Annotated in this window: 74 protein-coding genes and 1 riboswitch (1 of these 75 running past the window's edge); of the genes, 34 read left to right on the forward strand and 40 right to left on the reverse strand. The window is 67.8% G+C overall.

The features are described from left to right. Positions 1-221 precede the first annotated feature (221 nt). Positions 222-1,721, forward strand: a complete 1,500-nt coding sequence (gene glpK / locus ACL03I_RS23875) for a glycerol kinase GlpK (protein ID WP_355081367.1) — start codon at positions 222-224, stop codon at positions 1,719-1,721. 201 nt (positions 1,722-1,922) lie between these two features. Here glpK and ACL03I_RS23880 read toward each other — a convergent pair whose 3' ends face one another. Next, positions 1,923-3,101, reverse strand: a complete 1,179-nt coding sequence (locus ACL03I_RS23880; RefSeq protein ID WP_412806996.1) for an aminotransferase-like domain-containing protein — start codon at positions 3,099-3,101, stop codon at positions 1,923-1,925. A 288-nt stretch (positions 3,102-3,389) separates the two neighbouring features. On the opposite strand from ACL03I_RS23880, the gene ACL03I_RS23885 reads away from it, so the two are divergent. Beyond that, entirely contained in the window at positions 3,390-3,635 is a 246-nt protein-coding gene (locus ACL03I_RS23885) for a hypothetical protein (RefSeq protein WP_355081363.1), read from the forward strand. A gap of 125 nt (positions 3,636-3,760) precedes the next feature. On the opposite strand, the gene ACL03I_RS23890 is transcribed toward ACL03I_RS23885, so the two are convergent. The 3 genes from ACL03I_RS23890 to ACL03I_RS23900 form a co-directional block, all read right to left on the reverse strand. Then, positions 3,761-4,783, reverse strand: a complete 1,023-nt coding sequence (locus ACL03I_RS23890; protein WP_379252089.1) for a hypothetical protein — start codon at positions 4,781-4,783, stop codon at positions 3,761-3,763. Positions 4,784-4,854: 71 nt separating this feature from the next. Then, entirely contained in the window at positions 4,855-5,748 is an 894-nt protein-coding gene (locus ACL03I_RS23895) for a hypothetical protein (RefSeq protein ID WP_355081360.1), read from the reverse strand. Positions 5,749-6,213: 465 nt separating this feature from the next. Beyond that, entirely contained in the window at positions 6,214-7,617 is a 1,404-nt protein-coding gene (locus tag ACL03I_RS23900) for an NAD(P)H-quinone dehydrogenase (protein ID WP_355081358.1), read from the reverse strand. 174 nt (positions 7,618-7,791) lie between these two features. On the opposite strand from ACL03I_RS23900, the gene ACL03I_RS23905 reads away from it, so the two are divergent. Then, positions 7,792-8,265 carry a gamma-glutamylcyclotransferase gene (locus tag ACL03I_RS23905; RefSeq protein ID WP_195088143.1) on the forward strand — a complete coding sequence of 158 codons (474 nt, stop codon included), beginning with the start codon at positions 7,792-7,794 and terminating at the stop codon, positions 8,263-8,265. Between the two features lie 220 nt (positions 8,266-8,485). Here ACL03I_RS23905 and ACL03I_RS23910 read toward each other — a convergent pair whose 3' ends face one another. The 3 genes from ACL03I_RS23910 to ACL03I_RS23920 form a co-directional block, all read right to left on the reverse strand. Then, positions 8,486-9,634, reverse strand: a complete 1,149-nt coding sequence (locus tag ACL03I_RS23910; RefSeq protein WP_397280207.1) for a M20 family metallopeptidase — start codon at positions 9,632-9,634, stop codon at positions 8,486-8,488. A gap of 116 nt (positions 9,635-9,750) precedes the next feature. After that, complete coding sequence (locus tag ACL03I_RS23915) at positions 9,751-10,992, reverse strand: M20 family metallopeptidase (protein WP_412806997.1); 1,242 nt, start codon at positions 10,990-10,992, stop codon at positions 9,751-9,753. A gap of 107 nt (positions 10,993-11,099) precedes the next feature. Further along, positions 11,100-11,804 carry an enoyl-CoA hydratase-related protein gene (locus ACL03I_RS23920; protein ID WP_412806998.1) on the reverse strand — a complete coding sequence of 235 codons (705 nt, stop codon included), beginning with the start codon at positions 11,802-11,804 and terminating at the stop codon, positions 11,100-11,102. Between the two features lie 378 nt (positions 11,805-12,182). Between ACL03I_RS23920 and ACL03I_RS23925 the strand changes: the two genes are divergently transcribed. Together ACL03I_RS23925 and ACL03I_RS23930 are read left to right on the forward strand one after the other, a co-directional pair. Beyond that, positions 12,183-12,962: a purine-nucleoside phosphorylase gene (locus ACL03I_RS23925; RefSeq protein WP_355079110.1), complete on the forward strand. Its 780-nt coding sequence runs from the start codon at positions 12,183-12,185 to the stop codon at positions 12,960-12,962. After that, positions 12,963-14,459, forward strand: coding sequence for a phospho-sugar mutase (locus tag ACL03I_RS23930; protein WP_412806999.1), 1,497 nt, complete (start codon positions 12,963-12,965; stop codon positions 14,457-14,459). Between the two features lie 11 nt (positions 14,460-14,470). On the opposite strand, the gene upp is transcribed toward ACL03I_RS23930, so the two are convergent. Then, entirely contained in the window at positions 14,471-15,094 is a 624-nt protein-coding gene (gene upp, locus ACL03I_RS23935) for a uracil phosphoribosyltransferase (protein ID WP_355079106.1), read from the reverse strand. A gap of 145 nt (positions 15,095-15,239) precedes the next feature. On the opposite strand from upp, the gene ACL03I_RS23940 reads away from it, so the two are divergent. The 5 genes from ACL03I_RS23940 to ACL03I_RS23960 are packed head-to-tail and all read left to right on the forward strand — an operon-like array spanning position 15,240 to position 18,645. Continuing rightward, positions 15,240-15,560 carry a hypothetical protein gene (locus ACL03I_RS23940; protein WP_355079104.1) on the forward strand — a complete coding sequence of 107 codons (321 nt, stop codon included), beginning with the start codon at positions 15,240-15,242 and terminating at the stop codon, positions 15,558-15,560. 4 nt (positions 15,561-15,564) lie between these two features. Beyond that, positions 15,565-16,677 (forward strand): C40 family peptidase, encoded by a 1,113-nt coding sequence (locus ACL03I_RS23945; protein ID WP_355079102.1) that lies wholly within the window; start codon positions 15,565-15,567, stop codon positions 16,675-16,677. Then, positions 16,674-17,015, forward strand: coding sequence for a hypothetical protein (locus ACL03I_RS23950; protein WP_067803443.1), 342 nt, complete (start codon positions 16,674-16,676; stop codon positions 17,013-17,015). Before ACL03I_RS23945 ends, ACL03I_RS23950 begins: the two co-directional genes overlap by 4 nt. Further along, positions 17,012-17,359 carry a YbaB/EbfC family nucleoid-associated protein gene (locus tag ACL03I_RS23955; RefSeq protein WP_355079100.1) on the forward strand — a complete coding sequence of 116 codons (348 nt, stop codon included), beginning with the start codon at positions 17,012-17,014 and terminating at the stop codon, positions 17,357-17,359. Before ACL03I_RS23950 ends, ACL03I_RS23955 begins: the two co-directional genes overlap by 4 nt. 26 nt (positions 17,360-17,385) lie before the next feature. Continuing rightward, complete coding sequence (locus tag ACL03I_RS23960; RefSeq protein ID WP_355079098.1) at positions 17,386-18,645, forward strand: primosomal protein; 1,260 nt, start codon at positions 17,386-17,388, stop codon at positions 18,643-18,645. Here ACL03I_RS23960 and ACL03I_RS23965 read toward each other — a convergent pair whose 3' ends face one another. The 3 genes from ACL03I_RS23965 to ACL03I_RS23975 all read right to left on the reverse strand — a co-directional run bounded on the left by ACL03I_RS23965 (position 18,646) and on the right by ACL03I_RS23975 (position 22,270). Then, positions 18,646-19,302 carry a hypothetical protein gene (locus tag ACL03I_RS23965; RefSeq protein WP_412807000.1) on the reverse strand — a complete coding sequence of 219 codons (657 nt, stop codon included), beginning with the start codon at positions 19,300-19,302 and terminating at the stop codon, positions 18,646-18,648. 107 nt (positions 19,303-19,409) lie between these two features. After that, entirely contained in the window at positions 19,410-20,507 is a 1,098-nt protein-coding gene (locus tag ACL03I_RS23970; protein WP_355079094.1) for an adenosine deaminase, read from the reverse strand. Positions 20,508-20,980: 473 nt separating this feature from the next. Beyond that, the gene (locus ACL03I_RS23975) at positions 20,981-22,270 is read right to left on the reverse strand and encodes a thymidine phosphorylase (protein WP_412807001.1); all 1,290 of its coding nucleotides are present in this window, start codon (positions 22,268-22,270) and stop codon (positions 20,981-20,983) included. A 15-nt stretch (positions 22,271-22,285) separates the two neighbouring features. Between ACL03I_RS23975 and ACL03I_RS23980 the strand changes: the two genes are divergently transcribed. Continuing rightward, positions 22,286-22,474, forward strand: a complete 189-nt coding sequence (locus tag ACL03I_RS23980) for a hypothetical protein (RefSeq protein ID WP_355079090.1) — start codon at positions 22,286-22,288, stop codon at positions 22,472-22,474. On the opposite strand, the gene ACL03I_RS23985 is transcribed toward ACL03I_RS23980, so the two are convergent. Next, positions 22,471-22,872 carry a cytidine deaminase gene (locus tag ACL03I_RS23985; RefSeq protein WP_356964662.1) on the reverse strand — a complete coding sequence of 134 codons (402 nt, stop codon included), beginning with the start codon at positions 22,870-22,872 and terminating at the stop codon, positions 22,471-22,473. The two genes, ACL03I_RS23980 and ACL03I_RS23985, sit on opposite strands and share 4 nt — an antisense overlap. A 276-nt stretch (positions 22,873-23,148) precedes the next feature. Here ACL03I_RS23985 and sdhC point away from each other — a divergent pair, with 276 nt between their 5' ends. Genes sdhC through ACL03I_RS24005 form a run of 4 tightly spaced genes read left to right on the forward strand, consistent with a single transcriptional unit; the run spans position 23,149 to position 26,540 of the window. After that, positions 23,149-23,547, forward strand: coding sequence for a succinate dehydrogenase, cytochrome b556 subunit (gene sdhC / locus ACL03I_RS23990; RefSeq protein WP_083863252.1), 399 nt, complete (start codon positions 23,149-23,151; stop codon positions 23,545-23,547). Positions 23,548-23,549: 2 nt separating this feature from the next. Then, a complete protein-coding gene (locus tag ACL03I_RS23995; protein WP_039796191.1) occupies positions 23,550-23,981 on the forward strand; it encodes a succinate dehydrogenase hydrophobic membrane anchor subunit in 432 nt (143 codons plus the stop codon). Between the two features lie 16 nt (positions 23,982-23,997). After that, the gene (gene sdhA / locus ACL03I_RS24000; RefSeq protein ID WP_355079085.1) at positions 23,998-25,767 is read left to right on the forward strand and encodes a succinate dehydrogenase flavoprotein subunit; all 1,770 of its coding nucleotides are present in this window, start codon (positions 23,998-24,000) and stop codon (positions 25,765-25,767) included. After that, complete coding sequence (locus tag ACL03I_RS24005) at positions 25,767-26,540, forward strand: succinate dehydrogenase iron-sulfur subunit (RefSeq protein WP_355079083.1); 774 nt, start codon at positions 25,767-25,769, stop codon at positions 26,538-26,540. The genes sdhA and ACL03I_RS24005 overlap by 1 nt, the downstream gene beginning before the upstream one ends. A gap of 113 nt (positions 26,541-26,653) precedes the next feature. Here ACL03I_RS24005 and ACL03I_RS24010 read toward each other — a convergent pair whose 3' ends face one another. Next, entirely contained in the window at positions 26,654-27,145 is a 492-nt protein-coding gene (locus ACL03I_RS24010) for a winged helix-turn-helix transcriptional regulator (RefSeq protein WP_355079081.1), read from the reverse strand. A gap of 94 nt (positions 27,146-27,239) precedes the next feature. Here ACL03I_RS24010 and ACL03I_RS24015 point away from each other — a divergent pair, with 94 nt between their 5' ends. From ACL03I_RS24015 to ACL03I_RS24035, 5 genes are all read left to right on the forward strand, one after another. Further along, entirely contained in the window at positions 27,240-27,740 is a 501-nt protein-coding gene (locus ACL03I_RS24015; protein WP_412807002.1) for a hypothetical protein, read from the forward strand. 410 nt (positions 27,741-28,150) lie between these two features. Continuing rightward, positions 28,151-29,833: a WXG100 family type VII secretion target gene (locus tag ACL03I_RS24020; protein ID WP_412807003.1), complete on the forward strand. Its 1,683-nt coding sequence runs from the start codon at positions 28,151-28,153 to the stop codon at positions 29,831-29,833. Between the two features lie 149 nt (positions 29,834-29,982). Further along, positions 29,983-30,417, forward strand: coding sequence for a YbaB/EbfC family nucleoid-associated protein (locus ACL03I_RS24025; RefSeq protein WP_355079073.1), 435 nt, complete (start codon positions 29,983-29,985; stop codon positions 30,415-30,417). Positions 30,418-30,580: 163 nt separating this feature from the next. Continuing rightward, on the forward strand, positions 30,581-69,445 hold the full coding sequence (locus ACL03I_RS24030) for a sigma-70 family RNA polymerase sigma factor (RefSeq protein ID WP_412807004.1): 38,865 nt from the start codon (positions 30,581-30,583) through the stop codon (positions 69,443-69,445). Positions 69,446-69,541: 96 nt separating this feature from the next. Further along, positions 69,542-76,774, forward strand: coding sequence for a phosphotransferase family protein (locus ACL03I_RS24035; RefSeq protein WP_412807005.1), 7,233 nt, complete (start codon positions 69,542-69,544; stop codon positions 76,772-76,774). Positions 76,775-76,780: 6 nt separating this feature from the next. On the opposite strand, the gene ACL03I_RS24040 is transcribed toward ACL03I_RS24035, so the two are convergent. The 3 genes from ACL03I_RS24040 to radC are packed head-to-tail and all read right to left on the reverse strand — an operon-like array spanning position 76,781 to position 79,199. Beyond that, complete coding sequence (locus ACL03I_RS24040) at positions 76,781-77,809, reverse strand: HEAT repeat domain-containing protein (RefSeq protein WP_412807006.1); 1,029 nt, start codon at positions 77,807-77,809, stop codon at positions 76,781-76,783. Continuing rightward, the gene (locus tag ACL03I_RS24045; RefSeq protein WP_412807032.1) at positions 77,803-78,489 is read right to left on the reverse strand and encodes a HEAT repeat domain-containing protein; all 687 of its coding nucleotides are present in this window, start codon (positions 78,487-78,489) and stop codon (positions 77,803-77,805) included. Before ACL03I_RS24045 ends, ACL03I_RS24040 begins: the two co-directional genes overlap by 7 nt. A gap of 38 nt (positions 78,490-78,527) precedes the next feature. Next, positions 78,528-79,199: a RadC family protein gene (gene radC, locus ACL03I_RS24050; RefSeq protein ID WP_412807007.1), complete on the reverse strand. Its 672-nt coding sequence runs from the start codon at positions 79,197-79,199 to the stop codon at positions 78,528-78,530. 214 nt (positions 79,200-79,413) lie between these two features. Between radC and ACL03I_RS24055 the strand changes: the two genes are divergently transcribed. Then, on the forward strand, positions 79,414-79,713 hold the full coding sequence (locus ACL03I_RS24055) for a DUF6881 domain-containing protein (RefSeq protein WP_355079065.1): 300 nt from the start codon (positions 79,414-79,416) through the stop codon (positions 79,711-79,713). Between the two features lie 15 nt (positions 79,714-79,728). On the opposite strand, the gene ACL03I_RS24060 is transcribed toward ACL03I_RS24055, so the two are convergent. Then, complete coding sequence (locus ACL03I_RS24060; RefSeq protein WP_355079063.1) at positions 79,729-79,926, reverse strand: type II toxin-antitoxin system VapB family antitoxin; 198 nt, start codon at positions 79,924-79,926, stop codon at positions 79,729-79,731. Positions 79,927-80,033: 107 nt separating this feature from the next. On the opposite strand from ACL03I_RS24060, the gene ACL03I_RS24065 reads away from it, so the two are divergent. Together ACL03I_RS24065 and ACL03I_RS24070 are read left to right on the forward strand one after the other, a co-directional pair. Further along, positions 80,034-80,555, forward strand: a complete 522-nt coding sequence (locus ACL03I_RS24065) for a DUF4396 domain-containing protein (protein WP_412807008.1) — start codon at positions 80,034-80,036, stop codon at positions 80,553-80,555. A gap of 128 nt (positions 80,556-80,683) precedes the next feature. After that, positions 80,684-81,580, forward strand: coding sequence for a phenylalanine 4-monooxygenase (locus ACL03I_RS24070; RefSeq protein ID WP_355079059.1), 897 nt, complete (start codon positions 80,684-80,686; stop codon positions 81,578-81,580). Between the two features lie 19 nt (positions 81,581-81,599). Here ACL03I_RS24070 and ACL03I_RS24075 read toward each other — a convergent pair whose 3' ends face one another. After that, on the reverse strand, positions 81,600-82,211 hold the full coding sequence (locus ACL03I_RS24075) for a TetR family transcriptional regulator (protein WP_355079057.1): 612 nt from the start codon (positions 82,209-82,211) through the stop codon (positions 81,600-81,602). Then, positions 82,201-83,715 (reverse strand): MFS transporter, encoded by a 1,515-nt coding sequence (locus tag ACL03I_RS24080; RefSeq protein WP_379252068.1) that lies wholly within the window; start codon positions 83,713-83,715, stop codon positions 82,201-82,203. Before ACL03I_RS24080 ends, ACL03I_RS24075 begins: the two co-directional genes overlap by 11 nt. Before the next feature lie 120 nt (positions 83,716-83,835). Between ACL03I_RS24080 and ACL03I_RS24085 the strand changes: the two genes are divergently transcribed. Continuing rightward, entirely contained in the window at positions 83,836-85,137 is a 1,302-nt protein-coding gene (locus tag ACL03I_RS24085) for a D-alanyl-D-alanine carboxypeptidase family protein (protein WP_412807009.1), read from the forward strand. A 5-nt stretch (positions 85,138-85,142) separates the two neighbouring features. On the opposite strand, the gene yhjD is transcribed toward ACL03I_RS24085, so the two are convergent. From yhjD to ACL03I_RS24100, 3 genes are all read right to left on the reverse strand, one after another. Continuing rightward, complete coding sequence (gene yhjD / locus ACL03I_RS24090) at positions 85,143-86,171, reverse strand: inner membrane protein YhjD (protein ID WP_355079118.1); 1,029 nt, start codon at positions 86,169-86,171, stop codon at positions 85,143-85,145. Between the two features lie 79 nt (positions 86,172-86,250). Beyond that, positions 86,251-87,282, reverse strand: a complete 1,032-nt coding sequence (gene trpS / locus ACL03I_RS24095) for a tryptophan--tRNA ligase (RefSeq protein ID WP_355079051.1) — start codon at positions 87,280-87,282, stop codon at positions 86,251-86,253. Between the two features lie 21 nt (positions 87,283-87,303). Next, positions 87,304-88,272, reverse strand: a complete 969-nt coding sequence (locus ACL03I_RS24100) for an oxygenase MpaB family protein (RefSeq protein ID WP_379252066.1) — start codon at positions 88,270-88,272, stop codon at positions 87,304-87,306. 102 nt (positions 88,273-88,374) lie between these two features. Here ACL03I_RS24100 and ACL03I_RS24105 point away from each other — a divergent pair, with 102 nt between their 5' ends. Then, complete coding sequence (locus ACL03I_RS24105; RefSeq protein WP_355079047.1) at positions 88,375-89,010, forward strand: TetR/AcrR family transcriptional regulator; 636 nt, start codon at positions 88,375-88,377, stop codon at positions 89,008-89,010. Between the two features lie 9 nt (positions 89,011-89,019). Here the strand turns inward: ACL03I_RS24105 and ACL03I_RS24110 are convergent, their stop codons facing one another. From ACL03I_RS24110 to ACL03I_RS24120, 3 genes are read right to left on the reverse strand one after another with little or no spacing between them, the layout of a single operon-like run. Continuing rightward, the gene (locus tag ACL03I_RS24110; protein WP_355079045.1) at positions 89,020-89,514 is read right to left on the reverse strand and encodes a barstar family protein; all 495 of its coding nucleotides are present in this window, start codon (positions 89,512-89,514) and stop codon (positions 89,020-89,022) included. Beyond that, positions 89,514-90,008: a guanyl-specific ribonuclease gene (locus tag ACL03I_RS24115; protein ID WP_412807010.1), complete on the reverse strand. Its 495-nt coding sequence runs from the start codon at positions 90,006-90,008 to the stop codon at positions 89,514-89,516. The genes ACL03I_RS24110 and ACL03I_RS24115 overlap by 1 nt, the downstream gene beginning before the upstream one ends. Beyond that, the gene (locus tag ACL03I_RS24120) at positions 90,005-90,781 is read right to left on the reverse strand and encodes an exodeoxyribonuclease III (protein ID WP_412807011.1); all 777 of its coding nucleotides are present in this window, start codon (positions 90,779-90,781) and stop codon (positions 90,005-90,007) included. The genes ACL03I_RS24115 and ACL03I_RS24120 overlap by 4 nt, the downstream gene beginning before the upstream one ends. 62 nt (positions 90,782-90,843) lie before the next feature. Between ACL03I_RS24120 and ACL03I_RS24125 the strand changes: the two genes are divergently transcribed. Then, complete coding sequence (locus ACL03I_RS24125; RefSeq protein ID WP_355079039.1) at positions 90,844-91,734, forward strand: alpha/beta fold hydrolase; 891 nt, start codon at positions 90,844-90,846, stop codon at positions 91,732-91,734. Between the two features lie 372 nt (positions 91,735-92,106). Here ACL03I_RS24125 and ACL03I_RS24130 read toward each other — a convergent pair whose 3' ends face one another. The 5 genes from ACL03I_RS24130 to ACL03I_RS24150 form a co-directional block, all read right to left on the reverse strand. Continuing rightward, positions 92,107-93,357, reverse strand: a complete 1,251-nt coding sequence (locus ACL03I_RS24130; protein ID WP_412807012.1) for an acyl-CoA dehydrogenase family protein — start codon at positions 93,355-93,357, stop codon at positions 92,107-92,109. 26 nt (positions 93,358-93,383) lie between these two features. Continuing rightward, positions 93,384-94,259, reverse strand: coding sequence for an SDR family oxidoreductase (locus ACL03I_RS24135; RefSeq protein WP_356964686.1), 876 nt, complete (start codon positions 94,257-94,259; stop codon positions 93,384-93,386). 74 nt (positions 94,260-94,333) lie between these two features. Then, positions 94,334-95,209 (reverse strand): MaoC/PaaZ C-terminal domain-containing protein, encoded by an 876-nt coding sequence (locus ACL03I_RS24140; RefSeq protein WP_364437800.1) that lies wholly within the window; start codon positions 95,207-95,209, stop codon positions 94,334-94,336. 144 nt (positions 95,210-95,353) lie between these two features. Continuing rightward, positions 95,354-95,791: a type II toxin-antitoxin system Rv0910 family toxin gene (locus ACL03I_RS24145; protein WP_355079032.1), complete on the reverse strand. Its 438-nt coding sequence runs from the start codon at positions 95,789-95,791 to the stop codon at positions 95,354-95,356. A gap of 31 nt (positions 95,792-95,822) precedes the next feature. Beyond that, positions 95,823-97,040, reverse strand: a complete 1,218-nt coding sequence (locus ACL03I_RS24150; RefSeq protein WP_412807013.1) for a lipid-transfer protein — start codon at positions 97,038-97,040, stop codon at positions 95,823-95,825. A gap of 355 nt (positions 97,041-97,395) precedes the next feature. Between ACL03I_RS24150 and ACL03I_RS24155 the strand changes: the two genes are divergently transcribed. Next, entirely contained in the window at positions 97,396-98,073 is a 678-nt protein-coding gene (locus tag ACL03I_RS24155; RefSeq protein ID WP_412807033.1) for a TetR/AcrR family transcriptional regulator, read from the forward strand. On the opposite strand, the gene ACL03I_RS24160 is transcribed toward ACL03I_RS24155, so the two are convergent. Next, positions 98,047-99,255: an MFS transporter gene (locus ACL03I_RS24160; RefSeq protein ID WP_412807034.1), complete on the reverse strand. Its 1,209-nt coding sequence runs from the start codon at positions 99,253-99,255 to the stop codon at positions 98,047-98,049. The two genes, ACL03I_RS24155 and ACL03I_RS24160, sit on opposite strands and share 27 nt — an antisense overlap. 307 nt (positions 99,256-99,562) lie before the next feature. On the opposite strand from ACL03I_RS24160, the gene ACL03I_RS24165 reads away from it, so the two are divergent. Further along, entirely contained in the window at positions 99,563-99,691 is a 129-nt protein-coding gene (locus tag ACL03I_RS24165; RefSeq protein ID WP_355079026.1) for a hypothetical protein, read from the forward strand. A gap of 173 nt (positions 99,692-99,864) precedes the next feature. Here ACL03I_RS24165 and ACL03I_RS24170 read toward each other — a convergent pair whose 3' ends face one another. Beyond that, a complete protein-coding gene (locus tag ACL03I_RS24170) occupies positions 99,865-101,082 on the reverse strand; it encodes an NADP-dependent isocitrate dehydrogenase (protein ID WP_355079025.1) in 1,218 nt (405 codons plus the stop codon). 355 nt (positions 101,083-101,437) lie between these two features. Continuing rightward, positions 101,438-102,982, reverse strand: a complete 1,545-nt coding sequence (locus ACL03I_RS24175) for an MFS transporter (RefSeq protein ID WP_452492313.1) — start codon at positions 102,980-102,982, stop codon at positions 101,438-101,440. Positions 102,983-103,063: 81 nt separating this feature from the next. On the opposite strand from ACL03I_RS24175, the gene ACL03I_RS24180 reads away from it, so the two are divergent. After that, positions 103,064-103,777 carry a TetR family transcriptional regulator gene (locus ACL03I_RS24180; protein WP_355079021.1) on the forward strand — a complete coding sequence of 238 codons (714 nt, stop codon included), beginning with the start codon at positions 103,064-103,066 and terminating at the stop codon, positions 103,775-103,777. Positions 103,778-103,829: 52 nt separating this feature from the next. Continuing rightward, positions 103,830-103,940: riboswitch (SAM riboswitch) on the forward strand. A 217-nt stretch (positions 103,941-104,157) separates the two neighbouring features. Continuing rightward, a complete protein-coding gene (gene metX / locus ACL03I_RS24185) occupies positions 104,158-105,315 on the forward strand; it encodes a homoserine O-acetyltransferase MetX (protein WP_397277174.1) in 1,158 nt (385 codons plus the stop codon). 63 nt (positions 105,316-105,378) lie between these two features. Here metX and ACL03I_RS24190 read toward each other — a convergent pair whose 3' ends face one another. Next, positions 105,379-105,756 (reverse strand): winged helix-turn-helix transcriptional regulator, encoded by a 378-nt coding sequence (locus ACL03I_RS24190; protein WP_355079017.1) that lies wholly within the window; start codon positions 105,754-105,756, stop codon positions 105,379-105,381. 69 nt (positions 105,757-105,825) lie between these two features. On the opposite strand from ACL03I_RS24190, the gene ACL03I_RS24195 reads away from it, so the two are divergent. Then, positions 105,826-106,473 carry a nitroreductase family protein gene (locus ACL03I_RS24195; protein WP_412807014.1) on the forward strand — a complete coding sequence of 216 codons (648 nt, stop codon included), beginning with the start codon at positions 105,826-105,828 and terminating at the stop codon, positions 106,471-106,473. A gap of 38 nt (positions 106,474-106,511) precedes the next feature. On the opposite strand, the gene ACL03I_RS24200 is transcribed toward ACL03I_RS24195, so the two are convergent. After that, positions 106,512-106,757 (reverse strand): DUF3017 domain-containing protein, encoded by a 246-nt coding sequence (locus ACL03I_RS24200; RefSeq protein ID WP_355079114.1) that lies wholly within the window; start codon positions 106,755-106,757, stop codon positions 106,512-106,514. A 217-nt stretch (positions 106,758-106,974) separates the two neighbouring features. Here ACL03I_RS24200 and ACL03I_RS24205 point away from each other — a divergent pair, with 217 nt between their 5' ends. Beyond that, complete coding sequence (locus ACL03I_RS24205; RefSeq protein ID WP_355079013.1) at positions 106,975-107,439, forward strand: tRNA (cytidine(34)-2'-O)-methyltransferase; 465 nt, start codon at positions 106,975-106,977, stop codon at positions 107,437-107,439. Between the two features lie 15 nt (positions 107,440-107,454). On the opposite strand, the gene ACL03I_RS24210 is transcribed toward ACL03I_RS24205, so the two are convergent. The 4 genes from ACL03I_RS24210 to ACL03I_RS24225 form a co-directional block, all read right to left on the reverse strand. Further along, the gene (locus tag ACL03I_RS24210) at positions 107,455-107,688 is read right to left on the reverse strand and encodes a DUF167 domain-containing protein (RefSeq protein ID WP_355079011.1); all 234 of its coding nucleotides are present in this window, start codon (positions 107,686-107,688) and stop codon (positions 107,455-107,457) included. Further along, on the reverse strand, positions 107,645-108,637 hold the full coding sequence (locus tag ACL03I_RS24215) for a DUF4349 domain-containing protein (RefSeq protein ID WP_364437825.1): 993 nt from the start codon (positions 108,635-108,637) through the stop codon (positions 107,645-107,647). Before ACL03I_RS24215 ends, ACL03I_RS24210 begins: the two co-directional genes overlap by 44 nt. Before the next feature lie 88 nt (positions 108,638-108,725). Further along, the gene (locus tag ACL03I_RS24220; protein WP_412807015.1) at positions 108,726-112,079 is read right to left on the reverse strand and encodes an error-prone DNA polymerase; all 3,354 of its coding nucleotides are present in this window, start codon (positions 112,077-112,079) and stop codon (positions 108,726-108,728) included. Positions 112,080-112,133: 54 nt separating this feature from the next. After that, positions 112,134-112,589: a hypothetical protein gene (locus tag ACL03I_RS24225; RefSeq protein WP_356964698.1), complete on the reverse strand. Its 456-nt coding sequence runs from the start codon at positions 112,587-112,589 to the stop codon at positions 112,134-112,136. A 226-nt stretch (positions 112,590-112,815) separates the two neighbouring features. On the opposite strand from ACL03I_RS24225, the gene ACL03I_RS24230 reads away from it, so the two are divergent. After that, the gene (locus ACL03I_RS24230; RefSeq protein ID WP_355079004.1) at positions 112,816-113,772 is read left to right on the forward strand and encodes an SDR family NAD(P)-dependent oxidoreductase; all 957 of its coding nucleotides are present in this window, start codon (positions 112,816-112,818) and stop codon (positions 113,770-113,772) included. Between the two features lie 38 nt (positions 113,773-113,810). On the opposite strand, the gene ACL03I_RS24235 is transcribed toward ACL03I_RS24230, so the two are convergent. Next, positions 113,811-114,566: an alpha/beta fold hydrolase gene (locus tag ACL03I_RS24235; protein ID WP_355079002.1), complete on the reverse strand. Its 756-nt coding sequence runs from the start codon at positions 114,564-114,566 to the stop codon at positions 113,811-113,813. Between the two features lie 196 nt (positions 114,567-114,762). Between ACL03I_RS24235 and ACL03I_RS24240 the strand changes: the two genes are divergently transcribed. Further along, positions 114,763-115,343, forward strand: the 5' portion of a protein-coding gene (locus ACL03I_RS24240) for a class I SAM-dependent DNA methyltransferase (RefSeq protein ID WP_412807016.1). Its footprint extends 118 nt past the window's final position; the window shows 581 of its 699 coding nt (coding positions 1-581); it begins with the start codon at positions 114,763-114,765; the stop codon falls past the right edge of the window.

The following is a 115,343-nucleotide window of genomic DNA, read 5'->3' on the forward strand; positions in this document are numbered from 1 at the left end:
CCCCCCCCCCCCCACCCCCACCCAGTTCTCGCTCGGCCCCCTCCCCCGACCCACCGCGTTCCGCGGCCCGGCTCGCGTTTGCGCGGCCGCCGCGTCCGCGACGAAGGAGCAAGCGGCGGTCGCGCAAACGCGAGCCATAAGGGGCCGCGAACACCCAGCGCCGCAGGCGCTGGAAAAACAAACACAGCCGCGACGAAGTCGCGGCCAAATACACTGCCAGCATGCGTCGCTATGTGGCCGCCATCGACCAGGGCACGACCTCGAGTCGGTGCATCGTCTTCGACCGGCAGGGGCGCGTCGTCGGCGTCGCCCAGCGGGAGCACGAGCAGATCTTCCCGCAGCCGGGTTGGGTCGAGCATGATCCCGAAACCATCTGGCGCAATACCGAATTCGTCCTCGGTGACGTTCTGGAGCGCAACGGCCTCGGCGCGGACGACATCGCCGCGGTCGGCGTCACCAATCAGCGTGAGACGACCGTGGTGTGGGACCGCGAGACCGGTCGTCCGGTGTACAACGCGATCGTCTGGCAGGACACCCGTACCGACCGGCTGTGCGCCGAATTGGGCGGCGACGCGGGACCGGGCCGCTACCAGGATCGCACCGGCCTGCCGCTGTCCACCTATTTCGCCGGGCCGAAGCTGCGCTGGATCCTGGACAACGTGCCTGGCGTGCGGGAGCGCGCGGAGGCGGGCGAGCTGTGCTTCGGCACCGTCGACAGCTGGGTGTTGTGGAAGCTCACCGGCGAGCACATCACCGACGTGACCAATGCCTCCCGCACCATGCTGCTGGATCTGCGCTCGTTGCAATGGGATTCGGTGATCTGCCGGGAGTTCGGCGTGCCGGAGTCGATGCTGCCGCAGGTGCGCAGTTCCTCGGAGGTCTACGCGCCGATCGGTTCCGGGCCACTGGCCGGGGTGCCGGTGGCGGGCATCCTCGGCGACCAGCAGGCCGCCACCTTCGGCCAGGCGTGCCTGTCACCCGGCGAGGCCAAGAACACGTACGGCACCGGCAATTTCATGTTGCTGAACACCGGAACCACGCCGGTGTTCAGCAAACACGGCCTGCTCACCACGGTGTGTTATCGCCTGGGTGCCGCGGACGCGGTGTACGCCCTGGAGGGCTCCATCGCGGTCACCGGTTCGCTGGTGCAGTGGTTCCGCGACAATCTCGGCATCATCTCCTCCGCCGACGAGATCGAGCCGCTGGCCCGTAGCGTCGACGACAACGGCGGCGCCTACATCGTGCCCGCCTTTTCCGGGCTGTTCGCCCCCCGCTGGCGTCCGGACGCGCGCGGCGTGATCGCCGGGCTCACGCGTTTCGTCACCAAAGCGCACCTGGCGCGGGCGGTGCTGGAATCCACCGCGTTCCAGACCCGCGAGGTGGTCGACGCGATGCGCGCGGACGCCGAGTCCCAGCGGCTCGGCCTGGAGCTGACCACGCTGAAGGTGGACGGCGGCATGGTCGCCAACGACCTGCTCATGCAGTTCCAGTCCGACGTCCTCGACGTGCCCGTGGTGCGCCCGGTGGTCAACGAGACCACCGCGCTGGGGGCGGCGTACGCGGCCGGGCTCGCCGTCGGCTACTGGTCGGGCACCGACGACATCCGCGACAACTGGACCGCCGACAAAACTTGGAGCCCGACCATGCCGGAGGCGGAACGGGACGAGCGCTTCGCCGCGTGGAACAAGGCGGTCGAGCGCACGTACGGCTGGGTGGACTGACGGGCGGACCGGGCACGCTCCTCGACCTCGCGACGCGTCGCGCGGCACGGTCGTCACAGTAGACCTGCCACCGACGAACACCTACCCGGCAGGGGCAAGGCAAGCGACGCCCCGCGCGAGCGAGACGACGACTACGCTCGCACGTCCGCGACATAATCGCGCGAACCATCCGGCGGCAATCGAAAGTGGTTGTCCCCGGATCTATTCACCTATCGCGCGCGCCAAGCGCTCGATCGCCTCACGCAGCGTCGCCACGTCGGAGGTGGTGAAGCACAGACGCATCGAATTCCGATGGCCGCCGGACACCGCGAATGCCTCGCCGGGGACGTAGGCGACGCCGAGATCAATGGCGCGGGGCAACAAGTCCACGGCGTCGGTCCCATCGGTGAAGTCGACCCACACGAACATGCCGCCCGCCGCATCGGTGCTCACCAGACGGTCACCGAAGCGGGTGCGCAGCTCGTCGACCAGGACACGCGCCCGCGCACCGTAGACCCGCCGGATCTCCTCGACCTGCCCGGTCAGCCAATCCGCATCGGCGAGCAGATCGGCGGCGATCTGTTGGGTCAGGGCCGACCCGCACAGGTCCGCGCCCTGCTTCAGCAGTTCCACACCCCTGCACACCGCGTTCGGCGCGGTCATCCAGCCCACCCGCAAGGTCGGCGCCAGAATCTTCGACACGCTCGACAGCCGGATCACGTTGGGTGAATACGTCGCGATCGGCTCCGGCGACGGCTGGTCGAACCACAGCTCGCCGTAGGGATCGTCCTCGATCACCCAGAATCCGAACCGGTCGGCGAGCTCGGCGAGTTCCTGCCGGCGTCGCGGGCTCATGGTCACACCGCGCGGATTGTGGAAATTGCTCACCGTGTGCACCACCGCGGGCCGCTCGCCACGGCCGAGCAGTTCGGCCAGCGCGTCGACCCGCATCCCTTCGGCGTCGAGCGGGACCGTCACGATGCGCGATCCGGCGGCCCGGAACACCTGCAACGCGCCGACGTATGCCGGATCCTCGACCACGACGAGCGCGCCCGGATCCAGCAAAACCTCGGCGAGCAGCGACAACGCCTGCTGCGAACCGTGCGTGACGAACACCTCCTCGAGCGGCACCGGCCGCCCCAGCCGCCGCGTCTCCCGTGCGGCGAGCACGTCACGCAGCGGCCCCCACCCGGCCGATTCGGTGTACTGCAGTCGCGCGCGGTCCGCCAGCGCCGACTCCGCCGCCTGCGCGATCCGGTCTCGCGGCATCAATTGCTCGTCGGGCAGGCCACCGGCCAGGCTGATGACGTCGTCGCGCGCGGCTACCTTCAGCAGATCACGAATCGCCGAACTCGTCAGGCCCTCGAGACGCCGGGCCAGGGGTGGAGTGATCGCCGTCATGAAACCTCCGGAAAAGGACGCCACGGTACGCGTTGTCCTCACTGTTTCACATCGACTACCAAAATATGAAATTCTATTCTCATTATGTGAGATACCCCGAGGCATGGAGCGGGCCGACGAACGCAACACGACTGGACCGACCGACTCACTTGCCCGACATGCACCCCGCCGCAGCCGCCCCGACGCGCAGCGACCTCTGGAGTGATCCGCATCACTCGATGGAACGGTATTCGCGCCGCCACCGTCCAGATCCACGTACGGATCATCTGACCGAAGGAACGAAAAGCCATGAAACACATCGCATCCGCGCTTGCTATCGGCGCATTGACCACCGGCGTACTGGCCTTTGTGGCGCCGTCGGCGAACGCCGCCCAGCCTGGTCAGAAGTGCACGGTTCCAGGAGCCACGGCGCAGGACTATGTGGACGTGGGCAACGGAGTCCAGCGCAAAGCGGTTCTCGGCTGCGTGCGCTCCGGCGGTGGGTACGTGTGGCAGGTCACGAACTACCTGCAGCCGGGCGTCAACGACGGCTGATCCGTCGTCCGCGGCCGCGGCGTGCGCGGTTTGCGCACACCGGCGGCCGCGGCGCACCCGTTCCACCACGCACCGCGTTCATCGCTGGAGCGAACCCCGGTAGCCCGACCTACTGCGAAGCAGACTCAATCGATCAGATAGATGAGGGTCCGCCCGTCCAGGGTCACCGTCGTGATCACCGGGAAGTACTGGGCCTCGGTGCCATCGGGATGGCGCTCGGTGATCTCGACGTTGAAGCGATCGGGAGTGATCTCCGCGATCCGCAGGCAATAGGCCGTGCCATGCGGAATGTGCTGATCGATGGTTTTCTGCAGGTCCGCGGGTGGCTCGACGTTCGCGCCCGGCGCCACGAACGTGTGCGCGCGGGCGGCGCTGCGCTCGGAATAGTAGGCATGCTCGAAGCCGAGAATCGCCCGGATCCCGCTGCTCGTATCACCCGAACCATTGCCGAAGGTGACTTTGCCCTCGGTGCGGGTCGGGCAGTCCACCGCCGCGGTGCTCGGGCCGCTCGAAGCCGCCGTGCCGTCCTGGTCCTCATCGCTGCCGCTGGTCACCACGATGGTCACGGTCAGCGCGATCAGCGCCACGACCGCCGCGACCGCACCGAGCACGATCCACCGCGTCGAGGAGCCCTTGCGCCGGGCGGGCGCCGGTGTCGTGGGGACGCGCAGCGCCAGCCGCATGGCGATCGGGTCCTCGGCCCAGGACAGACCCGATTCGGACGGCGCGGGAGGCTTCGGCACGCCCCCCTCGGCGGTCGGCTGGTTCCACCAGGATTCCTGCGGCTCGCCGTCCTCGGGCTGCGAGCGCTCGACGCCGGAAGAAGGCTGCTCGGGCGTGGCGGAGGCAGGTCCGGCGTAAACCGTGGAATCCGGCGCGCGGAACTGCGACGGCAGTGCGGGTGTCGTTTCCGGCTCGCCCGCGGGCCGCCAAGTCAGTTCCGGGTGATCGGTCGGCTGCTGCGGCACCTGCCAGCGCGGGCCGGTGTCGGCCCCCATCGGCGGACCGAATTCCGAAACAGGCGGACCGAATTCCGAGACGGGCGGTCCGAACTCGGAAACCGGCGGCCCGAATTCCCCCAACGGCGGACCGAACTCCGAACCGGACTGGTCGGATTCGTTCTCCCTCGCGTCACCCTCGGAGGTCACACCCAATCCTTTCCCGGACACACAAGCGGGGCGGCCGCGAACGACCGCCCCACCCGTCGAAACAGCACGTGTCAGTACTGGAGTGAACCACCCCACTGGGTGGTGACACCACCCACGTCGGCGGTCTGCGGAGCGAAATCGCCCGGCTGAAGCGGAAGCTTAACCTGTGCGGCGGCATCCAGGGCGGCCGATCCGCCCGGCTGCTCCCGGATCCAGTCCTCCACCGCGGCCTTGGCCTGGTTCAGCTGGGTGGTGTCGAACACCGTGGTGGTGTTGTTCGCGGCCAGGCCCTCGCCACCGGTGTAGGTGGTCAGCTTGACCGTGTTCTTGTCGACGAACTCCACCGAGACGCCCGCTTCACCCGAGCCGGTCGGCGTGCGGTAGCCGATGGTGCCGACGTAACCGGCCTCGTTGCTGAAGTGGTGGGTGTTGGCCACGTGGCCCGGCAGGACGGTGCCGCCGTCGATGTTGGCGCCGATCTCCGCGTGCGGGCCGGTCATCTCCACGACCGGAGCCGCCGGGGCCGCCTCCATACGCGGGGCCTGCCAGCGCGGCTGCGCCTGCGGCTGCACCAGCGTGGAGCTCTCCGGCTGCCGCGCCTGGGCGTTGTCGTTGTCGCTCTGCGTACCCAGCTGCGGAGTGGCCTGCTGACCGGGCTGCGGCGCGGCCTGCTGCTGGCCCGGCTGCGGCGCGGCCTGATCCGGCACGACCGCGGGCAGCGGCTCGCTCGGCTTCTGCTGACCGGGAACCGGCAGCGGCGCGACGCGCGGCGGGGTCACGCCCGGCTGGGTCGGCTTGGCCAGCTTCGGGTCTTTCTGGTCCGGCGCGGCATGATCCGACTCCGGGGTGGTGACGCCTGGCTGGCTCGGCGTGGGCTTGCTCTCCGGCTTCTGCGGATCCTGCTTGGATTCCGGCTTGCCCGGCTCCGGCGCAGTGGTTTCCGGGGTGCTCGGCGACTCGTTCACGCCCGGCTGCGTCGGAGCAGGCGTCGGCGGAGTGGTCGGATCGTTGGGAGCCGCCCCCGCCGGCGCAGCGAAGAGAGTGGCCACGGCAGCCGCTGTGGCCAGTGGCAACGAGGTGCTCGCCATCGCTCGCTGCGCCCGACTCGGCTTACGATGTTTCACTTTTCGCAATTCCCTTCCCGGGTGCGGCCCGGCAGGCCGCATTCAGTTGTCCCTGGGTGAGACGCCTGACCGTCGAACGACCCGGGCCGTTCGGTCGTGCCGATTTGGAAAGGACCCATCCCCCCACACCGAACTCCGCGACCGTCCTTCGATCGCATCTCTGCCGAGAGTGAACCACATGTGCGCATATTGGGCAACGCAGCGAATAGCCAAGGGTGGCAAGAGCGCCCGCGTCCCGCGCCCGCACCGAGTTGACCGGGCCTGATGTCCGGGATCGGACACGGCACCGGATGCGCCGAACCGAGCTCAGTCCAGGTCGTCGTGTCGCATCAGCAAACGCGCCGCCTCGGTCACCGAACCGGTGAGCGACGGGTACACCGAGAAGGTCTGGGCCAGGTCGTTGACCGTCAGGTTGTTCTGCACCGCAAGGGCGATCGGCAGAATCAGTTCCGAGGCGATCGGCGCGACGACGACACCGCCGATCACCACGCCGGTCGCGGGGCGGCAGAAGATCTTGACGAAACCGCGGCGCAGCCCGGACATCTTGGCGCGCGGATTCGTGTTCAGCGGCAGCATCACCGTGCGCGCGGGCACCTCACCGTTGTCGATCGCGGTCTGGCTGACGCCGACGGTCGCGATCTCCGGCCGGGTGAACACCGCCGAGGCAACGGTCTTCAGACGGACCGGGCTGACGCCTTCCCCGAGCGCGTGGTACATCGCGATGCGTCCCTGCATCGCGGCAACCGAGGCCAGCGGCAGCAGGCCGGTGCAGTCCCCCGCGGCGTAGACGCCCGGCACCGACGTGCGCGACACGCGGTCCACCCGCAGATAGCCGCCGCGGTCGAGTTCGATGCCGACTTTCTCCAGCCCGAGGCCCGTGGTGTTCGGTGTCGAGCCGACGGTCATCAGCGCGTGCGAGCCGGACACGGTGCGCCCGTCGGAAAGCTTGACCACGATGCCGTCGGCGGTGCGCTCAACGGCGTCGGCGCGCGCGTGCTTGACCAGTTCGACGCCGCGCTCGGCGAGCGCGTCCTCCAGCACGAGCGCCGCGTCGGCGTCCTCGCCGGGCAGCACGCGGTCGCGGCTGGAGACCAGCTTCACCCGCACGCCCATCTCGGTGTAGGCGGAGACGAACTCCGCACCCGTCACGCCGGAACCGACGACCACCAGGGTCTCCGGCAGCTCTTCGAGGTCGTAGAGCTGCCGCCAGTTGAGGATCCGCTCGCCGTCCGGTTCCGCGCCCGGCAGCACCCGCGGGCTCGCGCCGGTCGCGATCAGCACGACCTCGGCCTCGATGATCTGCTGCGCGCCGTCGGCCAGCTTGGCCAGCACGCGGTGCGCGGCCACGCCGCTGCCCGGATCGATCAGCTCGCCGTATCCGGCCAGCACGGTCACCCCGACGGTCTGCAGTTTCGAGCGGATGTCGGAGGACTGCGCCAGCGCCAGCGCCTTGACGCGCGCGTTCACCTCGGACAGTTGCACGTGCGCCTGGGCCGGGTCGAGGGTGATGCCCAGATCGCGAGCACGGCGCAGGTCGGTGCGCACGCCGGTCGAGGCGATGAAAGTCTTGGAGGGAACGCAGTCCCACAGCACGCACGCTCCGCCGATGCCGTCGGAATCGACCAGCGTCACCGACGCTCCGTGCTGGGCGGCTACCAGGGCCGCCTCATAGCCGGCCGGTCCGCCACCGATGATCGCGATGCGGGTCATTGATACCTCCGCTCGTGCTTCGCGCCGGGATCTCCGGCACGGGGTAAACGTTATCCGGCAACCACCTCGCACGATCGACCGCGTTACCGGTGCGCAACAGTTCCCCGCCGGGCGGCGCGCCGCAGGTGCGGCAATCGAACGCGGTCTGCGAAGGTTATTGGCTACCCTTTGCTGGTGCCGATCTATGCCGCCTATGGGTCCAACATGGACTCGACGCAGATGCTCGAGCGCTGTCCGCACTCCCCCATGTCCGGGACGGGCTGGTTGGAGGGCTGGCGGCTCACCTTCGCCGGTGACGATATCGGCTGGGAAGGGCCTCTCGCGACGGTCGTCGAGGATCCCGGTTCCCGGGTGTTCGTCGTGCTCTACGACGTGTCCCCGGAGGACGAGCAGCGGCTGGACCGCTGGGAGGGCTCGGACTTCGGCATCCACAAGAAGATCCGCCTTCGCGTGACCCGCAACGGCGACGGTGGCGACCCCACGCTGGCCTGGCTATACGTGCTGGATGCCTACGAGGGCGGCCTGCCGTCCGCCCGCTACCTGGGCGTGATCGCCGATGCCGCCGAAAAGGCCGGTGCGCCAGAGGATTACGTGCACGCTCTACGCACCCGCAACAGCCGCAACGTCGGCCCGGGCAACTTCGGCTGACCGCGCGTCACACCGCAACGCCTGCGGTGTGGCCGTACCCTCTCGGTCGGGCCGGACCACTGTCACGCTCACGGCCTCGTCGAGTGCGAGGCCATCGAGCACCGTTCGCGGCCCGGCTCGCGTCCGGGGGGCGAAGCGCATGCGCCGCACGCGCGAGTCTCGCCCGCTCGAACGCGAGCCATAAGGGGCCGCGAACACCCAGCGCCGAAGACGCTGGAGGTCAGACAGAGCTCGCGCCGAGCGCGAGGTTGCTCAGCACCCGGACGCCGACCGCGAGCGCCCGCTCGTCGATGTCGAAGGTCGGCTGGTGCAGATCCAGCTGCTCCCCCTCGCCGGACCAGACGCCCAGGCGCGCCATCGCGCCCGGCACCTCCTCCAGATACCAGGAGAAGTCCTCGCCGCCGCCGGACTGCGGAGTGTCGGCCAGCGCGTCGGGGCCGAGTGCGCGAATGGCGTCCTCGAAGATGCGGGTGGAGTGCTCGTCGTTGACCACGGGCGGCACGCCGCGCCGGTAGTTCAGCTGGTAGCGCACGCCGGTCGGGGCGAGCAGGCCGTCGACGATCTCCCGCACCATCGGCTCCAGCAACGACCAGGTCGCGTGGTCTCCGGTGCGGATGGTGCCGGTGAGCATGCCAGTCTGCGGAATGGCGTTCGGCGCCTTCCCCGCGCTCACCGCGCCCCACACCATCACGGTGCTGGTGCGCGGGTCGATACGGCGGCTGAGCAGGCCGGGCAGGCCCGTGATGACCGAGCCGATGGCGTAGACCAAGTCGCTGGTCAGGTGCGGGCGCGAGGTATGGCCGCCCGGCGAGTCGAGCACCAGCTCGATGGTGTCGGCGGCGGAGGTGATCGCGCCGACGCGGATGCCGATCCGGCCGACCTCCAGGCGCGGATCGCAGTGCAACGCGAAGATTCGCTCCACCCCGGCCATCGCGCCGGCGGCGACCACGTCGATCGCGCCTCCCGGCATGACCTCCTCGGCGGGCTGGAAGACCAGCCGCACGCCGACCGGCAGCTCCGGCACCTCGGCCAGCGCCAGCGCCGTGCCGAGCAGGATGGTGGTGTGCGCGTCGTGGCCACACGCGTGCGACACGCCGGGGACCGTCGACGCGAAGGGCAGTCCGGTGAACTCCTGCAGCGGCAGCGCGTCCATGTCGGCGCGCAGGCCGACCCGCGGTCCGTCCGGTCCGAGGTCACAGATCAGGCCGGTGCCGCCGGGCAGCACCTGCGGCGTCAATCCCGCCTTGGTCAGCCACGCCGAGACGAACTCGGTGGTGCCGAACTCGGTACGGGACAGTTCCGGGTTGGCGTGGATGTGCCTGCGCCACTGGACGAGGTCGACCGTGTGATCGGCCAGCCACGACTCCACCGCTTCCCGCCCTGATCCCCCGGTTTCCGACACTGCGGAGCTGCCGGGGCCCTCCGTGGCCACACGGATGCCCGCTGCCGGGCCCGTCGCCGGCGCCGCAGAACGGCCGGTTGTGCTCACCGAATGTCCTCCTGTCGTTGAACTAGCCGTTGCAACAACCTGTCTCTATGGATGTCATCGCGGGCGACGGTGATTGCGGTACGCGTGAGCGCGAGCGCACCGTCGAGGACCGCACGATCCGCCGAGGCGTTGACGCTGGCCGCGGCGAAGCCTGGCTGATGTGTCACCGCACCACCGGCATCAATGCCGATGACCGGGTGAATGCCCGGAATGACATTGGTGACGTTTCCCATATCGGTGCTGCCCAGCGGCCGCTGCGCCTCGAACTCCGGAGCGAGCGGCACGCGTCCCAATCCGGTGAGCTGCTCGCGATAGACGAGCAACAAGTCCGGATCCGGGGTCAGCTCGGTATACGTCGGCGCGAGCGTCCGGATTTCGTGGGTGCAGCCGGTCGCGAGGGCGCCCGCCTCGAAGCAAGCCGACGCTCGTCGCATCAGATCGTCGAGGGATGCGGAGTCGACTGCGCGTAGGTAATACAGCAGTTCCGCACGTCCGGGCACGATGTTGGGAGCTACGCCACCGTCGCCGACTATACCGTGCAGTTGCTGGCCGGGCAGGAGATGTTGCCGCAGCAACCCAAGGGCCACCTGCGCGACGGTGACCGCGTCGCCCGCGTTGCGGCCCTGCTCCGGCGCCGCGCTTGCGTGCGCCTCGCGCCCGTGGAAAACCACCGACACGTCGGCCAGAGCCAGCGAGCGGGCGCCGACGATGTCGAGCGGACCCGGATGCACCATCATCGCCATCGCGACGTCGTCGAACACGCCGCGTTCCAGCATGAGCACCTTGCCGCCGCCGCTCTCCTCGGCCGGTGTGCCGAACACCAGTACGGTGAGATCCAGTTCGTCCGCGACCTCGGCGAGACCGAGCGCCGCGCCCACCGCGGAGGCGGCGATGACGTTGTGTCCGCAGGCGTGGCCGATCTCGGGCAGCGCGTCGTATTCGGCGCAGATGCCGACGGTCAGCGCGCCGCTGCCGTAGCGCGCGCGGAAGGCCGTGGGCAGCTCGGCCACGCCCAGCTCGATCTCGAAACCGCGCTCGGCCAGCGGCGCGATCGTCTTGGCGACGCTGCGGGTCTCCTCGAACGCCAGCTCCGGTTCGCCGTGAATCGCGTGCGAGAGCGCGATCAGCTCGGCGGACGCGGCGCGGATCGCGGCGTCACCGCGAGCGGTGGCGTCGACCTCGTAGACTGCGTTGCCGTCGTGCTGCGCTTCCTGGCGCCCGCTGCGCGATGGTGGCATGCAACACAGTCTCGCACTGTGTTCGATTTGCCGCGCTTTCGCGCGGCGTGTTCGCGGCCCCCTTGTGGCGCGAGTGTGCGCGGACCTGGGCTGTCCGTGAAGGCGGGTCAGTTCGTGGCGAAGGCCAAATTTTCCGGAGTGGTCGGTACCGCGAGGCCGGCCAGTGCTTTTGCGTGTAGGGCGCGCTTGATCACCGGCAGGTTGGGCCTGCGGTTGCCGGCCAGCGACGCCGCCCGCTGGACGGCGGTCGCGAGCAGCTCGTCGGCTTCGGCCTTGCCGTCCACAATGCCCGCTGCGATCGCCTCGTCGGCCGGGTAGCGGTGGCCGGTGGTCATCGCCTGCACGCAGACCTGGTTGCTCAGCCGCTCGGTGAGCAGGGCGTTCATCCCGATGGTGAACGGCATGCCCAGGTGCACCTCGGGCAGGCAGTAGAAGCCGCGATCGGCGCGCATCACCCGGAAATCGTGTGAGGTGGCCAGCATGGCGCCCGCGCCGAAGGCATGGCCGTTGATCGCGGCGACGGTCGGCAGCGGGAATGCGAGCAGGCGGGTGTAGAGCGAGTGCACGCGGTCGAGGTAGCCGTGCATCTTGTCCAGGTTGCCGAACAGCCAATCGGTGTCCAGACCGTTGCTGAAGAACTTCCCGGTCGCCGTCGTCACCAGCGCGGCGGGCCCCACGGAACTCTCGGCCTCGTCCAGCAGCCCGTGGAACGCGTCGATCCAATCCGGGTGGAAACGGTTCTCGTTGTCCGTCTCGCCCTCGGACCCGAGGTAGACGACGAACACTTCCCCTTGGCGTTCCAGATACGGCATGCGGTGCAGCGTAACGGGCCCCGCCCGATCCCCTACTCACGGGTAGCAGTCGACTGCCGACCGCGACGATCGACCCCTCGCAGGTATCCATCCGACCGACCTTCGGGCAAGCGAGCAGTCCGTCGGACAACCGTCCCACCCCACCACGTGGCCTCCACTCGCGCAGACCGAGGCAACCCCGAGCAGGCGCTCTTCGCGGCCCGGCTCGCGGAAACCAAGCGCCGCAGTCATTGAAACAACCCAGCCCCGCTCACGTTTGCGTGTGCGCGGCCGCCGCGCCCGCGACGAAGGAGCAAGCGGCGGTCGCGCAAACGCGAGCCATAAAGGGCCGCGAACACCCAGCGCCGCAGGCGCTGGAAATCCACTATCGTGACGATCATGCTTGCCGAACAGGCCGCCGAGGCGATCGCCGAACGTACGGGAGTGTCACGCCACCGGGTCGCGGTGGTACTGGGGTCCGGCTGGCAGGACGCGGCAGCGGAGATCGGGGCGCCGCGGGCGTCGGTGTCGATGCCGGAGCTGCCCGGTTTCGGGAAGCCGACCGCGCAGGGCCATGTCGGCATGATCCATTCCGTCCAGGTGGACGACAACGCTGTGCTGCTGTTGATGGGCCGCCAGCATCTCTACGAGGGGTATCAGCCCGCCGATGTGGTGCACCCGGTGTCGGCGGCCGTGGCCGCGGGCGCGGAGATCATCGTGCTGACCAACGCCGCGGGCGGTATCCGCTCCGGTCTCCGGGTGGGTGAGCCGGTGCTGATCAGCGACCATCTGAACTTGACCGGCCGCACGCCGCTGGCAGGCGCGACCTTCGTCGACCTGGTCGACGCCTGGGATCCGGAGTTGCGGGCGCTGGCCAGGGAGATCGACCCGAGCCTGGCCGAGGGCGTCTACGCGGGGCTCACCGGGCCGCAGTACGAGACGCCCGCCGAGATCAGGATGTTGCGCACCATCGGCGCTGATCTGGTCGGCATGTCCACCGTGCTCGAGGCCATCGCCTGCCGCGCGCTCGGTGCGCGGCTGCTGGGCATCTCGCTGGTTACCAACTTGGCCGCGGGGGTCACGGGCGCGCATCTGTCCCATGCCGAGGTGCTCGCCGAAGGCCACGCCGCCGCGCCCCGCCTCGGCAAACTGCTGCGCGGCGTGCTGGAACGGGTGTAGATGCTGCGCTTCGGCACGGCAGGCCTGCGCGGGCCGCTGCGCGACGGCCCCGACGGCATGAATGTCACCACGGTGAGCCGGGCGACCGCCGGCCTCGTGGCGTGGTTGCGTGATCGCTGCCTCGGGGGCGGCGCGGTGGTCGTCGGCCGCGACGCCAGGCATGGTTCCGCCAAGTTCGCCGCGGCGACCGCGGAGATCTTCGCCGCCGCGGGCTTCCCGGTGACGCTGCTGCCGCGTCCGCTGCCCACGCCTGTGGTCGCGTACGCGGTGCGTGAGTTGGGCGCGGTCGCGGGCGTGCAGATCACCGCCTCGCACAATCCGGCCACCGACAACGGCTACAAGGTCTACCTCGACGGCGGGTCGCAGTTGATCGCCCCGGCCGACGCCGAGATCGAGCGCTGCATCGAGGCGGTCGCCGAGCCGATCGACCGCGTGCCGGTCACTCCCGCCGACGACGACCTCGTGCGGCGTTATCTCCACCGCGTCGCCGCACTGCCCGCCCGGATCGGCGGATCCGGCGCGCGCGCCGGAATCCGGATCGCGCTCACTCCGCTGCACGGCGTCGGCGGCGAACTCGCTGTCGAAGCGCTCCGCGCGGCGGGTTTTCCCGATGTCCATGTGGTCGATGACCAGTTCCGGCCGGACCCCGACTTCCCCACCGTCGCGTTCCCGAACCCGGAGGAACCCGGCGCGACCGATCTGCTGCTCGCGACGGCGGCACGAGTCGGCGCCGACGTGGCGATCGCGCTCGATCCGGACGCCGACCGGTGCGCGGTCGGCGTCCCGCGGCCGGACGGTGGCTGGCGGATGCTGCGCGGCGACGAGACCGGCGTACTCCTCGGCGACTGCGTGCTGCGCACCGCCCCGGATGATGCGCTGGTGGCGACGACCATCGTGTCCTCGCGGCTGCTGTCGAAGCTGGCGCCCGCGCGCGGCGGCCGCTACGCGGAAACGCTCACGGGATTCAAATGGCTGGCTCGGGCGGGCGACGGCTTGGTGTACGCCTACGAGGAGGCGATCGGCCACTGCGTCGACCCGGCGGCGGTCCGGGACAAGGACGGCATCTCCGCGGCCGTGCTGGCCGCCGACCTGGTGGCCCGGTTGAAGGCCGCGGGCCGCGACCTGAACGACGAACTCGACGACTACGCGGTGGAATTCGGCCTGCACGCGGGCGATCAGGTGTCGTTGCGACTCGCCTCGGCCGCGGCGGCCGCCGCCGCGGTCGAGCGGTTGCGGACGGATCCGCCGCACGAGATCGCCGGCGAGCCGGTGGAGTACACCGATCAGCTCCGCGTACGTGGCCGGATGCGCACCGACGCGCTGATCTTCCAGGGTGTTTCGTCCCGCGTGGTCGTGCGCCCTTCCGGCACCGAGCCGAAGCTCAAGTGCTATCTGGAGGTGGTCGAACCGGTCGGCTCGCGCGCCGATCTTCCGGCGGCGCGAGCCGCCGCACGCGAACGCCTCTCGGCGCTGCGCGACTTCTGCCGGAAATTCTGACCCGCAGAGATTCAGCGCGGGCCGAATTGCCTGTCGCCCGCGTCGCCGAGACCGGGCACGATATAGGCGTTCTCGTTCAGGCCCGCGTCGACGACGGCGGTGACCAGCCGCACCGGCAGACCCGAATCAGCCAGTGTCGCAATTCCTTCCGGAGCAGCGACGACGCACACCGCGGTGATGTCGGTGGCGCCGCGCGCCGCGAGCAGCTCCAGGGTGTGCCGCATCGAGCCGCCCGTGGCCAGCATCGGGTCGAGCACGAAGACCGGCAGCCCGGCCAGATCCGCGGGCAGTGATTCCATGTAGGGCACCGGCAGGTGCGTGTCCTCGTCGCGGGCGAGACCGACGAATCCGATTCTGGCGTCCGGGATCAGCTCGGCGGCCGCGTCGACCATGCCGAGTCCGGCGCGCAGCACCGGAACCAGCAGCGGCGGGTGGGCCAGCCGGACGCCTTCGGTGGGAGCGACCGGGGTGACGATCTCGAAGCGCTCCACCTCCGCGTCGCGCAGCGCCTCGTAGATCAGGATTCCGGTCAGATCACGCAGTGCGGCACGGAAAGCCGGATTCGGTGTTCGCTCGTCCCGCATGGTGGTGATCAGGGCGGCGACGAGTGGATGGTCCACGGTGTGGGTGCGCATGAGGGAACGATAAGGTCGGTCGCGGACGCCCCGCCGGACGCCACCGGACTTTTTTTCCGAAGCGGCGGAACCGAAACGGAACAGCGCGCGTCGAACCAAGTGGATGACGTACTCTGCCTGGGAACAACAGATGGGGGAAGCTCTGATGCGAAAGATGTCGGCGGACACCGAAGGCATCGCGGCCTACGGTGCGACCGCGCACGTCATGGCCGGTGAGATGGCGGCGGCGGGGGTGAGCGCGGCGGCGGCCGAGCCCGCGTTGCTCGGCCCGATCATGGGGTTGATCGGCGGTGACTTCATGGCGGCCTACGCCGCGGCGCACGCCGGGCACGTGGCCTCGATCGGGCAGCTGTCGGCGGTGCTGACCAGCATGGGCGGCGCGGCCACCGGGTCCGCGGCCGTCCTCACCGAAACCGACGCCGCCCACGCCGGAGCGCTGCGGAGCGCGGCCACCGAGCTGGAGTGAGCGCGTGATCGATGTCAACGCACTGGCCCAGCCGATCCTGGACCTGCTCGCCAGCTTCGGCAGCGGTGTGCTGCCCGCGGGCGGTCCCACCGACGCGCTGCGCAGCACCTCGACCGTGGTCGACCAGATCCATCAGATGGGCCGCGACAGCATCAACGAGATGAACGCCGCGTGGGACGGCCGCGCCGCCGACGCGGCCACCGCGAAAGCGCTGCGCGTGCAGACCACCGCCGCCACCATCTCCGATCGCGGCAACGACATGGCCACGGTCGTGAACCAGGCCGCGGGCGAGGTCGAGACAGGTCAGAAGGAACTCACCGACATCGCGCAGTCGTTTGTGAACACCGCGGCGAGCATGGGTCCGGTCCTGGCGACGCCGGAGGGTCTGACGGTGCTCGTCGGCTCGGCGATCGACCACCTCAACCAGGCGCTCAACGTCGTCGGCCGGGTGCAGAACGAATTGCAGACGCACACCGCGTCGATGAACGACCTGACTCCGCCGCCGCCCACCACGTCGCTCGCCGGTGTGCCCGCCGCCGGCGTGCAGCAGGCAGCGTCCGCCGCGTCCGGCGTGCTCAACGGCGCCGGGTCGTTACTGAGCACCGTGATGGCCACACCGCTGCAGTCGCTGTCCTCGCGCAGTTCCAGTGGCACACCCGGCACGTCGTCGGGTACGCCCCGGCCGGACACCGGTTCGTCGGGGGCGCCCGACGACGGCAAGGGCGTGAAGATCACGCTGCCCGACGGCAGCGTCGTGGAGGCCCCCAACGAACAGGCCGCCACAGCGGTCCGGTCGGCGATCGGCGCCGTCGGCACGCCTTACGTCTGGGGCGGCAACAGCCCGGGCGCCGGATTGGACTGCAGCGGGCTCACCAAATACGCCTACGGCGAGGCGGGCGTCGACCTGCCCCGGCTCGCGGCCGACCAGGGCAACGGGGCCACACCGGTGTCGGCCGGTGACCTGATGCCAGGCGACCTCGCGATCTGGGACGGCCACGTGGCCATGGTGATCGGCAACGGGCAGTTCGTCGAGGCGGGTGACCCGGTCCAGATCAGCTCGATTCGAACGGAGAACTCAGGCATGGACTTCCACGGCTTCTACAGGCCGACGGCATGACCCGACCCCAAGTCCCGAATGTCACGGTCGCGGCCAGCAGCAACCGGTCGGGCACCATCTCGGTGCGCGCCACCGACCAGGGCATGCCGGTGGAGATCAAGTTCGAGCGCAGCGAATACCGCTACGGCGCACAGTCGCTCGCGAACGAGATCCTGCGGCTCACCCAGCGTTCCGCCATCGCGGCGCGGGCGCGGCGGCGCGAACTGCTCGCCGAGGCGGGCATGCCCTCGGACATCCTCGACCGGCTCGGCCTGCCCACCCGCCAGCAGGCGGTGGACGAGCTGGACCGGATCGACGACGCGGACACGGGACCGACGAGCTGGATGAGGCCGGTATGAGTGCGGAAATGGACGCCCTGGTCACGTCGGCCACCCAGAAACTGGAGGCGCTGGAAGCCGCGCTGTACGGACTGAAGCAGGTACGAGGACGGTTCACCTCGGAGGACGGCGCGGTGAGCGTCGAGGTGAACAGCGATGGCGCGCTGGTCGGCCTGACCTTGGCGGAATCGGTCACTTCGCTGCCGCCCGCGGAGGTCGGACAGTTGATCGTCTGGGCGTGCAGACAGGCCGCCGAGGACGCCGGCGCACAGCGGTCCAAGGTCGTTGCGACACTGAACGAGTCGTTCGTCCCCGCGGCGGAGCCGCCCGCGGGGACGAATGGGGGCGGGCCGGATAGTGCCTGACGCGGAAGGTCGATAGGCTTCCGCACATGGCTTCTGGAGACATCGTCCCGATCGAGCTCGGCCTGACCGACGGCGATCTCGTCACCTTGTGGGCACCGCGCTGGCGAGACGGTGACGACGAGTGGGAGGCGTTCCTCGGTCACGAGGACGCCCTCTACGGTTTCGAGTCCGTGGCGGAGCTGGCCGCATTCATCCGCACCAACGCCGACAACGACCTGGTGGACCATCCGGCCTGGAAGGTCATCGCGGGTCTGTCGGCGGTCGAACTGGAGCCGGAGGAGAACTTCTCCTTCGACCTGGTCGCGGTGCCGGAGCTGGCGGCGGGCGAGCCCGACGTCGACACCGTCGCCGAGCTGGAGGACACGCTCGGCATGGTCCGCAACATCGGCGAGGTGTGCGAACTGGAGACGGTGACGAAGTTCTTCGGCTCGCATCCGGTGCTCGGCGCGCTGCCCGGCGGCGTGAGCGCGTTCGTCGGTCGCGACGGCGAGGAGCTGTGGGACCAGATCGGCGCGGCCATCGCCAAGGGCTGGGACGACGTTCTGGACGCCATCGACTCCGTGGTGCGGACGCCCGAGGTCGACGCCGAGGCGGTCGCGGTCGCCGAGGCCGAACTGCTGGCCGCCGAGGAGAACGTGGTCGACGCCGACGACGCGGCCGACAGCGACGAGGACGAGGAGTTCGAGCCCGTCGACCTCGACGAAGAGGAAGACGACGAGGACGAGGAAGACGAGGACGAATCGTTCTGGCACGAGGTCGGCATCGACCCGGTCAAGATCATCACGTCCGAGGGCAGTGTCTTCACGCTGCGCTGTTACCTCGACGACGAGCCGATCTTCCTCGGCTCCAAGGGCTCGATCACCGTGTTCTCCTCCGAACGGGCGCTGGCCCGCTACCTCGCCGACGACCACGAGCACGATCTGTCCCGCGTGAGCACCTTCGCCGATGTGCAGACCGCGGCGGTGGACGGCTCGCTGGAGGTCGAGGTCACCGACGAGAACGTCTACGTGCTGCCCGGCTTGGCCGAGGACCTGGCCGAAGGCCCGGAGGCGGTCGACATCGAGCAGCTGGACCTGGCGGTCGAACTGTTCACCGACGCCGCCGACTACGCCGACGACGACACGGTGGAACAAGCCCTGGCCCAGTCCACCCCGCTGGGCTGGTATGTCTCCTACCTGCTGAACCCGGACCCCACCCGGCTGGCGCCCAACCCGCCGTTCGCCGCCGAGTCCCAGGCCTGGCGGGAACTGGAACGCAACCTGGAGTCCCGGCTCGACAAGCAGTAATCAGGTCAAGCGGATCCAGACCTGCTCGGCCTGCCCGAGCAGGCGTCCGTCGGCGCTGTAGACCGCGGTCGAGGCGAAGCATTTGCGGCCCTGCTCGCCGTGGAACTCGCCCACCACGACGCAGCGCTCGTCGACGTGCGGGATGCCGTGCACCGTGGCGGTCATCGAGCCGAGCAGCGCGGGACGTTCGAGCATGCCGGGCAGCGACCAGCCGCCAGGGCAGTCCATCGCGGCCCACAGCAGCGGCGGCCCCAGCGGCACGGTGGCGTCGGGCACCCACGGCGCGGCGACTCGGTTCTCATCGAGCCTGCCGGGTTCGATGCGCAGACCGTCCGCCCGGCAGCTGCCACAGACGAAGCAGGAAGCGAACATCTCGATGCTTGTGTAGCTGCGTGTCGCCTCCACCGCGTCGTCGAACGCGACATGGCGCGGTGCGTCGCGTTCGAGTTCGCCGCCCTTCGACTCGGCGATCAGTCTGTCCCCGTCGTAGAGCCGTTCGTCCCGCACGTCGAGCGGCGTCTCCAAGGGCGGCGGACTCCGCAGTACCACGGTGACGGCCGGCTCGGGGCGCCGGTCGGCGAGCAGACCGGCCACGTAACCACCGTTGCCGGAGTCGGGCGGTCCGTTGAACCGGCGGGGGATGCGCAAAGTCGCCATAGTCGCCACGCTAGCGAACCGGTTGCCGACTGCGGAACCTCGCTGCCGCGCGGTGATCCGGCGCCGCCTACCCTCGTGCGCGCCCGCAATCCGTCCTATGAACAGCGCTACCCGATGAGGACCGCGTATCCGGGCTTGATGATGTCGTCGATGATCCGCAACCGCTCGGGAAACGGGATGAACGCCGACTTCATGGCGTTGATGGTGAACCGTTCCAAATCGCTCCAGCCGTAGCCGAACGTCTCGACCAGCTTGAGCATCTCCTGGCTCATGCTGGTATCGCTCATCAGCCGGTTGTCGGTGTTGACCGTGACGCGGAAACGCAGGCGGGCCAGCAGGTCGAAGGGGTGCTTGTCCAGCGAGGGCACCGCGCCGGTCTGCACGTTCGACGACGGACACAGCTCCAGCGGGATGCGCAAGTCGCGGACATAGTTGGCGACCAGCCCGAGCTGTGCGTCCTCGACCGCGCCGGGCACGGTGATGTCGTCGGTGATCCGCACGCCGTGGCCGAGCCGGTCGCAGCCGCAGAACGCGAGCGCCTCGTGGATGGACGGCAGACCGAAGGCCTCGCCCGCGTGGATGGTGAAGTGCGCGCTGTTGGCGCGCATGTATTCGAACGCGTCCAGGTGCCTGCTCGGCGGGTAACCGGCCTCCGCGCCGGCGATGTCGAAACCGCCCACTCCGCGATCGCGGAAGCGCACCGCCAGCTCCGCGATCTCCCGCGAGCGCGCGGCGTGCCGCATCGCCGTGAGCAGACAGGTCACCACGATCGGGTGCCCGTCCTCGGCGGCGGCCGCCTCGCCTTCGCGGAACCCGGTCAGCGTGTGCTCGACCACCTCGTCCAGCGTGAGACCGCGCTCCAAGTGTTGTTCGGGGGCGAAACGCACCTCCGCGTACACCACGCCGTCGGCGGCGAGGTCCTCGGCGCATTCGCGGGCGACCCGGCGCAGGCCCTCGGGGGTCTGCATCACGGCGACGGTGTGCGCGAAGGTCTCCAGGTACCGTTCCAGCGATCCGCTGTCGGCCGCGTCGCGGAACCAGGCCGCCAGCGACGCCTCGTCGTCGGCGGGTAGATCCTCGTAGCCGCACTGGGCGGCGAGGTCGAGCACCGTCGCGGGCCGCAGGCCACCGTCGAGGTGGTCGTGCAGCAGCGCTTTCGGCGCTTGGCGGATCGAGGCGAGGGTCAGAGGCATCGGTCCAGTCATGTATCGACGGTAGCCGCAGCGGGCCGAAACGGCAGCCGACTTCGGCCGTAACAACCATCTCGTTGCCCGCCGGATGCTGCCCGGTCCACAACCGGACACCGACCGGTTCTGCGTCACCCGCGCGTCACGTGTGCCCACCACAGGCCGGAGTACCGCAGCCCCTCGGACCGGCCACCGACGCAGGGACCGTGGACCGCAAGCGCGTATGTGCGCTGATTCCGGATCGGGAGCATGGTGATGCTCACCCTCACAGCGGCCGAACGGTCGAGCCTCTTAGAGAGGCCGAACGGTCGAGTACGGCGGAGGCCCGGCCGGGACAGGACGTGTGGAGCAAGCAAGCAGGTGAGCCGCTGGACCGGTGTGGGCGCCGAGACGAGCATCGACATTCCCGCCGAGGTGCGACCCTGAGCCCACGAGACGGAACGACCCCTCGACCGCCCATTGGTCAGGCCCGAGGGGACACCGCGGACAGCTCAGGACGTGATCCGATCGAGAACCAGCTGACCCGGAATGGGCGCGGCATCGGTTCCGATGGTGACGGCGTCGCGCAGAGCTTCCATCGCGCCGGGGAACGCCTCGGGAGTATCGGTGTGCAGAGTGAGCAGCGGCTGTCCCGCTGTCACGGTATCGCCCGGCTTGGCGTGCATTTCGATGCCCGCGCCGAACTGAACAGGATCGCCCTGACGCGCCCGGCCCGCCCCCAGACGCCAGGCGGCGATGCCGACACCCAGCGCATCGAGCCTGGTCAGGACGCCGTCGGCGTCGCAGCGCACGGTCTCGGTGTGTTTCGCGGTGGGCAGCTTCGCGTCCGGGTCGCCGCCCTGGGCGCGAATCATCGTCCGCCAGTGATCCATCGCCCTGCCGTCGGCCAGCGCGTCCGCGGGGTCGGTGTCCAGCCCGGCCAGCGCGACCATCTCGCGAGCCAAGGCGATGGTCAGCTCGACGACGTCGGCGGGACCACCCCCCGCGAGCACCTCCACCGATTCGGCGACTTCCATGGCATTGCCCGCGGTGCGGCCGAGCGGGGTGTCCATGGCGGTGAGCAGCGCGACCGTCCGCACACCCGCGTCGTCGCCGAGTTCGACCATCGCGGTCGCCAGCTCGCGCGCCCCGGCGAGGGTCTTCAGGAACGCGCCGGAGCCGACCTTGACGTCCAGCAACAGCGCCGCGGTGCCCTCGGCGATCTTCTTGCTCATGATGGAGCTGGCGATCAGCGGGATCGATTCGACCGTGCCGGTGACGTCGCGCAAGGCGTAGAGCCGTCGGTCCGCGGGCGCGAGGTCGGCGCCTGCCGCGCAGATCACCGCGCCGATGGCCGGATCGGTCAGGAGATCTCGCATCCGCGACGCGGGCACGTCCGCCTGCCAGCCGGGGATGGATTCCAGCTTGTCCAGGGTGCCGCCGGTGTGACCGAGACCGCGCCCGGACAACTGCGGCACCGCCGCGCCGCACGCCGCGACCAGCGGCGCCAGCGGCAGCGTGATCTTGTCACCCACGCCGCCGGTCGAGTGCTTGTCCACGGTCGGGCGCGGCAGACCGGTGAGGTCCATGCGCCGCCCGGACGCGATCATCGCGGCGGTCCACCGCGCCGTCTCGCGCCGCGTCATCCCGCGCCAGACGATCGCCATGGCCAGCGCCGACATCTGCTCGTCGGCCACCGCGCCGCGGGTGAAGCCGTCGACCACCCAGTCGATCTGCGCGTCCGACAGCTCACCGCCGTCGCGCTTGGTCGTGATGATCGAAACCGCGTCCAGTGCCGTCACGGTCGACAGTTTGGCATGGGCCTGCGCGCAGCCGAGTTCTCGCCGATGGGACGCCACCCGCAGCGCTGCAGGTCTCCGGGCGCGCCGAAGCCGAGATCATCCGGCGGATCCGCCACGATCTACGAGGGCAGACGCACACGAATCGGTATGACCGGCGGTCGCGAGCCGGGCGACACCGGCAGCGTCGCCGAGGTGCTCGCCTAGACCTGCCCCGCGTCCAAGTCGTCGGGGCCGAACGCGTCCGGCAGCAGCGTGCGCAACGGCACGGGCCCGGCCTTGTGATCAACAAGGAGATCGCCTCCACCGTGCTCGTGGAGCAGTTGGCGGCAGCGCCCGCAGGGCATCAGGATTTCGCCGCGAGAATCGGTGACGGAGATGGCCCGAAGACGCCCCCCACCCCCCGAAATCAAGTTACCGATGAGTACACATTCGGCACACAGGCCCAAACCGTATGAGACATTTTCCACATTGCAACCGCTCACTGTTCGGCCATCGACACTGAGAGCCGCGGCGCCGACCGGAAACCGCGAGTACGGCGCATAGGCGTTGTGCATGACTTGAAAAGCGTTGTCGCGCAATAATTTCCAGTCGATTTCCGACACAGAGAACCCCTTCGGGACCGAGCCGATCACGGCCGCGCAAGGACCACGACGGAACCCCGCACCCATCAAGAAAGGTAAGCCTAACCCGATCCGGTGTCGCGCAACGCACGGTACGCCGAATTAGTTCCGGGATTGCTGGAGGATTAGAGTCCAGAACAGATCGGTTCAGGTTCCCTGCGACGGGCCGGAGTACAGCCACCTGGGCATTCGCCCGCCACGCCGTCGGCGTCGGATCTGAAACCGGGTCCATCAACGACGTTGGAGGCACCGCACTCTATGACCACGATTGAAGCTCCGGCCCAGCCGAAGCGGAAGACGCTGTACCGAGGCGACCCCGGAATGTGGTCGTGGGCGCTGCACCGGATCACCGGCGTCACCATCTTCTTCTTCCTCTTCGTCCACGTGCTGGACACCGCCCTGGTGCGCGTGAGCCCGGACACCTACAACGAAGCGATCGAGACCTACAAGACGCCCATCGTGGCGTTGATGGAGATGGGCCTGGTCGTCGTCGTCCTGTTCCACGCGCTCAACGGCGTCCGCGTGATCCTGGTGGACTTCTGGTCCAAGGGCCCGAAGTACCAGCGCCTGATGCTCTGGATCATTCTCGCGATCTGGTTCCTGCTGGCCGTTCCCGCGATCGGGCGCCAGTTCTTCTACCTGTTCACGGAGCACTGAAAATGAGCGCACCTGTCATCGGAAAGTCTTACGACCGTCCGGCCAGCCTGGACCTGCCGCGTTCGCCGCGCGCGCGCTCGAACAACAACTTCGAGAAGTACGCCTGGCTGTTCATGCGTTTCTCCGGCCTGCTGCTGATCGTGCTTGTACTCGGCCACATGGCGATCATGCTGCTGCTCGACGGCGGCGTGAAGCGACTCAACTTCGCCTTCGTCGCAGGCCGCTGGTCCAGCCCGTTCTGGCAGTTCTGGGACCTGACCATGCTGTGGCTGGCGCAGCTGCACGGCGGCAACGGCCTGCGCACGGTCATCGACGACTACTCCCGCAAGGACTCGACCCGCTTCTGGCTCAAGACCCTGCTGGCCGTCTCGATGATCCTGATCATGGGCGTGGGCACCTACGTCATCTTCACCTTCGACCCCAACATCAGTTAGGAACAGGCCCCCTCGCATGAGTGAATCTCGTCCTGTCCAGGAGCACCGCTACGACGTCGTCATCGTCGGCGCGGGCGGCGCGGGCATGCGCGCCGCGATCGAGGCCGGCCCGCGTGCTCGGACGGCGGTGCTGACCAAGCTGTACCCCACCCGCAGCCACACCGGCGCGGCCCAGGGCGGCATGTGCGCCGCGCTGGCCAACGTCGAAGAGGACAACTGGGAATGGCACACCTTCGACACCGTCAAGGGTGGTGACTACCTGGTCGACCAGGACGCCGCGGAGATCATGGCCAAAGAGGCCATCGACGCGGTGCTCGACCTCGAGAAGATGGGCCTGCCGTTCAACCGGACGCCCGAGGGCAAGATCGACCAGCGGCGCTTCGGCGGGCACACTCGCGATCACGGCAAGGCCCCGGTTCGCCGCGCGTGCTACGCCGCCGACCGCACCGGCCACATGATCCTGCAGACGCTGTACCAGAACTGCGTCAAGCACGACGTGGAGTTCTTCAACGAGTTCTACGTGCTGGACCTGGTGCTCACCGACACCGATCGCGGCCCGGTCGCGACCGGCGTGGTCGCCTACGAGCTGGCCACCGGCGACATCCACGTCTTCCACGCCAAGTCGATCGTGTTCGCCACCGGCGGTTCGGGCCGGATGTACAAGACCACCTCGAACGCGCACACCCTGACCGGCGACGGCATGGCGATCGTGTTCCGCAAGGGCCTGCCGCTGGAGGACATGGAGTTCCACCAGTTCCACCCGACGGGCCTGGCCGGACTCGGCATCCTGATCTCCGAGGCCGTCCGCGGCGAGGGCGGCATCCTGCGCAACGCCGACGGCGAGCGGTTCATGGAGCGCTACGCCCCCACCATCAAGGACCTCGCGCCGCGTGACATCGTCGCTCGCTCGATGGTGCTCGAGGTGCTGGAGGGTCGCGGCGCGGGCCCGAACAAGGACTACGTCTACATCGACGTGACCCACCTCGGCGAGGACGTGCTCGAGGAGAAGCTGCCCGACATCACCGAGTTCTCCCGTACCTACCTGGGTGTGGACCCGGTGAAGGAACTGGTGCCGGTGTTCCCGACCTGTCACTACGTGATGGGCGGCATCCCGACCCGCATCCGCGGCGAGGTGCTGCGCAACAACAGCGACGTCGTCCCCGGCCTCTACGCCGCGGGCGAGTGCGCGTGCGTCTCGGTGCACGGCGCCAACCGTCTGGGCACCAACTCGCTGCTGGACATCAACGTGTTCGGCCGCCGCGCCGGCATCGCCGCCGCGGAGCACGCGCAGCGCAGCGAGTTCGTCGAGCTGCCGGAGAACCCGGCGCAGATGGTGCAGGACTGGCTGACCCAGCTGCTGAGCGAGCACGGCGACGAGCGGGTCGCCGACATCCGCACCGAGCTGCAGCGGTCGATGGACAACAACGCCTCGGTGTTCCGCACCGAGGACACGCTCAAGCAGGCGCTCACCGACATCCACGCGCTCAAGGAGCGTTACGCGCGGATCACCGTGCAGGACAAGGGCAAGCGCTACAACAGCGACCTGCTCGAGGCCGTCGAGCTCGGCTTCCTGCTCGAGCTGGCCGAGGTCACCGTGGTCGGCGCGCTCAACCGGAAGGAATCGCGCGGCGGCCACGCCCGCGAGGACTACCCGGACCGCGACGACGTGAACTTCATGCGCCACACGATGGCCTACAAGGAGGGCTCGGAGCTCCTTTCGGACATCCGCCTGGACTTCAAGCCGGTGGTGCAGACCCGTTACGAGCCGATGGAGCGTAAGTACTGATGACTGCTGTTGCCGAAGCACCCTCTTCGCAGACGCCCGCTCCGGTCCCCGAGGGCTCCGTGATGATCACCGTCAAGGTGGCCCGGTTCAATCCGGAGGACGACAAGGGCGCGCACTGGGAGTCCTTCCAGGTGCCCGCGCTGCCGACCGACCGCTTCCTGAACCTGCTGATCTACATCAAGTCCTACTTGGACGGCACGCTCACCTTCCGCCGGTCCTGCGCGCACGGCGTCTGCGGTTCCGACGCCATGCGGATCAACGGCGTCAACCGGCTGGCCTGCAAGGTGCTGATGAAGGACATGCTGCCCAAGAACGGCAAGTCGATCACCGTCACCGTCGAGCCGATCCGCGGCCTGCCCGTGGAGAAGGACCTCGTGGTGAACATGGAGCCGTTCTTCGACGCGTTCCGCGCGGTGAAGCCCTACCTGATCACCTCGGGCAACGAGCCCACCCGCGAACGCATCCAGAGCCAGGCCGACCGCGCCCGGTTCGACGACACCACCAAGTGCATCCTGTGCGCCTGCTGCACCACCTCCTGCCCCGTGTACTGGAGCGACGGCAGCTACTTCGGCCCGGCCGCGATCGTGAACGCCCACCGCTTCATCTTCGACAGCCGCGACGAAGCCGCCCGCGAACGCCTCGACATCCTCAACGACGTCGAAGGCGTCTGGCGCTGCCGCACCACCTTCAACTGCACCGACGCCTGCCCCCGCGGCATCGAGGTCACCAAGGCGATCCAGGAAGTCAAGCGAGCGCTTCTGTTCACCCGCTGATTTCACGGACCCAGCCGAACCGAAGGCCGCCTCCATCGATGCGATAGAGGCGGCCTTCGCCGTTTGTGAGGCGGACTGCTTCTATCGGCGGTCACTGGCATCCTCAGCCGAGGTCAGACCGGGTTCACGAGATGCGCCCCGGGTCCGGGTGTGCGGCGGATCGTCGAGGGTGGCAAATGGGTGTGGCCACCGGCGCATTCGAGGACGACGCGGACCGGCTTCTGGCATTCCTCGCCGCTTTCGGTCTGGTGGCGGACCACTACCGAGGGGCCCTGCGGATCTGCCAGATATTTGTCGCCCCATTCGAGTAAGGCGATCAAGGTCGGTCGCAGATCCAAGCCGCGCTGGGTGAGGCGGTACTCGTAGCGCTGGCGAGTCCCTGGTTCCCGATAAGGAATTTTTTCCAGCACGTCGGCTTCGACGAGGCTGTCGAGCCGGGCCGAGAGCAGATTGCTGGCTATGCCCAAGCGGTCGCGGAACTCGCTGAACCGTCGCGCGCCGTCGAGCGCCTCCCGCACGATCAGTAGCGACCAGCGTTCGCCGATCACCGACAGCGCACGTGCCACTGAGCAGTTGACGGGGTCGATGCGCGGTGCGGACGTCATGCGGCCACGATACCCATCTGAGTTGACTTTTTATATCCAGGGTCATACGGTGCCGCCATCTGAGTTTCATAACTAAACCTAGGAGGCGGTCGGCATGCCCATGCTCGATGTCTACATCCCTGCGGGCACCTTCACTCCCGAGCGCGAAGCAGCCCTGCTGAACCGAATCACCGAAATCCTCATCCGGCATGAGGGTTTCGACCCGTCGGACCCGCTCACACGCTCCGTGTCGTGGGCCTTTCTGCACCGGCCGGCCGCCGTGTTCGTCGGCGGCGCGCCCGCGGAAGCCCCACGGTACAAAGTGGTGCCGTCCGTACCGGAGGGACAACTCGACGCGATCCAGCGGGCCGGTGTCGTCCGGGAGATCACCGAGGCCATCCTCGACGCCGAAGACGGCGCGTGGCCGCGCGACCCCGGCCGCATCTGGGTCTTCCCCACCGAGATTCCCGAAGGACACTGGGGCGGTTCCGGCGAAATCAAAACCTTGAAGGACATCCTGGCCCGATTGACCGGCGGCAACCTCGACCAAGCCTCCGCACTAGCCACCGAACGAATCACAGCCAGCCGACTCGAACGCGATCGGGCTCCGCGATGACGACGAGTGGCACACCAGCGAGAGCTCTACTCGACGTTTGCCACAGCCATGTGCCGCTCGCGGGGGTCGGTGCGGGGGTCCCGTCGGGTCCGGGTCATCGAGCGCGCTCGTGAGCGCCACCGTCGTCTCGTCGCCGGTAGTTCGGCGAGCGCCAGGACCGCGCACAGCCGGATGTCGACGTTGTCGGAGTCCAGGCCAGCCGCCACGCTCGCCACACTGTCACCGCCCGCTCGCGCACGCGTCCAGCGCAGCAGCGCCCACCGCACACGTTCCCGCCGACGAGAACACCAGCGCACGTCGCATATGCTTCGGCTCGGGTCGACCTAGCGCGTGGCGATTCGCCGATGCGCGACGTCCCGTTGAGCAGCCGAAGACGGCCGGGCCGTCTCGAAATCGACCTAGGGGGTCGCGTGGCCGAATCATTGTCGGTCGACCCGGCCCAGCTGCGCGAATCGGCGCAGGAGCTGCGGCAGGCGGCCGAGGACGCCGAACGGGTGGCGAACGAGCTGAAGGCGGCACTCGCCGACGAGGGTGAGTTCTGGGGTGACGACGAAGCCGGCGAGACGTTCGCCCACACCTACAAGCCCGGTGCCGACCGTACGTTGGATGGGTTCGACGACCTCGTCGCGGACATACGGGCGATGAGTTCCGCGATGAAGGATGCGGCCGATGCGTTCGAGGACCGGGACCACGACGGCAGGCGGAACATCCGAAACTCGGCCGACGATGGCATCCCGTACACGAACGCACCGAGCCAGAACCGGTCGGCAGGACCCATTCCGCAGACGACGTCTAGCGAATCCCTCAGTCCCACAGACGATTCCGTACGGTCTCCGGGCACGTTCGATCGCACGGCGAACGGAGACTCCGCCCGTCCGCAGCCGGACACCCCGAACGACCGCGTCGATACACAGCAACCACCGACATCCGGCCAGCAACTCCCGACACCCGGTCAGCAGCCCGCGAATCCTGGCCAGCAGCCCGCAGAGTCCGGACAGCAACCTCCGGAATCCGGACAGCAGGACGATTCGACGACCAATCCTCCAGAAACCGAATCGCAGGACAAATCCGGTGACCAACCCCCGGCGGCCGAGACCGGATCGCCGACAACACCCGGTAGCGGCGCAGAGCGGCAGGGAGCGCCGGCGGATACACCGACGAGGCAGCAGGCGGGTCCACAGACGATGCCGGGCGGCCGCAAGGACGCCGGCAAGCCGCCGGCGGGTACGCCGTGGACGCGGAACGGGTCGGGCACCCCTTGGGCAAAGGCTCCGAGCCCCTCGGCCGCGCCGGCGAACGAAACCCCGCCTCGGATATCTCCTCCGCGCACCCCGGACCGCCCGCCCGCGGGCAAGAAGCCGGAGCCGGCTCGTCTCGGGCGGAAGCGGGCCCCGAAACCCGCAGGCGTGCGGGCTCACCGAGCAACCGATGCCGAGGCCATGCGGATCGCTCGGGAGATGGCCGCTCGGCACAACATCGAAATCGTCGGATTCGACGCGGCGGGTATCGCCGCGGCAACGGTCCAGGACATCGCCGATGCTGTCGACACCGTCCTCCCGCGGATGCCGGTCGTGCTGCGCGGAGTCGAGATCCGGGATGTGACGGATTCGCTGTCTTCCGTCGAGGATCGCAGCACGGCAAAGCGATCCGGTGAGGTGGCGCCGTGGATCGTACTGGCTCACGCTGCTGTGATCGATCCTCGGACGTTGGCCGGCCGTTCCCGGGCGACGACCCGATCCGGTCCTCCACGGCGACCGATGTATGCCGCGATCCTGCGGGAACTCGGCGCCGCGATCGACCTCATCGGCGGGTTCCGGGCGCACAAGGAGGCGCAACGCGCGCTCATCACCGAATACGTGCGGATCGACGACCCCCGAGGCCAGACGCTGAGCCGGGTGGTCGCCGGCTACAAGCGGTGGCGGGCGCAGCTCGGCGACGACTGTTTCGAGCAGGGTCTATTCGTTCCGGGCAGGGCGCTGGCCGAGGGATTCGCCGCGGTCGAATCGAGTGACGACGAGGCCAACGGCCCGCAGAAGGTGCTGGGTCGGCTGCTGGTGACGATGTCGCGTGCGGCGGTGCCGGACCGGCGATGAGACCCGCCTCGGCCCGGGCGGACGGCGTCTGGTTCTTTCTCCCTTCCCACCAGCGGTGAACCACGCACCTGTCGGTCATCATTATGGGCACGTTCGGAGGTCCGCGGTCGTCGCTGTCCGCTGAGGAATTCGAGTCGGAAGGTCGTGGCATGGATCGATGGGAGCGCGAAGGCCTGCGCTCGGCCAACAACGGCATGCGCAACCAGCTCGAACATCTCCTCGACTCCTTCGAACGTCAGCAGGGTCGGCTCGCCGATGTGTTCCGAGAACTGGAGAATGCTCGCACGCAGGCGAGTTCTCCCGACCAATCGGTAGAGGTGACGGTGGACGCCGCCGGCGTGCTGACGGACCTGCGCCTCACGGCCGCGGCGATGCGCCAGACACCGGAGCAGTTGAGCAGGGCGATCGTGGAGGTCACCCTGGCCGCGGCGCACCGGGCGAAGCAGCAGGCCGAGGCGCTCGCCGCACCCATCGACGACGACCTCGACGACCTGCCCGACCTGCCCGATATCTCCCCGGGCGCCCCCAGCCTCAACGAGATTCGCGCTTTCTTCCGCAGGGACAACGAAGGTTCCCCGAGATAGTACGGGGCCGCGTAGTGCAGATGATGCTGCGTACCTGCCGACGACCGGAGAGGAACCTCCCGCAGGCGGAAGGACACGGGATTCGGGTGCGACCGTGCGATGGCGGCGGCAGTAGCGTTCCCGGAGCCGCTTGCCGGACAGGCATCGATGAACGCGTGCCCACATGACGCTGCGGTTGCCGGCCTGGCTCCCCCCGGTCGTAGTGATGTGTGTCGCCGGGCACTTCCCTCTGGGCGACGAGGACGCGGAACGACGCGCCGCCGACGCTTGGTCGGATAAGGCCGAATGGTGTCGTGAGCAGGCTGAATACCACGAAGCCAAGGCAAAGCCGCCCGAGGGCTCACACGGCGAGACCGTCGCCGCGATCGCCGACAAGCACCGGCGCACGGCCGAGCGCTTCCGACAGCAGGCCACCAATTGCGACAGCCTCGCCAGACAGCTCTACGAGAGCGCCAACGCCACCGAGCTGCAGAAGATGGTCATCATCAGCATGGCCGTGATCCTGGCCATCCAGCTGGCCCGGTGCGCCCTGATGTTCGCGGCCGGTGGTCCGATCCAGGCCGCCATTGCACAGATGGCGACCCGGACCGCGGCGCAGCGCGCGTGGATGAGGTTCGTGGCGTTCCTTTCCGGACGCGGTGCGGAACTGGCGGCGGAACGCGGCTCGATGGTGCTGCTGCGCAACGGAGTCGTGATGGGAGTAGCGCTGGGCGGCGGCACCCAAGCCGGCGCCCAGGCGATCCAGGTTGCCAAGGGCGACCGCGAACAGATGGATTGGAAATCCATCGGCGTGGCAACGGCCGCCGGCGGTGTCGGCGGCGCCCTCGGCATGCTGTTCGGACTCTGGGCGGGGCCGAAGGTCGCCACCATCGGCGCGAACGCCAACAGCACCGCGGGGCGGGTGGCCCTGCAGCTCGCCGGCACCACCATGGTCGGCGCCGGAGCCGGAGCCGTCGGCGCTCTCGGCGGCACCGCCGTCTCGCTTGTGCTGTCCGACCAGCCGTTCAGCCGCAAGGCCTTCACCGAGGGCCTGATCCCCGGTATGGGTAGCGGATTCATCGGCGCGGCAGCCTTCGCGGCACAGGGGATGCGCAGCCGGGCACCACTTCCCGACACGACTGCCGACCCCGCTGCCGCACCGGAGGTCACCAGGGCCGAGCCGTCGCCTGGTTCGCTCGTCGACGCACTGCGCTCGCATGGCATCGTCACCGCTGACTTCGATCCGAACAACCCCTCCCACACCCATCAGCAACAACAGATCGACAATCTTGTGGCGCTGCTGCGCCAACCCGGGGCAACCGCGGACGCACCAGCCCGTCCCACACTCCCGTTGAACAATGCCGACTGGCAGCCCGCGAATGTGCCGAATGTGTCGCCCGACAACCTCAACCCGGTCAAGTCTGTCAAGCCGCCCTCCGACGCTGTTGCCACACCTGCTGATCCGGCCCCCGCAGGGACAACGCCGAAAGCTGACGGAGGCAATCAACAACCCGATGTGTCGCCGCCGAAAGAGTACAAGCCGCGTCCGGAGCAGCCGTTCTCCGTGCCGAACAACAGCATGGACTGGGAAGCACCCGCGGGCATGCCCGGCGCCCTGATCGACAACGTCAATCCCGTCAAGACCGTCACCTTCCCCGCGGCCGCCATCGCGTCCACCATCAACCCGGTCGGCGTGCCGAGCATCGGGACGGATCCGACATCGGCGGAGGCGCCCGGGTCACGGAACGCTCCCGCCGCACGACCGGATTCCGACACCGTGGGCGCCGCTGAAGCTCCTGTCGACGGGGAACTGCCTCCAGCACCGCACGACTCGAATAACAGCACCGCCGAGAACGCGGGCACAGCACGGCAGACCACCGAACATGATCGCCCTGCAGCCGGGCCGGACCACTCGGGGCGACCACACCCCGCGGACACCGGCGAAGACAGTGCTCGACCGGCAGACGTCGCGCCCGGGTCGGCTCACGGCAACCGGGTCGGCTCCGAGAAATCACCGGCGGCACCGCATTCGCCGGAGCACGCCGCGGTGCCGGACAACGCCGCCGCCACGGCCCGACCGCATCCCGGCGGCCGGGACACGGCGGGCGAGGGGCCGGCCGGACGAGGCCGCGCCGTCGCGGATGCCCGAGGCGACGATCCGGCGGGCGAGGGGCCGGCCGGGCGAGGCCGCGCCGTCGCGGATGCCCGAGGCGACGATCCGGCGGCCGGGCCATCGTCATCGGCACGGCAACGAGGTGTCGCAGCGGACGAGGAAGCCGCTCCGCGCACCGTCACGGCCGACCCGCACGACGCATCGGCGCAACAGAGCACGACCGTGCCTGCGACCGAGCGCCGAGGGGCACAACGGGTTCCTGGCGTGGCCACCGATCCCGAGCCGGCCGTGCCCGAGCTGGTACCGGCGGCGCACAAGGAATCGGCCGACGGCCTGTCTTCGGACCACGACGTGTCCCCGAGTATGACGATCACCATCGACCAGTCGCCCGCTCCACAACGCGGTGATTCCGGTCCGCGCTCCCCCGGCGGGGACAGGTTCGTGGACGCGGGCGGGCAGCAGCGCCAGACCGCGCAGCCGTTGGGCGGCCCGGCGCGACCTGCCGCAGGCGCCCAGCCCGGCACACCCGCTGCCGGTTCGCCGGGTGCTGCCGGAGGCAATCGGCCGCCACGTGTGTCGGCCCCGAAGGCTGCTGCCGCGGAGCGCCCTCCCGCCGTCGAACCGGTCCGAGGAGCGCGCGGGCCGGCCGAGGACGGCCATGCCCCCTCAGGGTCGGCAACCGCTCACGCCACCGACAATGACAACCGGAACACACCACCCTCGGCCGCCGAACCGGAGTCGGAGCACGGTCGCACGGCTGACGGCACCACAGGCGACGAGACCGCGCGAGCCACGCATCCGGACGAGGCGAACGCACCGGAGCACGCACTCCCGGCCGACGACAGCGCGAAAGGGCAACAGGCCAAAGGTCATCCCGATGTAGTCGACGAGGCGGGACCATCGAAACCGAAGCCCGGCGAGTCCGATACCAGCGGAGACGATATCCCCGGCGGTCGAGCGGCCGACGACAGTGCGAGTGAGCAGCAAGCGAAGACTAGATCCGATATCCCCGGCGACACGGAGGCGCCACCACCCGAGTCCGAATCCGCTCGCGCACAGGGAGATTCGGCTGCTCCGCCCACCGCTCGCAACGAAGACCCTGCCGCGGACGCGCGTGCGAGGGCGAGAGCCGAGGTAGAGCAGCGTAATGCGGCCGAGCGGCAGCAGAACGAGCTGGTGCGCGAACACCACCGGCAGCGTGTCGAAGTGGCGGCCGAGCGCGAGCGGGCCGCCCATGCCGAGCTGCAACGGCAGGAGAAGGCCGTACGGGTGGCGGAGCAGCATGAGCGGGCCACCGGCGTCGGCTTCGGCGACGAGATACGCGATCTGTTCGGGCGGGGCACGGCGGAGGATCGAGTGGCCGTCGAAGCCGCGCGGGCCGCTCAGGAACAACTCCGCCAGGCTCAGGCGAGGTTGGCCGAGTGCCGGGATGCGTACGAGGCGGCGGTGGCCCAGCATGACGCCGCAGCTCATGCCAGAGCCCGTGACCTCGTCGAAATCTCGGACAACGCGGGCGTTTCGCTGATGAACGACTACAAGGCTGGGGTGCTCACCGATCGCGACGCTGTGTTCGACGTCGTTGCGCAGGAGCGAGTTCGCGCGGCCTTGGATGCCGGTCGCGCCAACGGGGCGTTGCGAGAGCCGGGCAGCACGGCTGACGGTACGAGCCCGATGGCGAACGCCGCACCGGAGTCGTTGATCGACGCGATGGTGCGGGGATCCATCGAGGAGCGCATCGCGGCGATGACCGAGTGGATTCGCCGGGGCGACGACCGGCATCGGCTGGTGCGAGAGACACAGGTTGCAGCGTTTCTGCTGCTGAAGCACGGCCCGGTCGATATGAAGACAGGCGAGGGCAAGACCATCGTGATGACGATGAAGAAGCTGGCCGATGCCATCGATCACGGCACCGCACATGCATGGACCAGCAGTGACCTGCTCGCCGGTGAGCTGGCCGCTGAGTTCGAGGCGTTCGTGGCGCGGCCGGAGGCGGATATCGGGATCGATGTGGTCCGGATGGATCAGGACGGTCCGTTGCCGGATCCGGTGCCCGGCCGTAGCCGGATCATCGTGGGCACGAAGGAGGACTACCTGTTCCGGGCGTTGAAGGTCGCGGATTCGATGATGAACGAGCTCGCGGCCAGTGGCATGTCGCCCCAAGAGGTGACGGCACTGCGGGACTTCCTCAACACGAAACCGTCTATCGATCTGATCAAGGAGAGGCTGGATACCGCGGCATCCGATCACGGCCTGGACCTCCGGTACGACCCGTTCCCGGCGGGCAAGCTCACCGTCGACGAATTCGACACCATCTTCGACGGCAATTCCGAATGCGTACTTTCCCCCGGGGCGGCGGAGGAGGCCCCACCCGAGGTGGTCGCCGAACTGCAGGGGATCTGGGATCGGCTGACGACAGCAGAGCGCGAACACGGCTTGACGGCAGCGGATTTCAAGAGGCCGGAGAACACCCGGGGAATGTGGGCCGCGGAAACGACCCCGGCCGCGGTCACCAAGCTGGAGAGGGTGGCGGGTGGACCGGTCACCGCCTCGGAGCTGAAGCTGTACGCCGATGCCGCCAACGCCCGCTGGGGGCTGGAGAAGGGCACGCACTACATCACCCGGGCGGACGAAGGCGAGGGCGCGAAGATCGGCATCCTCGCGCACGAAACCAACGACAAGGCGATGTGGGACAGGACGAAGTCGACCGAGGTGCGCTGGCAGGACGTCGGTCAGTTCGTCGACCTCAAGGAAGGGCTGCCGGTCCGGGCGAATCAGGAACATTCCCTGCGTATGTCGGATCAGCAGTTGATCGGCAGCAAATTGCTGTTCGAGCCGTCTGGTTTGTCCGGGACCATGAAGGGCGTCGAGGGCATCACCTACGACCTGTACGGCGTGGGGCCGGTGCCGGAGCTTCCGACATTCTATACATCGCAACGGGTCGTGGAACCGCCGAAATTCTACGAGAACACCCATTCGAAACTCACTCAGCTGGCCCGTGACATCGTGCGGGACGCACATGTTGTCGACGGCGAGCAAACGGGCCGTGCGCAGTGGGTCGTGTGCATGGACAACGGCGAAATCCGGGGCGACCCGGACGCCGGGCGGATCGGACTGATCGACCTGCTCCGCACAGCGGCGAAGGAAGAACACGGCGCGGACTTCGAGCTGAAATTCGAGGTGGTCGATGCGGATTTCTACGCCGAGCACGGCGGTAGCAATGCCGACGCCGAGGCCCTGGTCAGGCAGAAGATCGAGGAATTCGGGGACAAGGGCACCATCTATATCACCAACAAGGACGGAGGCCGCGGCGCCGACCCGACACCGTCGCAGGAGGTGATCGATCTCGGCGGTGTCGACGTCAAGGTCAGCGGCGGGCCGTCGTACTCCGAGCGGGTGAACGACCAGGTCGACGGTCGTGGCGCCCGTGGCGGATCCGGCGACGACCGGGAGCACGGTGGCACCCCGGGTTCGGCGGTGCACTACGTCTCCCCCGAGGACTTTCTCGGCAGGGTCACCGACCACGGCGTCACACAGCAGGTCGTCCAGTACACGGAAGCCGTCAAGGCCCACCGGGCCGCCCAGGAACAGCACGAAGCCCTCAACACCGAGGCGACGCGCATCGAACTGAACAGGACCGAAACGGCGCTGCGAAACGCAGAGTCCGACCTGTGGAAGCATGCCGTCCCGGCGATGAAGGACGCCGTCGAGCAGAATCAGCTCGCCTCCAAGTACGCGAGCGCCAACCAAGCCAACGCCCCACCCACGGACGCACATGGCACCGCGACCCAGCAACCCCAGCAACCCCCTCCCCGATCCGCGGGGACCGCGGCTCCGCATGCGACCGGTCCACATGCGACCTCGCACGCGCCTGCCGCCACCCACAACGGCACCCCCGTCCCGACCGCCGCAGGCCTCGCCGCCGGGGCAGCATCCAACCTGGCTTCCGGTAACCCACCGGTCGCAGCCAACCTGCGTGACGAGCACGGCGACAGCACCCTCCGCCATCTCCTGCGGGTGCTGGACGCACCCGGCGGACAGGCGGCCGCACCGTTGCTGCCGGTCGCGCAGGCCGTCCGCGACGCGACATTCGATCAGGTCGAGTCGCAAGGGATCCCCATCGGCACCGACGTCGCCGACCACGTGCGCGAGACCGCACGAAATCTGTTGCACACCAGCCTGAATCGACTCGATCCGGCGCAGCGTCAACTCGTCACCGACGCCGGGACGGTGCTGCAGCAAGGACACCGGCTCGAAGACGCGCACACCGCAGCCGTCGCCCAGTTGATTGCGCAGGTGCCGACCGCCCAGCCGGAACTGGCGGCCGCTGCGGGCACCACCGTCCCGTTCGACCAGCTGCCTACCGGCGACCGCACCGAGACACTGCAGCGGGCGCAGCAGGGCGATCGGTCTGCCGCGCAGGCCTTGGACCGCCATTTCGGCCCAGCCACCGCCCAGGCCATGTGTGCCGTACTCAGCGGGGATTCGGAGCACGGTACCCCACCCACGCGGATCCAGCTCCTGGCGCACGCCGTCGCCCGGGCCACGCTCGGCGCCGCCGACGCCGGTGGCTGGCAAGTCCCCCCGGGCATCGACATCGGCGACTGGCTGCTCAGCCAAGCGCGAAACACGTGGCTCGACAGCCTTAATCACCTGAATCCCGCCGTACGCCGACTCGTCAGCGAAGCGCTCGATCCCAGATCCCGCAGCGACGACCTCACCGACGCTCAGATCACCCTGTTCGGGTGGGTCGCGCAGGAGGTCGCAGGGCCGGCAGCCGATTCGACGGCCCGGCAACGGGAACCCTCGGCCGAGAATCGCGACCGTGCGAACTCCGCGAGGACGGCCGAGGCCGATCGAAAAACCAAGCAGGCCATCGCCCGGAAATTGTTCGAGAAGTTCGACATCGAGGTACTCGGACTGGACAAACCGGAAATCTCCGTCGACACAGCTCTGTCGATCAGGAATGCGATTGTCGACGGTTTCGCGGCAGGACAGGAGATCAAGCTCGACGTCATACTGGTCGCCCCCATGGTCGGCAATACCGGTGCCTGTATCTGGACTCCCCAAGGCATCGAAAAGGACGCCCCGACCTTCATGGTCTTAAACGAGAACCTCTTCGGTGACCCGGAGAGATTCCGGAACACCATGCGGAAGGCGGTGCAGAGAGGCCACCTGATGGCCCCGACCGGCGATCCCGCATACGACGCCGTCAGTCACGAGATGGGCCATCTACAGGATCGAGCCGCACGGAAGGGGCTCTACGACAAAAAGCCGATTGCCCACCTACGAGACGGAGCGGTCCAGGGGAAGGACTACGAAGACTCCAAAGAGGCCCGAGCATTCGGATTCCTGTACACGCATTTCGCCGAGTTCAAGAAGGCCGGCATGCTGGCACCGGACCTCGATTTCGACGATTGGCTGGGGCAGCTCGATTCGTACAGCAGCAGCAGGAAAAAGCTGAAGGAGGCAGAGGAAGACAACCGAAGACTTGCGGGCGAAGAGCCACAGGGTACGGAAATGGGCACCTACGAGCCCAAAATGGGTGACCTCGCGGTATTCAATCCGGCGGAAGCCCTGGCCGAGGCGAACAATGCGTTCGGCAGGACCGCACCGGCCGATCGCACACATCCCGCCTACGTCCTGCAAGCCCTGCTTCGCGACATTCCGTATTTCCAGGTGTTGCGGGAAGCCGAACAGCGCAATGCTTTGGTGCAGGCGGACTATCGCGGTCCGGTCCCGACTGCGTCGGAGTCCGGCACGAGCATCGCCTCGAACGGCCCGTCCGCATCCCTGGCCGCGAAATGGCGCGCTATGTCCCCCACCGCTCGCGCCGACTACGCGGAACAGCAAATCGCATACCTGAATCCCGACACCGGTTTCGTGCTCGACGAGTTGGCCCGGCTCCAGGCGGAGCACCGCGCCACGGTCGCGCCGACCACGGACCGCACCGCACAGACGCCCGAAACGCAAACGCCTCAGAGCCATTCATCGCGTGCGGCGACCGGGCGACCTGACGACAGGTCGGCATTCCCACCGGAGTTCTGGCAGCAGCACAGTCGGTCCCACGCGCGGGCAGCTGTCCCGGCCCCGATCCACCTCGGCGCCCCCGACGATGCGCAGCCGGACCCGACGCGACCCGTCCCGGACTTGCCTCGCTCAGTCCAGGCGTCCAGGCGTGCTGCTTTCGACAATTTCCGGCGGCAGATCTTGGCGGTCTACGTCGCCGGCCCGTCGATCGAACGGAGCGATGCGGTAGCCCGCGCCCTGGCCGATGCCGACCCCGAGGATCTGCGGCGCGCTCTCCGCGAGGGCGGGCTCGACCCGAACCAGCAGCGGGTGCTCCGCCAGTTCTGGCCGGGCCAGTCGGACCGGATGGCCGCAGCGGTGCTACCGGCTCTCGGCGAGGACATGGACCCTCTGCTGTGGGCTGCGATTCGCAAATTCGCCTCGGCAGTCGCTCGCGTCCGGGCATCCGGAGAATCTCTCGCACAGGTGGTTCCGGAACCAGATCGGACCGAATCCGACGCTCCGATCCCCGACAGAGGCGGGCTGACCCCCCGGGAGCTCGAGGTGTTGCGCCTGAGTGCGCGCGGCCTGTCCTACCCCGAAATCGGCCCGCTGATGGGGATCTCGCACAAAACCGTCCAGAGTTACGCCCGGCATGCGTGTGCCAAACTCCGCTGCCCGAGTGTGATTCCCGCGGTCCTCGCGGCAGATCGGGAGGGATGGCTGGACGAACCATCCGGCCCGCACGTCGACGTCGAATTCTCTCCGGACGAGGTCGCCATTCTCCAGCTGGCGGCGAACGGCCTGGACAATCGTGAAATCGCTACCGAGCTGGCGACGACGCGGTATCGGGTGCGGACGTTCATGGCCGCGCTCCCCGGCCGGTTGGGTGTCGAGGGCAGGCTGCCCGGGCTGCTGGCGGCACAGCGGCAGGGGGCGTTCCAGCCCGGCGATCCCCACTCCGCGGCAACGCGGAAGCACGTCGACCTGTCTCCGCGCGAACGCGAGGTTCTCGACCTGGTTGCGGCCGATCTCACAGATCAGGCGATCGGTGACCAGCTGGGAGTTACGGCAGCTACGGCACGGGGCTATCGGGTCCAAATCCAGGCCAAGCTGGGCACCTCGGATCACGAGGAACTCGCAGACCGGGCGCGTAGCCTCCAGTCGCCTCCCGCAGAGGCGCGGACCGTCGAACTGAGTGAAGTCGAGGCGCTCCTGCTCCATCTGGTCACCAAGGGAGCGCCACCCGAGGCCCTCGCAACCGCACTCGGCATGCCGCGGAGCCAGTTGGATCCCTTGCTGGTGCAACTGGCCGACAAGATCGGTACGCGCGGCAGGATCCGGGTGTCGGCGCAGCGACGAGAACCGTCATCGCAGCACGAGAGGCTCGAGGCGCTGGCCGAGTCGCTGCCGGGCACGAGCCGTGATCCGGCAGCGGTGTCCTGGGCCACGTTGCGCGCCTTCCGATCTCGGATCGCCACCCACCCGTCCGAACTGACCGGGCGTGAACCCGAGGTGCTGCGGCTGGCCGCGCAAGGCCTGTCACTCAAAGCGATCGCTCGCACGTTGGGCGGATCACACGCCACCGTGATCAACGAACTCGACAGCATCGCGGTGAAGCTCGGAACCCCTGATCGGGCCGTGCTACTGATGGCGGCGCAGCGGGCATGGTCGGCCGAACACCCGGAACCGATACCCGAACCGACGGCCGACGTCGGTCTGACACCGCAGGAGACCAGTGTCCTGCGCCTAGTGGCCCGGCGATTCACGAACCCGGCTATTTCGGCAGAGCTGGGCCTCTCGGTGCCGTTGGTGAAATACATCCGGCGCGGCCTACGCACCAAACTCGGTATCGACGACACCGCCGGGCTGGTCGCCTGGGCACTGCACAGCGGTATCGCCGTCGACGATCGCGCGGACGCCCCGGACCAGGAGTTGCAGGCACGCGTCACGGACGCGCTGCGGCGGGCAACGGCGACGGATACCGACCGAGAGTCGACACCCGACTCCCACGAGGCCTCGTCCATCCCCGCCGACATCGACCGATCCGGCGAGTCACCATCGGCCCAGCCCGCCGAAGTGGCCTCGGACCCGGCCCAGAGCGCGCTGGCCGAGCAACTCCGGCTGCCACCCGCTGCGGTGACGCGGGGAGCTGTACGCCTCGCCCTCACCCTCGTCGCGGAACAGACACAAGCCATGCCCACCGCCGCGACCGGCATCGACGGTCAGGAACTGAGTCGATGGATCCGGTCCCAGCTCGAACTGCACGCGGATCAGGAAGCGGCCACTCACGAGGGCGCGCTTGCGGAGCTGGAGCGGCGCGACGACGAAGAATCCGGACCGCTGGATGCGGCCGACCCTGAGGCTGATCCACTGGACCAGAACGGTTTCGACAATCGGCGTCGGACCCTCGACCAAGAGTTGCGGGCACTGCTGGGGTTGCAAGACCTGAGCCCGCCCCGGCCGATGACCACGGGCGAGGTGCTGGCCGAACTGTACTGGATCACGAGCCTGACGGACTCGCCGGAGGTGGAACACCTTGTCGCCGCGAGTGAGACCTTCCTGTGTGCCACTCTCGAACCGCTGGCGGCAGTCCCGCTGGATCCGGTCCAGATCCACACGCTGCGCAGCCAGCTGGCGCAGCAGGTGGGCGTCGCCGACGACGAACTGACCCGCACGCACGCCGAAGTGCTGGCCGCCGACGAGACCGTCGTGCCACAGACGCGCCGTCTGGCGGAGCGCTACCTCACCCTGCGCCCGAGCCAAACCGAGCAGAAACCGACACGAGCCGATATCGCCCGGCTGGCGGGTGTGGGCAACTCGTATGTCAGCAACGTGTTCAACGGACGATTCGGCGTCAAGCAGCCGTGGCACGGCGAGACTACGCAACGCGTCCTGGCCGCGGCTCACCGGTTGGGTGTACCGCCGGACCGCGCGGACATCGCGGCCCTCACCGATCCGAACTTCGTGACGCGTCGCGTTCGTCCGGCGCGCTGGATCGGCGACGAGTTCGTCCCCGCGCGGATCAAGCCGCAGCCATCTCGCGAGTCGTTGGCCGACGCAGCGGGTGCGGCCAAGGCCACGGTCCGTGATGTGGTCAAAGGTTCGGGCACGCACGATGACATGCGGCTGGTGCGCAGTGCGGCCGACGAGATCGGGTTCTGGTATCACCCGGACGGGCCGATGGGGACGGTCGACGCGATCGCACTGTCGGAGAGCGAATTCCACGTGCTGCGCCTGATCGCCGACGGCATCACCGAAGATTCCCTCGCCGCCGTGCTCGGGATGACGCCGGACCAGTCGAACCGGCTGCTCGTCCGACTGGCCGAGCGGGTGGGATTCGAGGGGCCCGTCCGTATGCCCACGAACGCACAATCGAGCGGTTTGCCCGACGGCACCGTGCCGTCGTCCCCGAAGCGCACCGATCTGTCACCTCAGCAGCTCCAGACTCTGCGACTGGTGGTGGCGGACTTGCCGTATACCCCCATCACGGGCACGGTCCCCGCGGACACCGTCCAGGCGTTCCGTTCCGCCCTCGCGGAGCAGCACCCCACCGCACTCACCGGCAGGGAAAGGGAAGTACTCGCGCTACTCGCCGAGGGCCTGACTTCCGGACAGATCGCGGCCAGGCTCGGGTTGTCCCGCAACACGGTGAACGGGTACATCGCGCGCGCGGAAATCAAGCTGCATACCGACGGCCTGCGTCCCACCGTGCAGGCGGCGCAACAGGCAGAGCAATCACAAGCGGCCAGCGAACAGCAATCGGCCAGTGACCGTGAGGCGACATCCGGCACCCGCATCGATCCTGTCGCGATCGACCTCGGCGATTCCGACGAGCCGGACACCGCTTTGCAGCGCGCGCGGCAGGGGGATGCAACGGCGTTCAACGAGCTGCGCGAGCGATACGGCCGGGCCTCACTCCGGGAAGCGCTTGCCCGACTTGGGCTTCCGGCCTCGCGAGTCGGCCGCGACTTGCGGCCGCTCCTGCAGGTGGCACAGGAGCTCAACCGCATGGCCTTTCGGATCGCGGAGGCGCACCGATGGCGTGCCGATGTGGGCACGAATCCCAGCGAATGGCTGGACGGCATCGTGCGAGGCCTAGTAGACGGCTGGTTCGGGCTGAATGCCACGCAGCGCAAACACGTCACCGAGGCGGTGGACGGGATGCGGCGTGGTGCAGCGATCAGCTTGGTGCAAAGAGGCGCGCTGAACAGATTGGTCGACGCCGGCGAGCAGGTGATAACAGACGCCGAAACGCATGCGACCGACTCGTCACAGCAGACGGATAGTGGGCTCACAAACCGCCAGTTCACAGTGCTCCGGTTGATGGCTGCGGATATGACGAGCCCTGAGATCGCGGAGGAGCTGGGGCTGTCCCCGGGGACCGTGAGCATCTACGCGACCCAGGTTCGCCAGAAACTCGGTGCCCGTACCCGGGCGGAAGCGGTGTACATCGCACTGAGCACAGGCATACTCCCCGGCAGTCCCCGCGCCGACGGCGAGACACCCGGTCGCGAAGATCTCCAACTGACCAGTCGCGAAATCCACGTACTCGGGCGGATCGCGAACGGAGACACCAGCGACGACATCGCTCAAGACCTCGAGATCTCTCCGAGAAGCGTGGACCAGTTGGTGGGTCGAGTCGGCCGGAAACTGGGCGCTCGCAACCGTCCTGGAATCGTGGCTGCCGCGGCAAGAACCGGCGGCCTCCCGCTCGCCGACCCTGCCGACGCCGTTCCGGGCACCGGCCGAATATGGCTGGCCGATTACGAAACCAACGTGGTCACTCGGATCGCGACCGGTGAGACCAGCAAAGATATCGCGCAGACGCTGGGCCTTTCCCCGCTCACCGTGGACGACTACCTGATGCGGGTCTGCCGAAAACTCCGCGTGCACAACCGGGCGGCGATGATAGCCGTCGCCATCCGCTCCGGACTCCTGCCGGGGACCACCCGAACCGCTGTGGAAGGTCCCGAGTTGACCACCGCCGAAACCGATCTGCTCACGCGGGTCGCGAACGGCGACACGAACGCCGATATCGCGGAGGATCTCCAGATTTCGTCGAGCGCGGTCGACAAGGCGCTCGCCCGTATTCGCGAGAAACTCGGCACCCACAACCGGCCGCAGACAGTAGCAGTGGCTATCCGTGCCGGCATCCTGCCCGGCACCGATACGGTCGAAGCGGCTCCTCCCGCAAACCCGGCCGAACTGAGGGAACAGCATGGGATCGACACGTTCGGATACGTGCTATCGCTGCTCGGAGTATCAGCGAAAGGCGGCCGGCGAAGCGAACGGCTTGCGCGCGCCGTGCAACTGGCATTGGAGATCAATGACGATGTATTCCGGCGCTCGGCCTCCAGCTCGGGCGGCGACGTCGCTCAACGATTGCGCGAATCTGCGCGCGAAATACTGGAGCACAGATGGTTCCACCCGCTCCGCGCGAAGATGCTGGCAGTGCTGCGCGCCGATGGCGTCACCGAATCGGACCCCAGGTACGGCCGCCTCGCCGAATTGACCGTCACCGAACTCCGTGGGTACCTCGACGAGATCGGTGTCACCACGCGCTGGGTGTTTCTCGAGCTGGCGGACAGTCTGCATCGCGGCCGAGACATAGGTTCGTTGTCGCGGCAGGAAAAGAACAGTGTGCTGCGGATAGCGGATATACCACGCGCGGAGCGAGTCTCGCCGCCGCTGCCGGACGCCTCGCCACACATCGCCTCCGGAGCCTCGCGAACCGGACGAGAGGAACCCGATCCAGCGGCTGACACCGACCGAATCCGTTCTGGAACAGCGGATTACGAAATTGCCACTCGCGAAATCGACATGCTCGCACTCGTTGCGAAGGGTCATTCCCACCGCGAGATCGCCACCATGCTGGCACTTTCGAGCCGTGAGGTCGGCGCCGCCATGCATTCGGCGGCGGCGAAGTTGGGAACCGCTCACTGGGCGGAAATGCTGGAGGTGGCGCGGTGCAGGGGGATCGATCTGAATGTCGGCAGCCCGGCTACTTCCGGGCGCGACCGGCCCCGAGACGATGGTGCGGCACGATTCAACGCCTACCGCTCCGCACTGGCAAATGCCTTGGCGGCAAGGACCGGGGAGTTGGGTTCTGCCGCAGTGCTGGCCGAGGCCACCCCCGGACAGATCGCGGAGGCCAGTAAACAACTATCGTCCGCCGAGCGACAAACTCTGGCGAACCTGTCTGCAAGGCAACCTATTCTGCGGGACACATCCGCCCGGCCGGCCGTCGCCGCCGCTCGACGTCTGGCTTCGATTCTCGTTGCCGAGCAACACAGATCGGATGTCCGGCTGGCACGGGCGCTGGCTGAAGCTACCCCCGACCAACTGGAGGAAGCGCTCGGCACGCTCACGGACCAGCAACGGAAGATCATCCGCGCTGTCTTCACGCGCAGGCTGTCCCTCGAGACCATGGTGTCCGGTCTCGGCTATCGGGATGAAGCCACAGCCAAGTCGTTCGTGATGAACACAGTCCGGCAAGTCGGACAGCACCTGGCCGCAATACCCTTCTCGGTACGGCTGAGTGACGCACAGTCGAGTGGCACAATGCCATTCGGGCATGCGCAACATATGGCTGGACGCAGCACAGTCGCCCACCCACCACCTGGCGAAACCGCCTTCGAGCGCGGTCGTCGTGAGGCCGAGGAGGAACGAAGGGCCGCCGCCTCAGGCATCAGCGAAGCTGAAATCGACCTGCTCAACCAGCTTCTGCGCCGCCTGGATCAACTCTCGCCCACCACCGGTCGTGCGTCCGGTCCCGACCCTGTAGCCATCGACCTCGGCGACCCAGACGGACTCGACTCGGAATCGGCGGAATCCCGGACAGGCGGGGACGGCATCACCGAATTATCCACGCAACCGTCGAGCTGGGATTCGGCAAGAGTAATCGACGAAAATGCGACGGCCGCCACGCATACCCCCGCAGGTGTCGCTGCGGCCCTGCAGAACAGCCTGCCCGGCGCGGTCAAGCAGGTACTCGACCATATCGATGTCGAACTGCGATCGATGACCGACGCCGAGCGCCGCGACGCCGCCGACCGAGCCGACCTCACCCGGCTCCCCGGCTGGGTGGTCGACCGCCTCGCCCATGAAGCCAAGGCTCAGGAGCTCGCCCGCGAAACCACCACCCCCGAGCAGCGCGCCGAATGGCAGCACCGGGCAGAACAATTCGACCACGAACTCGCTCACATCCTCGGCCTGCCCCAGCCAGGAACCGGATGGACCGACCGCATCAGCAGCGACCCGCTGCACCACCTCCGCGCACTCACGCGCCGCCCGGACGCGCCCGCCGAACTCCTTCACCTGGTCGACACCGCCACCCGATGCCTGAATCTGCAGGACATCGCCGCGGCCGTCGAACCGCTGCACCAGGCGCTGGCCGACTGGCCCATCGCCGAACACACCGACCGGGCCGCCGCGATCGCCTGGGAGCTCGCGCTGCAAGCCCGCGACGACGGCGGCGGGACACCCGAAATCTCCGCTGCCATCCACGGACAATCAGGTCAACGCTGGATCGAGATCCACGTCGGCGACGACAGCCGCACCCTGCCGGCGCGCGAGAGCGGCGACCGCCCCGGGTGGCGCGCCGTCGACCTTCTCGACACACACACCGAAACATGGGGATGGGCGCTGCCCCGCGACAGCGGAAAACAAGTCTGGTTCAAGCTTTTCGAAACGGCCGACACCAACGACCCCTCGCAACCACCCCACGACCTCATCCTCGACCTGTCCATACCGCAGGACTCCTTGCGACAGGGCCCGAGCCTCGCGCGGCGAGCAGTACGAGAGCGCTTGCGACAGGCCGGTCACCCTGATCCCTACGACCTGATGGTCCTCGTATCCGACCTCGTTCAAAACGTCTACCGCTACGCCGACCAAGGCGACGCCAGGGTACGAATCCGGATGGACGGAAACACGATTCGCGTCGGAATCACCGATACCAGCCGTGGCCTACCCGCGCGACAAGAGGCAACCACCCAGGGCACTGTCAGCGCCGCCGCTTTCACCGATGACCAAGCCGCCGAATGGGACGGAACCGGGATCGTCGCCGACACCCACGGTTTCTTCCTCGGCATGCTCGAATCAATGGCCTCGGTCTGGGGCGTGATCCTGGAACGCGCCGGCGGCAAAACCATCTGGTTCGAAGTGCCGATGCCGCCATCTACAGCACCCGGCACCACGACCGCTCAACCACCGAACACACCCGTGTCCGATCCGGACACTCCCGGATCGATCGGCATCGACCTCAGCGCCATCGACCTGACCGGACTCGGCCCGGACCGTTCGACCACCAGCTCGAACCCCGATCCCACCGAGGCGAACGATGGGACGCGGAACCGGTCCACCCCACCCGCGGACACCGACAGTCGGCACTCGCCCACGCCCGGCACCCGAATCGACCCGGTCGCCCTCGCCCTCGACTCCGACGAACCGGACGCGCCGGACCCGGCCACACCGGAACCGCCCGAACGGCCGACTTCCACCCACCGGGAGCCGACGGACCAGAACGAACACGCCTTGGCACCACTGCCCACAATTCAGGAACTGGTCGCGGATCCGGGAAAACTGAAGACGTTACGGCAGGAAGTCGACGTACTCCGACAACAGCTCCTAGAGCTCAGCAACGGGCGCGCAGATCTGTCGAGCGCAGCAGCGGTGGACAGGATGCTGGGGGCGCTGCTGCAACTCGAGCGAGAAGGCAAGCTGAACCCCCGCCAGGCGCGCGCACTCCCGCTGGTCGAGGAGTACAGCGAGAAGTCCGGTCTCCTCGCCGACGCCGAACGTGTCCGCGGCGAATACCGGGAACACAAGGCAAACGCCGCTCGCCGGACGGATCAGCCGGAAGGCGCTCGGCCGACGGAATCCCGTGGACCCGATCCCGTCGCCATCGACCTCGACCCCGACGAACCGGATGCGCCCGACCCCGTCACGTCCGCGAAGTCACAAGCACCGAACACCACACCTACACCCGACGCGTCACGGAGTCACCCCGATTCCAGTGAGCCGAAGGCGGCCGAGCCGGGCGAGCACGCCAACCGACACGACCCGTCCGCGCAGACCGCCGCAGTTGCCGGGCAATCGTCGGCCGATATTCGTACGCGAATAGCAGAGTTGGGCACCATGCGGCACGCGGTCGACAGGTTGGGCTACGAACTGAGACAAGCCACGAAAAAGGTGACAGCCGAACGTATCCGGGTCGAAAACGAGTTACTGAGCCGAGTGGGGTTGCCGGTTCCAGAACGACCGGCGCCACAGGCGTGGAGTGTCGCGCGGTGCGAAGCGGAGCTCACCGCGCTGCAGGCGGCTGTGCAGGAGGCACGATCGGAACCGGCCGACCCGTCGGAGTTGGATCGGATCCAACGCCGCGAGGAAGAGGTTCGGCTGTTGGCCGGACCTCTGGAACGGTATCGGAACGCGCTGCAGAAGATGCAGGCCATGGCCGAGGAATTGCACGCACCGATGGCCCTGGCGTATTTCGAGGGCCGCTCGGCTGATGACGCCCGATTCGGCATCGAGAGATACCAGGCGAGTCCACACGTCGCGTTGAAGCGCGAGCGAGGCGCGTACAACACCCTGATCGTGGCGGCATCACGAGGCCGTCATGCCCAGGTGCTGCGCGAATTCGTCCAGCTCCACCCGCAATTCCAGGATGTCTATCCACCCCGGCGGCGCTTCCGAGTCGAGTTCATCGAGGTGATACCCAAGCCGGACGGCACGGTGCACCACCTTGCGTTGTACGAACGCCCGGCCGACTCGCACGATCCTCAGTTGGACGAGTTGCACTATGACGAACCCGCGGCTGCGCTGCTCGAGGCTTATATGCGCGCTTCCTTCCTGCAGTTACTGGGAGGTGCCACCTTCCCGGAGTGGCTCGCAGACCTCGGACCGAAAGCGTTCTACCAGCGGGGCGAGATCCGTTACCGAGGCTTTGGCGTCGGCGAACTGAAGAAGAGCGAAGTCGTCGAGATCGGAAAACGCCTGGCCGAACGCGAAAGGTCGTGGTACGAACAGTCTCTCGAAGAGGGAATCGCGTCACTGGCCGAAGAGCAGGGACCACTGTCCGCACGAGAGGTCGCTCGTAGTCTGGCAACCCGGGAGTGGACCGCTGCCTCCACTACTTATCCCCGACAGCCCGGCCGGATATTCGCGACCTGGATGCCCGAGATCGTCGTCGGGGGCATGCGTATCACCGTTCCGATGGCGAAGGACACCACGGGCCGTTGGGTAATCGCCGAACCGCGCGATAGTGATGGCCGGAGTACCGAGAATGTCGTCGCATACTGGTTCTCCCAACTGAGCGCACGAACATCGAAAGGTCTGCTCGCCAAGGTCACCAGGGCGTTGACAGCGGGATCGACCGCCTTCGCGACACCGCGCGCCGTCTCCACCGAGCTCACCGCCCGGCCCGACGACGGATGGGACGAACGATTCGCTCGCGAAATCGCCGCGACGGAGAAAACCATTGTGGCGGAGTCCCCAACCTCCGAAGACGCTACGCCGGACGAACCCCGCGGACCCGACCCCGTTGCCATCGACCTCGACCCCGACGAACCAGAGACATCGAGCACGCCTACACCCGGCGCGCCGTGGATTCGTCCCCACCAGCCGGTGAATTCGAGCGAGCACGCCGCCATCGGTCCCGGTGAAAGCCCACCGGCGGGCCATTACCTCGACCACGCGGAATCCCCTGAAACCGAACAGTTGCGGGCACTCCGGGCTGCGATCGCCGCGAGATTGGCCGGTGCAGCGAATGTTTCGAACGATCCCGGGCTGAATCGAGCACCCGCTCTGATCGATGAACTGGTGGCCGCGCGGCACCAGCCGGATGCGCAGGTCCCGGTGGAACGGCTGCGGTTGCTGGAGCAGTTCGCGCATCAGATGTCGGCATGGCTGGCCTGCGCGGACGAAGCCGCCGAGGCAAACGCCGCCTACGAACAGGGGCTGCGGGAAGGGACGCCTGCCGTCCTGCGGGCCCGGCAGGACGCCGCGGAGATCCGGCTCGGATCGGCTCTCGCCGCCGTCGCGGAGGTCTGGGCACAGACCGGCCCCCGAGCAGACACGCCGATCATGACACGGCCTGCGGACCACCTCCGGCCAGAAGAGACAAAACGGCTGCGCGACGTGGCCGAAACGATCTTCGGGGAGATGGTGACCGCGGGGGCAGCGCTCGATGCCGTGAACACCACCGACCGCCAACAGCTCGCCGAGGCCACACAACGCTATGACGCGCTGCGAGATATGTCGCAGTGGCTGGAGGAACTGCTGACCTTCGCGGAGCAATGGGATACGACACGGATAGGCCGGGAGCGCCTCTCGTTCCTGCTCGACCACTTCCGCGCGATCTCAGAGCTGTTGGCGGCGACCCAGATGCGCGACACCGCGGCCGCCGCCCTGGCCGCCGCGACCGATCGACAACGACGACTCGCGCAAGCCGCCGAGAACTACGGCGTGGCCGACCGCGGGATCCGCGCTCTCGCGGAGATGCTGGGCGAACCGCACCATCGCGCGACGACCACTCCCCCGGCGGCGCAACCCGGCGCACCCGTCGTCTGGCCCGGCGCGGACGGACAACCCGACTTCATCGCACAGACGCAGCCCCGGCAGCACGATCTCACCGAGCCAGGTCGCGGCGAGTCAACGTCGCCCGAGCGAACCCCCGAGGACCGCGCAGCGCAGCCCGGATCAGACCATCCACGGGGCGACCATGTCGAGGAACCCCGCGGCTCCGAGGAAACCGCACCGCGGCGCTACGTCGAGCAGAACCTGACGGTGGAGGATCTGGGTACGGTCGCGGCAGCGAGCGATCGGGGCAGGCACGCGCACAACGAGGACGCCTTCGCCCTGATCCGAGTGAATGTCGGTGGCGAAGAGGCCACCGCACTGATCGTGAACGACGGTCTCTCCCGGCCGAAGGGCGGTCACCGCGCCTCCGCCGCCGCCAAGGCGGCCGCCCACGATTTCGTGGTGGCGGCGCTGCGGCAGGCCGACCGAGACGGCCGGATCGATCCGGTGGCCGTAGTCGAGGGCGCCGTGGCCGCCGCCCAGGAGGCCGTTCTCGCCTTGCCCCCGGAGTCTCCCGCGGACAAGCCGCCCGCCACCACGATCGTGGTCGCGTTGATGGAGTCGGGACGGCTCACCGTCGACTGGGTGGGCGACAGCCGCGCGTACTGGATTCCGCTGGACGGCGGCCCGCCGATACCGCTGACCAGGGACGACTCGAAGGTCCAGGATGTGCTGGACGTCTTCGACGACACCACTCGTGAAGAAGCCGAACACTCGGCGATCGGCGGGCCGGGTCTCACCCACAACCTGGGCCGCTCCCTGGATGGGCTGAAACCGCGCAAGAAGGCCCGAGACGTACGCGGCGACGGTGTCGTCCTGGCGCTGACGGACGGCGTGTGGGAACCGATCAGCCCCGACGACCCCGAACCCGTCGCGGCCATCGTCCGGCGGTCGCTCGCCGAAGCCCCTGGCGATCTCGGCGCCGTCACGCGCGCACTGGTTCGGGCAGGCATCGAAGCGGGCACAACCGACGACGTCACCGCCGCCGCGGGATTCCTGTCGGCCGCGAACATCGACAACCCCATGAATACGGCGACGGACCACGACGGACCCGCGACCCCGGCCGATCGCGGCGCTGACCCCGTCGCGATCGACCTCGATCCGGACGAGGCCGATCCCACGCCGGTCGGGCCACGACAACCCGGAACCACCTCGCCGCGGAACTCGCCGGATCGCGCTGGGGCACAGCCGGGCCCACAGCACGGCACGACCAACGAGGCGAACACTGCCGACCGAGTCGGCACCCCGTGGGACATCGCACTGCGGCTGCGGCAGGTCCTCGAGCAGCATGTCGCGAGCGGACGACCGGAACTCGCGACCGCCCTGCTCCGGCAACGGTTCGAGCCCGAGATTCCGCGCCTTGCTGCTGATTTCGGGCAGCAGGCAGCGCACCACATCGCCGACGAGGTATGCGCGACGGCGATCGCACGCCTCGGGCGGCTCGGTAACCGAAATATCGAGTCGTGGTTGAATAACATTGCGCGAGAGAAAATCTCGCACCACCGCAGTTTCGCGGGCCCCTGGTACAGCATCCGGGAGTTCGTTTCCGAATGCGCGCGACTCGAGCAAACCGATCCCCTGCTCCAGCTGCTGGCCGAAGCCCGAACCACGGATGTGCGGCGCATCTTGGAGGGGTTGCCGAGCCACCGGCGTGATCGTTTGATCCGCGCCTTCTGGCCCACGAGTCCGGGCACATCACCTACCTCGCCCGACGGCACCGAATCCGATCGCGATGCGCTCTGGGTCGCAGCGCGGCAATTGGCCACAGCGGTGGCGACCGCGGCCAACTTCCCTGCCCGGCTACCGGTTCGGGCCGCAAGCAGCGCACCTCGGATCGCCCGACCCAGCAGCGCCGCCGCGACGACGTCCTCGCCCTGGCTCACCAGCAGGGAACTCGAGGTGCTCAACCTGATCTACCAGGGTTTGACCCCTGCGGAGATCGGGAGACGGCTGGGCGTCGACCCGAAGGCGGTCACGAACTACCAGAAGAGTGCGGCCAAGAAGTTCGGTACCACCGGCGCGATCCGGACGGTCCTGGCGGCCAAGCGGCAGGGGTTCGTCCACGACGGAAATCGACCACCAGCCGGTACGGTCCGCCTGGACCGCGAGCAACGACAACTTCTCCAGTTGATGGCCGATGGCCTCACGGATCAGGCCATCGCCGAGGTGCTGGGCGTGGCCAAGCTCACCGTCAAGCGCCGCCGGGCCCGGATCGGCGCCGTACTCGGCGAGACGAAGCGAACTCCGATGCTGATGAAAGCCGTGCGGCTGGGAGCCTTCGACGAACCTGCGGGCGAAGACACCACGCCGAGCGCACCCCGCAGACCGGACACCGTCGCCATCGATCTCGGCAACCCCGACGAACCTGACGCACCCAGCCCCGCACCGGAGGGATGGACGGGCGACGTGACCGGATCTCCCGCCGGTGCGCCGATCGAGTTGCCTCGCAGCATACGTCGCCTGCTCGAGGCAACCCGGCACGAACTGGAGGAAGTGGCGGAAGAAGCACTGCGGCCGGTCCGGGATTCCGGGAAAGACACCACGCACCTCCACGCTGAGGAAGCCGAGGAGATCGCACGGGCAATCAACGAACTTCGCGCCGGACAGCGCCTGCGGTTCGCCACGATGCTGCGCCGACAGGTGCTCGATGCGGAGTCGGCTCAGCTGCTGACCGAAGTGCAGTTGATGCGCGACGTTCGCGATCATTTCCGCTTTCTGAAGCCCCATATCGACAACGTTCACCGGTACGCGGCCGAGGTCCGCACCGCATCGGCGGTCCTCGCCGCCCGTGAGGTGCTCCGTGCGCAGGGCCTGCAACCCGTTCACGACGATCAAGGAAGGTTGGTCGACGGGATCGGGGTTCTGCCGGGACGCCGGATCGTGGTGGCGTCACCGCTGCTCGGCCAGCAGAACCTGCTGGATCTGCAGGTACCGGGCCTGCGGGAATGGGCAGCGCGCGAGAACGTGACGATCGAGTACCAGCGGGTATTGATCGGGGCGGACGACCAGGTAACAGTCGAACCCGTGTCGGGTGTTCACGACGAGCTGGAAACGGGACTCCGCTTCTATCGAAACCACGAGGATGCAGCGTGGATGAACGGGCTCATCGACGAACGATCCTTCAAAGAAAAGGTCGAGGAAGCGGAGCGGTCCGGCAGGAAGTCCCCCCCAGAATTACTCAAGGACTATACGGATGATTACACGACTTCGATCTTTGTTTTCAAAGTCACTTACAACAACGGCTTCCGGGTCATCGAGAAGCATGTGAGGGACAAGACTCAAGCCAACGCCGAAGAGCTTTCGACAATCATCCTTCAAGCCGCCGGCGCACGACCACCAGGATTCTTGCGCCGCAAGGATCGCGTGTTCTTGGTCGAGTACGTGCCGGGGGTCGAAGCCGATAAGATCACCGCCAGCGGCAGAGATGAGTGGGCACGATTCTTCCACACACCCGCCGCGCAGCGGCAGGGCCTCGGCGACACCGCGATCCGCCCGTGGGATCGACACGAGGGCGGAAATTGGCTACTCGAGCGCGGTATACATCTGCGCCCCATCGACAACAGCAACGGATTCGTAATTCCGTGGACGAAAGACGGATTCACCGATACCGACTGGATGAAAGAGGGATTCGTCAACCATTTCGTCAAGGCGATCAATGGCACGCCGACATGGGTCCGGCACAATTACCCGCGCGCCAGGATTCAAGAAATGCGGCGAAAGATCATCGACGCAGAATCGGAATTCACCCGGCTGGAGCATGAATCCGCCTATCCGGATGTTCTCGAAATCCTCGCCAAAATCGAAGAGAACGCGGTGGATCCGGGAGTACCGCACGTCGGCCCTTCTGACGTACTGCACATTCTGGCGCGGATGCGTGATGAGCTCGCCGACAAGTTCGAACTCGATGGTGAGCGCGCCGACTGGACTCCGTCGGAGTGGCGCCGTGCGGTCACCGATCTGAAACAGCAGTATGCCGACCATATCGATCCGCTCGTCCGGCGTTATGTCAACACCTTGGACGGGCTGGTCAAACTGCATCTGCACGCGCAATTGAACGTCGTGACCGCTGAGGATCTCGGCGCCGGTCGACCAGACGTGGTCACCAACTATCTGGACAACCTGTCGCAATGGCTCACCGAGCTGGAGCAGGACTCCACCCCCACGCTTCTCCTCGGTGAGTCCGACGAACAATGGCAGGCCCGGTTCGATCGCGAAATTGCCACGGCAGCGGACGACGACGAGCACGCACCCCCAACTGATCGGGGTCCGGATCCTGTCGCCATCGATCTCGGCGACGCCGACGAACCCGACACACCGGCGGAGCAATCAACTCGGGGCACCGCGACGCCCGGCGCCACCCCGTGGTCTCGACCCGTACAGAGCGAGACGCCGCCGAAAACCGCTGGGCTCGAGGTGCGCCTTTCACGGCCCGATCCCACCGCATCGGAGCCTCGAGCAGGCGGCTGGACACCCTGGAAGGACAGAGCGTCCCTCACCGAGGCCGCGCGGAACGCAGGCAGCATTCGGAAAGACGTCGTGCCACACTCTCGGTCGGAGCTGCAGGCACCGCCGACCACCGCGCGCATCGATTCGTTCGACGAATGGACCCGGGAACTTCGAGACCTGGGAATCGACACCGAACAGATGATGTCGGACCTGACGGAAATCTGGGACTACGTGCGCCTCGACCCGAAAGTCCACGCGACGTTCGGGAAGAGAATTCAGGAGCTCATGGATGAGTTCCCGGACATCGGCATGGCTACCGCACCCGTGTCCATGCCCGATTTCCTCCGGTACCGCCTGCCGGGCATGACCAGACGGGAACTCGTGTCTGCCGTCGCGAACGAGGTGCGAGGAATCATCGAGACATCGGCGATGGGACACATCGTCGAGCAAGAAATACCTGACAACGTACGCGTCGCCTACCAGAACGTGGCCGGGTCGCTCGAACTCGCCCGAGTCGGGTCGACCCGACAAGAGTTCCGGGTGTTCACGCGACTTGTGGAAGGCAGGGACTACAAAGAAATCGCGACGGAGCTCGAAGTAACGCCGTGGGCGGTGCGGAAGTACATCACATCGATCTACGCCAAATTCGGCATCGAGGCGCGCAGCGGGCTGGAAGCAGCAATCCGCGCCCGCCACGCCGACAGCACCGCCGCGGCCACCTCGCGCAATTCCGCGGCGCCGACCGAGATCACCGATGAGACATCGCAAGCCGACAAATCAGCGCGCCGCCCTGGGGGCATCGACCCGGTCGCGATCGACCTCGGCGATGACACCGAGTCCGAGCACCCCGCACCCGCGCAGCCGAACACGCACGAGGGCCGGGACGACGCGAACATCCCCGAGCGGTGGCGCCTGGAACGTGCCTGGGATCAAGAGCGGATCGCCGCAGTTCGCGCGGGCGACCCCGGCGCTTACGACGAGCTGTACGAGCGGTACTACGGATGGGGTCTCGGTACCGCCATGGAGATTGTCCGCGACCGATCCGACGCCGAGGACATCGTGGCCGACTGCTTCGCCGACCTGCTCGTGAGGATCCGCCGAGGTGACGGGCCAGAGCTCAGTTTCGGCGCCTACCTGCGCACGGCCGTTCGTCACCGGGCGTACGCCGCCAGCGCTCGCGCCGGCCGGCAGGTCCCCACCGACGATATGGCCGCACTCGATCGAATCCAGCTGGGCGGCGATCGAGCACCGGAGGTCTCCGAGGAAACCCCTATCGGTCTGGCGTTCGAATCGATGCCCGAAGAATTTCGCACGGTGCTCTGGCTCACCGCGGTCGAAGGCTACTCCCCAGAGGAGGTAGCCGACCACCTGGGGGCTGCGCCGAGTGAAGTGAACAACCTGATCGCTCGCGCACGTGCCGAGCTGGGTCGGAAGTTCGCGGCGGAAATGCCGCAACACGGCCCGCTGATCAGGGCATTGGCCGCGCTCGCGGCCGACGACGTAGACCTCACCTCAGTGCTCGCCGAGGGCGGCGAAGCGCTTGCGATGGACGACGAACGCCTGGCCACGGATGTGGCCGTGATTCGAACAGCCCAGCATGAGCGGCCCGAACTGCTCGGCAGCGTAGTTCGACGCCTTCGCACCGGCCCGCGGGAATACTTCGTCCGCTGGTTCATGGGGCAGACGGTGGCCGACATCGCGGCCGCCACCGGGCGCAACAACGACCTCATCCGGAAGCGGCTGCACAACGCGGTTCGCACGGTGTCGATGGCGTTGTCCCACGTCGGATCTCCCGCTCTGCGGCGCTCCGAACCGCATCCCAGCGGACGCACCGATGAGGAGATGCTGCTGCTGGTCGAGGCGGTCTGGGCTCACGACCGAGATCTGCTGGAACCGGTCACGGGGCCGGTAACCGAGGCCGAGCAGGCAGTTTTCGACTCATACTTCCGGCAGGGTCGGACAGTGCCGGAAATCGCGACGGCGCTGGCCTGGAGGCCGAAGCGAGTTCGCCGCATGCTGCACCGCATCGCACGGCGCATGGCCTCGACCCTCTCGCCGGAGGTCGTGGAGCGGTACCTGAGTGGCGGACCCCTCCGGCGGGCCACCCAGGTCGATGTCGCCCGGGAAGCGGGAGTCAGCACGATAACTGTGAAACGAATCCTCGCTGGGCATCCGGATGCCGGACCGGAGACGATCGAGCGGGTCCGGGCGGCCGCGCGCCGTCTCGGTGTGCGACATGGGCGGGCCGGGATCGTCGCCGATGGCGAAGAACAGACGTCGAATTCGCCGGTTCCCGTTGTACGCATCGATCACGATCGAGTGCCGTACCACCAGCGGGGTAGGGAGTTGCAGCTCGTCCGCGGGACGTCGAAGGATGAGTTGCGGCGCCTGATCCCGTTCCTTTCCGAGGGAGACCAGAACGTCGCAACGCTGCTGCTCCTGGAAGGGCTGTCCGTCTCCGTCACGGCGGAACGATTGGGCCGCCCGGCTACCTCGGTGCAACAACGCCAACATGACATCGCCGACCTGCTGGCGGCAATGCTGTTGTCGGAGAATTGGGAACTACTGCTGGTCGAGGCGGTCCACGCGCACGAGCCTGCGATATTGGCAGCCTGTTTTCCGCGACTCACCCGTCTCCAGCAGCAGTATGCCGATCAGTACCTGACACAGGGCCTTTCGACACTTGACATAGCGAGGACCCGGGGTATCCAGCAGACGACCGTCAACAAGCTGCTGCGACGAATTGCCCACATACTGGCGAGAGAACTACCGCCCACATTGGTGCGGCGCTATCTGAGGGCTGGCCCACTTCGTCGAGTGACTCTGGCGGACATCGCCATTCGGGCCGGAGTGGCCGAGGGGACGGCGCGCCGGGTACTCGCGGGCGGACACGCCGATCCGAAGACGGAGCAGCGGATTCGGACGGAGGCCGCTCGGCTCGGATGGGCAAGTAGACGTCCCGGCGTCGTGGTGGACAATCCAGACGAGAGGTCACCGGTCCCGGCGGTCCACGAGGGCACCGCCGACTATCCGCGCCGCGGCAGGGCGTTTCGGATCATCCGATCAGCGCCAACGGAAGTGCTGACGGAATGCATCAATCGACTTCCGCGGGACCTGCGAACAGGCGGCGCCCTGTTGTACTCCGACGAGCTGACCATCGAGGAGAAGTCGAAGGCACTGGATTTGTCGCCGGCGCGGGTCGCCGCGCTGCGGCAGGCCGCCGCGCCACGGCTGGCGACATTGCTGTCCGTCGGTGTGTTGCTGACCGACGGCTCGGCGATGTTCCTGATCGAGGCGATCGCGGCGCACTACCCGGATGTGCTGGGGCCGTGCTACTCGCAGCTCTCGGGCACCGAGTGGGAATACGCCGAGCTGTATCTGGTGCAGGGTCTCTCGCAACCCGAAGTCGCTCGAGCGACGGGCCGCAGCCAGAGCACCGTCAAGGGCGCGCTGTATCGGATCGCGCACGTGCTGGCCGGGGAACTCCCACCAGAGCTGGTGTCGCGGATGCTGAGCCGAGGCCGACTCCGGCGAGTGACGCTCGACGATGTGGCCACTCGGGCGCAGGTGAGCAAGGCTCAGGCGGATCGCGTGCTCAACGGTCGCGGCGGAACGAATCCCGAGACGACGAACCGGGTGCGGTCGGCCGCTACCGAGCTCGGCTGGACGCAGCAGCGGCGCGGCATCGTGGTCGTGACCGAGGCGGGTGTCGAGCCGATCCAACCAGCGAGCGTGACGCCGACGACGCGAACCACTACCTCCGATACGCAGCCGACCTCGACCGCTGATCGCATCGACCCGGTCGCGATCGACCTCGGCGATCCGGACGAGACGACGCCGACGGAGGAAACGAGCTTGGCGCACACCAGACGACTCGCGGAGGCAGAGCTCGTCAGACTGCGCGAAAAACGTGATCTCGCCGCCCAGCTACTGAAATTGGCCCCCGAGACGAGTGACAGCGCATTGCTGCGCGAGATCGCGGCCACCCATCCGTTCGACGATGCCTACGCCCTGCGCACCGGCCCCCGCGGCAAAGAACTGATCGGCGACATCGAGCGACACATGATCGCCGAAGACCAGATCCGCCGCTTGAACGGCGCCGCGACCGACCTGCTGCACGCCCAGGTGCACGCGGCGCTGTATGGCGGAAGCGCCCACAGAGAGACAGCTCGGGTAACGGGGATCCTGCAGGAAAGCAGCGGCAACGAGGGCATACTCACCGGCAGCACGGCTCGGTCCATCCCCTACGACGGCCGCGCATCGGCTGCCCGCATCATCAACGATCTGTATCGAGCGGAGGTGATATCGCAGCCCGAGCGGTCGAGCGCCTCAACCGAGATCACCATGGCGGACTTCGAAGCCAGGTCGGGAGGCAGGTTCACAGAACCGTTCACCTCGCACCGCATCGATGCCATACTCAGGCAACTCGGAGATGACGCATCGGTGGTCGTCGACAGCGGAGACGAGCATGCGCGGCCGTTCGTCCTGCACTGCTACGACAACAAGGTCGTGCGGATCGACCCCGGCGCGAGCGACGGCGTGATTCCGTTCCACGCGGACGCTCAGGGTCGACCTGCCCGGGCCCTCTTCCTCGACGGCAACGGTGAACCGGTGCCGCCACGCTTGTTGAACTGGATAGAAACCACCTACGAACTCGAACATCCGTTCCGGCTTGCCGTCGACCGCGGGGTTTCGGGTGATGGGGAAGTCGCCCGCGGGGTTTGGGGAAAATTCGGAGCGGCGGGCGTATTGATCAGGCATGTCGACAGCACCGGGACCGCCAGGTACTTGGTCGCGAAGTCGACGCCGGCCTATTCCCAGGGAAACTGGCAGCTTCCGGGCGGCGCGTTGCATTCCAAGGAAACTCCCGTCCAGGGTGCCACCCGTGAACTCATCGAAGAACTCGGCGTGCGCGAAAGCGACGCTCGGAACCTGCGACTGGTCGATACCTCGGTTGCCCGCGCGGCGCGAGGAAGGCCCAAGAACTGGACCTACACCATCTTCCTCGCCGATACGCCCGAACGGTTCCGCGTCGTCAGCGATGGCGTCGAGACCGAACAGGCCGCATGGCTCACCCGCGACGAGCTGGAGGCGCTGGCGGCCCAGGGTGAAGTCCATTCCGCACTCACCGCGCAACTTCCCGCTCTCTTCGATCGTCTGGATTCTCAGCCACCTCGGCAACCCTGGAGTCCACTCGCCGCGTTCCGGAACGTGTATGACGCAATCGGCGACGACTACTTCGACCACGCGGAGATGGTGAGAAGGAACCACCCGGGTCTGGACGAGCGGTTGCTTCCCGGATACGTCGCGATCCGCACATATACCGGCAATCTCTACTACTTCGAGATGAACGCCGCTCTCCGGTCCGGCGATCCTGCCCGGATCAGCAAATACCACCACCTGATCCAAGGCATCACTACCGCGCTGCACACACTTCCTCTGTACAACGGCGTGGTAGAACGGCAGATCTCCGTGTCACCCGGAGAGCTCGTCCGGCTCTTGGCGAGGTACCGGCGCCGGCAGGTCATCACGGAGCCCGCGTTCGTCAGTACCAGCGTGGAACCCGACAAGATCGGTGGAAATGTGAAGTTCATCATCCACTCGTTCACCGGTCGCGATATCTCGAAGATCTCGAAGATCTCGAGCGAAGCCGAAGTAATTTTCGCCCCAGGCTCCCATTTCCAGGTCCTACGCCGGACCTGGGAGAAGGGGAAATGGGTTATCGAAATGATGGAGGTTGCGGGTACACACGGCCTCGAAGATCACGACGACCGAGGCGCCGCTCAGCAATCGACCGAGGCCGGCCCCACCCAGCGCGATGTTCGCGACACCACTCCCGGCCTCGACCCTGTCGCCATCGACCTCGACCTCGGCGACGGCGACGGCGACGGCGACGGACCGACACCACCGATCGACAACGCCGAGTCGCCCGACCCGCCGGTCGCGCGGGCGAGTAGGACGGCAACCGAGATCGTGGCCGCCCTGGAGCACGCCGACTGGCTGCCGATCGAGGTCAGGGCCGCTGTAGGTGATAACCGGCGAGCGTTGGCCCGGCGTGTCGACAGGCTCCCCGATCTGCAGCGAGAATGCCTGCGCTACAAGCTAGTCGAGGGGCGCACGACCGCTGCGGTGGCCAGCCTTCTGGGCAAGAGCCGCGGGGCCGTCACCATGGCCCAGCGCCGCGCCATGGCGAGCTTGTCCGAGATGCTGCCGCCCGGTTCACGCGCTTGGCTGCAGGCTCCGCAGAAGACAGCGCGGAGTCAGGCGGCCGAGCAGGACAGGACGATCGACACGACCGCGCCGCCCGTGATCTCCGAAGAAGACGCGGCGCTCGACGACGAAATACGTGAGCTGGAGCGTGTGCTCGGCATCGAGACCGATGCCGAGCGCACACTCGAGCTGACGTTGTATATGGACGACAAATTCCGGAACGTTGCCATCGCGGCGGGTGTGTCTCGGCCCGAGTTGCTTTTCGGACGTAAGGAGTGGCTGAGCTGGCTGGAAGCTCGCCACTACGCCGAACAGCATCTCGGCGATGAGCTGAGCGTGGAGTTAATCCTGAAATTGCATGAGCTGCTCGGGCGGCGGACGGCACCGGAGTCGGCAGGAAAGTTCGACGGCCCGGACGGGACGGCCGCGGACGTCGCAGCGATGTGCGAGTGGTTCAACGGCGCGGTGAGCAACCCCGACAAAGACCCCTACGAAGTAGCCACAGATCTCGAGCTGTGGAGCATTTCCGGGCGTCACGGGGAGGGCGACTATCACCGTCCGCTGTCCAGGATCCTGCTGAATTGGGCGCTCGAAAAGCAAGGGAAGCACCCCAGCGCCATTCCGGATTTCGACGAAGATGTCCTCACCATGCGGGACGAATGGGTGGACACGGTCAACGCGGGAAGCCTGCGGTACCGACTGCTCGAAGCCCAGGTGGAACAATCCGCGGGTATCGCGGATCCGGTGGCACTGCTCGGTCTCTTCGGTGCGCGAGAGCGCTACCGCCGCATGGGTGGAAGGCCCGCGCCGTTCGTGCCGGGAGAAGAGCACGATGCCCTCGCTTGCAAGCGACTGCTGGCCACGCTGCTGTCGGACGCGCCGCTGCCCGAAACCGACGAGCAGGTACTGGCAATCGTCGACCGATCGCTGCGTGACGGGCCGAACGGGGGCGGCGATACAGCGCCCCAGCTGGAGAGCACCCCCCACGAACCCGCAAAGCCGACATCATCCGGTAGCCGCGTCGACCCCGTCGCCATCCACCTCGGCGATAGCGATGAGTCCAAGCGAACGACAGCCTCGTCCACAGGGCCGAGCCGGACCACCTACGAGACGGTGCCACTGCCGGAATCCCTGTTCGAGCCCGCGGACGACATCGAATTGGTGTGGCCTGAGGTGGATTCGCGCGGCTGGTTCGTGGTGCCCGGGACGGGGCCCGACAAGCAGCCTTATCACACCGGCAATCCCGAAGACGGCGACCCTTTCATCCTGCTCGCCAACGGAAAGTTCGTCACCGCCGACACGTTGCACGAGGATCTGCTCAGCGCACTCCTCGCGCAGGGCGTATCGCTGGATGAGATCAGCGGCTTCGGATGGTGGCGGGTCGGCGGCCGAGTGAAGGGTATCGATGCGTTCAGCCAAGGTTTCGAGGAATGGAACGGGGATCCGATGAACCCCGCGCAGATCCTCGACGCCTTGGAGAACAGCGGAGCGGATCTCAGCGGGTGTGAATTCGACGCACAGTTCGGTTCCGAGCACCAGGGACTGATGTGGCGAGGCGCGGCAGCCGAGATGCCTGTCGGGCAGATACTCAGCCACGAAGGCGACGCGTACAAGCTGCTGTCCGGTTACTCGTCGGCCGACGACGGCGCGGGTAACCGCGTGATCTTTTGGACCGACCTTGTCGCATGGGAAGCGACCGCCGAGGGCCAGTCGTTCACCATCCGGGTCAACGCGGCCCGAAGTGAACATGCCGAGGGCACGATCACCGTGCGCGCCGACGGTGGCTCTGTCGAAGCGCATTACACCGCTATCCGGTTCGGACAGGATCGAGCGCGAGCATCTCTCGCGTGGTCGGCCGTGCACGACCAACTCACCTCCTGGCTCACCGATTCCGGCGCGTCTTGGGCGATGGGCAGCGAAACGGCGCCGACCGAGGACATTTCCGTCGCGGCCGGCCGACCCACGACAGTGGCGCAGTCGGCCCAACGGGCCGAGCGAATCATTCGTGCCGAGCCCGAGGGCCGATACAGCCCGAACGCGGCATCGGAAGCCGCGTCCTGGCTGGCCGAACAGCTCGACGGCTGGCCCGCCGAACAAGTGAACGTCGCGTGCACCGAACTCACGGCCATGGTGACCGACGCCGCCGAACACCGCCGCGGCCGAGTCCACCTCATGGCGGAGACAACCGATGACCGGCTGCGCGTGACGCTGCTCGACACGCACGCCCCCTCGATGCCGCGGAACGCGCGAGGCGGTATCCCGACCCGCTCCGGTCTCGCTGTCCTTCCCGGACGGGCTGCGGCAGTCGATGCTTCGACGCCGATGCGCTCCGGCATCGAGCTGTTCAAACGCCATGAGGACGGCTGGCACCAAGCCGTATGGTTCGAACTGCGCAAGCCTCACCCGGACCAGAACACAGGGCTGGCCGAGGCACTGCAATCGGCGGACGAAACTCTCGGCCCAATCCCGGATATCACCCAGGCGGGACGACCAGGCCGCAAACCCGCTACGCCGCAGCCACGGACCGGAGCCGAGAACCTCAGCTCAGCGGAATCCGACAGCCTTTCCGGCCCGGAACAGAACCGGTCCACACCGACGAACAACCGACCGGTCGGCAACCGCATCGACCCAGTCGCAATCGACCTGCTCCCCGAGCCACAGCCGAACGACCCGGCGGTCGACGGGCATCGAGCCGACGCGAATGCACTCCGAGCGAGGCTGGAGTGGTTCCGGAGGAATGCCGTCGAAGGCGATGCGGCCCTCGCGCGCATCCGGAACGGCATGGGCCGGGCGCATTTGGCACATGACCCGACGGGAAATCGCGCGGACGAGATCATCGACGCGTTCCGGGAATACACCAAATTCGCCGGGCCCAACATGCCACTACGCGCAATGGGCCGAAACCTTACTCCGCATCAGCGAATCGAACTAGCACGACGGGAGGTGACTCGGGAGGAGGTCCTCGCGGCCGGAGCAAGCCTCGGCTGGCCGGAAGCTCGGTTCCGAGAAGAAGCCGACATCATTGCCGCCCAGATCAACCGGATGGACTGGGCATTCCGGAACGCCCTTCCATCCACCGGACCGGTCACGATGATTCGAAAGCTGGACGATCTCGTGCGGGTCTTCGGTCGCACCGACAACTTGCTCGGTCACCGATCGACCGACTCCGGTTACACGTCGCTTTCACTGTCGGATGAGGTGTTCGCGGACCAGGATGTCGAGGTCGTCGTCTACGCGGATGCCGGATCGGCGCTGATCGCCGTGGAGTCGGTTTCGGCAATGGACACCGCGGACGAGAGTGAGTACCGCGAACGAGAAATCATCGCCCCACGGGGATCGACTCTCGTATTGCTCACCGAGCCGACCGAAGTCGACGGCAAAATAAGACTCGAAGCCGAACTCGTCATCGGGTTCCATAAGGATGCGCCCCAAGCACGCCCGTATCCGACGGAATTCCCGCCCGCCACAGTCGAACCAACTCCCGACTCCCGCTGGGCCTTCGGCACCGCCGAGGGCGCGGACGGATCCACGCTTCCAGCCGATCCACACCCCACCCGACAGGAGAACGAGCACGCGGCGCGCGCAATCGCCGCACTGCACCATCAGTTCGGCGAGCACGCGACACTGCGGTCGCTGGTCGAGCGCGTCGACCCCGATGAGGTAGTCGATGCTGCCCGGGCCCGCGCCGGAAGGAATGCGCGCTGGTGGTTCTCGCTGTCCACCGAACAGCAGGCGGGGATGGTGGCGGTACACCCCGCCCTGATCGGCAATACCGACGGCATCCCGTACACCGTGCGCGATTACGCCAATCGCCGGTCGATCACCCGGCAGCTCACACAGCTGCGCCGGATCATCGGGCACCGCGGACTCACCGCCGCGGAGAAGGCGCATCTGCTCAACCTGGAGACCACCCGGGATCAACTGGCCGAAATCGAACGCCGCGTCGAGGACTTCGGGTCGCCGCCGGTACAACTGCTCGCCTACGACGCCGAGAAATACGACGGCAACGGCCGGATCTCCGTCTCCATCGGGGACGCCGACGAAGCGACGAACGTCACCCGCCATGTCGGCGGCTTCGGGACCACGCTGCGGTCACTGCTGTACCGATACGGGTTTGCGGGTGCGCAATACGAGATGACCTCACGGTATGCACCCGAAGAGACCGTGGCGGCCATCATCGATATCGGCTACGAACACCCGACCAAACTGCTGAAGGGAACGGTGCCGGTTCTCCCGTTCGATCCCCTCTATCACCGGTTCGCCGAAGTCGGGGGCTATGTCGTGGCGCGAGATACCGTGTCCTACAACAGCACTCGCGAGTCTTTGGCAGAGCATCGGGGCACCGCGCTGCCACGACTGCACACTCTCCTCGGACACAGCTACGGCTCCACGACCGTGTGCTACGCGGGCCGGGACGCTCGGCTGGCCGGCGAGATCGACCAGGTGGTTCTGACGGCCTCCCCGGGCGCGGGTCCGATGACTCGGGCTACCGACTTCGGTATCGGGGCCGAGAACGTCTACGTGCTGACGGCGACCCGTGATCCCATCGCCTGGCTCGGCGCCACCGCTCCCGACCGGCGCGGCCGATTCCTCAACCGCGGTCTGGGACCGGATCCGGCCGGCGAGTCCTGGGGAGCGGTGCGGGTCACCGCGGAGCCACCGAAGACACCAGAGTTCCGCAAGCGCATGCAGGTCCATCAGGGTTACAACTCGTATGCCGATATCGAGGCCCGGGTGCCGACCGAGTCGCTGGACAATATCGGCCTGATCACCGCGGGTCGTGGCGCCGAGGCCACCCGCGCCGAACATCGGCCGGCCCGAGGGGGCCGCGGTCCGGCGCTTCATGTCACCGATCCGGAACGCAGGCGGGCCGCCCGCACCCGCGCACTGAACGACGGCTTCGCTCCGGCGGAGGCCGCCGAAATCGAGCAGCTCATCGCTGAACTGCTGACCTTCCGCGACAAGGACGGCAATCGTCCGTTCGCCTACCTCGAGAACATGCCGATTCCCGACGCCGCCGAACCGTCCGGGCCGGATTGGGTCGCCAACCGCGGGCAGTGGCTCCGGGCGCTGCGCAAGGGCGACCGCGCCGCGCTGCGAACCGTAGAACTCACCGCCAAAGATGCCTTCGAACTGAAGCGCTTGCTGCGACGCTCCCCCATCTACCTGACACTCGCGCTGGTCGTCGCCACCGGTTTGAAAGCCGAACAGCTACTAGGTATTTCCGACCACGGCCCGCTGTTGTTCAAACAGCAGAAGCGAATACAGGGGAACGAGACGATCACCGTCTGGAAGTTCCGGACCATGCCGGAGGACGAGCCGGAAGGACCCACCAGCAGCGCCGCCGTCGATCGGGCCATGCCGTTCCAGCGGTACCTGCGTGACACATCGCTCGATGAACTGCCGCAATTGTTGTCGATCGCGACGGGAACCATGTCCTACCTGGCTGGCAGACCGATGCTCGACGGCGACCGTGTCCAGATGCGGAAAGTACTCACACCCGAGGAATACGAATTCTGGGAGCAGCACCGCAAGAACGACCTGTGGTCGGCACTGCACTTCCCCGGCTGCCGCGGTTTCGACCGCGAGTCGCCGGAGTATCTGCGCACCAGATATCTCGCGGCCCGACTCTATTCGATGATCGGAAGCCGGTCGGTCGACGAGTACATGCTCGAGGTGATCGACCAGTACCTGCTCGGCATAGTTGGCAGCCAGGGCCGAGTACTGATCCAGAAGCTCGCCGCCCACCTGCATGGCCGTTTCCTCTCCAGCCCCGGTGCGAGTACGGAGACGACCGATGTCGCAGCACAACCGTCGCTCGACGCCGAACCCACGCAATCCCCCGATGGTGACACCGATCGACCGGCCGTGGACAGCGGCGCGGCGCAACCGTCACCCACCCCGGTGGAGCCCGCGCCCGACGACCCGCTGCTCGAGCGGATCCGCGGCATCAACCCACTGCGCAACCGGGACATCAGCGCCGAGTGCACCCTCGCCGCCGACCTCCGGCTCAGCGGGCGACCCGACATCGTCGCCGAACCGTCGGAAACAGGACGAGTACCCGGTGACGACAGTCGATCCCACGTCCGGTTCATCCAGGCCCACTACGACACGACGTTCCAGCACGTCGAGAGCTGGACCGACCTCGAACAGCAACTCCTCGACGCCGGCCACCTGGCACGCGGCATCATCGCCTACCGCCATCAACCCTTCGGAGGTTCGCAAGGCCACACCGTCAACGTCGTCAACTACCACGGCAGCATCCGCTACGTCGACGGGCAATCCGGCCGAGACGTCACCAAGAGCATCCACGCACTGACCAACCGACTCACGGTACCCGCGAGCCACCGCAACCGACCTCCCGATATCGACGCCCACTTCCTCCGCACCGACGGCCACTACACCGGATCCCGCCCCGGCGCACCGGGTGTAGCGAGGCCCGTCCCTGGCCCGCCCACGGTTGATGAGCCCGCCCGCGGGCCTGGGGACTCCGACCGGGACCCGCAAAGTTCGCCGGAATCCGGAATTTTCCCGGGCACGTCGAGCACCCGCGGTAACACAAAGACCCCCGGCAACAGCGTCGACTCCGTCGCGATCGACCTCGACGAAGACGCCGAGGACGATAATTCTGCCGAAGGTCCGCCGGCCGACGCTCCTGTGCATCCGCTCGACGGCGCTCAGGTGGTACGGCGGATCCTCGACGGCCCGTCGGTACCCGTGCAATGGCAACCGGCCGCGCAGCTGCCGGACAGTGTGCTGCTCGCCGCGGCCGTCGAGCAGGATGTCGACCTGGACGCGATCCGTCGGAGGTGGGAAGAGCTCCAGGAGGAGTATCCGGAATCGGGGTGGCGTATCGGCGGAGGGCTGTTGTTCCGTGGCGACACACGTCCGCGCAGCGACCTGTGGGCGAACGGGTTCGTCCCGCTGTCACAGCGCGACGGCAGGGTTGTCTACACGACGGTGCGGGTGAATCGAGCCGCCGATTACGGCGAATCGGTGCTGGTGGACGACGAGACCTCGGAGTGGACCCTCGTCCATCAGATCTACGTCGTCGACGCGCCCGGCGGATTCGGAGTGGTGGACGAGAACGGCGGTGTCGTCTCCGTGCACTGGCCGGGAGGCCTGCGTAGCGATCGCGTCATGGGCTGTTTCGAGATCCCCGCGCAGATTTGGCGGGGCAATTTCGCCGCACTTGCCGACGAATTACCGCAGTACTGGCGCCCCAACCCCGGATACTTGCCGGACGGCCCCACCGATACAGGGACGACTCCCGGCACCCCCCAGGACCCCGTCGCGATCGACCTCGGCCCCTACGACGACGACGCCGAGGGCCGCGATGTCGTCGTTCCCGGGCACGCCACCGGTACCCCGGCGGGGGTTGCCGAGCTGGTGGGCGAGGATCTGTCGTTTCGCGGCGATGTCGCCGAACAGCTTTTCGCACAGCACATCCCGGAGGGCGAGCCGCCGGTGACGACGACTCGCGCCGCCTGGGAGCGGGATGTCCGCCGTGCGGTGCGCGGTGCGGAGGCGAGGCTCGCGGGCCTACGCCCCGGCCCGGGGACGGAATCGGGATCGGGCTTGCTCGGCCTGCCGCCGTTGTCCGAGATGTTCTGGTCACGAGAAGATCCGGAGGACGACGGCGCGCAGCCTGTCGGCCTGCACAGCCCGCCGATACTCGACGGCCTCGTCCGGGACAGCGCACAGGCGGGATCGCATGAGAATCACACCGCATTCGGCCCACCCGCCTGGGTGTACGCGGCATTCGCCGTCCGCAATCCCTGGCCGCCCGAGGTACGGCCGCAGGTGCTCAACTGGTGCATGCAGCAGATTCGGCAACGGCACTACGGCGCCGGGGAAGCCGACTTCCACCGCTACCTCGCGGTCGAAGCACGAATCGCGGCCATCCGCCAGGCACTCCAGGCGCCCACGGACATCGCTACCGACCCGGGCCGGTACACCGATCTGGTGTCGGCGTTTTCCACGAACCTCACCTTCGTGCGCCGCGAAGCGGCCATCGGCCGGGCCCTCCTGAATCGTGGGAAGCTCAGCGCCGGGTCCGAGTACGTGGCCGGCCTGCGTCGGGAAACGGAACATCGACCGGTACCCGAGGACGAAGGTCAGCGTGTGCTCGAAGCCTTCACGAGGCACCTGTCCCGGGGACGGCCGTCGAACCTCGACGCCTATATGACACCGGCACTCGATGAGCCGCTCCCACCGCGGCTCGGGTCTTCGATTCGAAGATTGCTGGAGAACCGACGGCAGGTCGAGTTGAGCATCGCTATCCAGCCTCCGGCGACACAGACACAGCGCAGAACACACAGACTGAACGTGACTGGCGCCGCCTACGAGCCGGACCCCGCCCGCGAGGGGGCGGTACGCCTCCGCATGCGCGCCGCGGTGATGATCGATCAAGCTGAATTCGGCGATACAGACCTGATTTTCGAGCTCGATGCCTCCGGAATCGTCACGGCTTACGTCGAGCCCGGCCCGGCCGGCGACTTCCTACCGGAGTATCGGTCCGCTCGGGGCGGCACAGGACGAGGGTCGTTCCTCGACTTGGTTCGGCACTTCGTGCGCGGCATCGGCGCCGATGTGCTGCGGGTGAAGGTGGCCGACGACGTGGGCGCCGCGGAACTGTCCGGTCGCGACCTGCTGTCGCGCGCGGGCCTCGCACCGGTCGAGAACGCGCCGTAGTGGCTGAGCGAACGCTGTGCACCACCGGCGGTCGCGGCCGAGCCCGCCCCTTCGGGCCTGGACCGACGACTCACTCGCGAGCAGGTGCTCGGATTGATGGAACAGGTCCGCGTGACCTCGCCGCACGAGTCCGAAAACCAATGCGGTGTCTGGCATCTGCCGCTGCCCGCCGGACCGGGGGCGACCTCGGCACCGATGGTGACGGTCCGGGTGTACCTGGACGAGGCGGAGCGTTTGGGCTTCGATCTCGACTCGCTGGCCGTGCCGGCGGCGGAAGCGTCGGACCTGTTCCACCAGGCCGGGGTGCGCGGCCCGCGGCTGCTCTATGACTCCGAATCGTCGCCGATGGCACTGGATTTCAAGACCCGCGTGACGATTCACGAGCACATCGCGGGCGATGAAGTCCTGCCGGACGAGGGTTGGGACCGCACAACCGAGGACGTCTTCCTCGAGTTGTCTCGACTACACGGCCTGTCCTCCACTCCCCACACGAAGCATCTATGGGACCGGAAGCAAGAACGCCGGGTGCTGGCACTGGAGCACGGCGACTTCGACCACAGGCTGGACACGCTGATCGGCGGCGTCCCGCTCTTCGTCTTGTGGCAGCCGACGCTCGTCAACGAGGGCAGCGAGCTGATGGGCTTCACGCACGGCAACCCGATCCGCCGCAAGATGCGGCGCGGCGCCGACGGCCGCATCGGGTTCACCGATTCGAAACTCGCGCAATACGCGCCCATCGCATGGGATTGGGCCCGGTATTACCTCGTGAACGACTGGGCCGACGACGCCGAACGACGTGCTGTGCACTCCGAAATCCGCACGATTCTGCAATACCTATACGGAGACGGTGTCGGTGACGAACTGGTAGCGGACTTCGAGCGCTACGTGCAGCTGGAGGCACGCAAGTCGATCATCGGCGATGCCTACCGGTTACCCAAGAAGATCGCCACAGGGTTCGCGACAATCGAGGAGGTGCTTCCGGACTTCTACCGGAACGTCGCCCTCGTCCGCCGCGCCGCCGGGCAGGACCCCATCTCCGAGGAGGCGGTTCACGATCTGCTGGCGGAATGGGCGCTACGTGAGCTGGAACTGCTGGACACGTCCGCCGCCGCGACGACTGCCTGGGAGATTCCGCCGGCTCGCGCGACGGAACCACGCCGGTGGATGCGGCGGATGCTGCACACGGCCGACAGGGAGCTCGGTGCCGGTCACCACGATGTGGACAAGTCGGCGGCACTGGCCGCCGTGCAACGCTGGGACGGACCGCGACGGCTGGAGCCGGTCAGGCTGCGGTGGCTGGGCTCCCCGGAGGGCTTCCTCACCGCCGTCGTCACGGCTGCGGTCGTGGAAGGCACACGCATCAGCGGCGAGGTCTATTTCACCTTTGTCACGGATGCCTCCGGCCGGATGGTCGCAGATTGCGTCGGCGACCTGGAAGCCCAGAAGGTCGAACCTCTCGTGCTCGACTTCGTTCGTGACGCGGGCGCGGACCGGCTCCGGGCGGCGTTGGTCAGTGACTGGGCGGCTGCGGCTCGGGCCGGATTCGACTTGAACAGGGAGCATCCCGGTGAGAGAGAAGCAATCCGCGAGGCCTTGTGCGACGCCATAGACGACCTCGAACAGCGCGTGCCGACCGTCCCGCCCGGCGTCGCAGAAATAGGCCGAAGGTTGCGAGCAGGTGACCTCCCTACGCTGAGGGAACTGTGGGATGCCGGGCTGGTCGACGCCGGCGTTCCGCTCGAGGAGATCCTCGCACCGTGGGCCGCGTGCATCGACATGGCCGACGCACCTACTGCCGCGGATATCGAATGGAGCCAGCCGAAAGCGCGGCCGGTCGTAGCCATCCCCACGGACCCGCCCGCACAGGAAACGTTGCTGGACAACATCAAACGAGAAGGCCGCGGCACCCTGGACTCGAAGGTTGCCGCCAGGCAGATCCTGCGGGCCCGACTCCGAGCACCCGACTACGAGGGAAACAACAAGCGGACGTGGCGCTATCGAGACGACAACGGCAACCGGATAGTCGTGCACCAGGTACTGCCGACGACCACAGGTGAAAAAGACCTCACCCGCAACCCCGATCCGTCGCACCGGAATGTCCGCTGGTTCCATTGGCTTCCGTTCGATGCACCCGATGCCGTGCAGCTTGCCGGAACTGTGACCGATGTTCCGGCACGGGTATACCGGTGGCGCGATTACTACGTGGAGGAGTATGCCGACGGACGCACCCCGGAGCCGGATGATCCGAACTGGGATCTGATCTTGAACAAGATGTTCGAGGCGAAGCGACGTCTGCTGGATATGCGGCTACCCCCGCATCTGCAGGTGCGGCCTGTGACCGAACACCTCCACCTCTACCTGGATCAGCAGCGCCGCAACTACCGTCGCCGCGCGCCCTGGCTGGATCGGCTGTTCCGCCTCGCCCCGCATCAGGCCTGGTCGCCGGATACCGACGACGCGATTTGGCGGCCGAGCCTCAATCACAACGACATGACGCTCAGCAACCTGCGAATCGACGACGAGAACGACACCGCGACGCTGATCGATTGGGACAATGCCGCCGTCACCCACCCGCTGTGGGATTACGTGACGATGCTGTGGTCGAACTGGCCGCCGGAGATCGCCGAACAGGTCGAGAACAAGATCAGAACCGAGGTTCGCGATCTCGAGGCCAACGGGCTGGTCGGACCGGGCGCCGAAGCGGAACTGGATCGGCTGCTGACAATGGGTTGCCTCGACTCGCTCTACGCCGATTCGCGCAATTTCGTCCAGCAGATCGCGGAGGATGCCGGCAAGGCCGACCGGCTCACCGGACGGTTCTACTCCGACTATCGACGGCTGTGCCGCCTGCGCGGATGGGAGCCGGAGTCGCCGAATGTCGTTCGCACGCTGATGCTGGAAGCAGTGAACGAGGTGTGCGCGAGGCAGGGGCTGCCGACGCTGCCGAATGAGCCTGCGGCGCAGCCGATCCGGCAGGCACCATCATCCGCGGAACGTCCGGAGGCCGTCGCGCCCACGGCACGTCCGCATCCGGCTCTGCCGGCCGCCGAGGTCGCAGGCGACACCGAACTCCTGGCTGTCGTGAACGGTCTGCTGGATCGACGGTACGGTCCTCGCGACTACGCCGTGACACCGACCGCCGCACGGTACACCGACAACGCCGGGAATCGGTGCTTGACCGTATCAGCCACCATTGTCGCCGGGGGCACGTGGCGCGTCGGCGAATCGGGCGACATGCGTTTCCATGTCAGCCAGGGCGGAGCCGCCGAGGGCCTACCGGGCGTCGATGAAGCGGGCGATATGCGTTTCCATGTTCGCCGAGACGAAAATGGCCGGGTCACGGTGACTTTCGACCACCTGGTGGTCGACCCGGCCTTCGCGGGCGGACACTTCGCGCAGCACTTCGTTCCGCAACTGCGCCAGTGTGTCGGCACGGATGGCCGGGTCATCGTGCCCGTCAACGGCCCGACCGGCTTCACGATTGCGGCACAGCACGGTCTTCGGCTGGATTCCGATCCGGACCATCTGGCCGAATCGCGGGAGAGCACGGCGCACCTGCTGAGCACCGACCCGCGGGAACTCATCGCCGACCCGATGCTCGACCGGTTCGACCGGCCCGCCGAGGCACGACCGACCTTCACGGAGCTGGCCGCGTATCTCGAGCCGTCATCACAGCAGTGGCCGCAGGACCGCAGGTGGTGGGGCGTGCTGGACAGTGCGTCCACGGACGTTTCCGATCCACTCCCCGGTGCGGCTCCGCGACCGACAGCCCGGATGGCGTCCATCGGTGCCGAGACCGAGGATCCCGCGTTGACCGGAACCGACATCGAACTTCTCACCACGCTGTTCCGCAACCGAGCCCACTTCGCCGGGAATCATCACGGGGTCTGGATCTTCGAGCTGAACGGCCGGAAGGTTGTCATCCGGGCGTCGATCAATACGCCGAATCCCAATTTCGATCCCCGGATCGGCCTCACGTTCGGGGAATCCGCCGCGGTCCAGCTGTGCCGGAAGGCCGGTGTCCGGGTACCGGCGCTGTATCACGTCGGTGCCCAGGAGTCCTATCCCGAGCATTACCTGTTCCACGAGTACCTCGACGGGGAACACCCCACACCGGATGATCCGTGGCAAGACGTCGCGGAGACCGTGTTCCCGGCGCTCGATCGCCTGCACGCCTTGCACGCCGAGCACTGGGCCGAGGCCGAACCCGAGCAACAAGTACCCACCACCCGCGTCGAATGGGAGCAGCGACTGGTTCGCGAGGTGGCACGGATCCCCCTGGAGTTCGACACCGATGATCGGCTGCACGGCGAACTGGGTCTGCCCGGCCTGTACGAGATCTTCGCCGTGCGGCCCGCAACGAACGACGATATCCAGCTCGGTGTACTGCACGGCGATCCGACCTTCCTCAACATGAAGCTGGGCCCCGATGGGGCCGGGCTGCTCGACCTGGAACTGACCCAGCCGGGATCGCCGGTGTGGGATTACGTGGCGTTCGCGACAAGGAACCCGTGGCCTACCCCCACCGTCCGGAACAAGGTCATGAACTGGTGCCGGGCGCGGCTGCGGCGCGACCACGGCGCGGACGCTGCTGCGGACTTCGACCGATATCTGGTGCTGGAAGCATGGAAATCCGTTGCCGGAGACAGCTTCCGGTTGCCGCTGCTAATCGCCCGCGACCCGAGTTTCCTCGCCGACGCGACGGATGCGTTGCACCGCAACCTGAAGGTCGTGTTCGCGGCCGCGGGTCGACGGGCACCGGATGAGATCCAGGTGCGTAGCCTCTTGCAGCGATGGTCTCGCCAATTCGTACGGCAACGCGAAAACCACCTGACGGCGTCGGATTCGGCTACCGACCGATCGGCAGCCGTCGAACCGGTTACCCAGGCGACGGATCCGGACACGTCCTGGCTGCCGCGGCTGTCGGTGCGCGAGTTGCTGATGCGGGCCACGATCGGGCACGACCGCGCCGCAGCGGAGGCCGGCCTGTCCGAAGCCATCGCCACCCTGCGGTGTGCCGACGGACCTGCCAGGCTGGAAGCTCTCGCGGCGGAATACGAGTCGCTCGATGACGCTGACCCGGGCGTGGTGAGCCGCATTCGGCTGCGCACCGTGCTGATGGACGGCACCCGCGAATACGGCGAAATCACCGTGCGTTTCGACCTCGACGAGTACGGACGAGTCACCGCACGCCCGGAACCCATCGGCGCCGACCTCGATCGCCTCGCCGCCGACTACGGCGGCCCGTACCTCCTCGGACCAGCCGAAGACCTGGCCCGGCGGATGGGCGCCGATGCGATCGAGGTCGAGGTTTCGCGCAAAGACGGCGTCCGAGCGGCGCGGTGCGGTTACAGCTGGGTCGCCGAGCCCGGCGGGCAGGCCGGGCCGAGTGCGTGGTTCGCCCGGCGATGGGCGTACAAGGACCTCACCGATCCGGCGCTGCCGACCACCCCGATCACATTCCGCCCTGCCCTGCGCCGCCCGCAGGGCACCGATTACCTGCTCGACATCGCCGAACCGGTCCACGACGGCGGCTTGCAGCTCGACGATGCGGCCCGCATGCTGATCACCGTCGTGACGAATTCCCCCGATGTCGCCGGCCATTACACGGAGGTCTGGTGCGTCACCGACGGCAGCGGAAAGCCGGTGAAGGTGCGGCGCATCGTCGCCACGCCTGGAGACAAGGATCTGGCCGCCAATCCCACGCATCCGAAACTGCTCGCCGGAGACCGGCTCGTCGACCAGGTCGCCCTGGACGACGAACGCGCGGAAGGTCTGGCCCGGCAGGCAGGTGTCGACGTACCGACGACGATGGCCCACTCCGACGACTACTCGTTCCGCGAAATGGGCCCCGGCCGCGTCCCCACGACCGGTGACCCGGACTGGCCACGGACTTTGCGTGCGCTGCTCCGACAGTTGCGGCGGTTGCAGGCGGTCGAGCTGCCCGACGATCTGTCGGTCCGCACCGTAGCCGACCAGGAACAGCTGTACCTGAGCATGCAGCGGATCAAGCAGGAACAATCTCATCCGTTCCTGCACAGCATGCGAGTACCGCTGCCGCACGAGATCTGGGTGCCGGGCGACACCACCTGGACGGCCGGGCTGAGCCACGGCAACGCCACCTTCCGCAACCTGTGGGTCCGGCCCGACGGCGAAGTACGCCTCGACAACTGGAATCTCACCGGCGTCCGGCACCGGTTGTGGGACTACGTGACCGTCTTCTGGAACTCATGGCCGCCGGAGGCCCTGGCCCGGGTGACGATCATGGTGGAGGACGAAATTCGCGACCAGCACGGTGAATCCGGAGTTCGGGAGTTCCAGCGGCTGCGCGCCATGGCCGCCCTCGACTCGCTGTACACCGACTCCCGATACTTCGTGCGCAAGATCAGCATCGACCCCGCCACAGCCGGCCCCCTGACACGTCGCTTCTACTCCGACTACCTCGCCCTGTGGAGCTACGCCGAGACGACCGGGCAGTGGCCGTCACGGGGAACGCGACTGACCTATCAGCAGGTCCGCGACCTCATGCTGCATGCAGCCGACCCGAGCCGGCCCCGCCCCGACCTGCCGAGCACCGGTCTCGACACCACAACGCACTCGACTCGGCGGACCACCGTCGCACCGGACCCGAATCTGTCGGAGGTGCCGGCCATCCCGGATCTGCTCGCCGAACCCCCGGCCGAAAGCGAGTTGCTACCGAGATTGTCCGGCCTGCAACGGGAGTACGGCCTCGAGCTCGAGCTCCGGCTGACCCGTGTCAACTATCTGCGCACCGACGACGAGTCCATCTCCGGGATACGGATCCGCGGCGTGTTCGTCAGCCGTGGCGAGAATCCGGCCGAGGCGGGCGATCTGGATCTCTCCATCGAGTTCGACGAAAACGGCTGGCTCACCGCACGATTCGACAAGCTGTGGATAGAACCATGGCAAGCCCACACCAGAGCCGGTGACCAGGTCGTCTCCCCACTCCGCGCTTACCTCCGTCGGTCCGAGGTGGAAGATGTGACCTTCACGGTGCACGGTCGCCGCGGGGCTCGCGCCGCGATCAGGCACGACCTCGACTGGAACGGCGTCACCGATCCCGACCATCTCGCCGCAGGCATGCGGGCGCTGAGCAGCCGCATCCGTGCGGATCTCGCCTTGGAAGCGGACGCTGTGATCACCCGGGAGTTGCGACAACTCCTCGACGAACTGGATAACCCACCGAACGACGCCTCACCGAACGACCGCTACCCCACCCTCGCCGAAATCGACCGCCACCTGCCGAGGGGAATGCACGCGGCCGACTTCTTGAAGGGATTCCACTGGATCGGCCACACCACACCGTGAGAACGGTCAGGGTTGCCCCGGCTCCTCGCCCGGTCGTGCTACGAGCGTTTCCACGAGGGCCGACGCTATGGCCGCCACGGCGCGATCCTCATCGCAGGACAGTTGCCGCAGGGTGTCCAGCGCGATGGTCCCCGGCATTTCAGCGAGCGCCTGGGTCAGTCGGATTCGCACCGCCGAGTCCGCCGCATATGCGGTGAGCTGTTCGGCCAGCGCACTGATGATCCGATCCGCCCACTCCGCGTCCTGCGCCAGCGTTCCCAAGAGTTCGGCCGCCTCGACATCGTTCGGGCCTTCGACCACCGTGTCGACAAGCGCGGGCACGGCCCGGGTCACGCCGCGCCCACCCAGGGCGAGAGCAGCGTGTCTGCGGACCGTCGTGTCCGGGTCCTCGAGGGCGTCCGTGAGCGCCGCGGTCGCCTCGTCGCCCGGCAGCTCGGCGAGCGCGAGGACCGCGCGCCGCCGGACGTCGACGTCCTCGGAGCCCAGGCCGGACGCCACGCTCGCCACCCCGTCACCGCCGGCCCGTGCCAGCGCCCACCGCAAAGCCCCGGCCACATACGGATCGGATTCGGTGAGCACCGCCTCGGCCAGCAGTTCGGCAGGCACCGCTACGTCCTCGGCCGGCGCCAAGACGGCCTGCTGCCGCCGGGCGGGGCTCTGCGAACCGAGTCCGTGCAGCAGTTCGATGATGCGCAGGACGTCTTGCCAGCGGGAGGGCTCGGTGGAATCGACCGCACGAAGCCGCTCCAGGAGTTCTCGCTCCCGGTCCAGTCGTTCTCCGGCTTTCCGAATGAGGTCTCCGACCAGCGCGGACGGGGTGAATGCGGCATCATCGAGAGCGCGCCCGATCTGGCTCAGTGACAGCCCCAGGGAGCGCAGGCCCTCGACATGGAAGATCCGCCGGATGTCTTCCGGCGAGTATTCCCGGTAACCGCCCACGGTGCGGCCGGTCGGTCGGACCAGCCCGAGTGAGTCGTAGTGCCTGAGCATGCGGGCGCTCACTCCCGAGCGGCGCGCCACCTCACCGATCAGCACGCAGTCGTCTCCTCCCGATCCGGGCCGAGCGCGACGACCCGCCGTGCCTCGTCGACGGCGAGGTCGAATCCGGCGTCCGGATCGCGCAGGAGCCGCTCCGTGGCGCGCGCATGCGCCCGCACCGTTGGATCGGGATCAGCCATCGCGGTCCGGAGGACCGGCTCGACCACCTCCCCGAGCGCGACCAGAGCGCGGCTCAAGCTCAACCGTACCTCCCGGTCTCCCCGGCCGAATTGCCTGGCCAGCTCCGCGCCCAGCCATTCCGTCGCTTCGTGGGGCACGAGAACGACGGCAGCACGCCAGGCACTTCGCGCGACTTCAACGTCGGCATCCTGGAGCAACGAGCTCGTAATCGCCGGCCACGCGCTCGGATCGCCGATCTTGGACAACGTGTGCAACGCTTGGCTCCGGGCCTGCGCACGCTCGGAACGCACCTCCGTGAGCAGTCTCGGCACCGTGAGCTCCGCCGGGAGCCGAGTCAGGGCCCACGTGAGCATGTCCCGCACGAAGAAGTCCGGCTCGATCGCGCACCGCTCTACCAGCGCATCGATGAAACCGGGTTCGGGATGCGTGCCTACCGCCAGCGCCGCCTGCAGCCGCGTCGACGAATTCGCGGCCGCCAATGCGTCGAGCAGCCGGGTGTGCTGTGTATTGCTGTGTGTCGAATTGATGGGGACCACCTCCGACAGCCAGTGAAAGCCTTGACACAGTGAGAAGGTCAAGCGAACTTCGGTGCGCTCGTCCACCTCTCCCCCGCGATGACCACGTGGTCGAGGAAGCGGAGGCCTACGGTGTGGGCGGCTTCGGTGAGGAGGGTTGTGGTGTGGCGGTCGTCGGGGCTGGGGGTGAGGTCGCCGGAAGGGTGGTTGTGCACAATGGCGAAGGCTCGGCCGTCGTGGCGCAGGACGGTGTTCAGGATTTCCCGGACGGGGACGACGACCTGGTCGACAGCGCCCTCGGCGACGAAGACCTTCTGACGGAGGCGATTCTGGGCGTCGCAGACCAGGACGAGAAGACGCTCCACCCGGGCGCCCGTGAACAGCGGGAGGGCGGCGGCGGCCACGTCGGCGGGGCTGGTGAGCCGGATCGACGTGTCCGGCCTGCCACGTGCTCGTGCGCCGAGGTGGAAGGCGGCGATGATCGCGGCGGCCTTCGCGACGCCGATGCCCGCCCGGCGAGACAACTCCTCCGGCCGCGCGGACGCCAGCCCGGCGAGACCGCCGTGCTCGACCAGCAACTCCACCGCCAGGTCCAGCGCGCTCGCACCGCGCCTGCCCTGGCGTAGCAGCAATGCGAGCAGCTCCGCGTCGCTCAGCGCGTGCGGCCCGAGCGCCAGCAACCGTTCACGCGGCCGCTGCGTCACCGGCACGTCGACTAGAGAGACCGCCATGACTCCCACCCCTCGGTCACGCCAACAGTGCCCGGGATTCTGCCAGGGGCCACCGACACTCCGGCCAGCACTCGACCGCGACCACTCACCTCGCGGGAAACTCGGCCGACCACCCCGTCAGCTCAGCAGCGGGACGCCGACCCGCGACACCCATATGCTGGCTGATATGCGGTTCGGCAACCGAGTCGGTCACGAACTGGGGAGTTGATGGGCGATGTGGTACCTGAAGGCGCAATGGCACCACGATTTCGACGACGAGCCGGTGGAGCTGTTCAGCGAGATCGGCGACGACGGTTTCGAGGTGCGCAAGGTCGAGGTGTTCCGGGACGGCCACCGCGACTGGGCCGATTCCGGTCGCGGCACAGGCACCACCGAACTCGGGCAGATCCCGGTTCCCACGCCGGACGAACTGAACGCCGAGACCGAGTTCACCGCACTCCAGATCGACGCCAGGGAGTTCGACGAGGTCTGGCAGCGCGCTCTCGAGGAGCGGCGGCCCACTTCTCCCAGATAACCGGTTCCAGAAGGCCTAGCGGTCCACCACCGCGACGTCCGGTAGCCCGACGAACATCTTCGCGGCGAGCCGCTGCAGATTGTGCAGCTGGCGCTCGTGCACGACGATCCGGCGCAAGGCCTCGTTGACGGTGGCGTCACTGGTCGACGTGCCCATGATGGCGGCGGCCGCGGCGAGCAGGTCCTGGTCGAGATCGATCCGCACGGATTTCATGCGCCCTCCTTCATACTTTCGCCATCTTGCGGCATAACGCCCGTTCATGTCCGGCAAATCGAGAACTCGGCCTTGCGCAAATACCCTACGGGGGTATAGTTCCAGTCATGGAACACAGGCACCACCCGTCGGCCGAACACGTCTCGCACGCCGCACCCGCCGGACGACACAGCGCGCACCACGGCCCCGCTACCTGGCGGATGGCGGCGATGGCGACCCTGCACTGCCTCACCGGCTGCGCCATCGGCGAAATCCTCGGCATGGTGATCGGCACCGCGCTGGGCTGGAACAACACCTCGACGATGGTGCTGGCCATCGTGCTGGCGTTCGTGTTCGGCTATGCGTTGACCATGCGCGGCGTGCTGCGCGCGGGCCTGCCGTTGGCGGCCGCCGTCGGCACCGCGCTTGCCGCCGACACGGTGTCCATCACGGTGATGGAGATCGTGGACAACGCCGTGATCCTCGCCGTTCCCGGCGCGATGGACGCCCACCTGGACACGGTGCTGTTCTGGACCACCCTCGCCTTCGCCTTGGCGGTGGCCTTCGTGCTGACCACGCCGGTCAACAAGTGGATGATCGGACGCGGTAAAGGCCACGCGGTGGTGCATTCGTTGCACGGCGCGCACTGATCAGCACGCCGTCCGATCCCGGCCTTCGGTTGTCAGGATGGCCCCGGGAAAGCCCGTTCAGCTAGGCAGATTGCTCAGCTGAACGGGCTTTTGTTGTCGGCGGGTGCCTGCGGTGCTTGCATCGAGTCATGTTCAGCGAGGCGCAGTTGTACTCGCCGGTGACCCGCACCGGCGACGGCGACGTGACCGTGCACCTGAGCGATGAGCACCCCGGTGTGCACGATCCGGAATATCGGGCCCGGCGCAATGCCATCGCCGCGCTGGCACTGGACCATGCACCGGGAAAGCCGACACCCCACATCGCCTACACCGACGAGGAGCAGCAGGTGTGGCGGATCGTGTCGGCCGAACTCGCGCGCAAACATCGCACCTACGCCAGCGCGGAGGTGCTGACGGCCGCCGAAGCGCTGTCGTTGCCCACCGATCACATCCCGCAATTGGACGAGGTGTCCGCGGCGCTCGCCCCGCTGACCGGATTCCGGTACGCACCGGCCGCCGGACTGGTGCCGCTGCGACAGTTCTTCGGCTCCTTCGCCGATCGGATCTTCCACTCCACGCAGTACATCCGGCATCATTCCGCACCGTTGTACACTCCGGAGCCGGATGCCATCCACGAGATCATCGGGCATGCCACCCAGATCGCCAGCCCGCGCTTCGCGGCGATCTACGCGACCGTCGGCGCGGCGGTGGCGCGCCTGAGCACCGATCGCGCGTTGAAATTCCTTGCCGACGTCTTCTGGTTCTCGATGGAATTCGGCGTCGTCCGGGAGCGCGGCGAGATTCGGTGCTACGGCGCGGGCCTGCTGTCGTCCTACGGCGAGATCGAGGAGTTCCGGCACGCCGAACTACGCCCGCTCGACATCGCCCGGATGGGTACCGCGACCTACGACATCACCCACTATCAGCCGACTCTCTACTGCGCGGACTCGATCGCCGAGATCGAGGACGTGATCGGCGGCTTCTTCGCGACCATGGACGACGACACGCCCGACCGTTTGCGGCAAGCCAGTCCGGCAGGCGCGTGATAGTACGGCCGGGGAACTTTCAGGACTCGCGCTTCGGCGCGAGCGGCATGCCCGCATCCAGGAAATCCAATGTGCGGGTGATGTTCTCGACGTTCAACGGCGTCATCGTCGCCATGCCGAGAGCCGCGCCCGCCATCGCGCCCGCTGCCACTCGCACCTCGAAATCGTCGGCGGCCCGGCCGAGATGATCGGCCAGCAGGCTCGCGATGAGGTCGATGCTGCGGATGATCTCCAGGCCGATGGCCGAGCGCAGCTCCGGCACGTGATAGAGCAGCGCCTGCCGCTCCTGCTCGAACGCCAGCTCGGCGGCGGCCAGATTGCCGAAGACCTCCAGCACCGCGTTACGAAATGCCGCCATCGGCCCGATGTCGCGCGGCTGACGCCGCAACGCCTCGATCATGGCCGGATCGAGGTCGTCGGCGAGCACCAGCTGTTCCTTGGTCGGGAAGTAGCGGAAGAAGGTGCTGGGCGAGACATCGGCGGCAGCGGCGATCTGTTCGATCGTCGTCTCGTTGTAACCCTGCTCGCGGAACAGCCGGAAGGCCTCGAGGCGAATCGTCCGGCGGGTCCGTTCCTTCTTCCGCTCGCGCAGACCCTGCGCCGTCCCGCTCGCGGGTAGCTCAACCGACATGGATCGATTCTGCCGCACCCGGCTCCGGCGCCCGTGCGGGTTGCCGTGTGCGCACCAAGGTCGCCGTGAGCACCGCCGCCAGCACGCATAGCGCGGCGCAGGCCCACAGCATCGCGCCCATGCCGCCGAGGAAGGCCACCTGCACCTGGTGCAGCATCGACGGATCGCCCAGCTTGCCCGCCGTGGCGACGCCCGCGTTCACGCCGTCGGAGATCGGTTCGCGGTTCAGCTCGCCCAGTTCCGACCGGTACCGAGTGGACAGCACGGTGCCGAGCACCGCGACGCCGATGGTGCCGCCCGCCTGGCGCAGCGCCTGCAACAGCGCGGAGCCGGACCCGGAGCGCTCGGCATCCAGATCACCCATCGCCATGCCCATGGCCGCGGGCATCACCAGCCCCATACCGGCGCCGAGCAGCGTCAACCACAGGGCGGCGAAGCCGTAACCGCTGTCCACGGTGGTCAACGCCCCCAGTGCCAGCGAGCCGGCCAGCAGCGCGAATCCGGCGGCCACCACCACGCGCACGCCCAGTTTCGGCAGCGCTTTGTCGACCAGCCTGCTGCCGACCAGCAACCCGGCGATCAACGGAAGCAATCGCAGGCCGCTGCCGAGTGCGTCCACGCCGAGCACCGCTTGGAAGTACTGCGGAACGGTGAAGAACATGCCGAACATGGCGAAGTTCACCACGATCGAGAAGGCGGTCCCCCAGCGGAACCCGTCGGCGGCGAAGAGCCCGAGATCGACCAGCGGATGCGTGGTCCTGCGCTGCCAGAGCAGGAACGCGCCGAGCAGCAGCACACCGGCCGCGATGATCGCCCAGGCCGGGCCGTCGCCCCAGCCTTTCTCGCCGATCCGGATGAAGCCGTAGGTGAGCCCCAGCATGCCCGCGGCGGACAGCGCGACGCCGGGCAGATCGATCCGGAAGTGCTGCGCGCTGCGCGATTCGGGCACCAACGCGGCGACGGCGCACGCACCGATCACGACCATCGGCACGTTGATCAGGAACACCGAACCCCACCAGAAGTTCCGCAGCAACCAACCTCCCACGATCGGGCCCAGCGGTAGGCCGATCGCGGTGGAGGTGATCCAGATGGTGAGCGCCCGCTGGAGTTCGGCCGGTTCGGGGAACATCGCGGGCAGCACCGACATCGACAGCGGCATCATCGCCGCGGCCGCGATGCCGAGCACGACGCGCGCCGCGACGAGCTCGCCGGGCGAGGTGGCCACGGCGCACGCGATGGACGCCACGCCGAACAGCACCAGCGCGGCGAGCAGGAACTTCTTGCGGCCGTAGCGATCGCCGAGCGCGCCCGCGGGCAGCATCACGGCGGCCAGCGCCAGCGTGTAGGCGCTGCTGAACCATTGCAGCGCGGCGGTATTCGCGTTCAGGTCGACGGCGAGCGTGGGCAGCGCCACGGTCAGCACGGTGACATCGAGCCCGATCGTCAGCATCGCCACGGCCAGCGCGCCGAGGGCGAGCCAGCGACGGGACGAGTCGTTCTTCATGACGCCTCCAGAAATGGTAGCTACATCTTTTTGATAGTAGCTCTCACTTAGTAGATACTGTCAATACCGTCGCGGGGATGGACTGCCCGATCACCGGACCGCTCGCTAGGCTCATCGGCGATGAAGATCACTCGCCGTGCCTTGCTCTGTGTAGGCGCCGTCCTCGCCGTCGCCGTGATCGGAGCGACGGCCGCGCCGTCCCTCGCAGCGCCGAGCACCACCACCCCGTTCACCACCCCGAACACCGACGGGTGCCCGCAGAAGACATCGCCGCCCGCACCGATCGACACCTCCGAGGTGCCCGCGCACGGACAGCCGACCCCCACGCCGCTGCCGATCCCTTCCCCGCCGATCGGGGGAACCCGCCTCGGCGAGTGCGGAGTCGTACTTCCCAAAGCCGCGCCGCCCGCTCCGCAGGACATTTCGGCGACGGCCTGGCTGGTGGCGGATCTGGATACCGGAGAGGTGCTGGCCGCGAAGGACCCGCACGGTCGCTACCGGCCCGCGAGCACGATCAAGGTGCTGCTGGCCACGCTGGCGCTGCGCACGCTGAATCTGGACAAGGTGGTCGTCGGCACGCAGGCCGACGCCGACGCCGACGGCACCCGGGTCGGCATCGGCCCCGGCGGCCGTTACACCAACCGACAGCTCATGCAGGCGTTGATCATGGCTTCGGGCAACGACGCGGCGCATGCCATCGCGGCGCAGCTCGGCGGCGACGCCGCGACCGTCGCGAAGATGAACGACCTGGCGAAGTCGTTGCGCGCCATGGATACTCGCACGGCCACTCCGTCCGGGCTGGACGGCCCCGGCATGAGCACCTCGGCCTACGACCTCGCCGTGCTGTTCCGCGAGGCCATGACGGTCCCGCTGTTCGCCGAGCTGATCCATACCGAGCAGGTCGACTTCCCCGGCTACCCCGCCGACCCCGCCGTTCCGGGCGACACCGACCGCCCCGGCTACCCGATCGGCAACGACAACCAGCTGCTCTACAACTACGACGGCGCCCTCGGCGGCAAGACCGGCTTCACCGATGACGCGCGCCAGACCTTCGTCGCCGCCGCCCAGCGGGGCGGCCGCAGGCTCGCCGTCACTCTCCTCAAGGCCGACGTGCGGCCGGTGCGCCCATGGGAGCAGGCGGCCCGCCTGCTCGACTACGGATTCGCGCTGCCCCGCGGCGCCTCGATCGGCAATCTGCCCGGCGCGGTGGTACCCCAGCGCGACCAGAGCGGAGCCACCCTCGCCGCGCCGCCCACATCGGGAAACGACCCGGCGATGTCCTCGTCGCCGGGCAGCGACCCGTCCGCCATGCCACACACCGGAGATCGCCGCACCGGCGCGCGCACCGTACTGATCATCGGCGGTGTCCTCGTGATCGCCGCGCTCGTCCTAGGGGCACGGCGGGCCACCCGGCGACGCTGAATCGATCACCGCCGGTCCGACCTGCGTAATCCGGAAAGAGTCAGGGCGGCAAGCGCGCCCGCGCCGAAGAAGGCGGCGCCCACCCCCATCGAGACGTCACGCGCACCGACCCGCGGCGCGATCACGGCCGGCCCGGGGGCGGGAATCTCGGCTTCCGGCTCGTTCTCCGCGGCGGTGGCGGCCCAGGCCGTGGCGAACAGGACGATGCGGTAGGTGACGTAACTGAACACCATCAGACCGATGATCGAGCCGAAGGTGGCGCCCGCCGGGCTGCTGAGCACCGATTGCAGGTAGATCGAGGCGACGATCTTGAACACCTCGAAGACCAGCGCGGCCAGACCGGCCGCCTTGGCGGCACTGGCCAGCGTCACCGGTTCCCGGGGCAACCGCGCGATGACCCAGGCGAACACCGCCCAGGAGGCGAGGAACCCGAGCGCGATCGACAACAGCGACAACAGCAGGTCCGCGCCCGGCAAATCGCCGAGGCCCAGATTGTCCAGCAGTTGACTGCCGAGCGAACTCGACGCCAAGGCCGACAACCCCAGCGAGACCGTGAACGCGAGGCCGAGACCGACCAGCGCACCCAGATCGGAGAGCTTGGTCATCAGCCAGTTGCCGTCCGGAGACTTCTGGTCCCATTGCTCGGTGAGCGCGGCGCGCAAATTGGCCATCCAGCCGAGGCCGCTGTAGACGCCGGTGATCAGGCCCAGCGCGCCGACCGTGCGCCGGGAGTCGACCGCCTGCTCGATCAAATCGTTCAGCTGGGTGCCGAACGAGCCGGGAATGTTCTCGACGATCTTGGCCTGCAACTCCCCGAGCAGATCCGGATTGCTGGACAAGATCACGCCCGCGACCGCGAAAGCGATCATGAGCAGCGGAAACAACGACAGCACAGTGAAATACGTGATGCCCGCCGCGTAGTAGTCGCCCCGCTGCCGCTGATAGCGCCCCGCCGCGCGAACCAGATGGTCCAGCCACGGCTGCGCCTGGATCCGGCGTTGGATCCCGGCTTTGACATTGTCGATCACCTGCACCATTCGCCCCTTCGACCGAGAGACCTCACACCGGTGGTACCCGGTCGGGCGCGCGACAACCGCCCAGGCGAGCGGCCGCCTAGCGACTCAGCAAGCCCACCCGGTCGTAGACCTGCGCGAGGGTGTTGCCCGCGATCTCTCGCGCACGCTCGGCGCCGGCCGCGAGTACGCGGTCGAGTTCACCCTGATCCGACATGTACTCTTGCACCTTGGCCTGCAACGGCGTGACAAATTCGACCAGCGCGTCGGCCACGTCGGCTTTCAGCTCGCCGTAACCCTTACCCTCGAAATCCTTTTCCAAGGTGACGATCGGCGCACCGGTCAGCGAACTGAGGATCACCAACAGGTTGCTGACGCCCGGCTTGAGTTCCGGGTCGTAGCGGATCTCGCGTTCGGTGTCGGTGACCGCGGATTTCACCTTCTTCGCGGTGACCTTCGGGTCGTCGAGCAGGTTGATCAGACCCGCGTCGGTGGAGGCCGACTTGCTCATCTTCGCGGTCGGGTCCTGCAGGTCGTAGATCTTCGCCGTGCCCTTGACGATGTGCGCCTCCGGCACCACGAACGTCTTTTTGAACCGAGAGTTGAAGCGCTGGGCAAGGTTACGGGTCAGTTCCAAGTGCTGACGCTGGTCCTCGCCGACGGGCACCTGATGGGCGCGATAGAGCAGGATGTCCGCGGCCATCAGTATCGGGTAGGTGAACAGGCCTGCGGTCGCGTTCTCCGCGCCCTGCTTCACCGACTTGTCCTTGAACTGGGTCATCCGGCTGGCCTCGCCGAAACCGGTGAGGCAGCTGAGCACCCAGGTCAGCTCCGCGTGCTCGGGTACCTGGCTCTGCACGAACAGGGTCGACTTCTTGGGGTCGATGCCCAGCGCGAGCAACTGGGCGGCGGCGGCGTTGGTGCGGAGCTTCAGTTCCTTGGGGTCCTGCGGCACCGTGATCGCGTGCATGTTCGGGATGAAATACAGCGCGTCGTAGTCGTCCTGCATGGTCACCCAGTACTGCAGCGCGCCAAGGTAGTTCCCTAGATGGAACGAGGAGCTGGTCGGCTGGATCCCGGACAGAACCCGCTGTTTGCGTTCGGCGGCCGGGCTGGGCGCAGGACTCGACATACTCCGATTTTCGCATGCGGCTCAAGCCGAATTTCGCTGCACCCAGTTGCGCGGGTCCACCCCGGGCATGCTCGGCCGTCCGCCGCTGACCAGTTCGTGTTCCCGCTTGGACAGCATCTTGTAGACCGGCGCGCTCGGCCCGGCGAGCGTGCCACGCAGCACCGGGGGCACCAGCGGAACCGACACGTGCGCGGTGCGGACCGCTCGGGACAGTCCCTGGTAGGCGACCTCCTCCGCCACACCCCAGCGCATCCCGTACATCCGGCGGATGCGTGTCGGCAGGCTGCCCTGTACCAGCAGGTAGAACGCGGAGGTGACCTGCTGCAACGGCACACCCTGCGAGTAGGGGACGCGCTGTCCGGCCAGGTAGGAGCCGACCAGCCGCGCCTCGTCGGTGAGGAACAGTTCGCCGGAGGCGAGGTAGCCGTCGAAGAAGGCACGGAACTCCGGATAACTGGCGGGCGCCGCGTCCGCGGGCATGCCGAACAGCTCGCCCCAGCGCACGTAGTCCTGGTAGAGCCCTTCGCGCTCACCGCCGGTCATGGTGCGCACCAGCAGGTCGTACATCACCTCGGCCGAGTCGAACGTGAAGGCCATGGTCATGAACATGAGGTGCGGGTCGAGCGCGGAGTATCCCGTCCCCGCCGGGTGCTGGTCACCGGCGTCCTCCGGCAGCGTCCCACGCACCTTGACGTGCCGTTTCCTGGTGAACGCCAGCGCGCGGTCGGCCTCGGCTCTGCTACCGAGGAACACCGCCTCGAACAGGCGCCCGGTCAGCGCGAGCCGGGTGTAGGGGGTCATGCGGTGCTCGGTGTTCTCCGCCGTGCCGACAAAGAGCAGCGGGTGCACCGCCCCGATCACCAGCGCGCGCAAGCCGTAGGTCAGTCCCACCGCCCGCTTGCTCATCACCCGCCGGACCATCGAGTGGTCACTGAAATAGCCGGGCTCGGACATCGCCGCCTCCTCATCGAGCACATCTGGCAATAGCATCCACCAGAACCTACCTTTCTGGCAATACTCCATGCCAGAATGTTGCGCGCGGGTCGATCGGGCGACAACCACGGTGTTCAGCGGACCTGTAAGAATCGAAGGGTGACGGCGCAGCGGACTTACGGGGGCATCTCCGCCGAGGAGCGCCGGGCGCAGCGGCGTGCGGCGTTGCTGGAGGCCGCGCTGGAGATCATCGGCACGGAGGGGCTGGCGAAACTGACCGTGTCGGGGTTGTGCGCGCGGGCGGGTCTCAACGAGCGGTACTACTACGAGAACTTCGACAGCCGCGACGCCGTGCTCACCGCCCTGATCGACGGGATCGCCGCGGAACTGGCGGCGGCCATCCTCGCGGCCGTGCGCACCGCCGCGCCGGACACGCGCGCGACCGCGCACGCCGCGATCACCGCGGGCGTGCACCTGCTCACCGATGACCCACGCAAGGCGAAAGCCGCCCTGATCGCGGGCATGGCGACGCCGGAACTGCGTGCCCGCACCACCGAGACGGTGCGAACGTTCGCGCGGATGGTGGCCACCGAGGGCACGGACTTCTACCGGATTCCGGATTCCGGCCCGGCCGCGGTGGTCGAGTTCCGGGCCCTCTACCTGGTCGGGGGGCTGGTGCAGACGCTGACCGCCTGGCTCCAAGGCGACCTGGATCTCACGCGCGACGAATTGATCGAGCAGACAGTCGACGTGTTCGTCCTACTCGGCGAGGACATGGCCGGCAAACTGCGGTAACAGCCCTGGTCACAGCCGCAGGGACACGTCCTCCAAATCGGGCGCTTCGCCTTGCAGGACGACCCGGAAGAGCACGTCCCGCCGCGACCAGTAGGCCGCGCAATCGCGCATGGCCTCGGCGAACCAATCACGCTCGACGGGCTCGTCGGCGAGCAATCCGGCCGAGTCGCGCACCACGGCAACGTATCCGGCCCCTTCGCCGAGGAAATCGTCCAGATCACGCAGGCACTCGTCGAACGCGTCCTTGTTCTCCCCGAAGTAGTACGGAAACTGGAACGCGGCGGCGAACTCGTCGAACAGGCGCGCGGTGGTGGTCATCTTCGCGCCGCGCAGTTCACGCACCAGGTAGCCCGAAGGCGCTTTGTCCCGCACCCCGCTGAAGTCGGCGGCGTCCACCGCGAGCGTGCCGAACGTGACACGCGGCGGGGTGAGTGCGGCGCCGGGCGGCGCGTCGTCGGCGTCGGAGCGGGCAAGGAACTGCGACAGCGTGACGGTCTTTGTCATCAGCGCATCCTCGTGAAGGTCTTGTAGTGATCGCCGGTGTACCAGGCCGAACCGTCGCTACCGGTGACGATGCGTTCGGCGTCGCGGGATCGGCCGGACTGCTTGGGATTGACGTCCCATTCCTGATAGATGATCGGCTTACCGGAGCCATCGGCGGCGGGCAAGTCCCCGCCGCGGTTCTGCCATCGCTCACCCCCTTTGGTGCCGGGGGCGTTCGCCGAGCCCGGCCACCGGCCGGCGTCGATCTCCCGCAACGTGACGTACGCGCGCTCCGGGACACCGGACGCCTGATCGACCGGCGACGCGCTGTCCACACCGCGTGGCGCGGCGGCGGTCGGGGTGACCGCGCTCGTCGCGACGGTGGTCGCGCGACTCGCCGGGGTGGATGTGGTGGTAGCGCCACCGTCGTACAGCGCGAGCACCGCGGCGAGCACCACCAGGGCCACCGCGACCAGCAGGCCGACACCGCGCTTGATCAGTCGCGCCCGGTTCATCGGTACTGCACCGTGACCGGCGCGTGGTCCGACCAGCGTTGATCATAGGTAGCGGCGCGCTCGACCACCGCGTCCTTGGCTCGGGTGGCCAGCTCTCCTCGGGCGAGGTGGTAGTCGATGCGCCAGCCGCTGTCGTTGTCGAACGCGCGGCCCCGGTAGGACCACCAGCTGTAGGGACCGTCGCCCGCCGGGTGCAACTGCCGCACCACGTCGACGTACCCCGCGGCCAGCAGCTCATCGATCCACGCCCGCTCCTGCGGCAGGAACCCGGCCGACTTCAGATTGCCCTTCCAGTTCTTCAGGTCACGCTCGGTGTGGGCGATGTTCCAGTCCCCGGCGACCACGAAATCACCGGTTCGCGCGGCGAGGTAGGCGCCGAGTTCGGCCATGAAGCGATACTTCTCGTCTTGACGCACCGTGCCCGCGTCACCGGAGTGCACGTAGACGCTGGCCACGGTGACATCGTCGAAATCGGCCTCGAGATAGCGGCCCGCCGCCGCGAACTCACCGCTGCCGAAGCCGACTCGCACGGCGCTGGGCGCCCGCCGGGACAGGATGCCGACACCGGCGCGGCCCTTGGACTCCGGTTCGGCGTGCGACAGCTGCCATCCCGCGTCCAGCGCGGGCGCCAGCGCGGCCCGGACCTGCTCGTCGGTGGCGCGAGTCTCCTGCACGCAGACGATGTCCGCCTCGGTGGCCGCGAGCCAGGCGAGCAGCCCCTTGCCCGCGGCCGCGCGGACACCGTTCACGTTCACTGTCGAGATATACGGCACACCACGACCGTACAATGCTGGTCAGATGAAGTCCCTTGGACACTGCCGTCCAGGAAGGGGTGATGACGATGTCGTCCGACACCTCCCAGTCCTCCTCCGCCCCCGCGCGCGGATCCACCCGGGCGAAACAGCCCCAGCCGATCAAGGCATTGCACGTGGGATCCGGCGATCCCCTGCTGTTGCTGCACGGATTCATGATGTCGCCGCACTGCTGGGAGCAGACGGCGGCGCGGCTGTCCACGCACTGCGAGGTGTTCGCGCCCGCGTTCGCGGGCCACTGGGGCGGCGCGCCCACCGGAGGCCCGTCGGTGGACGTGGGTTCGCTGGCCGACCGGATCTGCGAGCAGCTCGATGAACTGGGTTGGCGGACTTGCCATATCGCGGGCAACTCGCTCGGCGGACTGGTCGGCGTCGAACTCGCCCGCCGCGGACGCGCCCGCACCCTGACGCTGATCGCGCCCGCGGGCGGCTGGCACGCGCCCTCGCTGACCCAATGGCGGGTCAACCTGAAATTCCTCTCCCTGATACCGCTCGTCGAGATCGGCAAGCGCATGGGCGGATTCGTGATCGGCAACCCACTCGCCCAGCGGGTCGCATTGCTCGCGTTGAGCAAACAGGCCTCCGCGGTGTCCCGGCGCGACGCCGCGGCCGCGCTCGCCGCAGCGCTGCATTGCCCGGCGATGGTGCCGATGATTCTCGGCGCGATGCGGGCGCCGGCACAGGACGACCTGTCCACCCTGCGGACGCCCGTCCGGCTGCTGCTGTCGGAGTACGACCGGGTCATCCCCAACCGCGTCTACGCACGGCGCTACCTGAAGGAACTGCCCGAATCCGCCGACCGCATCCTGGTCAACGGCGTCGGCCACGTGCCGATGCTGGAAGCGCCCGACCGCATCGCCACCCTCATCGCCGAACACGTCTACGCCAGCCGCACCCGGCTTCGGGCTGTGTAGTTCGGCCGCGACTTCGTCGCGGACGCGGCGGCCGCTCGGACGCGAGCCGGGCCGCGAACGGAACAGGCTCGGTCTCGCTTCGCTCGAAAGACGTAGTTATGGTGCGCTGAGCACGTCGGCTTTCGAGTTCAGGACCAAGTGCACGCGGCCTCCCGAGCGCCCGTTCCGACACGCCCGAACGCGGCGACGGTGGGTGATGATGACCGCTCTATGGCCAGCCGGCCACTGATGCAGTGGACAAACCGGGCACGAGCCGGATCGTCAACCGGCGGGGCTCGGTCTCCCCGCCCACGACCGGTGGTCGGGCCGATTTGGTTGCGCGCGGCCGTAGCTCACCGCGCAGTGCGTACGGCGAGCCAGCCGATTCGGAAACTACTGCGCGAGCAACCCTTTCGCGATGTGGGTCACCTGGATCTCGTTGCTGCCCGCGTAGATCATCAGTGACTTGGCGTCGCGGGCGAGTTGCTCCACGCGGTACTCGGTCATGTAGCCGTTGCCGCCGAACAGCTGCACCGCTTCCATGGCCACCTCGGTGGCGGCCTCGGAGGCGTACAGCTTCATCGCGGAGGCCTCGGCCAGGGTCGGGGGTTTGCCCGCCCGTCCCCGCTCCAGCGTGTTGAACACCATGTTCTGCACGTTGATCCGCGCGATCTCCATCTTCGCCAGTTTCAGCTGGACCAGCTGGAACCGTCCGATCTCCTGGCCCCAGAGCTTGCGGTTCTTGGCGTACTCCACGCACAGCCGATGACACTCGTTGATGATGCCCAGCGCCATGAAGGCCACGCCGACGCGCTCGGCGGTGAAGCTGGACCTGGCGCTGTCCCTGCCGTCGCCGCCCTTGTGTTCTTCGGTTTCGCCGAGCAGGCGGTCCCGGCCGAGGCGCACGTTGTCGAAGAACAGCTCGCCGGTCGGTGAGGAGTGCAGGCCCATCTTCTTGAACGGCTTGCCCTGGGTGAGGCCGGGCATGCCCTGGTCCAGCACGAAGGCGAGCACCTTGCGGTCGCGCTTGTCGCCGCCCGCGCCGTCGTCGAGCTTCGCGTAGACGATCATCACGTCGGCGAAGGGGCCGTTGGTGATGAACGTCTTCTGGCCGTTGAGCAGGTAATCCTCGCGGTCGCGCTTGACGTAGGTCTTCATGCCGCCGAACGCGTCGGAACCGGAGTCCGGTTCGGTGATCGCCCAGGACGCGACCTTCCGCATGGTGACGATGTCCTCCAGCCAGCGCTGCTTCTGCGCCAGCGTGCCCCGCGACATGATCGTGGTCGCGCCGAGACCGATGCTCACGCCCATCGCCGAGACCAGACCCATGCACACTCCGGACAGCTCGCCGATGAGCACCGCCATCAGCGATTCCTGCCCGGCGAACGGGCTCGAGCCGGATGACTTCGGCTTCCGTTCCGCTTCGGCGGGAGCGCTCTCCCGCGCCGCCTGCCTGGCCAGCATCTTCTGCACGGCCTCGCCGCCCATCACATCGATCCCGAACTCGCGGAACAACTTCCGGATCACGGGGTACGGCGGCAGTGCACCGCTGTCGAGCGCGTCCAGATTCGGGCGGATCTCCTTGTCGATGAACGCCCGGACGGCATCGCGGATCATGACATCGGTCTCGGACCATTCGAACATCGTCGTTCTCCTCACATTCCCCGAGGTCAGGGCAGCCGGGCGGCGATGTCGTCGATCAGCCAGGGCCCCTCGGTCTCGATGGTCTTCACATCGTGCCAACCGGCCAGCTCGGAGATCGCGCCGCCCTGCACCGCGAACACCTTGCCGGTGATCGGGCAGTCTTCGGCGGCCAGGTAGGCGACCAGCGGCGCGATATTGGCCGGGGCGAAGGCGTCGAACCCGCCGTCGGACTCCTCCGCTTCGGCCGCCAGCATCTCGCCCATGCCGGGTGTGGCCAGGGTGAGCCGGGTGCGCGCGATCGGCGCGATCGCGTTGACCCGCACGCCGTAGCGCGCTAGTTCGTCGGCGGCCACCAGGGTCAGCGCGGCGATCCCGGCCTTGGCCGCGCCGTAATTGGCCTGTCCCGGGTTGGGCAAGGTGGTGCCCGACGCCGATGCCGTGTTGATCACGGCCGCGTTCGGCTGATTGCCCGCCTTGGACTGCTGCTTCCAATATGCGGCGGCATGGTGCAGCACCGCGGCGTGGCCTTTGAGGTGCACGGCGATCACCGCGTCCCATTGCGACTCGTCCATGCCCGCGATAAACGCGTCACGCAGGATGCCCGCGTTGTTGACGACGACGTCCAGGCCGCCGAACTCTCTGACCGCTTGCTCGACCAGTTTCTGCGCACCGTCCCAGGTGGCGACGTCGTCGGTGTTGGCCACCGCCTTCCCGCCCGCGGCGACGATCTCGCGCACCACCTCCTGGGCGGGACCGGCATCGGTCCCCTCGCCCGCGTTGCTGCCGCCGAGATCGTTGACGACCACGGCGGCGCCCTCCTTCGCGAACAGCAACGCGTGCTCGCGGCCGATGCCGCGACCCGCGCCGGTGATGACGGCGACCCGCCCGGCCAGTACGCCCATGTGTTGTCTCCTGTAGTCGTGCCGAATCCGGCGAAGGGGAAAGGGCGCGGCGGACACCGTGCCGCCGCGCGATGTCAGTCGGCGATCTCGGCCAGTCCGTCGCTGAGCACGACATCGTCGCCGCGCACGGTCTCGAAGGCGTAGCGGGTGACGCCGTCTGCGGAGCCCGCCTTCCAGATGCGGGTCTCCAGGTCGTCGCCGGGAAAGACCAGCTTGGCGAAGCGCACCGCGAAGCGCCTGAGCCGGTGCACATCCGACTCCGCGACTTCGGTCAGCACCGCCCAGGACGCGAACGCCATGGTGCACAGCCCGTGCGCGATGATGCCGGGCAGTCCGGCGTCCTTGGCGACCTGCTCGTCCAGGTGCAGCGGCACGGGATCGCCGGACGCCGGTGCGTAGCGGAAGGTTTGGTCGTGGTCCACGTGCTGCGCCACGACGGCGACCGGGTCCTGCTCGCGCAGCCGTTCGTCGAACTTGTGCGCCGGAGCGGCCGCGCCGACCGTCTTGCCCGCATCGATGTTGCGGAAGAAAGCGGTGAGGTATTGGTCGTTGACCGGCTCTCCCGCCTCGGTACGGCATTCGATGCGAATGGTGATGGTCGTGCCGTTGGGGCGGCTGGCGTAGCCGATCGCCTTGGCGCGCGACACCAGCCGGTCGCCGGGGCGGATCGCGCGGTGGAAGTGGAAGTCCTGCTCCCCGTGCACGACCCGGCCGAAGATGTCCATCGGCGCGACGTCGATGACGGGCATCATCATGGCCTCGAAGACCGGGACGATGGCGAAGACCGGTCCGGCCACCGTACCGGCCAGGTGCGCGGCGATCGGATCGTTCGTCGCGGCGGCGTACTCCGCGACCCGCTCGGCGGTGACCGCGAACCGGTCCTCGTCGGACCACGTCTCCAAGCCGCTGTCGTCGAACTCGACTGTGCGGGCGCTCGTTTCGGCGCTCATGCCGCATCCTTTCCGGCACGAGCCTGGCCATACGTGGTCACGCTCCGCTGCCGCCTCCGGGCCTGACCGCTCATGCTGTTTCCTTTCCGGCACGAGCGGGGCCCTGCGTGGTCACGCTCCGCTGCCGCCTCCGGGCCTGACCGCTCATGCCGCCGAGGCCAACGTGTCGAGTTGGTCGAGCGAACGGTCGAGCTGTTTGATGCCGTCCTTCTCCACCGCTTTGCCGAGCGCGCCCTTGATCAACGCGCCCTCGAAGTCACCCGACACGAGGATGGTGCTGCCCTCGCCGTTGGGCCGGATGTCGAAGGTGAACTCGGTCCGCACGCCGGCCATGCCGGTGCCGCCGAGTGTCAGCTTGTTCGGCGCGTCCACCGAGACGATGGTCCATTCCAGTTTGTTCGCCATGCCGAGCATCACGATCTTGGCGACCAGCTTGGCGCCCGCGCTGAGCACGGCGGGCGGCTCCTCCATGAAGCGTTCGTGGATGGTGAACCACTTGTCCCAGGTCTGCGGGTCGGAGACGACCGCCCACAGGGCTTCGGGGGCGGCGTTGACGTCCTTGGTGGCTTCGATATGTCCCATGTGTCGCACTCCTCGTCGAGTTGGTCGGCGTTCAGCGGTCGGCGCGCTGGTAGGCGGTGACGACGGCCGCGCCGCCGAGGCCGATGTTGTGTTGCAGAGCGGCGGTGACGCCGTCCACCTGCCGCTTGTCCGCCGCTCCGCGCAGCTGCCAGGTCAACTCGGAGCACTGCGCGAGACCGGTCGCGCCGAGCGGATGCCCTTTCGAGATCAACCCGCCGGAGGGATTGACCACCCATTTGCCTCCGTAGGTGGTCTTGCCGTCGTCGATCAGCTGCCCCGCCTCGCCCTCGCCGCACAGGCCGAGCGCCTCGTAGAGCAGCAGTTCGTTGGCCGAGAAGCAGTCGTGCAGCTCGATGACCTGGAAGTCCTCCGGGCCCAGCCCGGACTGCTGATAGACCTTCCTCGCGGCATGCACGTTCATGTCGTAGCCGATCAGGTTCTTGGCGGTGTCGTCGAAAGTCGAGGCGAAGTCGGTGGTCATCGCCTGGCCGACGATCTCCACCGCTTGCCCGGCGAGATCGTGGGCGTCGACGAAGTCCTCGCTCGCGAGGATCACCGCGCCGGACCCGTCGGAAGTCGGCGAGCACTGCAGTTTGGTCAGCGGGTCGTAGATCATCCGCGAGGCGAGGATGTCTTCGAGGGTGTATTCGTCCTGGAACTGCGAATACGGGTTGTTCACCGAGTGCTTGTGGTTCTTGTGGCCGATCTTGGCGAAGTGCTCGGCGGTGGTGCCGTACTGCTTCATGTGCTCGCGCCCGGCCGCGCCGAACATCCACGGCGCCACGGGGAACAGCACCTCGGAGATCTCGGCCAGCGCCATGATGTGCTTGGCCATCGGCTGCTCGCGATCGTCCCAGGTGGACCCCAGCGAACCGGGTTGCATCTTCTCGAAGCCCAGCGCCAGCGTGCATTCGGCCAGGCCGCCCCGGATCGCCTGGGCCGCGAGATACAGCGCCGTCGAACCGGTGGAGCAGTTGTTGTTCACGTTGACCACCGGGATGCCGGTCATGCCGAGTTCGTAGACGGCACGCTGGCCCGAGGTGGATTCGCCGTACACATAGCCGACGTAGGCCTGTTCCACCAGGTCGTAGCTGATGCCCGCGTCCGCGAGCGCCTTGGTGCCCGATTCCCTGGCCATGTCCGGGTAGTCCCAGGCGCGAGTAGTGCCGTCGGCTTCCTCGACCAGGCGGCGGCCCGGCTTCTCGAACTTCGTCATGCCGACACCGACGACGTAGACCTTGTTCGCCATCGAACTCCTCAGATTGTGCGTACGCCGCGAGCGGCCGAACGAGCGAAAACAAACATACAAGGTTGTATGTAAGTGAGCAAGAGGTCCGCGCGGAAGCGCGACCACGACCCCAGTAACCAGCCGATTGCATTTCGCTTGCTACATACAGTGAGACATGCATGTTTTCATCAGCACCGCCTCCGAAGGCGCGCTCGGCCGCAGTCGGATGCCGTCCGCCCCGGCAGCCTCGATATCGCCCATTTCCCCGCCGAAACGGCGGAACATACAGCACTGTATGTAAGTGTAGGATCGGGCGGTGGCCAGGAGCGTAGTCGTGAAGCAGCAGCGCCGGACGCAGGAACAACGCAGCACCGAGATGCGCACCCGGCTGCTGGACGCGACGGTGGACTGCCTGGTCGAGTACGGATACTCGGGCACCACGACGCCGCGGGTGGCCGAGCGCGCCGGGGTGACCCGTGGGGCGCAGGTCCATCACTTCGGCTCGAAGACCGATCTGGTGGTGGCCGCGATCAGCCACCTGGCGCAACTGCGCGCCGAGACCGCCATGCGGGAGATGTCGCGGGTCGAAACCGGCGACGATCCGGTGGCCGCGGCGCTGGAGTTCCTGTGGGACCTGCACCAGGGTCCGCTGTTCATCGCGACCGTCGAACTGTGGGTGGCGGGGCGGACCGATCCGGTGCTGGCCGCGGCGATGGAGAAGGTCGAGCCGTTCGTCAACAACGCCGTCTTGCTGGCGGTCGCCCGCTTCGTGCCGGACGACGTGCGCCGCAAGGAAGCGCGCGACTTCATCTACACGGCCATGGACGCGCTGCGCGGAATCCTGATCTCGAATTTCATCGACCCGGACGACGAGCGCGCCCGCCGCCGGTGGCGACGCGCCTCGGCGCACCTGCACGACATCGCGGGCAGCGCCCTGGCCGCCCGCCCCGCCGGACAGTCCGCACCCGACCCGGCGAGTCCCAATCCCGACAAGCCGCCGACAACCTCGGGGCCCGCTTCGACATCGCTACCGCGTCGCCCGCTGCGGGCGTGATCTCCGCGCGGTCCAAGCGGTCACTGTGAACAACGCGACGCCGATCGCCGCGAGGGCCGCCCCGGCCACGGCCGGAGCGGTGTAACCGAGACCCGCGGCGATGACCAGGCCGCCGAGCCAGGAGCCCGCGGCGTTGGCGATGTTCAAGGCGGCGTGGTTGAGGGCGGCGGCGAGGGTCTGGGCGTCGGCCGCGAAGTCCATCAGACGGGTTTGCAGTGCCGGCGCCAAGGCAGCTCCGGACGCGCCGACCAGCAACGCGCCGAAGGCCGCGGTGTACGGGTTGTGCGCGGCGGCGACGAAGCCACCGAGGATGACGGTCATCGCGACCATCGACACCAGGATGGCGCGGTCCACGCCGCGATCGGCGAGCACGCCGCCGACGATGTTCCCGATCACCATGCCCACGCCGAACAGCATCAACACCAAGGGAACCGCGCCGGCCCGCAGACCCGCCACGTCGATGAGTGTTGTCGCGATGTAGGTGTAGACGGCGAACATGCCGCCGAACCCGACGGCGCCGACCAGCAGCGTCAGCAGTACCTGCGGGCGACGCAGCGCGCCGAGTTCGGTCATCGGGTTGGTCACCGTGATGCCGGTGAGTTCCGGCACGAAGCACAGCAGCGCCGCCACGGTGGTCACTCCGATGAGCGCGACGACCACGAACGCATCGCGCCAGCCGAGATGCTGGCCGAGCCAAGTAGCGGCGGGAACGCCGACAACATTGGCGGCGCTCAATCCCAGCATAACCGCGGCAACCGCCTTCGCCCGCTGCCCTACCGGGGCGAGAGTGGCGGCGGCCAACGAGGCGACACCGAAGTAGGCACCGTGTGGCAAACCTGAGACGAATCGCGCGAGAACCAGCGTCTCGAACGAGGGCGCCAGGACGGTCGCCGCATTTCCCAGGGTGAACGCCACGATGAGCGCGACGAGCAGGCGCTTGCGCGGCATCCGCGCGCACAGCGCCGCGATCAGTGGCGCGCCGATCACCACACCGAGCGCGTAGGCCGATACCGCGTGCCCCGCGGCCGGCTCGGAGACCCGCATCGCCGACGCGATGTCCGGCAGCAAACCCATGGTGACGAATTCGGTGGTCCCGATCCCGAATCCGCCGAGGGCCAGGGCGAGCATCGCGGGCACGTGCCAATCGGTTCGTCCGGGCGGCGCGGAGGTGCTGGTGGTCAGGGCGCTGGTCACGTGTTCATGTAACCGGCCTCGGCCTGCGATCGCTTCCCCAGCGAACGTGAGTTCGCCCACGTGCCGCCGACGAACTACGCAGGTGAACAGGAGAATTCGCCCAATACGGACGGGCGACCGTAGTCGGCCCGCCACCTTCGAGCATCGTCGCGGTGCCAGCTATCGGCTCGGGCCATGCCCGCGCCGGAAGATCGCCGCGCCCCGGCGATGCGCATCCGCCGATACTGCTGTACAGCGGCTCCCCCGCCGCGCAGGCCGAGCACGCGACATCCGCACGGCCAGCCGCAAGCAAGGCGTGGCGACCGATCTGCTCGATCCCCTGCTGCGACTGTTCGAAACGGAGGTCGAACGCGGCAACGGGGCGGCCGATTTCACCCGCGCTTTCGCGGGCCTGCTCGATCCCGCCGGAGTCGGCGCGAGCTGACAAGCGGCGACATCGCGAGGCATGCGCGACGGGCCGACGCCCCCAGCGAATCGGTCGCGAAACAGTCCGGGCACCCGTTCCACCGGAGGTGGGGCGGGTGCCCGATGTTCAGCCCGGCGCTGGGTGACCACCCAGCGCCGGAGTCGGCCGAGCGACGCGGCTCGGCCCCGGGATCAGCGCAGCGCGCGAGCCAGGTTGGCGTCCAGCGCGCCGAGGAACTCCTCGGTGCTCAGATAGCCCTGGTCACCGCCGACGAGCAGCGCGAGGTCCTTGGTCATCTGGCCGCCCTCGACGGTCTTGATGACGACGTCCTCCAAGGTCTGCGCGAAGCCGATGACCTCGGGGGTGTTGTCCAGCTTGCCGCGATGCTCGAGCCCGCGGGTCCAGGCGAAGATGGACGCGATCGGGTTGGTCGAGGTCGGCTTGCCCTGCTGGTGCTGGCGGTAGTGCCGGGTGACGGTGCCGTGGGCGGCCTCGGCCTCACAGGTGCGGCCGTCCGGAGTCAGCAGCACCGAGGTCATCAGGCCGAGCGAGCCGAAGCCCTGCGCCACCGTGTCGGACTGCACGTCGCCGTCGTAGTTCTTGCACGCCCAGACGTAGCCGCCCTCCCACTTCATCGAGGAGGCGACCATGTCGTCGATCAGCCGGTGCTCGTAGGTCAGGCCCGCGGCGTCGAACTGGCTCTTGAACTCGGCGTCGAAGATGTCCTGGAACGTGTCCTTGAACATGCCGTCGTAGGCCTTGAGGATGGTGTTCTTCGTCGACATGTACACCGGATAGTTCTGCTGCAGGCCGTAGTTGAACGACGCCCGCGCGAAGTCCTCGATGGACTTGCGGAAGTTGTACATGCCCAGGACAACACCGCCCTCCTCGGGCATCTTCACGACCTCGTGCACGATCGGCTCGCTGCCGTCGTCCGGGGTGAAGGTCACGGTGACGGTACCGCCCTGGAACACCTTGAAGTCGGTGGCGCGGTACTGATCGCCGAAGGCGTGACGGCCGATGATGATCGGCTTGGTCCAGCCCGGCACCAGCCGCGGAACGTTCGAGATGATGATCGGGGCCCGGAAGATGGTGCCACCCAGGATGTTGCGGATGGTGCCGTTGGGCGACCGCCACATCTTCTTGAGGCCGAATTCCTTGACTCGCGCCTCGTCCGGGGTGATAGTGGCGCACTTCACACCGACGCCGTGCTTCTTGATGGCTTCGGCGGCGTCGACGGTGACCTGATCATCGGTCTTGTCGCGGTATTCGATGCCGAGGTCGTAGTACTCGAGGTTCACGTCGAGATAGGGGTGGATCAGCTTGTCCTTGATGAACTGCCAGATGATCCGGGTCATCTCGTCGCCGTCGAGTTCTACGACGGTGCCTTCAACCTTGATCTTGGACATGGATCTTCGTGTCCTCCTAGGATGGTGCCCTCATTGCACGGCCAGGCGAACACGCTTGTGAGCGGACCCCAGCTGTTCCAACAGACAACGTATATGTCCCGCGTTGTCGGCGGGACATGTGGTGCAAACAAGACAAGCGTACTGCTGCCGAAGTCCTCACCGCACGGGCAGCCCCCGGAGTGAGCTGGACCACCTTTGCTACCGATTGGTAGGCAATGCCTTCCAGCGCCTCGGCGGGCACCCGCGCAACCGCCGTCGCCGCCATGATCCGCCTTCCGTTCCAGCACGGCAACCGCCTGGCACACGACGAGGCCCGCGCGGCGTCAGCACGCCGCGCGGACCTCGTTCCGGTGGATCAGACCGCGACCGGAAGCCGTGCCCCGTCCTCGGAACCTTCGATCAGGTTCTCCGGCCGGTCCCGGATCATCAGCGCGATGATCGGGACGGCCGCCAAGAAGAACCCGGCGCCGACGTAGAAGGCCACGTCGTAACTGTGGATCGCGGCCCGCGCGGCCAAGTTGTCGATGCCAGGGTTGTCATGCGCGAAGGTCTTGGCGACCTGCACCGAGATGGTGGTCAGCAGCGCCGTGCCGACCGCCCCGCCGACCTGCTGCGCCGCGTTCAGCAGCGCGGAAGCGACGCCGGAGTCCTCTTCCTCCACCTGATGCAGCGCGACCGTCTGCATGCCGACGAACAGCGGACCCATACCGAGCGCGATGAGCACCTGAGCGGGCAGCACACCGGCGAGGAAGCTGTCACCGAAGCTCAGTTGAGCCAGCAGCACCAGGCCGACGACGCCCAGCACGGCCCCGGCCAGCATCAGCGGACGCGGGCCGAGCTTCGGCAGCAGAGCGCTGGTGACACCCGCCGAGATCGCGATGCCCGCCGGGAAGGGCAGGAACGCGAAGCCCGCCTTCAGGGCGGAGTAGCCCAGCGTGATCTGGAAGTAGAAGCTCAGGAACAGGAACATCGCGAACATCGCGATCGGGATGAGCAGCGCGGCGAGGAACGCGCCGCCCCGGTTGATCTCACCCGGGATGTGCAACGGCAGCAGCGGGTTCGCCGAGCGCCGTTCGATCGCGACGAAGGCGACGAGCAAGGCCAGCCCGGCGACCAGCAGCGCCAGCGTGCTGCCCGCCAGCCAGCCGTCGTCGGCGGCACGACTGAAGCCGTACACGATGGAGATCAGACCGAGCGTCACGGTGACGGCTCCTGGCACGTCGTATCCCCCGCTGCGCGGCGCGGGCACGTCCTTCGCCACCCAGGCCAGCGCGCCGAGCAGCGCGATCAGCGCGATCGGCGTGTTGACCAGCAGGCACCAGCGCCAGGAGGCGTATTCGGTGAGCGCGCCACCGGCGATCAGCCCCAGCGCCGCACCACCCGCGGAGATGCCCGCGAACACACCGAACGCGGTGGCCCGCTCGCCGGGCTCGGTGAAGGTCACCGACAGCAGCGAGAGCGCGGCCGGAGCCAGCAGTGCGGCGAACGCGCCCTGCAACGCGCGTCCGGCGAACAGTTCCGCGCCGGTCTGCGCGAGACCGGCCAGCGCCGACGCACTCGCGAAGCCGATCAGGCCGACGATGAAGATCCGGCGTCGGCCGAGGTAGTCGGCCAGCCTGCCGCCGAGCAGCAGCAGGCCACCGAAGATCAGCGTGTAGGCGGTGAGCATCCATTGCCGGTTGCCGTCGCTGATGTCGAGATCCCGCTGCGCGAACGGCAGCGAGATCGTCACGATGGTGGCGTCCAGCACCACCATGAGCTGGGCTAACGCGATCACTCCCAGCGCGAGCCAACGCGCTGAACCGCTCGCCCGCTGCGGCGCGTGCACCGCTGTCGCGGTTTCGGTCACGGTCTTCTCCTCGTCCTCGATGTCCGGAGCAATCCTGTCATCGAGCGACATTTGTCGTCAAGCGCAAAATGTCGTGTTACGACATTTGACCGTTACGGACAGGAAAACGGCAGGTTGCGTTAACATGGGGGCATGCTCGAGTTATCGGCGCCGACGGGCGCGGGCGCAGCGGCCGACCGCGCCGCCGGCGGCCCGGCGACCCAGGGCCTGCGCGAACGCAAGAAGCAACAGACCAGGCTGCGGATCATCGCCGCGGCCCTGGATCTGTGCGACACACAGGGCTTCGACGCGACCACGATCGAGCAGATCGCCAACGCCGCGGACGTCTCGCCGCGCACGATCAACCGCTATTTCGACAGCAAAGAAGACATCGTCCTGGGGCCCGTGCAGGATTTCGGGCAGACCATCGCCGAGACGCTGCGCGAATTGCCCCGCACGGGCAACGAACTCGGGGCGCTGCGCCAGGCCTTCCTGCACGTGGTCGATGAAGCCGCCGCGGCGGGCGAGGCGGATCCGCTGTCGTTCCGGCAGTTCCAGAAGATGCAGCGGATTCTGCGCAGCAGCCCGTCGGTCAGCGCGCGCAGCATGGAGCACGCCGACGACAAGAACCACGCGATCGCCGCCGTGGTCGCCGAGCGCCTCGGCACCACGCCGGACGCGCGCCCGGTGCGGCTGATCGTCGGCACCTGGCAACTGATCGGCCACATCGGCATGGAGTGCTCCGACGATGTGTTCCTCGACGACGACCTGGCGGTCGCGGCCAGGGCAGGGCGGGCGGCGTTCACCGAGGCCTACGACGAGTTCGTGCGCACCTGCTGCGGGGCGCCGACCGCTGCGGACCAGTGAGTTCGACGGAGGATTTCGGGCGCTGACCGCCCGCCGGTTATGATGCCGGGCAGGTCATGAGTACCAGCGTCAAGCCCCGGCTCGCTGGTCGGCAACCCTCCAGCCGCGGTGGGGTGCTCCGGGTGATGACCTGGCTCCCGAGAGCCGGGAGCAAGCGCGTAACAGGAGGTCGCCGGCATGTGTTGTTGTTCGTTACCCACACACCGCTAACCCCTGCTGTACCGGCGAACACCTGCTTGGGAGCAAACCATGAGTGAATTCACCGCGCCCGGGGCCGAGCGAGGCCCGGCGCAGTCGGCCCCGCACAGCCGTGGTGCCGAGTTCGGGGTCGTGCGCTTCCTCCCGGATCCTCCGCCCGCCGGTTTCGCGGGGGCGGCGACATGACCGTGAACACCGAACCGATCGCGCGGACCTCCGGCATCGCCCTGCCGCCCCCGGATGGACAGCTCGGCACCATCGCCATCGGGGACGTGCGGCTGGAGAACGGCGCGGTCATCCCGGACGTCCACCTCGCGGTACAACGCTGGGGTGAGCTCTCCCCCGGCATGGACAACATCGTGCTGGTCGAACACGCGCTGACCGGCGACTCGCACGTCGTCGGCAAGCCCGACGGCGTGCACCCGCTGCCCGGCTGGTGGGACGGCATGGTCGGTCCCGGCGCGCCGCTGGACACCGACGAATGGTGTGTGCTCGCGACGAACGTGCTCGGCGGCTGCAAGGGCAGCACCGGGCCGTCCACTGCCGCTCCGGACGGAAAGCCGTGGGGCTCGCGTTTTCCCGAGATCTCCATCCGCGATCAGGTGACCGCCGAAGCCGCTCTGCTCGACCTGCTCGGTGTCGAGCGGCTCGCGGCCGTGGTCGGCGGGTCGATGGGCGGTATGCGGGTGCTCGAGTGGATGGTCGGCGCACCGGATCGGGTCGCCGCGGCGCTGGTGCTCGCGGTCGGAGCCCGCGCCACCGCCGATCAGATCGGCACCCAGACCACCCAGATCGCGGCGATCACGTCCGATCCGGACTGGCAGGGCGGCGACTATCACGGCACCGGCCGCGCCCCGACGACGGGGATGGCGCTGGCCCGGCGGATCGCGCACCTGACCTACCGCACCGAGTTCGAGCTGGATCACCGGTTCGAGAACAAGCCGCAGGGCGACGAGGACCCGTGGAACGGCGGACGCTACGCGGTGCAGAGCTACCTGGACCATCAGGCCGAAAAGCTCTGCAAGCGTTTCGATCCCGCCACCTATGTGCTGCTGACCGAGGCGATGAACCGCCACGACGTCGGCCGCGGCCGGGGCGGCATCGAGGCGGCGCTCTCGGCGACGCCGGTGCCGTGCGTGGTCGGCGGCGTCGACTCCGACCGGCTCTATCCGCTGCGGACCCAGCAGGAACTCGCCGATCTGCTGCCCGGATGCGACGGACTGGAGATCGTGCACTCCCGCGACGGGCACGACGGATTCCTCACCGAGGCGGCGGCGGTGTCCAAACTGCTGACCGAGACCATGCGCCTGGCCCGCGCCGGTGTGCGCCCCGAACGCTGACAAGGGTCCACTTCCCCTCGCGCCCGCACTGATCGGTACCTCGCGCCGTGATGCCGTCCACTCTCAGAGCGCTGCGGCTCGCCGCGCCGCTTCGATGCGGTTGATGTTGGTTTCGATCCACTCCCGCAGCGCCGCTATCGGCGTGCGCAGACTGTGCCCCAGCTCTGTCAGCGTGTAGTCGACTCGTGGCGGGATCGTGGGATGCACTGTGCGCGTGACGAAACCGTCGCTCTCCAGTTGCCGCAACGTCTGCGTCAGCATCTTCTGGGAGATGCCATCGATACGGTGGCGCAGATCGGTGTAGCGCATGGTGCCGTCGGCGAGCGCGTCGATGATCAGGACCGTCCATTTCCCCGCGATGTGGTCGAGGATCTCCCGCGTGGGGCACTTCGCGGAGTACACGTCGGCGGGTAGGCCGGAACCTTCTATATAAGTGGGCACCTATTAGAGTGTAGCGCACCAAATAGTGCCTTCTTCCCATTGGAGTGCGACTCTCCGATAGTTAGAAATATGGAGACAAAGACACTTTCGGTAGCCGATGCGATCCGTGGACGTCGCACGGTGCGGCACTATCGCCCCGACCCGGTGGCGCCCGAACTGATCGAAGAGTTGCTCGAGCTGACGATGCAAGCGCCGAGCGCATGGAATATGCAGGACCGGTCGATCGTGGTGGTGACCAGCGAATCCGGCCGCGCCGCGCTGTCGGAGGCGGCGTTCGGCCAGCCGCAGCCGAGGGAGGCGCCGGTGGTGCTGGTCTTCGTCGCCGACGCCGCCGCCTGGCGAGACCGCAACGCCGACATCGCCGAACTAGCCGGTCGCAACGGCGCGTGGAACGCCGAGTTCACCGCCATGTTCGACACACGCGCCGAATATTTGGCGCTGGAACAGCGCGGACTGCTGCGGGAGAACGCCGTCAAGAACGCGATGATCGCGGCCACCTACGCGATGCTCGCGGCGACCGGGCTCGGCTTGGCCTCGGCGCCGATGAACGGCTGGGACGCGGAGTCGGTGAAGCAAGCCATCGGTATCGGCGACCGGGCAGATCTCGCCATCGCGGTACTGGTCACCATCGGCTACAGCGACGCCGCCCCTCCGCACCCGGGGCGTCGTCCGCGCGAGCGGAGGGTCTTCGCCGAGCGATTCGCCGCTGCCCGCTGAGCACAAGGGCGACCCTGCCATCGCTGGGTCGCCCGCCCTCAGCCGACGCCGAGCGTGTTGATCGTGGCCGCGAGGAACAGGATGCTCGACCCCAGCAGCGTCAGCGCGCCGACGTCGAACGGCTTGCTGCGCACCGCCAGCAGCCCCACCCGGGTAGTCGGCAGGCACAGCCGGAATGCCGCCGCCAGCAGCGTCGCACCGCCGAAGAAGAACGTCCCGCGCCGCCAACGATCGGACGCCACGAACACCACCGCCACCACGATGACCAGCGTCACGACGACCATCGGCAGATGAGAACGCAAGAACTCCGCTCCCGAACCGCGGCGTCCGGCCCGGGCGATAGGCGTATCGGCATCGGTCACCTTCCCGATTCTTGCAGACCGGTCCGGTGGTCGACGAGTGGCGCATGGCTGCGGCGAATCGCGAGTACTCCCCGCGGCGGTGTGCCACTCGTGTGGGGTGCGGGCGGACGGCTCCGGTGACCTGGTTGACTGATGCGTCGTGTTCCATCTGATGTTCCATGAGCCGTGCATTCCGCCGAATACCGGCAACGCGATCCGGTTGGTCGCGGGGACCGGGTGTCATCTGCATCTGATCGAGCCGTTGGGATTCGATCTGTCGGAGCCGAAGTTGCGCAGGGCCGGGTTGGACTACCACGATCTGGCGTCGGTGACGGTGCACCCGAATCTGGCGGCGGCATGGGAGGTACTGCGCCCGGAGCGAGTTTTCGCGTTCACCACCCAGGGCACCACTCGGTTCACGGACGTGGCCTATCGCGAGAACGACGTGCTGCTGTTCGGCACCGAACCCACCGGCCTGCCCGCGGAGGTGCTGGCCGATCCGCGCATCACCGACCGGCTGCGCATCCCGATGCTGCCCGGCCGCCGCTCCATGAACCTTTCCAACGCGGCCGCGGTGACCGTCTACGAAGCATGGCGCCAACTCGGCTTCCCCGGCGGCATTTGAGCTGCGGCGGCGACATCAAGGCACGTCGATTTCGAATCGTTTGAAGCGGGAGGTCGCGCCCGCCGTCAGCCGGACGGCGGACTTGGGGACTCCGTAGTGGCCTGCGAGCAACTCGATAGCGGCCTTGTTGGCCTTGCCTTCGACGGCGGGAGCCCGCACGTACAGTTGCAGGCTCCCGTCGTCGAGGGTCTCCACCAGCGGTCCCTTACGGCTGTTCGGCTTGATCGTCGCCCTTACCACCGTCGGCACTCTTGCCTCCTGCGCTGGTCTCCGCGCCATCCGAGGCGCTGCTCACCGGCTCCGGTGCCGATTCTCCCGCACCGGGCGTGGGCTTGCGCCGCCGCACCAGGCGCACGATCCCCCACAGCACGGCGGCTACCACCGCGAGGAAGCCCAGCCACGGAATCGCTTTGCCGCTGAACACCATCGCGTCCTGCAGCCAGTCCACCAGCGAGTTCCAGCCGGAGACGATGCCGTCCCAGAAGTTGTCGGGGTCGTCGCCGGAGTTCTTGTGATCGGTGGTGACGTCGATGGTCAGCGTGGACAGGGCGACCTGGTCGTCGAGCCTGCGCTTCTGCGCGGTGAGGCTGTCCAGCTCACCCTGGCGGCTGGACAGCGCCTGCTCGGCGGCGATCAGGTCGGAGGTGGTGGTGGCGCCCGCGATGAGTCCGCGCAGCCGGTCGACCGAGGCTTGCAGTGCCTTGATCCGCGCGTCCAGGTCCTCCCAGTGCATGGTGACGTCGTCGCGATTGGTGGTGACCCGGGTGATCTGTCCGACCCCGCCGAGGCCCGCGATGAACGCGTCGGTCTTGTCCGCGGGCAGCCGGACGACGAGCGTGGCGCTTGGCTCGGTGTCGTCGGTGCCGGGCTGCTCGGTGCGGCTGTCGACTCGGCCGCCCGCGGCGCGCACCTGGTCGATGATCGTGCCCGCCGCGGTGACCGGCGCGTCCGCGGTGATCTCGACGCTGCCGGTGACCACCTCCTTGCGGGTGGACGTCGGTTCGGCGCCGGAGTTGTCCTCCCGCTTGGGCGGCGCCTGCTCGTGCAGCCCCGGGGGCACGAGCGCGGGAGCCGCGGGTCCCGGCCCGGTGACGATCGTCGGCGTCCGATCCCGAGCGGGTGCCGCGTTGTCGTCACCGCAGCCGGTGAGCAAGATCAACCCCAGCGCGCCGACGCACAGCACAGCAAGCTTCCTCATGCCTGGCACAGTAGCCGTTCGCACTGCGCGAAAAGCCGCGCATAACGGTTCTCTAGAACGCTTCTAACACTTCCTTAAAGCAACCGGCTCAACGGAAGTCGCGCGATTTGGACGCCATCCGCAGATCCATGCGCTGCAGATGTTCGGCGACCACGCTGACCACGCCCTCGGCATTCTGCACCCGCCCGCGGATGAGCAGCGCGGCCGCGCCTTGGGCCAGTCGCCGGTAGCGCCGCCACAGCCCCAGCGAGCAGACGATGTTCACCATGCCGGTTTCGTCTTCCAGATTGAGAAAGGTGATGCCCTCCGCGGTCGCGGGACGCTGCCGATGCGTCACCGCGCCGCCCACCAGGACCCGCGAGCCGTCGGGCACGGTGCGCAGGCCGGAGGCGGGTATGACGCCGAGGGCGTCCAGGTGGGAGCGCAGGAACTGCGTCGGGTAACTGCCCGGCGAAACGCCCGTGGCCCAGACGTCGGCGGCGGCCGTCTCCAGATCGCTCATCCCGGGCAGGACGGGCGCGGTGGTGGACGCGCCGGTGCCGGGCAACCGGTCCGGGCGCTCACCCGCGGCGGCGCCCGCCGCCCAGAGCGCTTCCCGGCGGGCGCTGCCCAGGCTGCCGAGCGCGCCCGCCGTGGCGAGCGATTCCGCTTGCGCGACAGTGAGTTCCACCCGGCTGGTCAGGTCGAGGAAAGACGTGTAGGGTCGCTCACCCCTGGCGGCGACGATGCGCTCGGCGAGGTCGTCGCCGATCTGGCGGATCGCGGCGAGACCGAGGCGCACTTCGGTGCCCTTCGCCTCGAGGGTGGGCTCGGCGCGGCTGGCGTTGACGTCGGGACCGTGCACCACGACCCCGTGCCTGCGCGCGTCGGCGACCAGTGATTGCGGCGAGTAGAACCCCATCGGCTGGGCGCGCAGCAGACCCGCGCAGAAGGCGGCGGGATGATGCAGTTTGAACCAGGCCGAGTAGTAGACGATCGAGGCGAAGCTCTGCGAATGACTCTCGGGAAAGCCGAAATTCGCGAAGGCGTAGAGCTTCTCGTAGATACGGTCGGCGACCTCGCCGGTGATGCCGTGCCGCTCCCGCATGCCCTGGTAGAGCCGCGCTTTGAGACGTTCCATGCGCTCCGGTGACCGCTTGGAGCCCATGGCGCGGCGCAGCTGATCGGCCTCCACGGCGGTGAATCCGGCGACGTCGACGGCCATCTGCATGAGCTGCTCTTGGAACAGCGGCACGCCGAGCGTGCGTTCCAGCGAATTCTTCAGCGCCGGATGGTCGTAGACGACGTCCTCGGCCCCGTTGCGCCTGCGGATATAGGGATGCACCGACCCGCCCTGGATCGGGCCGGGGCGGATCAGCGCCACCTCGACCACCAGGTCGTAGAAGCTGCGCGGGCGCAGCCGGGGCAGGGTGGCCATCTGCGCACGCGACTCCACCTGGAAGACACCGACCGAGTCCGCGCGCGAAAGCATCTCGTAGACCTCGGGTTCGGCCAGGTCGAGCGCGTGCAGCTCGACGGTCTCGCCTTCGTGCTCGCGCACCAGGTCGATCATGTAGTGCAGCGCGGAGAGCATGCCGAGGCCGAGCATGTCGAACTTCACCAGATCGATGGCCGCGCAATCGTCCTTGTCCCACTGCAGGACGCTGCGGCCGGACATGCGCGCCCATTCCACCGGGCAGACGTCGGCGATCGGCCGGTCGCAGATCACCATGCCGCCGGAATGGATGCCGAGATGCCGCGGCAGCCCCTCGATATCGGCGGCCAGTTCCAGCACCTCGGCGGGGATGTCGGTGTTCGTCTCCGCGCCCACGCCGGTCCAGCGGCTCACCTGCTTGCTCCACGCGTCCTGCTGGCCGGGCGAGAATCCCAGCGCCCGTGCGGCATCGCGCACCGCGGACTTGCCGCGATAGGTGATCACATTGGCCACCTGCGCGGCGTATTCGCGGCCGTACTTGCGGTAGACGTGTTGGATCGCCTCTTCTCTGCGATCGGATTCGATGTCGACGTCGATGTCCGGCGGGCCGTCGCGCTCCGGGGAGAGGAAACGCTCGAACAGCAAGTGGTTGCGCACCGGGTCGACATTGGTGATGCCGATCGCGTAGCAGACCGCGGAGTTGGCCGCCGACCCGCGGCCCTGGCAGAGGATGTCGTTGTCCTTGCAGAAGCTGACGATGTCGTGCACCACCAGGAAGTAACCGGGGAATTCCAGGTCGTTGATCACCGCGAGCTCGTGCTCGATCTGCCGGTAGGCCTCCGGGTTCTCCTGGGGAGTCCCGTAGCGCGCCGCGGCGCCCGCCATGGCGAGTTCGCGCAGCCAGGACTGCTCGTCGTGTCCGGCGGGCACGTCGAAGGGCGGCAGTTTCGGAGCGATCAACTGCAGGTCGAAGGCGCATTCGCGAGCCAGGGCCGCCGCGTTCGCCACCGCCTGCGGGCAGTCGGCGAACAACCGCGCCATCTCCGCCCCGGACCGCAGGTGCGCACCGCCCGCAGGGGCCAGCCAGCCCGCTATCTCGTCCAAGCTCTGCCTGGCCCGGATCGCCGCGAGCGCCATGGCTCGGCGACGCCCGCTCGGTGCGGCGAAATGCGCTCCGGTGGTGGCGAGCACCGGGAGGCCGAGACGATCGGCCAGGGCGATGAGATGAGCGTTGCGCTCGTCGTCCTCCGGGATGCCGTGATGGGTGAGTTCCACGCTCACCCGATCGGCGCCGAAGCGGTCGGTGAGTTCCCGCAACGCGGCTTCCGAACGCTCGAGCCGGGTGCTGCCCGCGCGCGAGTCGAGTTCGAGCGCCTGGCGCAGGTGACCCTTTTGGCATCCGGTCAGGATGTGCCAGTGCCCCTCGGCCGCCGCGGTGAGCGTGTCGAGGTCGTAGCGCAGGATGCCCTTCTCCCCTGCGGCCATGTGCGCGGCGGCGATCTCTCGGGAAAGCCTGCGGTAGCCCTCTTGGCCGCGGGCCAGCACCAGCAGGTGCGGCCCGGCCGGGTCCGGCGCGCCGGTGCGCGGCGCCGAGTCGGGGGCGGCGGCGTGCCCGCGCACGGCGCCCGGCACGTGTGGTTCGAGTGCCGTGCCGAGCGACAGTTCGGCTCCGAAGACGGTGGGCATGCCCCATTCCTTGGCCGCCTCGGCGAAACGGACGGTGCCGTAGAAGCCGTCGTGGTCGGTGAGCGCGATCGCCGTCAGGCCGAGCCGCACCGCCTCCTCCACCAGTTCCTCCGGCTGGCTCGCACCGTCCAGGAAGCTGTAGGCCGAATGCGCGTGCAGCTCCGCGTACGGGACCGTCGGTTCATCGACAGGGCGCACCGGCTCGGGCCGGTACTCGCCGCGCTTACGCGACCACGCCGGACTGTCGCCGCCGTCGCCCGGATACGTCACATCGGGGCTCGGCCGCCCGGACAGCACCCGCTCCATCTCCGCCCAGCTGGGCGGACCGTTTCCCCAGCCCACGACTCACCTCCTCGTCTCGAACATACATTCGAAGACGGACGATGTACAGGCAGGTCAGGACGCCCGGAGACGCTCCACGGAACCGGCGGACAGAGCGGCCTCGACACCTTTCAGACGAGTCCGGATGAGCGCGCCGTAGGCATCGGAGGCGAGGACGTCGAGATGCCCGCGCGCGATGGCCAACTGCATCCTGGCCACTTCGAACTCGCCGACCCGGCGATGACTGTCGGCCAGGTTCAAGTAGAGCGACGGCAAGAAGCCGCGCAGGCCTTCATCGAGCGGCACACCGGGCCCGAACACCGCGGCCAGCGCGCGCTGATCCCAGCGCAGCGCCTCGGCGGGCTCCTCCTGGAGATCGGCGAGATGATGTGCGACCACGCAGCGCTGCAACACCCCGCCGTGTTCGCCGAGTTCGTCCCAGAGCTTTTCCAACGCCCGTCGCCCCGCCGCGGGGTCGACGCCACCGAGCCGCACCGCGGCAAACACCTCCGCCATCCGATCGTCCGACATGCGCTGAGTATCGCACATATGTTCGAACGTTTCGAGAGTTGTTCGATCCGTTTCGCGCATTCGCAAACCCCCAGGCCGCGTGCGGTTCTCGACCCGAAAGGCCGCACCGGCGCGACACGCCGCGACGACCGGGGGCGGCCGATCCCGGACGCGACCTAGGGCACTTGGCAGGGAACTTACTTTGGAGTAAGTTCATGACCACCAGACCTGCAAAGGAGCAGCAGCGATGACCGACGCCCCCGCTGAGCCCGCCCGCCGCCGGCGCCACAACCGCGACCTCACCGGGCGGCATGTCCTCATCACCGGGGCATCCTCCGGGATCGGGCGGGCGGCCGCGCTCGCGGTCGCAGGCAAGGGCGCCACCGTGTTCCTGCTCGCGCGCCGTGGTGAGGAACTCGCCGCGGTCGTCGACGAGATCAGGGCGGCGGGCGGCTCGGCCTACGGGTATTCCTGCGACATCACCGATTCCGATTCCGTCGACCAGGTGATCAAAACCGTTCTGGACGAACACGGTCACGTGGACATGCTGGTGAACAACGCCGGCCGCTCCATCCGCCGCGCCATCCACCGCTCCACCGACCGGTTGCACGACTTCGAACGCACCATGGCCGTCAACTACTTCGGCGCGCTGCGGCTGACGCTGGCCCTGCTGCCCCAGATGCGGGAACGCAAGTTCGGGCACGTCGTCAACATCAGCAGCGCGGGCGTGCAGGTGGCCACGCCGCGGTTCTCGGCATATCTGGCCAGCAAGGCGGCACTGGACAAGTTCACCGAGGTGGCAGCCGTCGAGACCATGGCGGACGGCGTCACGTTCACCACCATCCACATGCCGCTGGTGCGCACGCCCATGATCACCCCGAGCGGCGACCAGGGCCCCGCCGAGTCGCCCGAGTGGGCGGCCGCGACCATCGTGCGCGCCCTGACCGAACGACCCAAGCGCATCGACGTGCCTTTGGGCACCATCGCCGAATACGGCGCGCTGCTCACCCCGAAGATCCGCGACCGCGTCCTACACCGCTACTACCGCGCGCTACCCGACTCCCCCGCAGCCAAAGGCGAGTCGACCACCCCCGAAGAACCGGCCGAACCACACCCCCAGCCCCGCCCCCGATCAACCACACGCCGCCTCACCGGCACGGCCCTACGCCGCGCCGCCCGCTGGGTCCCCGGCACGCACTGGTAAGGCGTCCGTGACCGGCACAACCATGTGCCACTCGCGGTTCAACCCGCCAGGAATGGGCGGACGGTTGCGGCGAAGTCGAAGTAGCGGTCGCGGTGGATGCTGTGGCCGCAGGTGAAGGTGGTCACCGTGCAGTCGGTGATGCTTTCTTGCAGGATGGCGAGTTTCTCCGGATCGACCATGCCGCCCGGTCCGCCGCACAACACCAAGGTGGGCGCGGTGATGTCGGAGAGTCGGTCCCACCACTCCGGGTTCGGCTTACGGAACTGCTCCAGCGCGGTCTTCGTCATGGAGCGGTCGAAGGCGAGCACCGCGCGCGGGTGCCGGACCAGGCTGGAAGTGGCGTGCCACAGTTCGGGCGCGGTGGGAAACCGGCGGGTCAGGCGCAATTCCTCGGCGCCGGACCGCAGCGGGAGCGGGCATTCCTCGATGACCAGCCTGCGCACCAGTTCCGGGCGCTCCTGCGCGACGCGCGACACCGCGTAACCGCCGAGCGAATGCCCGACCAGATCCACCACGGGCAGTTCCAGGTGGTCGCACAGGCGCAGCAGATCGTCGCCGAACTCGTCGAAGAGATAGGAATCGGTGTGTGAGCTACGGCCGTGTCCGCGGAGATCGGGGATGATCACGCGGCGTCCGGATCGCACGAGAACACGCGCGAACCGGTCCCAGGTGTACCCGTCGCCGCCCATGCCGTGCACGAGCAGCACAGGGATGTCGCTGACCGCGCCCACCCCCGAATCCCGATAGGCGATCCGCACGTCTCCGAATGTCACCTGGCCCAGCGTCAGATCCACGACATAGGAGGATACCGGCAGTCATGCCATACCCTGGCGTGGTGTAGCGCTGATCACCCAACGGCGAAAACGCAGTTCGAACGGCACTTACCAGGTCCGATACCCGCGCCATCGCGAAGTTCGTTGCCCACATTGGTGTTTAGACCGGCGCGAAAAATCCCTGGCGCGTGGGCGAACTCGGAGCAATACTCGCCGCATGCCCTCCTTCGCCGATTTCGATCGCCGCGACTACCGCACCGTCGACGTGGCCACGGGGTACGACGGTTGGGCCCCCACCTACGAACAGACCGTCCTGGACGAGATGGATCTCGCTCTGCTCGGGCGACTGCGGCTGGACCTCGGCCGGGTGCGGCGCGCGGCCGACCTCGGCTGCGGCACCGGGCGAACCGGAACCTGGTTGCGAGACCGCGGAATACCGCACATCGACGGCGTCGACGTGAGCCAGGGGATGCTGGCGTTGGCGGCCGAGCGCGGCGCCCACACCACGCTGACCCGAGCGGACGTGCGAGCCACCGGTCTGCCGGAAGGCGCCTACGACCTGGTGATCGCGTCGCTGATCGATGAGCACCTACCGGAGCTGGCGCCGTTCTACGCGGAGGCGTGGCGGCTGGCCGCACCGGGCGCGCGCTGCGTACTGGTCAGCTACCACCCGCAATTCATCATGGTTTCCGGAATGCCGACGCACTACACCGACCCTTCCGGCGAACCGGTGGCGATCAGCACCCACCTGCACTTGGTCAGCGAGCACCTGTCGGCCGGTTTGGCCGCGGGCTGGGT

The sequence above is a fragment of the Nocardia sichangensis genome (assembly GCF_047200615.1).
GTDB classification, from domain to species: Bacteria; Actinomycetota; Actinomycetes; order Mycobacteriales; family Mycobacteriaceae; genus Nocardia; species Nocardia sichangensis.

Excerpts from the sequence above, each read along its gene's own strand:
- glpK (WP_355081367.1), top strand. The coding sequence starts at position 222 with ATGCGTCGCTATGTGGCCGCCATCGACCAGGGCACGACCTCGAGTCGG.
- ACL03I_RS23880 (WP_412806996.1), bottom strand. The coding sequence starts at position 3,101 with ATGACGGCGATCACTCCACCCCTGGCCCGGCGTCTCGAGGGCCTGACG.
- ACL03I_RS23885 (WP_355081363.1), top strand. The coding sequence starts at position 3,390 with ATGAAACACATCGCATCCGCGCTTGCTATCGGCGCATTGACCACCGGC.
- ACL03I_RS23900 (WP_355081358.1), bottom strand. The coding sequence starts at position 7,617 with ATGACCCGCATCGCGATCATCGGTGGCGGACCGGCCGGCTATGAGGCG.
- ACL03I_RS23915 (WP_412806997.1), bottom strand. The coding sequence starts at position 10,992 with ATGCCACCATCGCGCAGCGGGCGCCAGGAAGCGCAGCACGACGGCAAC.
- ACL03I_RS23920 (WP_412806998.1), bottom strand. The coding sequence starts at position 11,804 with ATGCCGTATCTGGAACGCCAAGGGGAAGTGTTCGTCGTCTACCTCGGG.
- ACL03I_RS23925 (WP_355079110.1), top strand. The coding sequence starts at position 12,183 with ATGCTTGCCGAACAGGCCGCCGAGGCGATCGCCGAACGTACGGGAGTG.
- ACL03I_RS23930 (WP_412806999.1), top strand. The coding sequence starts at position 12,963 with ATGCTGCGCTTCGGCACGGCAGGCCTGCGCGGGCCGCTGCGCGACGGC.
- upp (WP_355079106.1), bottom strand. The coding sequence starts at position 15,094 with ATGCGCACCCACACCGTGGACCATCCACTCGTCGCCGCCCTGATCACC.
- ACL03I_RS23940 (WP_355079104.1), top strand. The coding sequence starts at position 15,240 with ATGCGAAAGATGTCGGCGGACACCGAAGGCATCGCGGCCTACGGTGCG.
- ACL03I_RS23950 (WP_067803443.1), top strand. The coding sequence starts at position 16,674 with ATGACCCGACCCCAAGTCCCGAATGTCACGGTCGCGGCCAGCAGCAAC.
- ACL03I_RS23955 (WP_355079100.1), top strand. The coding sequence starts at position 17,012 with ATGAGTGCGGAAATGGACGCCCTGGTCACGTCGGCCACCCAGAAACTG.
- ACL03I_RS23960 (WP_355079098.1), top strand. The coding sequence starts at position 17,386 with ATGGCTTCTGGAGACATCGTCCCGATCGAGCTCGGCCTGACCGACGGC.
- ACL03I_RS23965 (WP_412807000.1), bottom strand. The coding sequence starts at position 19,302 with ATGGCGACTTTGCGCATCCCCCGCCGGTTCAACGGACCGCCCGACTCC.
- ACL03I_RS23970 (WP_355079094.1), bottom strand. The coding sequence starts at position 20,507 with ATGACTGGACCGATGCCTCTGACCCTCGCCTCGATCCGCCAAGCGCCG.
- ACL03I_RS23980 (WP_355079090.1), top strand. The coding sequence starts at position 22,286 with ATGGGCCTGCGCGCAGCCGAGTTCTCGCCGATGGGACGCCACCCGCAG.
- sdhC (WP_083863252.1), top strand. The coding sequence starts at position 23,149 with ATGACCACGATTGAAGCTCCGGCCCAGCCGAAGCGGAAGACGCTGTAC.
- ACL03I_RS23995 (WP_039796191.1), top strand. The coding sequence starts at position 23,550 with ATGAGCGCACCTGTCATCGGAAAGTCTTACGACCGTCCGGCCAGCCTG.
- sdhA (WP_355079085.1), top strand. The coding sequence starts at position 23,998 with ATGAGTGAATCTCGTCCTGTCCAGGAGCACCGCTACGACGTCGTCATC.
- ACL03I_RS24005 (WP_355079083.1), top strand. The coding sequence starts at position 25,767 with ATGACTGCTGTTGCCGAAGCACCCTCTTCGCAGACGCCCGCTCCGGTC.
- ACL03I_RS24010 (WP_355079081.1), bottom strand. The coding sequence starts at position 27,145 with ATGACGTCCGCACCGCGCATCGACCCCGTCAACTGCTCAGTGGCACGT.
- ACL03I_RS24015 (WP_412807002.1), top strand. The coding sequence starts at position 27,240 with ATGCCCATGCTCGATGTCTACATCCCTGCGGGCACCTTCACTCCCGAG.
- ACL03I_RS24025 (WP_355079073.1), top strand. The coding sequence starts at position 29,983 with ATGGATCGATGGGAGCGCGAAGGCCTGCGCTCGGCCAACAACGGCATG.
- ACL03I_RS24030 (WP_412807004.1), top strand. The coding sequence starts at position 30,581 with ATGACGCTGCGGTTGCCGGCCTGGCTCCCCCCGGTCGTAGTGATGTGT.
- ACL03I_RS24035 (WP_412807005.1), top strand. The coding sequence starts at position 69,542 with ATGGAACAGGTCCGCGTGACCTCGCCGCACGAGTCCGAAAACCAATGC.
- radC (WP_412807007.1), bottom strand. The coding sequence starts at position 79,199 with ATGGCGGTCTCTCTAGTCGACGTGCCGGTGACGCAGCGGCCGCGTGAA.
- ACL03I_RS24055 (WP_355079065.1), top strand. The coding sequence starts at position 79,414 with ATGTGGTACCTGAAGGCGCAATGGCACCACGATTTCGACGACGAGCCG.
- ACL03I_RS24060 (WP_355079063.1), bottom strand. The coding sequence starts at position 79,926 with ATGAAATCCGTGCGGATCGATCTCGACCAGGACCTGCTCGCCGCGGCC.
- ACL03I_RS24065 (WP_412807008.1), top strand. The coding sequence starts at position 80,034 with ATGGAACACAGGCACCACCCGTCGGCCGAACACGTCTCGCACGCCGCA.
- ACL03I_RS24070 (WP_355079059.1), top strand. The coding sequence starts at position 80,684 with ATGTTCAGCGAGGCGCAGTTGTACTCGCCGGTGACCCGCACCGGCGAC.
- ACL03I_RS24075 (WP_355079057.1), bottom strand. The coding sequence starts at position 82,211 with ATGTCGGTTGAGCTACCCGCGAGCGGGACGGCGCAGGGTCTGCGCGAG.
- ACL03I_RS24080 (WP_379252068.1), bottom strand. The coding sequence starts at position 83,715 with ATGAAGAACGACTCGTCCCGTCGCTGGCTCGCCCTCGGCGCGCTGGCC.
- ACL03I_RS24085 (WP_412807009.1), top strand. The coding sequence starts at position 83,836 with ATGAAGATCACTCGCCGTGCCTTGCTCTGTGTAGGCGCCGTCCTCGCC.
- trpS (WP_355079051.1), bottom strand. The coding sequence starts at position 87,282 with ATGTCGAGTCCTGCGCCCAGCCCGGCCGCCGAACGCAAACAGCGGGTT.
- ACL03I_RS24100 (WP_379252066.1), bottom strand. The coding sequence starts at position 88,272 with ATGCTATTGCCAGATGTGCTCGATGAGGAGGCGGCGATGTCCGAGCCC.
- ACL03I_RS24110 (WP_355079045.1), bottom strand. The coding sequence starts at position 89,514 with ATGACAAAGACCGTCACGCTGTCGCAGTTCCTTGCCCGCTCCGACGCC.
- ACL03I_RS24115 (WP_412807010.1), bottom strand. The coding sequence starts at position 90,008 with ATGAACCGGGCGCGACTGATCAAGCGCGGTGTCGGCCTGCTGGTCGCG.
- ACL03I_RS24125 (WP_355079039.1), top strand. The coding sequence starts at position 90,844 with ATGACGATGTCGTCCGACACCTCCCAGTCCTCCTCCGCCCCCGCGCGC.
- ACL03I_RS24130 (WP_412807012.1), bottom strand. The coding sequence starts at position 93,357 with ATGTTCGAATGGTCCGAGACCGATGTCATGATCCGCGATGCCGTCCGG.
- ACL03I_RS24135 (WP_356964686.1), bottom strand. The coding sequence starts at position 94,259 with ATGGGCGTACTGGCCGGGCGGGTCGCCGTCATCACCGGCGCGGGTCGC.
- ACL03I_RS24140 (WP_364437800.1), bottom strand. The coding sequence starts at position 95,209 with ATGAGCGCCGAAACGAGCGCCCGCACAGTCGAGTTCGACGACAGCGGC.
- ACL03I_RS24145 (WP_355079032.1), bottom strand. The coding sequence starts at position 95,791 with ATGGGACATATCGAAGCCACCAAGGACGTCAACGCCGCCCCCGAAGCC.
- ACL03I_RS24150 (WP_412807013.1), bottom strand. The coding sequence starts at position 97,040 with ATGGCGAACAAGGTCTACGTCGTCGGTGTCGGCATGACGAAGTTCGAG.
- ACL03I_RS24155 (WP_412807033.1), top strand. The coding sequence starts at position 97,396 with ATGCGCACCCGGCTGCTGGACGCGACGGTGGACTGCCTGGTCGAGTAC.
- ACL03I_RS24170 (WP_355079025.1), bottom strand. The coding sequence starts at position 101,082 with ATGTCCAAGATCAAGGTTGAAGGCACCGTCGTAGAACTCGACGGCGAC.
- ACL03I_RS24175 (WP_452492313.1), bottom strand. The coding sequence starts at position 102,982 with ATGTCGCTCGATGACAGGATTGCTCCGGACATCGAGGACGAGGAGAAG.
- ACL03I_RS24180 (WP_355079021.1), top strand. The coding sequence starts at position 103,064 with ATGCTCGAGTTATCGGCGCCGACGGGCGCGGGCGCAGCGGCCGACCGC.
- metX (WP_397277174.1), top strand. The coding sequence starts at position 104,158 with ATGACCGTGAACACCGAACCGATCGCGCGGACCTCCGGCATCGCCCTG.
- ACL03I_RS24195 (WP_412807014.1), top strand. The coding sequence starts at position 105,826 with ATGGAGACAAAGACACTTTCGGTAGCCGATGCGATCCGTGGACGTCGC.
- ACL03I_RS24200 (WP_355079114.1), bottom strand. The coding sequence starts at position 106,757 with ATGGTCGTCGTGACGCTGGTCATCGTGGTGGCGGTGGTGTTCGTGGCG.
- ACL03I_RS24215 (WP_364437825.1), bottom strand. The coding sequence starts at position 108,637 with ATGAGGAAGCTTGCTGTGCTGTGCGTCGGCGCGCTGGGGTTGATCTTG.
- ACL03I_RS24225 (WP_356964698.1), bottom strand. The coding sequence starts at position 112,589 with ATGTCGGACGATCGGATGGCGGAGGTGTTTGCCGCGGTGCGGCTCGGT.
- ACL03I_RS24230 (WP_355079004.1), top strand. The coding sequence starts at position 112,816 with ATGACCGACGCCCCCGCTGAGCCCGCCCGCCGCCGGCGCCACAACCGC.